Here is a 113,454-nt window from a genome sequence, read left to right as displayed (position 1 = left end):
AATGATCCGCAAAGACTTTCCCGGGCACTGGAAGTTTTTTTCATTTCGGGTAAAACTTTAACGGAGCTGACGCAAACGTCAGGAGATGCTTTGCCGTATCAGGTGCATCAGTTTGCAATCGCCCCGGCGAGCCGTGAACTGCTCCATCAGCGAATTGAGCAGCGTTTTCATCAGATGTTAGCTTCAGGTTTTGAAGCAGAAGTCCGGGCGCTTTTTGCCCGTGGAGATTTGCATACGGATTTGCCTTCCATTCGTTGTGTAGGGTATCGCCAGATGTGGTCATACATTGAAGGTGAAATTTCATACGATGAAATGGTTTATAGAGGTGTTTGCGCCACGAGGCAGTTGGCGAAGCGACAGGTAACCTGGTTGCGTGGTTGGGAAGGGGTGCACTGGCTTGACAGTGAAAAGCCTGACCAGGCGCGAAACGAAGTATTACAGGTTGTTGGTGCTATCGCGAACTGAATGTGTACAATTGAAACGTATCGTGCGCAATTTTTCAGAATCGAAAGGTTCAAAGTACAAATAAGCATATAAGGAAAAGAGAGAATGGCTAAGGGGCAATCTTTACAAGATCCGTTCCTGAACGCACTGCGTCGGGAACGTGTTCCAGTTTCTATTTATTTGGTGAATGGTATTAAGCTGCAAGGTCAAATCGAGTCTTTTGATCAGTTCGTGATCCTGTTGAAAAACACGGTCAGCCAGATGGTTTATAAGCACGCGATTTCTACTGTTGTCCCGTCTCGTCCGGTTTCTCATCACAGCAATAATGCCACCGGCGGCACAGGCAGCAACTACCATCACGGTAGCAACGCGCAAGGTTCATCTGCGCAACAGGACAGCGAAGAAACCGAATAAGGTTATTAGCTGTTTTACATACGGGGAGCCAGCGATCCTGTGTTCCCCGTTGATTTATATTAAGGGGTTGACGCTTGTTTGACCGTTATGATGCCGGTGAGCAGGCGGTACTGGTACACATCTATTTTTCGCAAGACAAAGATATGGAAGACCTCCAGGAGTTTGAATCTCTGGTTTCTTCCGCCGGTGTCGAAGCAATGCAGGTGATTACCGGGAGCCGTAAAGCACCGCACCCGAAGTATTTTGTTGGTGAAGGTAAGGCAATCGAAATTGCCGAAGCCGTAAAAGCGACTGGCGCTGCGGTGGTGATTTTTGATCATGCTCTAAGCCCTGCCCAGGAACGTAACCTGGAACAGTTGTGCCAGTGTCTTGTTATCGACAGGACTGGTCTCATTTTAGATATTTTTGCCCAGCGTGCGCGAACCCATGAGGGTAAGTTGCAGGTTGAGCTGGCGCAGTTGCGCCATATGGCTACGCGTCTGGTCCGTGGCTGGACTCACCTTGAACGGCAAAAGGGCGGGATTGGTTTGCGCGGCCCGGGTGAAACCCAGCTCGAAACCGACCGTCGTTTGCTGCGTAATCGCATTTTGCAGATACAGTCGCGCCTGGAAAAAGTTGAAAAGCAACGTGAGCAGGGGCGACAGTCGCGCAAGAAAGCGGATGTCCCAACCGTATCACTGGTGGGATATACCAACGCCGGAAAATCCACCCTGTTCAACCAGATCACCGAAGCCCAGGTCTACGCAGCGGATCAGCTGTTTGCGACCCTGGACCCGACGCTACGTAGAATAGACGTGGCGGACGTGGGTGAGACTGTGCTGGCGGATACCGTTGGGTTTATCCGTCATTTGCCGCACGACCTGGTGGCGGCGTTTAAGGCCACCTTGCAGGAAACACGTCAGGCGACATTGCTGCTGCACGTTATTGATGCAGCAGATTTTCGTGTGCAGGAAAACATTGAGGCCGTCGATACGGTGCTCGAAGAGATCGATGCGCATGAGATCCCGACCCTGCTGGTGATGAATAAAATCGATATGTTGGATGACTTTGAGCCGCGTATCGACAGAGATGAAGAGAATAAACCCATTCGCGTTTGGGTATCAGCGCAAACGGGGATTGGTATACCACAACTTTTTCAGGCTTTGACTGAGCGACTTTCCGGTGAGGTGGCGCAGCATACGTTGCGTTTGCCGCCGCAGGAAGGGCGTTTGAGAAGCCGGTTTTATCAACTTCAGGCAATAGAAAAAGAGTGGATGGAGGAGGACGGCAGCGTAGGTCTGCAGGTTCGTATGCCGATCGTAGACTGGCGTCGCCTCTGTAAACAAGAACCGGCACTGGAAGACTATGTTGTCTGATCTGACGGATATGGCCTGAAGATTTTTTCGCCTCTATACCTTGTGGATTTTGTGCGGCAGGAAGGCGGCAAGTCCTGAAATCTCCAGGAGCATAGTCAACTATGTGACTGGCGGTGAGGGACGCAGCCAACGCAACGGCAGCGCAAAAGACGCAGGTATAGCATCGCATAACAAATATGGAGCACAAAAATGGCGTGGAATCAGCCCGGTAATAACGGACAAGACCGCGACCCCTGGGGAAGCAGCAAACCTGGCGGCAACCCTGAGGGAAATGGAAACAAAGGTGGTCGCGAGCAGGGACCTCCCGATCTGGACGATATCTTCCGCAAACTGAGTAAAAAGCTCGGTGGTCTGGGTGGCGGTAAAGGTACTGGCTCTGGCGGCGGTAGTTCATCGCAAGGCCCGCGTCCGCAACTGGGCGGTCGAGTCTTTACTATCGCAGCGGCCGCTATCGTCATTATCTGGGCGGCCAGCGGTTTCTATACCATTAAAGAAGCGGAACGCGGCGTGGTGACACGCTTCGGTAAATTCAGCCATTTGGTTGAACCGGGTCTGAACTGGAAACCGACCTTTGTCGACGAAGTGACACCGGTCAACGTTGAAGCCGTGCGTGAACTTGCCGCATCCGGCGTCATGCTGACCTCTGACGAAAACGTCGTGCGCGTCGAAATGAACGTACAGTACCGCGTGACCGATCCGCAGCGTTACCTGTTTAGCGTAACCAGCGCGGATGACAGTCTGCGTCAGGCTACCGACAGTGCCCTGCGTGGGGTTATCGGTAAATACACCATGGACCGTATCCTGACCGAAGGGCGTACCGTTATTCGTAGCGATACCCAACGTGAACTGGAAGAAACGATCCGTCCGTACAACATGGGTATCACCCTGCTGGACGTCAACTTCCAGGCTGCACGTCCGCCGGAAGAAGTAAAAGCCGCGTTTGACGATGCTATCGCAGCACGTGAAAACGAACAGCAGTACATCCGTGAAGCGGAAGCGTACACCAACGAAGTTCAGCCGCGTGCAAACGGTCAGGCGCAGCGTATTCTGGAAGAAGCGCGTGCGTATAAGACTCAGACAATCCTGGAAGCACAGGGTGAAGTGGCTCGCTTCGCAAAAATTCTGCCGGAATATAAAGCCGCACCGCAAATTACCCGCGAGCGTCTGTATATCGAAACCATGGAAAAAGTGCTGAGCAATACCCGCAAAGTCCTGGTTAACGATAAAGGCAGCAATTTGATGGTTCTGCCGCTGGATCAAATGCTGAAAGGTGGTAGTGCGCCAGCAGCAAAGACTGACAGCAGTTCAAACCTGCTGCGTCTGCCGCCAGCAACGACTTCCAGCACTGGAGCAAGCAACACATCGTCCACCAGTCAGGGCGATATTATGGACCAACGCCGCGCGAATGCGCAGCGTAACGACTACCAGCGTCAGGGGGAATAACGATGCGTAAGTCAGTTATTGCGATTATCATCATCGTTCTGGTAGTTCTGTTCATGTCTGTCTTTGTGGTCAAAGAAGGCGAGCGCGGTATTACTCTGCGCTTTGGTAAAGTTCTGCGTGACGATGAAAACAAGCCGCTGGTCGTAGCACCTGGCCTGCACTTCAAGATTCCGTTTATTGAATCTGTGAAGATGCTGGATGCGCGTATTCAGACCATGGACAACCAGGCAGATCGCTTTGTTACCAAAGAGAAGAAAGACCTGATCGTTGACTCCTACATCAAGTGGCGCATCAGTGACTTTAGCCGTTACTACCTGGCAACGGGCGGTGGCGATGTTTCTCAGGCGGAAGTCCTGCTGAAACGTAAGTTCTCTGACCGTCTGCGTTCTGAAATTGGTCGTCTGGACGTGAAGGACATCGTTACCGATTCCCGCGGTCGTCTGACCCTGGAAGTTCGTGACGCGCTGAACTCCGGTTCTGCTGGCACGGAAGACGAAGTGGCGACTCCGGCAGCAGATAGCGCGATTGCCGAAGCGGCTGAACGTGTTCAGGCTGAAACGAACGGTAAAGTACCGGTCATCAACCCGAACAGTATGGCGGCATTGGGCATCGAAGTTGTTGACGTGCGTATTAAGCAAATCAACCTGCCTGCTGAAGTGTCCGAGGCTATCTACAACCGTATGCGCGCTGAGCGTGAAGCGGTAGCGCGTCGCCATCGTTCACAAGGCCAGGAAGAGGCGGAAAAACTGCGTGCAACGGCTGACTATGAAGTCACTAAAACGCTGGCAGAATCTGAGCGTCAGGGCCGTATTATGCGCGGTGAAGGCGATGCAGAAGCCGCTAAGCTGTTTGCCGATGCGTTCAGTCAGGATCCGGACTTCTACGCCTTCATCCGTAGCCTGCGTGCTTACGAGAAGAGCTTTGAAGGGAATCAGGACGTAATGGTCATGAGCCCAGACAGCGATTTCTTCCGCTACATGAAGACACCAAATACCGCGACACGCTAATCGCGTTCCAGCGGTTTTAAAGCAGCAAAACCACCGGCATCTCCAGGGATGCGGTGGTTTTCTTTTTATATAAGGGCGATGGATGAATTCAACAATTTTGCTGGCGCTCGCGCTGGTTTTGGTGCTGGAAGGGCTGGGTCCGATGCTTTATCCCAGCGCATGGAAGAAAATGATCTCTGCAATGGCGCAACTTCCCGAAAATATTTTGCGTCGTTTTGGTGGAGGTCTTGTGGTTGCGGGCGTTGTGGTCTACTACATGTTGAGGAAAACGATTGGCTGATCAATAAGTAGACTAATTTGCGGATTTTCGCATGCAAAAAGTGCTGTATATCTGAAAAAGCGGTGGTAGAATCCATTTTTAAGCAAACGGTGATTTTGAAAAATGGGTAACAACGTCGTCGTACTGGGCACCCAATGGGGTGACGAAGGTAAAGGGAAGATCGTCGATCTTCTGACTGAACGGGCTAAATATGTTGTGCGCTACCAGGGTGGTCACAACGCAGGCCATACTCTCGTAATCAACGGTGAAAAAACCGTCCTCCATCTTATTCCATCAGGCATTCTTCGCGAAAACGTAATCAGCATCATCGGTAACGGTGTTGTTCTGTCTCCGTCCGCGCTGATGAAAGAAATGAAAGGACTGGAAGATCGTGGTATCCCGGTTCGCGAGCGCCTGCTGCTGTCTGAAGCTTGTCCGCTGATCCTTGATTATCACGTTGCGTTGGATAACGCTCGTGAGAAAGCGCGTGGCGAGAAAGCGATCGGTACTACCGGTCGTGGTATCGGTCCGGCTTATGAAGACAAAGTAGCTCGTCGCGGTCTGCGTGTTGGCGATCTGTTTGATAAAGCAACTTTCGCTGAAAAACTGAAAGAAGTGATGGAATATCACAACTTCCAGCTGGTGAATTTCTATAAAGTTGAAGCAGTTGACTACCAGAAAGTGCTGGATGATGTGATGGCTATCGCCGACATCCTGACCTCAATGGTTGTTGATGTTTCCGATCTGCTGGACCAGGCGCGTAAGCGTGGCGATTTCGTCATGTTTGAAGGTGCGCAGGGTACGCTGCTGGATATCGACCACGGTACCTATCCGTACGTAACGTCCTCCAACACCACCGCAGGTGGCGTGGCAACCGGCTCCGGCCTGGGCCCACGTTATGTGGACTACGTTCTGGGTATCATCAAAGCTTACTCTACTCGTGTAGGTGCGGGTCCGTTCCCGACTGAGCTGTTTGATGACGTTGGCGAGTTCCTGTGCAAACAAGGTAACGAGTATGGCGCGACCACCGGTCGTCGTCGTCGTACCGGTTGGCTGGATTCCGTTGCTGTACGCCGTGCAGTACAGATTAACTCCCTGTCTGGCTTCTGCCTGACCAAACTGGACGTACTGGACGGTTTGAAAGAGGTGAAAATCTGTGTTGCTTACCGTATGCCGGATGGCCGCGAAGTAACGACTACTCCGCTGGCAGCTGACGACTGGAAAGGTATCGAGCCGATTTACGAAACCATGCCGGGTTGGTCTGAATCCACCTTCGGCGTGAAGGAACGTAGCGGTCTGCCGCAGGCAGCGCTGAACTACATCAAGCGTATTGAAGAACTGACCGGTGTGCCGATTGATATTATCTCAACTGGCCCAGACCGTACTGAAACCATGATCCTGCGCGACCCGTTCGACGCATAATTCTGGTTATAGCGTAGCGTCAAACGGCGCTGCGCTTGCACTAATTTAGGCCGGATAAGGTGCTTTGCATCAGAATCCGGCTTAAAATCACGTAAGTTCCTCGCTTTTTTCCTTCCCGAACTGAAATAAATTAGCGACCTGGCTGGTGGCTGGTTTATCATCAATGTAATTAATACTACCAGGTTTATCCGTTTTATCCCTTTTCCTGAGGTTGATGTGCAGTTAACAAGTTTCACCGATTACGGATTACGTGCGCTAATCTACATGGCGTCACTTCCCGAAGGACGTATGACCAGTATTTCTGAGGTGACAGAAGTCTACGGCGTGTCCCGTAATCATATGGTCAAAATAATCAATCAACTTAGCCGGGCGGGCTTTGTTACTGCTATTCGAGGAAAAAATGGCGGTATCCGCCTGGGTAAACCCGCTAAGGATATTGGTATTGGTGATGTAGTTCGCGAGCTGGAACCCTTATCGTTGGTCAACTGTAGCAGCGAGTTTTGCCACATTACCCCGGCCTGTCGACTCAAACAGGCGCTTTCTAAAGCAGTGCAAAGTTTTCTCACGGAACTGGACAACTACACACTTGCTGATTTGGTTGAAAAGAATCAACCGCTTTATAAATTATTGCTGGTGGAGTAACGACTCCCGCCAGCAGCGATGATGACGGAGGAACCGACATGTCACAAGATCCTTTCCAGGAACGCGAAGCAGAAAAATACGCGAATCCTATCCCGAGCCGGGAATTTATCCTCGAACATTTAACTAAACGTGAAAAGCCGGCCAACCGCGATGAGCTGGCCGCTGAACTCAATATTGAAGGTGAAGAGCAGCAAGAAGCGCTGCGTCGTCGCCTGCGCGCGATGGAGCGTGACGGACAACTGGTCTTCACCCGTCGCCAATGCTATGCGCTGCCGGAGCGTCTCGACCTGCTGAAAGGTACCGTTATTGGCCACCGTGATGGCTACGGCTTTCTGCGCGTTGAAGGCCGCAAAGATGACCTGTATCTGTCCAGCGAGCAAATGAAAACCTGCATTCATGGCGATCAGGTGCTGGCGCAGCCGTTGGGCGCGGACCGTAAAGGTCGCCGCGAAGCGCGTATTGTGCGCGTACTGGTGCCGAAAACCAGCCAGATTGTCGGCCGCTACTTCACCGACGCTGGTGTTGGATTTGTCGTCCCAGACGACAGCCGCCTGAGCTTCGATATTCTGATCCCGCCGGAAGAGGTAATGGGCGCTCGTATGGGCTTTGTGGTTGTCGTTGAACTGACCCAGCGTCCAACTCGCCGCACTAAAGCGGTGGGTAAAATTGTTGAAGTGCTGGGTGACAACATGGGAACCAGCATGGCCGTTGATATGGCCCTGCGTACTCATGAAATCCCATATATCTGGCCGCAGGCGGTTGAGAAACAGGTCGCCGGGCTGAAAGAAGAAGTGCCGGAAGAGGCGAAAGCAGGACGTGTCGATCTGCGCTCCCTGCCGCTGGTGACTATCGATGGCGAAGATGCGCGCGACTTCGACGATGCGGTCTACTGCGAGAAGAAACGCGGCGGTGGTTGGCGTTTATGGGTGGCGATTGCTGACGTAAGCTATTACGTTCGCCCGCCGACTCCGCTGGACCAGGAAGCGCGTAGCCGTGGCACATCCGTTTACTTCCCGTCGCAGGTAGTTCCGATGCTGCCGGAAGTGCTGTCTAACGGATTGTGTTCACTCAACCCGCAGGTGGACCGGTTGTGTATGGTCTGTGAAATGACCATTTCGTCGAAAGGCCGCTTAACTGGCTTTAAATTCTACGAAGCGGTCATGAGTTCCCACGCACGTCTGACCTACACCAAGGTCTGGCATATGCTGCAAGGCGACCAGGAGCTGCGTGAGCAGTACGCACCGCTGGTTAAACACATTGAAGAGCTGCATAACCTCTACAAAGTGCTGGATAAGGCCCGTGAAGAGCGTGGCGGTATCTCGTTTGAAAGTGAAGAGGCGAAGTTTATCTTCAATGCTGAACGCCGTATTGAGCGTATCGAGCAGACGCAGCGTAACGACGCGCACAAGCTGATTGAAGAGTGCATGATCATGGCGAACATCTCCGCGGCACGATTCGTTGAGAAAGCCAAAGAGCCAGCGCTGTTCCGTATTCACGATAAGCCGACGACCGAAGCGATTAACTCGTTCCGTTCCGTCCTGTCAGAGCTGGGGCTGGAGCTGCCTGGTGGCAACAAACCTGAGCCGCGTGATTACGCTGAACTGCTGGAGTCGATTGCTGACCGTCCTGACGCAGAAATGCTGCAAACCATGCTGCTGCGTTCGATGAAGCAGGCGATTTACGATCCGGAAAACCGTGGTCACTTTGGCCTGGCGCTGCAATCTTATGCACACTTTACTTCACCGATTCGTCGTTACCCGGATCTCTCCTTGCACCGGGCGATTAAGTATCTGCTGGCGCAGGAGCAGGGCCATAAGGGCAACACCACGGAAACCGGTGGCTACCATTATTCGATGGAAGAGATGCTGCAACTGGGTCAGCACTGTTCGATGGCCGAGCGCCGTGCTGATGAAGCCACGCGTGATGTCTCTGACTGGCTGAAGTGCGACTTTATGCTGGACCAGGTGGGTAATGTCTTCAAAGGCGTGATTGCCAGCGTGACCGGATTTGGTTTCTTTGTCCGTCTTGATGAACTGTTTATCGACGGTCTGGTGCATGTCTCCTCTCTGGATAACGACTACTATCGTTTCGACCAGGTTGGGCAGCGCCTGACGGGGGAATCCAGCGGCCAGATGTATCGCCTGGGCGATCGCGTGGAAGTTCGCGTGGAAGCAGTCAACATGGACGAGCGTAAGATCGACTTCAGCTTGATCTCCAGCGAACGTGCGCCGCGTAATGAAGGTAAAACCGCCCGCGAAAAAGCCAAAAAAGGCGATGCGGGTAAAAATACCGGTAAACGTCGTCAGATGGGCAAAAAGGTGAATTTCGAGCCGGACAGCGCTTTCCGCGGCGAGAAGAAAGGCAGAGCCAAACCTCAGGCGGATAAGAATGCGGCTGAGAAGAAAGGCGATAAAAAAGCGAAAAAGCCCTCGGCAAAAACGCTTAAAATTGCTGCCGCCACTAAAGCTAAACGTGCGGCGAAAAAGAAAGTCGCACAATAACAGCCATAGACTGTAAGTCGGGCAACCTTCGCGTTGCCCGGCGTTACGCATAAACTATTAACGAGTACATTCATGAGTGAAATGATTTACGGCATCCATGCGGTGCAGGCCCTGCTGGAACGTGCGCCTGAGCGCTTCCAGGACGTCTTTATTCTCAAAGGTCGTGAAGATAAACGCCTGCTGCCGCTGATCCACGCACTGGAAGCACAGGGTGTTGTCATTCAGCTGGCTAACCGTCAGTTTCTGGATGAGAAAAGCGAGGGTGCGGTACATCAGGGGATTATTGCTCGCGTGAAGCCGGGCCGTCAGTATCAGGAAAACGATCTGCCGGATCTGATTGCTACGCTCGATCAGCCGTTCTTTTTGATCCTCGATGGCGTCACCGATCCGCATAACCTGGGCGCATGCCTGCGTAGCGCCGATGCCGCTGGCGTACATGCTGTAATCGTACCGAAGGATCGTTCCGCACAGTTGAATGCGACGGCGAAAAAAGTGGCCTGTGGTGCGGCAGAAAGCGTACCGCTGATCCGCGTGACCAACCTGGCGCGCACCATGCGTATGCTGCAGGAAGAGAATATCTGGATCGTCGGAACCGCAGGTGAAGCCGACCATACTCTCTATCAGAGCAAAATGACCGGTCGTCTGGCGCTGGTGATGGGCGCAGAGGGTGAAGGTATGCGCCGTCTGACCCGTGAACACTGTGACGAACTGATCAGCATCCCGATGGCAGGGAGCGTTTCGTCATTGAACGTTTCAGTTGCGACGGGCATCTGCCTGTTTGAAGCCGTCCGCCAGCGCGGCTAATTCATTCTCTATGTCTCTTAAGCCATCCCTCGGGATGGCTTTTTTGTGACCTGAATCCCAGGCACTCTCTTGTCTGGCTGACCATACTTAAAGCGACGGCCATTGACGGAGGGAGACACAATGCACTGGCAAACGCATACCGTTTTTAACCAACCTGTACCGCTCAATAACAGTAACTTATATTTGTCCGATGGCGCGCTGTGCGAAGCGGTTATCCGCGAAGGCGCTGGTTGGGACAGCGATCTTCTCGCCAGTATTGGTCAGCAGCTAGGGACTGCCGAGTCGCTCGAACTGGGCCGTCTGGCCAATGCTTTTCCACCTGAACTGTTGCGCTACGACCCGCAGGGGCAGCGGCTGGATGATGTGCGTTTTCATCCTGCCTGGCATTTGCTGATGCAGGGATTGTGCGCCAACCGCGTACATAATCTGGCCTGGGAAGAAGATGTGAGGCAGGGAACATTTGTTGCCCGGGCGGCGCGTTTCATGCTGCATGCGCAGGTTGAAGCTGGCACGTTGTGTCCGGTGACCATGACTTTTGCCGCCACGCCGCTGTTACTTCAAATGTTACCCGCCCCCTTTCACGACTGGCTTACGCCGCTGCTAAGCGACCGTTATGACTCGCATTTGCTGCCCGGTGGGCAAAAGCGTGGGCTGCTTATCGGTATGGGCATGACCGAGAAGCAGGGTGGTTCAGATGTGCTGAGCAATACCACTCAGGCAGAACGTCTTGCTGACGGCTCGTATCTGCTGGTGGGACATAAGTGGTTTTTCTCCGTGCCGCAAAGCGATGCCCATTTAGTGCTGGCCCAGGCTAAGGGGGGATTATCCTGCTTTTTTGTGCCGCGATTTTTACCTGACGGGCAGCGTAATGCTATCCGTCTTGAGAGATTGAAAGATAAGTTAGGCAACCGCTCCAACGCCAGCTGCGAGGTTGAATTCCACGATGCGATTGGCTGGCTATTGGGTGAAGAAGGGGAAGGTATACGCCATATCCTGAAAATGGGGGGGATGACGCGTTTTGACTGTGCGCTCGGTAGTCACGGTATGATGCGGCGTGCTTTTTCCGTCGCGATTTACCATGCTCACCAGCGACAGGTTTTTGGCAAGCCATTGATTGAACAGCCGATGATGCGTCAAGTGTTAGGTCGGATGGCGCTCCAACTGGAAGGTCAAACGGCGTTACTGTTTCGACTGGCGCGGGCCTGGGACCGCCGTGCTGATGCTAAAGAAGCGCTGTGGGCCAGGTTGTTCACGCCAGCAGCGAAATTCTCCGTTTGCAAAAGCGGTATGCCATTTGTGGCAGAGGCGATGGAAGTGCTGGGTGGGATTGGCTATTGCGAGGAGAGCGAGCTGCCGCGTTTGTATCGTGAAATGCCGGTAAACAGTATCTGGGAAGGCTCTGGTAACATTATGTGCCTTGATGTATTGCGGGTACTGACCAAACAACCCGGCATATACGAGATGCTCAGTGAAGCCTTTGCGGAAGTCAAAGGGCAAGACCGACATTACGATCGAATGGTACGTCAGCTCCAGCAGCGTTTACGTAAACCCAGCGAGGCATTGGGGCGGGAGATTACGCAGCAGCTTTTCCAGCTTGGTTGCGGAGCGCAGATGTTGCGCTATGCCTCTCCACCAGTGGCGCAGGCCTGGTGCCAAATGATGCTTGATACGCGGGGGGGACTACGATTGTCTGAGCAGGTGCTGAATGATTTGCTTCTGCGGGCAACGGGGGGATTACGGTAATAATATGCCTGATGGCGACGCTTTCGCGTCTTATCATGTCTACAGTTCACTGTAGCTCAGATAAGTTTACGCCATCTGGCAATGTGTTAAGCATAGAGTATGGCCTGTACGCGCCAGTTGTCGGGCTGCTGATCTTCGTACATTTGAATGATCCGATACCATGAGGCACCTTGTTCATCCGCTTTTAACGCGACAACACGTTCTACATCCTGCGGATTTCCTGCAATGTTACTGACAGATATCTGGCCAATTTCGTTCAGGCCAGTAACACAGTCAGCACTGGCGAATTCGGCAGACTGCGCCGTAGTACCTACCAGTCCGGCAGAAAGCAGCAGTGAGGATAAGGCAAGTGATTGTTTCATCGTCAGCTCCATTATTCGTACCCCTACACACGGCAGGGCATTCCATCGCGATAATAAACCTCAAGCTTCCTGCTGTTGGTTTATTGTGCACAGGTAAACGCATAGGGGCGCAAAGCAATGTAAAGCTGACTAAATTTCAACCCAATGTTATTTACGATACAAAATAGCCTGTGAATACCATTGGCCTGTCACGATAGTTTCATCCACTAATAAAACCACGTAGTAATCAGCTTTAGCCGCGGCGGCTTTGGCACGGATCTCTGCCAGCGCATCATCCGGAGAGCCTCTTACCAGCGCGCTAACCGTCCCTAATCGCTGTAACCCATTACTTTGGTCACGGCGGATCTCCTGCGGGTGGTCGGCAACTGGCGGTGCGGGTTGTGGCGTTCCCTGTAGCACACTACAGGCGCTTAAAAACATAACCAACAACAAAGAGGCAAACCGACGCATAACTCTATCTCGTTTCCTGATAGCCATAGTGTAGTGCCTTATTAATTTCCCTTTAGGGGAATGTTCCCGAATTGTTATCTCTCACGCGATTTTCGAATGAAAATGTTGCGAAAGCGTAACCCAGTTCTCAACATTATGAATCATTGCCGAACACATTCGCTTGCGTTAAGTATTGCTGCATGGCATACCAGAAAGAAAGAGGCGACAAATGATCGAAATTGAAACACGACAGTTGGCGGGTATCCCTGTCCTGCACGCCGTTCCGGCTGGCAAACGCGAATGTTCACTCCCTTGTATTATCTTCTATCACGGGTTTACCTCTTCAAGCCTGGTTTACAGCTATTTTGCCGTTGCTCTGGCTCAGGCCGGGTTCCGGGTCGTCATGCCAGATGCGCCAGACCATGGCGCTCGCTTCAAAAGCGATGCCCAGGTGCGGATGCATCGCTTCTGGCATATTTTGCAGCAAAATATGCAGGAGTTTACGACGTTACGTGCGGCGCTGGTGGCGGAAAATTGGCTTTCAGATGAGCGGCTTGCCGTCGGTGGGGCGTCGATGGGGGGAATGACAGCATTGGGCATAATGGCGCGCCATCCTGAGGTTAAATGTGTAGCCAGCCTGATGGGTTCAGGCTATTTTACCCGGCTTGCGCAGACGCTGTTTCCCCCTTTACTGGTTCAGACCCCAGAGCAACAGGCGGAATTTGATGCCGTTATCGCCCCGCTTGCCGAATGGGATGTTACGCATCAGTTACCACGCCTCGCTGACAGGCCGTTGCTGCTGTGGCATGGACAGGATGATGATGTTGTACCGGCTGTTGAAACTTTCCGCTTACAGCAAGCGCTGATTCAGGCAGGTTTGGACAACAATCTGACCTGCCTGTGGGAAGCGGGCGTACGACATCGCATCACGCCAGAAGCGCTGGCTGCGACGGTGACGTTTTTCCGCCAGCACCTTTAAACGCGCATAATGCTCACGCCCTGAGCTTCGAGCTGTTGCAGGATCTCAGGGTTCGCATTTTTGCCGGTAATCAGCATGTCGATTTGATCGGCGCGGCTGAACAGCATCCCCGCGCGTTCACCGACCTTACTGCTATCGACCAACACCACCAGTTTGCCCACCACGTTAAGCATCTTCTGCTCCGCCATCGCGGTGAGCATATCGGTTTTATACAGTCCATCTGCGGTCAACCCTTTGCCACTGGTGAACATCCAGTGCCCGGCATACAGGCTATTTTCACTGCCTTGCGGGCTAAGCGTGATGGATTGGCTTTTGTTATATTGCCCTCCCATGATGATCACGCTGTCATGCTCCTGGTCGATCAGATAGTTTGCCAGCGGCAGATAATTAGTGATGATCTGCACCGGCTTGCCGCACATTTCGCGACCCAGCAGAAAGGCGGTCGATCCGCAGTTGATCACCACGCTTTCACCCGCATTCACAAGCTGGGATGCCGCCTTGGCAATGCGAACTTTTTCATCGTGGTTCTGTGCCTGGTGCAGATTCATTGGCGTCCAGCGCGGTCTCTGCTGGGTAATAGCTTCTGCGCCGTTGCGGACTTTCTTGAGTTTGCCGCTTTCATCGAGTTTGTTGATATCCCGGCGTGCTGTGGCGGGTGAAATCCCCAGACGCTCAATCACGTTCTCAACGGTAACAAAGCCCAACTGCGCCAGCATATCCAGCAATATTTGATGTCTTTGTGCTTCAGTCATGAGCTATTCCGATACAAATTGATTTGAAAAGATGATATTTGAAATAGCCTGGAAATACTAAAGTAAATGGGAAAAAATGCCGGGATGGCCCGGCATTTTGTGTGGATCACAAGAACGATTTAAACGGTAAATCCGGTTCAATCGTGAAGCAGTCGTCAAAGCCGCGCGGATAGTGATATTCAAAGTTATCTTTGTCCAGCGGCCAGGTAAACTTGCCACCCACCTGCCAGATAAAAGGCTTAAAGCCATACTTCAGCCGATCCTTTTTCATCTCCCACAGTACGCGGATCTCCTGAGGATCGGCCTGGAAGTTTGACCAGATATCGTGATGGAAAGGGATCACCACTTTTGTATTCAGGGCCTCCGCCATACGCAGCATGTCGGAACTGGTCATTTTGTCCGTAATACCCCGTGGGTTCTCGCCGTAGGATCCGAGCGCGACGTCGATCTGGTGCTCATTGCCATGCTTTGCATAGTAGTTGGAGTAGTGTGAATCACCGCTGTGATAAAGCGTACCGCCCGGCGTTTTGAACAGATAGTTTACGGCACGGGCATCCATACCATCCGGCAGCACACCTGCCGCTTTTTGATCGGCAGGAAGCGTGATCAATGCCGTACGATCAAACGCATCAAGCGCGTGAATTTCAATATCTTTCACTTTCACTACATCGCCAGGTTTTACCACGATGCAGCGCTCTTTTGGTACATCCCAACCGATCCACAGATCCACACAAGTCTGCGGTCCAATAAACGGCACGTCGTCGGCACAGTTCTGCATGACGGCTGCCGCAACATTTACGTCGATGTGATCGTTATGATCGTGCGTGGCCAGCACCGCATCGATCTGACGAATGGCAAACGGATCAAGAACAAACGGTGTGGTGCGCAGGTTTGGCTGCAGTTTCTTCACGCCCGCCATGCGTTGCATCTGGTGACCGGTTTTCATCAGCGGGTTACCGTGACTCTGTTTACCCGTACCGCACCAGAAATCGACGCAGACGTTAGTTCCGCCTTCAGACTTTAGCCAAATTCCGGTACAGCCAAGCCACCACATAGCGAAAGTGCCGGGTGCGACCTGTTCCTGCTCGATCTCTTCATTGAGCCAGCTTCCCCACTCCGGGAATGTGCTCAGAATCCATGATTCACGCGTGATGCTTTTTACTTTACTCATCGCAATTACCTTCATGTTTGTTCAAGTTGAATCAAATGATGATTTGTTTTGATTGATACTGACATCATTTTCTCAAGAAGGCAATGCGCTGATTTTTGGTGTTGAATGGGAAAATGTGAACAAATTACAACGTGACAAGATGGTTTATATGAAATGTATTTTTGTATTTTATTGTTTTAAATGAATTTATTTTGGCGTGTATGAATTTGAAGTAAATCCACTCTGCAAGTAAGAGAATTATTTGCGTACTTCATCACATTTAATCAAATTCAATCTTGTTGTGATTACTTTTGAAAATTAGAGTGAGGGCACAACATCCTGGGCATCTGTAATGAATGTTCAGCAACTTCGTCTACTGGAGATCGTTATGGAGATCCTCTACAACATCTTTACCGTCTTTTTTAATCAGGTCATGACCAATGCACCGTTGCTGTTGGGTATTGTGACCTGCCTCGGCTATATCCTGTTGCGTAAAAGTGTCAGCGTCATTATCAAAGGCACGATCAAAACGATTATCGGTTTTATGTTATTGCAGGCAGGGTCGGGCATTCTGACCAGCACGTTTAAACCGGTGGTGGCGAAGATGTCTGAGGTTTACGGTATCAATGGCGCGATCTCCGATACCTATGCCTCCATGATGGCAACCATCGAACGAATGGGTGATGCCTACAGTTGGGTAGGGTACGCCGTACTGTTAGCGCTGGCGCTGAACATTTGTTACGTACTGCTACGGCGTATTACCGGTATTCGAACCATCATGCTGACTGGGCACATCATGTTCCAGCAGGCGGGGCTGATTGCTGTCTCTTTCTACATCTTTGGTTACCCGATGTGGACCACCATCATCTGTACCGCGGTGCTGGTGTCGCTCTACTGGGGGATTACCTCCAATATGATGTACAAACCGACGCAGGAAGTGACCGACGGCTGCGGTTTTTCCATCGGTCACCAGCAGCAGTTCGCCTCATGGATTGCTTACAAAGTCGCGCCGTATCTGGGTAAGAAAGAGGAGAGCGTAGAAGATCTCAAGCTGCCAGGCTGGCTGAATATCTTCCATGACAACATCGTTTCCACCGCGATTGTGATGACCATCTTTTTCGGGGCGATCCTGCTCTCTTTCGGCATAGATGTGGTTCAGGCGATGGCGGGTAAAACCCACTGGACGGTCTATATCCTGCAAACCGGTTTTTCGTTTGCTGTCGCTATCTTCATCATCACCCAGGGCGTACGTATGTTCGTTGCTGAACTTTCAGAAGCGTTCAACGGTATCTCTCAACGTCTGATCCCCGGCGCGGTGTTGGCTATCGACTGCGCAGCGATTTACAGCTTTGCCCCCAACGCGGTGGTCTGGGGCTTTATGTGGGGCACCATCGGCCAACTGATTGCAGTAGGTATTCTGGTTGCCTGCGGCTCTTCCATCCTGATTATCCCAGGCTTTATCCCGATGTTCTTCTCGAACGCCACTATCGGCGTATTTGCTAACCACTTTGGCGGCTGGCGCGCGGCGCTCAAGATTTGCCTGGTGATGGGGATGATCGAAATCTTCGGCTGCGTTTGGGCGGTGAAACTCACCGGTATGAGCGCCTGGATGGGCATGGCGGACTGGTCAATTCTGGCACCGCCGATGATGCAAGGCTTTGCCTCCATCGGCATCGTGTTTATGGCCGTCATTATTTTGATTGCACTGGCTTATATGTTTTTCGCAGGACGCACGTTGCGCGCTGAGGAAGACGCAGAAAAACAACTGGCAGAACACTCTGCTTAATAAGGAGTTCCGATTATGACCGTACGTATTCTGGCTGTGTGTGGCAATGGGCAGGGCAGTTCCATGATCATGAAAATGAAAGTGGACCAGTTTTTAACCCAGTCAAATATTGACCATACGGTAAACAGCTGCGCCGTGGGTGAATACAAAAGTGAACTGAGCGGTGCGGATATCATCATCGCTTCTACGCATATCGCCGGTGAGATTACCGTTTCTGGCAATAAATATGTCGTTGGCGTACGCAACATGCTGTCTCCTGCCGATTTTGGACCAAAACTGCTGGAAGTGATCAAAGCGCATTTCCCGCAGGACGTGAAGTAAGGGGCGGCATATGAAATTACGTGACTCGCTGGCAGACAATAATTCCATCCTTTTGCAAGCCGAGGCCAGTACCTGGCAGGAAGCGGTAAAGCTTGGTGTGGATCTGTTGGTTAAGGCCGATGTGGTTGAACCACGCTACTACCAGGCCATCCTTGATGGCGTTGAGCAGTTTGGCCCGTACTTTGTGATTGCGCCAGGCCTGGCAATGCCGCACGGCCGTCCGGAGGAAGGGGTTAAGAAAACCGGTTTTGCGCTGGTGACGCTGAAAACGCCGCTGGTGTTTAACCACGAAGATAACGACCCGGTCGATATTCTGATAACGATGGCGGCAGTTGACGCCAACACGCATCAGGAAGTGGGCATCATGCAGATCGTGAATCTCTTTGATGACGAAGCCAATTTTGACCGTTTACGCGCCTGCCGCACCGCGCAGGAAGTGTTGGATTTAATTGATAACGCCACTGCGGCGGCTGTTTAAAAGGATACCAAAATGTCATTACCTATGTTGCAGGTTGCGCTGGATAACCAATCAATGTCTTCCGCGTATGAAACGACGCGTCTGATTGCCGAAGAGGTCGATATCATTGAGGTGGGCACTATTCTTTGCGTGGCAGAGGGCGTGCGCGCCGTACGCGATCTGAAGGCGCTTTACCCGCATAAAATTGTGCTGGCGGACGCCAAAATTGCCGATGCGGGAAAAATCCTCTCTCGCATGTGTTTCGAAGCCAACGCTGACTGGGTCACCGTCATCTGCTGTGCGGATATCAACACCACCAAGGGGGCACTGGAGGTGGCGAAAGAATTTAACGGTGATGTACAGATTGAACTGACGGGTTACTGGACCTGGGAGCAGGCGCAAGAGTGGCGTGACGCGGGCATTGGGCAAGTTGTGTATCACCGCAGCCGTGATGCGCAGGCAGCGGGTGTGGCATGGGGAGAGGCGGATATCAGCGCGATCAAACGCCTGTCCGAGATGGGCTTTAAAGTCACCGTCACCGGCGGTCTGGCGTTGGAAGATCTGCCGCTGTTCCAGGGAATTCCGATTCACGTCTTTATTGCCGGTCGCAGCATTCGCGATGCCGCTTCTCCGGTGGAAGCGGCCCGTCAGTTCAAACGTTCTATCGCCCAGCTGTGGGGATAAGGAGCGACTATGTTGTCGAAACAGGTCCCGCTCGGTATTTATGAAAAAGCACTCCCCGGCGGGGAGTGCTGGCTGGAGCGTTTGCAGCTGGCGAAGGAACTGGGCTTTGACTTTGTCGAAATGTCGGTTGATGAAACCGACGCTCGCCTGGCGCGTCTTGACTGGAACCGCGAGCAGCGACTGGCGCTGGTGGCCGCTATCGCTGAGACAGGGATACGGGTACCGTCCATGTGCCTGAGCGCTCATCGTCGTTTCCCGCTTGGTAGTGAAGATGATGCGGTACGCGAACAGGGGCTGGAGATCATGCGTAAAGCCATTCAGTTTGCGCAGGATATCGGTATTCGCGTTATTCAACTGGCGGGTTACGACGTTTATTACCAGCAGGCCAATAACGAAACGCGTCGTCGGTTTCGCGATGGGCTGAAAGAAAGCGTAGAGATGGCGAGCCGTGCACAGGTGACGCTGGCGATGGAAATCATGGATTATCCACTGATGAATTCGATCAGTAAGGCGCTGGGATACGCTCACTATCTCAACAATCCGTGGTTCCAGCTGTATCCCGATATCGGCAATTTGTCGGCGTGGGACAACGATGTGCAGATGGAGCTGCAGGCGGGAATGGGTCATATCGTTGCCGTACACGTGAAAGATACTAAACCCGGCGTATTCAAAAATGTGCCGTTTGGTGAAGGGGTTGTCGATTTTGAACGTTGTTTCGAAACGCTCAAACAGAGTGGCTATTGCGGGCCATACCTGATTGAGATGTGGAGTGAAACGTCGGACGATCCGGCTCGTGAAGTGGCGAAGGCGCGCGACTGGGTGAAAGCGCGTATGGCCAGCGCCGGTCTGGTGGAGGCGGTGTAATGCAAAAACTCAAACAGCAGGTTTTTGAGGCTAATATGGATCTGCCGCGCTACGGGCTGGTGACGTTTACCTGGGGTAATGTCAGCGCTATCGACCGCGAACGCGGGATGGTGGTGATTAAGCCCAGCGGCGTCGACTACCAGACAATGACAGTGGACGACATGGTAGTTGTGGATCTGCACGGCAACGTGGTGGAAGGACGCTATCGTCCTTCTTCCGATACCGCCACCCATCTGGCGCTGTATCGTCGCTATTCCTCTCTTGGCGGCGTGGTGCATACCCACTCAACCCACGCGACGGCATGGGCGCAGGCAGGTCTGGCAATTCCTGCGCTAGGCACGACGCATGCGGACTACTTCTTTGGTGATATCCCCTGCACCCGGGCGTTAACTGAAGCGGAAGTTCAGGATGAGTATGAGCTGAATACCGGCAGGGTGATTGTTGAAACGCTGGGGGAGGTGGAACCTTTGCATACGCCAGGCGTAGTGGTGTACCAGCATGGCCCGTTTGCCTGGGGCAAAGATGCTCATGACGCGGTACATAACGCGGTGGTGATGGAAGAGGTGGCAAAAATGGCATGGATTGCGCGTGGCATTAATCCGGCTCTTAGCCCCATCGACAGTTATCTGATGAATAAACACTTCATGCGTAAGCACGGCCCAAACGCCTACTACGGGCAGAAGTAACGTCTTTGCCCCGGACAACGTGCATCTACGGATGTGCGTCACCGATCTGTTCGGGGCAATTTTCAGCGTTGCTGGTAAGCCGCTGGTGTAAATCGCATTCCTGCTAAAACTATCGCACAAATGACAGCACCAGCGTAAAACGTCGAGGCTGCGCCCATCGTTTCCCACAGAATGCCCGCGCCGGTACTGGCTACCAGTAGGGCGATGCCACTGATCAGATTAAACATACCGAAGGCCGTACCGCGTAGCTCTGCTGGCGCGGTATGCGCAATCATGGCAGCCAGCAACCCTTGCGTCATGCCCATATGAATCCCCCACAGTCCCACGCCTATCAGCAACGTGCTCCAGTGGTGACTCATCGCCAGAGTGATATCCGCCGCGATCAGGACCAGCAGGCCCGCCTGTAACATGCGGGTGTGGTTCATGCTGTCAGACATTTTACCAAAAGGATAAGCCGACAGACTGTAGACCAGATTCATGGCGACCATCACCAGCGGAATGGCAAACAGTGGGATATCCATTTGATATGCGCGCAACACGAGAAACGCTTCGCTAAAGCGGGCGAGCGTGAAGAGCGCGCCCAGTCCCACGACCCACCAGTAAGCTGCACTCAGCTTTTTCAGGTTTTCCCGTCGTAATGGATTGGTGCGTTTATCAGTGACGGGGGTTTTCGGTTCACTCAGGCCAAACCATAGCAGGGTGATAGAGAGTACTCCAGGGATGACGGCAACCCAGAAGATAGTGTGAAAATCGTTGTTCCATAGCAGCATTAGCCCGACGGCGAGCAGGGGGCCCAGAAATGCGCCAATGGTATCCAAAGACTGGCGCAGACCATAGGCGGCACCGCGGATCTCGGACGGGGTGACATCTGCGACTAACGCATCCCTGGGGGCGCCGCGAATACCTTTACCCACACGATCAATCATGCGAGCGCTGAATACCATGCCTGATGAGCCCGCCATCGCGAACAGGGGCTTACTTAGTGCCCCCAAACCATAACCGAGCATCGCCAGCCCTTTGCGCTTTCCCAGATAATCACTGAGGACGCCGGAAAAAACCTTAATGATGAGCGCGGTGGCTTCAGCTAATCCTTCAATCAGGCCAATGATAATGACGCTGGCTCCCAGCGTGGTTGCCATAAACAACGGCAGCAGGCTATGGATCATTTCGGAGGAGACATCCATGAGCAGACTCACGCCGCCCAGCACCCAAACGCCTTTTGGTATGCGATTCAGCGTCGCATAGCGTGCAAACATGGTTTCGCTCCAGAGAATCAGTTCGGTAATGCTTTATTTAATCAGTAAATGATGACCAGGATAAGATACAAAGAAAAATAATTCTCATTTACCTGATGCGCAAAAAAAGCCCCCAGTGAAGGGGGCAAGTCAAACTGTGGCAATGTTCTCGTTGGTTATTTCTGGTGTTAACGATAAATATCTGCACTGGCGTGCATATTTCCGTTACTACCGGGTTCCCTGGTGAGGATCACGTGGTAGTAGGTTGCGCCTTGCGCATCGGTCTCTTCATTCAGGGCCTGAGTGGCTTCACTTTCAGTGGCGAAGTTATGATTTATGTAAATGACGCCTAAGCTCTGCACATCATCCATGTTCCTGGCCTGATGGTTATCAATTTTGATGGCTGCCGTTGCATTTGCACTGAGCAAAAGCACAGCCAGAAGGGTCAAAACACGGGCTCGCATATGTACCTCCTCGACTGCGGTCTCTGGTTGCCTCTCTCCTGTGAGTGATTAACTTCTGATGTAATTTTAACCGCTACCAGCGCAGTCGATAGCGACCATTTCTGATGCAGTTGTTCAAAAAATTACCGCATAGCCATCTTTTCTTTAATTAACAGTCTGCTGGTGTATACCGCTGCGGTGAAAAAATACCTGCCTTTCGCGCATAAGCTCTTACTAAATAGTCAATTTAATCGGGTGAGTACGCCGTTTATAGTGAGCCGGATAATTAATATAACTTTATGATAATAAGGCAAAAACTTATGGATACTTCATTCATGGATTTCAGCTATTTCGTGGTTATGTTTATGGTCGCGCTGGTGGCTGGCTTTATTAACGTGGTGTCGGGTGGTGGTGGATTTCTCTCTATTGGCGCACTCTTAATTTCTGGTTTACCCCCGGCTAATGCGCTGGCAACCAATAAAATTCAGGCTCTGGGTAGCTCGCTGACCTCCGGAATTTACTTTTTACGCCGAGGACATATCAACGTGCAGGAGCACAAGTATGTGTTTTTATCTGCCTTTATCGGTTCTGCGCTGGGAACGACGCTTATCCAGTTCATTGAACCGGAACTGCTGAAGAAACTGCTCCCAATCCTGATTATCGCAGTCGCCATTTACTTTATTTTTGCGCCAAACCTTAGCGAACCGAAAAGAAAGCAGCAGGTATCCCTGTTTCTCTTCTCGTTGATCGGTGGGGGATGTATTGGTTTTTATGATGGCTTTCTCGGGGCTGGGGCAGGTTCCTTTTATACCCTCAGCTATATTCTGCTGTGGGGATACAGTATTGATAAAGCGCAAATCCACTCGAATTTTATTAACCTGGCGTCGAACATCGCCTCAATTTTGTTCTTCATTTTCGGCGGTAAAATGATCTGGTCGCTGGGTTTGGTGATGTTTGCAGGGCAATCCCTTGGCGCACGTCTTGGTGCGACAGTCGTACTGACGCGCGGTAAGAAAGTCATCCGACCCATGATTGTCATTGTCTCCATTTGTATCAGCATCAAAATGCTGCTGGATATGTATTAATGGCAACATGATAAATAATCGTACAAGCACCTTGAGTTTACCTGCTGACCCCAGTATTATGACGCGTCATTTTTCAGCCGACCTTTAACACGTTCCTTGCCTCCATGGGCCTCGGCTGACCCAGACAGGAGGCTGAATAATCCGTAAGGAGCAATTCGATGCGTCATTACGAAATCGTTTTTATGGTCCATCCTGACCAGAGCGAACAGGTTCCGGGTATGATCGAACGCTACACTGCTGCCATCACTGGTGCAGAAGGCACGATCCACCGTCTGGAAGACTGGGGCCGCCGTCAGCTGGCTTACCCGATCAACAAACTGCACAAAGCTCACTACGTTCTGATGAACGTTGAAGCGCCGCAGGAAGTGATCGATGAGCTGGAAACTACCTTCCGCTTCAACGATGCCGTTATCCGCAGCATGGTTATGCGTACTAAACACGCTGTTACCGAAGCATCTCCGATGGTTAAAGCGAAAGACGAGCGTCGTGAACGTCGCGATGATTTCGCTAACGAAACCGCAGATGATGCTGAAGCTGGGGATTCTGAAGAGTAATTTCTGATGACCAACCGTCTGGCGTTGTCCGGCACTGTGTGCAGGGCCCCCCTTCGAAAGGTCAGTCCATCAGGAATTCCTCATTGCCAGTTCGTGCTTGAGCATCGTTCTGTGCAGGAGGAAGCCGGGTTTCACCGGCAGGCGTGGTGCCAAATGCCCGTTATTATTAGCGGACACGAAAACCAGGCCATTACTCACAGTATAACGGTCGGTAGCGCAGTGACCGTTCAGGGGTTCATCTCTTGCCACAAGGCAAAGAACGGCCTGAGCAAAATGGTTCTGCATGCCGAGCAGATTGAATTGATAGATTCTGGAGACTAGCCATATGGCACGTTATTTCCGTCGTCGCAAGTTCTGCCGTTTCACCGCGGAAGGCGTTCAAGAGATCGACTATAAAGATATCGCTACGCTGAAAAACTACATCACCGAAAGCGGTAAGATTGTCCCAAGCCGTATCACCGGTACCCGTGCAAAATACCAGCGTCAGCTGGCTCGCGCTATCAAACGCGCTCGCTACCTGTCCCTGCTGCCGTACACTGATCGTCATCAGTAATCGGTCACGGTCCATTAATACGACTTTGAGAGGATAAGGTAATGCAAGTTATTCTGCTTGATAAAGTAGCAAACCTGGGTAGCCTGGGTGATCAGGTTAACGTTAAAGCGGGCTATGCTCGTAACTTCCTGGTACCACAGGGTAAAGCTGTTCCTGCTACCAAGAAAAACGTTGAATTTTTCGAAGCGCGTCGCGCTGAACTGGAAGCTAAACTGGCTGACGTTCTGTCCGCTGCTGAAGCTCGTGCTGAGAAAATCAACGCACTGGAAACCGTAACCATCGCGTCTAAAGCTGGCGACGAAGGTAAACTGTTCGGTTCCATCGGTACTCGCGACATCGCTGACGCTGTAACTGCAGCTGGCGTTGAAGTAGCTAAGAGCGAAGTTCGTCTGCCGAACGGCGTTCTGCGTACCACTGGCGAGCACGAAGTGAGCTTCCAGGTTCACAGCGAAGTGTTTGCTAAGCTGACTGTAAACGTAGTTGCAGAATAAGTTTTTATTCTGATGACCGCGTAAAAGCGCCGGCCCTGTGCCGGCGTTTTGCTTTTCTGTTCCCCCGCTTTTCTCTCTGGCTATTCTTTATCCTTTTCGGGATAATCACAAAAATAAAACATTATTTCAAAGTGGTGATGGAATGGAACCAACGCACCAACCTCTGTTTGCGCGTAAAAATATTGTCTACCTGAGCGCGGCGTTCTGCTGCCTGCTGTGGGGGAGCGCCTATCCGGCGATCAAAAGCGGATATGAGATCTTCCAGATTGCCACGGATGACATTCCCTCAAAGATTGTCTTTGCCGGATATCGCTTTCTGTTTGCGGGATTATTGCTGCTACTGCTGGCGGTAGCGCAGCGTAAACCGATTGGCCGGTTAAGCCCGCGTCAGTACGGCCAACTCACGCTGTTGGGGCTAACGCAAACCTCGCTGCAATACATCTTCTTCTACATTGGCCTGGCGTTCACGACGGGAGTGAAAGGGTCCATCATGAATGCGACCGGGACCTTCTTCAGCGTGCTGCTGGCCCATTTTATCTACCATAACGACAAACTGAGCTACAACAAAGCGCTGGGCTGTATTCTGGGCTTTACCGGCGTAATGGTGGTGAACTTTAGCAGTGGAATGGATTTTAGCTTCAGCCTGTTAGGCGACGGCTCAGTAGTGATGGCAGCCTTTATTCTCTCTGCTGCCACGCTATATGGAAAACGTATTTCTCAGACGGTGGACCCGACGGTAATGACAGGGTACCAGTTGGGCGGTGGCGGCCTGGCGTTGGTTATCGGCGGCTACGCTTTTGGCGGCACGCTAACCGTACACGGTGCGTCTTCGGTGGCGATTCTCGGCTACCTGACGTTACTCTCTTCGGTCGCTTTCGCCTTGTGGAGTATTCTGCTCAAACATAATCGTGTGGGGATGATTGCGCCGTTTAACTTCCTGATCCCGGTTTCGGGTGCAGTGCTGTCGGCAATATTCCTCGGTGAAAACATTCTCGAATGGAAATATGCGGTAGCGCTGGTGCTGGTGTGTTCGGGGATCTGGTGGGTGAACAAGGTGAAACGCTGACGTTTCACCTTGATGCCTGATGGCGTTATCGCTTATCAGGCCTGGAATCGCGGGGTCACAGCGCTTAACGGGCGCGAATAAAACTGCCGTTAGGCTGGCGGGTAAACAGGACCTGCTGGCCATTTCCGGTATCAATGGTTAATCCTGTCACTACGCCATTGGCATTCTGCCTGATCTGTATCATCTGACCGTCTTTCAGATTGCTCAGTGGTTTTCCGGCGCCTTCAACCTGTGCCATCGCATACACATCGGTTGGCGGGAGGTTATGGTCACGGAATACCTGCGCCAGCGTTTTACCTGAGTCTACGCGGTAGGAGCGCCACTGCTGGTCAATTCCGCTATCCTGTTGGAAAGGTTGTGTCTGCGGCTGAGATTGCTGGACCTGAGGCTGCGCATCAGGTTCGCCTTCCTGGATTGGCTCTGGCGCAACCGGAGCGACCTGGCCGGGATCATTTTGCGGCGGGACAAGCTGTGCCTGCAACTGAGCCTCGGTCGGTGGCTGCGATTGTGACTGTAAATCCAGCTGGGCAGTACGCGTCACCACAGGGGTATCGCTGGTGTCACTGGAAGGGAGCAGGAAACCTATCACCAACACAATAGCAGCAATAATAATGCCGCGGCGGTGCATAGGTGGTAGCGGGTCCATAATGCGAAAATTGTCCGGTGCATGCCAGATTTTCGCCAGGGTTGGTTTTAATTCAAAGCGCCCGGGCATGGCTTTCCTCCTGCTCCGCGTCTCGTTCCTCGATCATAGAGTATAGATGGCTAACGCTATGATGTTCGTCATATTACCCGCTTTCGTGACGTCAACGCGGGATATTCCTATTGTTTATGTTTCCTCGCGATTTGTCATCTGTTCCCGAGACAAAGTTTTACCGGATGCGGCATGGCTGATATGCTGCCCGCTACTTTACATCCGATGAAAGGAAATATGATGGCTAACCCGACTTTTGACACTATCGAAGCGCAAGCAAGCTACGGCATTGGTTTGCAGGTAGGACAACAGCTGAGCGAATCCGGACTGGAAGGACTGTTGCCTGAAGCGCTGGTAGCGGGTATCGCTGACGCGCTGGAAGGTAAGCACCCGGCAGTGCCGGTTGATGTTGTGCATCGCGCACTGCGTGAAATCCACGAACGTGCTGATGCAGTTCGTCGCGAGCGTTTCCAGGCTATGGCGGCTGATGGCGTCAAATATCTGGAAGAAAACCGTGAGAAAGACGGTGTGAACAGCACTGAATCCGGTTTGCAGTTCCGTGTTCTGACCCAGGGTGAAGGTGCTATTCCGGCACGTACTGACCGCGTTCGCGTGCACTACACCGGTAAGCTGATCGACGGTACCGTGTTTGACAGCTCTGTCGCACGTGGCGAACCGGCTGAATTCCCGGTTAACGGCGTAATCCCAGGCTGGATTGAAGCGCTGACCCTGATGCCGGTAGGTTCCAAATGGGAACTGACTATTCCTCAGGAACTGGCTTACGGCGAGCGTGGCGCTGGCGCGTCCATTCCTCCGTTCAGCACGCTGGTGTTCGAAGTTGAGCTGCTTGAGATCCTGTAAGCAGTGACTTCTGTTCCCCCCGAGGCCGGGGGGAGCAAAAAAATAGCGTGAAAAGCTATAGTTACGTCGTTGTCGATATTTTATCTTGCAAATGCCCCGTCAGCGTGTATTTTTGTGAGCTGATTCGCGCTATCAGAGTGATATGACACTCACTTTAAACATTAAATTAACATTATATCTAAATCTTAGTATTCATCCCGCCAATTCTTACCTAATATCGATGAGTCCTGATAACAGGATCGTCGTATCATAGACACACTAAAGGCCGTAGAGCCTGAACAACACAGACAGGTACAGGAAGAAAAAACATGGTAGATCAGGTAAAAGTCGACACCGCTGAAGAGGCGTCGTCTGAACAGTCGCTACGGCGCAATCTCACAAACCGTCATATTCAACTTATTGCTATTGGTGGCGCTATCGGTACTGGCCTGTTTATGGGCTCCGGTAAAACCATCAGTCTCGCCGGACCGTCGATCATCTTTGTGTATATGATCATCGGTTTTATGCTGTTTTTCGTGATGCGTGCAATGGGTGAATTGCTGCTCTCGAATCTGGAGTACAAATCGTTTAGTGATTTTGCCTCTGACCTGCTCGGGCCATGGGCCGGGTATTTTACCGGTTGGACCTACTGGTTTTGCTGGGTCGTTACCGGGATGGCAGACGTTGTCGCCATTACCGCGTATGCGCAATTCTGGTTCCCCGAACTGTCAGACTGGGTCGCCTCGCTGGCGGTGATCGTGCTGCTGCTGAGCCTCAACCTCGCCACCGTAAAAATGTTTGGTGAGATGGAGTTCTGGTTTGCGATGATCAAAATCGTTGCTATTATCGGCCTGATTGTCGTCGGTCTGGTGATGGTGCTGACGCACTTCCAGTCGCCAACCGGCGTTCAGGCATCGTTCACGCACTTGTGGAATGACGGTGGCTGGTTCCCGAAAGGTCTGAGCGGCTTCTTTGCCGGCTTCCAGATAGCGGTGTTCGCATTTGTGGGTATTGAGCTGGTGGGTACGACCGCAGCGGAAACCAAGGACCCGGAGAAATCTCTGCCGCGCGCCATTAACTCGATTCCAATCCGTATCATCATGTTCTACGTGTTCGCGCTGATCGTGATTATGTCCGTTACGCCGTGGAGCTCGGTAGTGCCAACCAAGAGCCCATTCGTTGAACTGTTTGTGCTGGTTGGTCTGCCTGCTGCGGCGAGCCTGATCAACTTTGTTGTACTGACTTCAGCTGCCTCTTCTGCAAACAGCGGCGTGTTCTCTACCAGCCGTATGCTGTTCGGTCTGGCCCAGGAAGGCGTGGCGCCTAAAGCGTTTGCCAAGCTGTCTAAACGCGCAGTTCCAGCGAAGGGTTTAACCTTCTCCTGTATCTGTCTGCTGGGCGGCGTGGTGATGCTGTACGTGAACCCGAGCGTGATTGGCGCCTTCACCATGATCACCACTGTATCGGCGATTCTGTTCATGTTCGTCTGGACCATCATTCTTTGCTCGTACCTGGTGTACCGCAAGCAACGTCCTCACCTGCATGAAAAATCAATCTACAAGATGCCGTTAGGCAAGCTGATGTGCTGGGTATGTATGGCGTTTTTCGTCTTCGTACTGGTACTGCTGACGCTGGAAGATGATACCCGTCAGGCGCTGATCGTGACGCCGCTGTGGTTCATCGCGCTGGGTCTGGGCTGGTTGTTTATCGGTAAGAAACGTATGGCAGGCGTGCGTTAATCGCTAAGACGTGAGATGTAGGCCGGATAAGGCGTTTACGCCGCATCCGGCACTATGCTGGCGGGATTGCCTGATGCGGCTTCGCCTTATCAGGCCTACGTTCGAGGTCGTTGTAGGCCCGGTAAGCGCTAGCGCTACCGGGCTTTTTTATTCACCTGCGAGGGCACGCGGGAACAACACATTGTTTTCCAGGCTGATGTGTTCCATCAGGTCGTCGATCATCTCGTTAATGCCGTTATACATGGCTTTCCAGGTGGTGCAGGCCTCTGGTGGCGGCGTGACGTTATGGGTGATGTGTTTGATCACTTCTACTAGTTCACCCGCATCGTCATGTTCGCTTTCCATCACGCTGATTGGCCCCATCGCCTGGCTACCCATGCCCTGTTTAATCATCGGGAACAGGATCTGCTCTTCCTTCATCATGTGGCTGGACAGCTCTTCATGCAGCATGGTCAGGTTTTTCGCCAGACCGCGCGGTACGTTCGGTTTGTCTGCGTGAACGCGTTCAACTTTAGTGGCCTGCAGGATCAGCTCCGGCAGCTGTTCGCGGTGTCTGTCGTGATAACGCACGATGATATGGTCGATGATTTCAGCCAGAGCCACGGTACGCCAGTCTTTCTCCAGCGGCTGTTCAGCCAGCTGCGCGAGCTGCGCCTCAATAACGTCTAAATCCAGCTCTTTACGCGCGGCAGCGCGTGCCAGCGTTTGCTTACCGCCGCAGCAGTAATCCATATCGTATTTACGAAACAGGGCCGAAGCGCGAGGAATAGAGAGCGCCAGTTCACCTAAAGGTTGATCGCGATAAGACATTGCCGTTACCTCATTCTCAATAATATAAGGTGTATTTTAAATGCAACTTATGGCGAAGGATATAACCCTTTCGGGGTGGGGTATTTTGTGATGGACGTCACGAAAATTTCTTATCTCGTTAAGATGCTGAATCTTATTGGAAAGGAGAGATACGGCGAAAAAATCCGCACGACAGGATTAAATAAGCGCACGCCGCTGCCGATAGTTAGACCTCAGACAATACCTGCATAATAAAAGGCAACAGATGTTCAAACGAATCAAAGTGATAACCTTACTTATCACCGTGCTACTCGCGCTGGGCGCAATGCAGCTCATCTCCGCAGGCGTCTTTATTGGCGCACTCAATAACGATAAACAGAACTTTAACGTGTCTCAACTTTCCAGCCAGAACGTGGCCGAGTTTACCGATGCGTGGATTAGCCTGAACCAGGCTCGCGTCACGCTCAACCGGGGCATGCTGCGTTTACAGGGAACGATGGCCAGCGATATTAACGGCGGTCAGTTGCAGGAGCTGGTGAACACGGCAAATCGCCTGTTGGCCGAATCGAAAGAGCATTACGATAAATACTACGCTCTGCCGGAAACGCCGGGGCTGGATGAGCATCTGGCCGATCGACTGGAAGAGCAGTACGGCATCTATTCTGCGACGCTGGCAAAAATGAACGCGCTGCTGGCTGAAGGAAAGCTGGAAGAGATGTTCAAGCAGAATGCCGAGCAAAAGCAAACGGCCATGCAGGAAGTTTATCGGCAATGGCGTAGCGCGCAAACGGCGCTGGCCACTGCCGGAGTGCAGGACAATGAGAGTGATTACCAGAAGATAATCTGGCTGCTGTCCGCGGTGATGCTGATTGTCGTCACCGTGATTATCGCCAGTTGGCTGGCGATGCAGCGAGTGCTGCTCAAGCCGCTCCACGAGGTGATGGGACATATTCGCCACATTGCCGCAGGCGATTTGACGCACCCCATCAGCGCCGACGGCAGTAATGAAATGGCGCTGCTGGCAAGCAACGTCCGTGACATGCAGCAGGCGCTGGCGAATACGGTCAGCGTGGTGCGTGACGGGGCTGATACCATCTATACCGGCGCGGGTGAAATCGCCGCAGGCAGTAACGATCTCTCTTCACGTACCGAGCAGCAGGCTGCCTCTCTGGAAGAGACCGCAGCCAGCATGGAACAACTTACCGCAACCGTGAGACAGAACGCAGATAACGCGCGTCAGGCGACCAGTCTGGCAAAAAATGCTTCACAGACGGCGCAAAAAGGCGGAACCGTTGTCGATAGCGTGGTGCGTACGATGGATGAAATCGCCACCAGTTCCAGCAAAATCGCGCAAATTACCAATGTTATCGACGGTATTGCCTTCCAGACCAATATCCTTGCGCTAAACGCGGCGGTGGAAGCGGCGCGTGCGGGCGAGCAGGGGCGCGGATTTGCCGTGGTCGCAGGCGAGGTTCGGACGCTGGCGCAGCGTAGCGCTCAGGCGGCGAAGGAGATCAAAGCGCTGATTGATGACTCAGGGAATCGGGTCAATGCCGGTACGGCGCTGGTGCATGAAGCGGGAGAAACGATGGCGGAAATAGTTAGCGCCGTGACCCGCGTGACCGACATCATGGGGGAGATTGCCTCAGCTTCTGATGAACAAAGTCGGGGTATCGATCAGGTAGGCCTGGCGGTTGCCGAAATGGATCGCGTCACGCAGCAAAACGCCTCGCTGGTAGAAGAGTCCGCTTCCGCCGCTGCCGCGCTTGAAGAGCAGGCCGCGCGGTTGAACCAGACGGTAGCGGTGTTTAAAGTGTCGCGCCGGATGGCGGCGTAAACGCCTGATCCGGCCTACATGAGATCGTACAGTCCTTGTAGGCCGGATAAGCAGCGCCATCCGGCACATTATGATTGTGAAACCACCACGACGCTCGGTTTCTGCGGCTTGGCTCTGACGGCTGTCACCACCCCAACCATCAGCAGTGCTATTCCGCTAACCGTCAGCAGAGGTGGAAATTCCTGACGCAGAATAAAGGTGTACAACAAACCGGCCAGCGTTTCGAAGACAATCAACGGGCCGAGGATAACCGTCGGCAATTTTTGGCTGGCGACGTTCCAGCACAGTGCGCCAACCCACGAACACAAGACCGCAATGGCTATCATCAGGCCGATAAACACACCCGGACGGGGACCGAAGGGCAGAGCGAAGTCCGGCGTTTGCCCGTTCAGCCACAGGCAGGCGGCAATATAACCGAGCAGAGAAACAGGCAGCGTCACCAATGCCTGGGCCGTCGCCCACATCATCGGGTGCTTATCCGGATTCTCGCGCAGCCAGCGGGCATTACGCAGCGCATACCACGCCCAACACACCACCGAGACAAGCGCCAGCGCGATGCCGGAACCATAACGCCAGCCGCTAAAGTCTGGTAACCCCTGATTCAGCTCCGAGATATTCACGCACAGCAGCCCTATACCAATCAACACCAGCGCAGGCGACAGACGCCACCATGATAATTTGCCGTCACGCTGGCTGTAGAGCAGATTAGCGAAGACCGGGATCACCACCGGCAATGTACCAATAATCATTGTGGAGACCGGTGCGCCGGTGCGCTGGATGGCGCTTGCCAGGCAAACGTAATAAATCAGATTCCCCATCATTGTTAGCGTCAGCGCAGTTACCCAGTCTTTCCGCACGAGTTGACGCAGGCGCGCACGTCCCAGCCAGGCAATCGGCAATGCGATCAGCCCCAGCGCCAGATAACGCCCCATCGACTGCAATACCGCCGGGTATTCCGGTACGATCAGCGGTCCAACAAAAATTAATCCCCACATCAGCCCGGCCAACAGGGCATACAACACACCGCTAATCATTTTGGACATCCACATCGTTTAACAATAAGTCGAGTGTAGGCAGGAAAAATGCTGCCGTATTGTATGAGATTGCTGATCAACGCCGGACGACTTGTTTCTGATAACGTACCGGCGTAATGCCGTAGCGATGGGTAAACGCGCGGGTGAGATGCGACTGGTCGGTGAGGCCGGTTGCGGCGGCGACCTCTGCGGCGGGCATACCGTAAGTGAGAAAACCTTTGGCTCGCCACAGCCGGATCGCCATCAGCATCTGGTGCGGCGTGACGTGGAAATGAGACTTAAACTGGCGCTGAAAATGCCAGGGACTCAGCGATGCAACCCGCGCCAGCTCGTCGAGCGTGACCGGATGCATATAATTATCATGCAGATACTCGCGTACCCGTTCAAAGCGATGCGCCCCCTCCGGCAATACCGGCGCATGGCGGGCCAGCGGCTGGAACGTGTCGATCAGATCGAGTAGGAGTCCTTTTTGCGCCAGCGGATCCTCCGTGTTCCACAGGCCGTGGATCAGCGAGCAGATCTGGCGCGAGCGCAGCGGATCGTGACGCGTTACGTCATGAAACCACCAGTGGCGGATCCCGGTGACCTCTTCCAGAAGGTCGGGTTCAAGGTAAATCATCCGATAGCGCCAGCCGTCGGCGGTTTCGGCTTCGCCGGTATGCAGCTCATCGGGATTCATGGTGACGACGGAATGGGCGGGGGCAACATACTGCGTGCCGCGATAACGAAAACGTTCGGCTCCGGCTTCTATCGCGCCAATGCCAAACGCTTCATGGGTGTGCGGCTCGAAAGCGTAACGCGAGATGTGTGCATGATACAGCTCAACGCCCGGCACCTGCGCCAGATGGCGAAAGCGGGCGCTGTCTTTCTCATCAATAAACTGCTCAGGTACACCTTGCACGTTTTCTCTCCCCACGCATCATCCTGTCATTATCAGAGAGGATGCGCGGGGATGCCACCACAATTAACTAATTTTTAACACTTACACGATGCCTTTGACGCTGTCAGCCAACGAGGTGGTCGGGCGACCAATCAGATTGCTCAGCGTATGGCTATCGTCGAACAGACCGCCTTTGGAGGCACCTGTGTCTGAGTCAGCCAGCATGTCCGCCAGTCCGGCAGGCAGGCCCACACCTTTTAGCGCGGCGGCAAAATCAGCTTCGCTCAGGTTCTGATACACCACTTTTTTACCACTCTGTTTTGCCAGCTCGGCAGCCAACTGGCTCAGGGTCCAACCTGCGTCGCCCGCCAGCTCATAGGTTTTACCGGCGTGACCGTCTTCACTGATGACGCGCGCCGCAGCGGCGGCATAGTCGGCGCGAGTCGCTGAGGCGATTTTGCCTTCACCTGCTGCCCCGATAAACACGCCATGTTCCAGTGCCGCTGGTGCGCTGGCGAGATAGTTTTCGGTGTACCAGCCGTTACGCAGCAGTGCGTACGCGATACCGGATTCAGCCAGCATCTTCTCGGTTGCCACATGCTCATCAGCCAGCCCCAGCGGGGAGGTGTCGGCGTGCAGCAGGCTGGTGTAGGCGATGAATTTCACGTGCGCGGCTTTCGCTGCGTTAATCACGTTACGATGCTGCGGGGCACGTTGTCCCACTTCGCTGGAGGAGATCAGCAGTAGCTTGTCGATACCCTGTAAGGCAGCCGTCAAGGCGGCTTCATCGCTGTAATCCGCCTGACGAACGGTAATGCCCTGCTGGCTAAGCGCCGTCGCTTTAGCGGGATTACGCACAATTGCCACAATCTGGCTGGCAGGAACGGTTTTCAGCAGAGATTCAATAACGTGTTGGCCCAGTTGGCCGGTGGCGCCGGTAATTGCGATCATGGGGTGACTCCTTGGTATTGGTCTTGTGTTTAATCACGCTAACACCTAAACTTACTTTTAGTAAGTACGCACAAAAAGGTTAGTATGAAAATGACAGCTTCGACGCTCTCCCAGCAGTTACGCGATGGCAACTTGTTTGCCGAACAGTGTCCCTCCCGTGAGGTGTTAAAACACGTCACCAGCCGCTGGGGCGTGTTGATTCTGGTGGCGCTGCGCGACGGTACGCACCGTTTCAGCGATTTGCGCCGTAAGATGGGCGGGGTCAGTGAAAAGATGCTGGCGCAATCCCTGCAAGCGTTAGAGCATGACGGGTTTATCAATCGGGTGTCGTATCCGGTGGTACCGCCGCACGTGGAGTATAGCCTGACGCCGTTGGGTGAGCAGGTGAGCGATAAAGTCGCCGCGCTGGCGGACTGGATAGAACTGAATTTGCCGCAAGTTTTAGCGCAGCGGGACGAACGGGCTGCGTAGTTTTGTAGGCCGGATAAGACGCTATTGCGCCGCATCCGGCACGAAAATTACTTACTTAAATCCAGCTGATAAATAGCGAAACCGATGTCATCGGTCGCGACTTTCTTCAGCGGATACTGGCCTTTCTCTTTAATAAATGCCGCGGCTTTGTCAGACGGTGATGTTTCAAAGCGAATATCCAGTGGTGTATCGCTATGAATTGGCGCCAGACGCCAGTTGTTATCTGCCGCCGGGTGAATTTCACCGGCACGCTTCGTCTCAGCACCAATCCACGCGGCCAGCACCGAGCGGTTTTCATCCGGAGAAGCAAACGCGATGTGGCTGTCGCCGGTTCCGGCAAACTTACCGCCGTAGGCGCGGTAGTTGTTGGTCGCGACGAGGAAGGTGGCATTCGGATCGATTGGTTTGCCGTTAAAGGTCAGATTTTTAATACGTTCCGCTTTCGGGTTAATGGTCTGACATTCACCGTCGTAGCGGGCGGGTTGTGAAACATCAATCTGATAATTCACGCCGTCAATCACGTCGAAATTATAGGTACGGAAGCCATCCCAGTTAATCAACGACTGTGGTTTGCTGCTGTGGATATCAATCTGATTGAACTGCCCGGCGGAACATTCCAGCCACTCTTTCACCTCTTTACCGCTGGCTTTCACCACCACCAGAGTGTTGGGATAGAGATACAAATCAGCGGCGTTACGGAAGGTTAACTGACCTTTTTCGACTTCTACGAAGCTTGCCGGATCGTTCTTGCGTCCACCGACCTTAAACGGCGCGGCGGCGGAAAGTACCGGCAGTTTTGCCAGATCCGGATCGCCCTGAATAAAGTGTTCCACATAGGCTTTCTGCGCGTTGTTCACCACCTGTACGGTCGGGTCATCCTGTACCAGCGCCAGATAGCTGTACATGTTGTCGGCGGATTTACCGATCGGTTTGCTGACAAACTCACGCGTGGCGTCGTGATCGGCTTTCAGGATCTCAACGATTTTTTTGTCTTCTGCTGCCAGTGATTTTTTGGCTGCGGCGTCATAGATCGGGCGAGCCTCGGCTTTCGCCTGAGTGACCTGCCATTTACCGCTGTCGTTATTCAACACTAAATCCACCACGCCCAGGTGATCGCCCCACATACCCGGCATCACCGCAGGAACCCCATTCAGCGTACCTTTTGTGATATCTGCGCCTTTAATATTGGCAAAGTCTTTACCCGGGAAGACGGCGTGAGCGTGACCAAACATAATGGCATCCACGCCCGGTACTTCGCTGAGGTAATAAACGGAGTTTTCCGCCATCGTTTGATATGGGTCGGCAGAAAGCCCGGAGTGAGCAACCACCACCACAACATCGGCGCCTTTTTCTCTCATTTCCGGAACGTATTTGCGTGCAGTTTCCGTAATGTCGTTCACCGTGACTTTGCCGCTGAGGTTGGCTTTATCCCAGGTCATAATCTGCGGTGGAACAAAGCCGATATAGCCAATCTTCAGCGTCTGCTTGTTCCCTTCCTTGTCGACCACTTCAGTGTCTTTGATCAAGTAAGGCGTAAACAGCGGCTTTTTGGTCTTCACGTCGATGATATTGGCGTTAACGTAAGGGAACTTCGCTCCGGCTAGCGCGTTGTGCAGATACTCCAGACCGTAGTTGAATTCATGGTTGCCGAGGTTACCCACCGCGTAATCCAGGGTATTCAGCGCCTTATATACCGGGTGAGTTTCGCCCGCTTTCAGCCCCTTGGCCGCCATGTAATCCCCGAGCGGGCTGCCCTGAATCAGATCGCCATTATCAACCAGCACGCTGTTTTTGACTTCACCACGCGCAGCGTTGATCAGACTTGCCGTACGTACCAGACCGAATTTTTCTGTCGGTGTATCTTTGTAATAATCGAAATCCATAATATTGCTATGTAAATCAGTGGTTTCCATTATACGCAGATCGACGGTCGCGGCATTGACGCTGGCTGCAATCAGCGTTGCCAGAAGCGTTGCACTAAACTTAATCATCAGGGGCATCCTTTTAAGATCTAAGCCACAAAAGAAAATGTATATAAATCTTCTTGCTTACAGAACTGTGAATCATGACATGAATATAGCGTTTAAAACCGCAGACGCTATCACAGTTGGCGGATCCCCTGACGATCGGGTATAAGTAAAACAACGAGTTAACACCACTGACAGAAACGAGGTGGAGAATGCTAGAACATGTATGCCAGCTTGCACGGAACGCGGGCGATGCCATTATGCAGGTCTACGATGGAATCAAACCGATGGAGATTACCAGCAAGCAGGATGATTCTCCGGTCACGGCGGCAGATATCGCCGCACATACGGTGATCCTCGAAGGATTACTGGCGCTGACGCCGGATATTCCGGTTCTGTCTGAAGAGGCGCCTCCTGGCTGGGATGTTCGCCAGCATTGGCAGCGCTACTGGCTGGTGGACCCGCTGGACGGGACCAAAGAGTTCATTAAGCGTAACGGTGAATTTACCGTCAATATTGCGCTGATCGAGAAAGGAAAGCCGGTTCTGGGCGTGGTTTACGCGCCGGTAATGAAAGTGATGTACAGCGCAGCAGAAGGTAAAGCGTGGAAAGAAGAGTGCGGCGTACGCAAACAAATTCAGGTTCGTGACGCGCGTCCGCCGCTGGTGGTCATTAGCCGCTCGCATGCCGACAATGAGTTAAAAGAATATCTGCAACAGTTGGGTGAGCACCAGACCACGTCGATTGGCTCATCGCTGAAGTTCTGCCTGGTGGCGGAAGGGCACGCACAGCTGTATCCGCGTTTTGGGCCAACCAACGTGTGGGACACCGCCGCTGGCCATGCCGTTGCAGCCGCAGCCGGAGCGCACGTTCACGACTGGCAGGGGAAACCTCTGGATTACACCCCACGTGAATCGTTCCTCAACCCCGGCTTCCGCGTCTCTATTTACTGAGTAATTTGTGCAGCAGGGCAATTACCTGCTGCACCTCTTCCTGCGTTAATGCGCCATCTTTTGCCCACTGCACGCGTCCGTCCTTGTCGAGTACGGCGATAGCGGAGCTCTCTTCATCCAGTTGCCAGGCTTTACGCGCAATGCCATTGCTGTCGACAATGAATTGCGACCACGGGTAGAGCTTCTTATTGCTCTCCAGACTGCTGCGCACAAACATACCGGAACCGGGAATGGCGTCATCCGTGTTGACAATAGTAGTGGTCTGGTATTTGTCGTGCGGCAGGTTGGCGGCTTTGATTGCCTCGATCAGCGTCGCATTTTTCTCTTTGGCGGAGTTGCGTCCGGCAATGTGTTGCACAATTCGCACTTTGCCTGGCAACTGCGCGCTATTCCAGCTTTTGTAGCTAAACTTATCGTTATCGAGAATCAGTTCGCCACGATCGGCGATCCCCACCGGCGGTACGCGCTGGTCAGTCTCAAACTTATGTGCGGAGGCAATCATCGGCAGTAGCAGGCACGACAGCGCCAGCAGTTTTCGTAAGGTCATAGGTTTTCCTTCTTTCTTTTATTTTGCAGGTGATCCGACCACTTGGGTCTGGAATTTAATCATATGTGCGAATGATGCTTTTTCCCGCAAGCGCGATGCCAGTTTGCGGACGGGCGCACAAATCCTGCGAAAAATGAAGGCTTATACTGAAGACAGCGAAGCGTTGAAAAGATAATTCTGAATAATTGTAACTTGAAGGTAAATAAACTTATACACGCTGGAAACATCAACGAGATAGTCTATAGTCATAGGGCATTAAAATTTGCGCCTGAGGATTGTCGGACCGATTGTGGTACCGCAAAGGCGTAATGCTCAGCAGGAGACAACAATGAAAATTTTCCAACGATACAACCCGCTGCAGGTGGCGAAGTACGTGAAGATCCTGTTTCGTGGACGGTTATATATCAAGGATGTAGGCGCTTTTGAATTTGATAAGGGTAAAATTCTTATCCCAAAAGTGAAGGACAAACTGCATTTTTCCGTGATGTCCGAAGTTAACCGTCAGGTCTTGCGTCTGCAAACTGAGATGGCTTGATCAAAGTGCTATGCAGTAGTAAAAAAAACGGCTCCTGATGGGAGCCGTTGATGTTTCTGTAAGGCGTTAAGACGCCTTGGCCTCTTCTTTTGCATCTGGCAGTTTTGGTACCAGAACGGTAGGTTTGCTGTCCAGACGCGTCACCAGCAGCTGATCGATCTTGTAGTTATCGATATCCACCACTTCAAATTTGTAGCCTGAATACTTCACCGAGTCGGTGCGTTTCGGGATTTTACGCAGCATAAACATCATAAAACCACCAATGGTTTCATAGTTGCCGGACTGCGGGAACTCGTCGATATCCAGCACGCGCATCACGTCATCAATCGGCGTACCGCCGTCGACTAACCATGAGTTTTCATCACGTGCCACAATCTGCTCTTCCAGACCCTGACCTACCAGATCGCCCATCAGCGTCGTCATAACGTCGTTGAGGGTGATAATCCCCACCACCAGCGCGTACTCGTTCATGATGACGGCAAAGTCTTCGCCTGCGGTCTTGAAGCTTTCCAGCGCTTCAGAGAGCGTCAGCGTGTCCGGGACGATCAGCGTATTGCGGATCTGTACGCCGCTGTTCAGCGCCATGCTTTGGTTCGCCAGTACGCGGTTGAGGAGATCCTTTGAATCAACATAACCAATGATGTGGTCGATATCTTCGTTACACACCAGGAATTTGGAGTGCGGATGTTCCGCCACCTTGTTCTTCAGGCTTTGCTCATCTTCATGGAGATCGAACCAGATAATATTCTCGCGCGAGGTCATTGAAGACGGGACGGTACGGGATTCCAGTTCGAATACATTTTCAATCAGCTCATGCTCCTGCTTGCGCAGAACACCCGCCAGCGCACCCGCTTCGACCACGGCGTAAATGTCGTCCGAGGTGATGTCGTCTTTACGCACCATTGGGATCTTAAACAGACGGAAAATGTTGTTTGCCAGACCGTTAAAGAACCACACCAGCGGGCGGAAGACCAGCAGGCAGAAGCGCATCGGGTTGATGATACGCAAAGCCACAGCTTCTGGCGCAATCATACCGATGCGTTTCGGGGTTAAATCCGCGAACAGGATGAACAGGCCAGTAACCAGCGAGAACGACAGAATAAAGCTTAACTGTTCGGACAGCTCTGGAGCGAAGTACTTCGAGAAAAGGCTGTAAAACGCCGGAGAGAATGCTGCATCACCGACGATACCGCCGAGAATGGCGACCGCGTTAAGGCCAATTTGCACGACGGTAAAAAACATGCCGGGGTTTTCCTGCATCTTCAAAACACGTTGTGCGTTTACGTTGCCTTCATCGGCAAGCAGTTTAAGTTTTATTTTGCGTGATGCAGCAAGCGAGATCTCGGATATCGAGAAAAACGCACTCACGGCGATCAGGCAGAGAATGACTAAAATACTGTTTAACATATCTTATCCGACCGTTCGGGTCAGATCCTCGGAAGGGAGAAGTTGATACTCGTCGTCTTTCAAGCTGCAGGTGCGTTAGCTGCACTCATTCACCCCAGTCACATAGTTCTCTATGCTCCTGGGGATTCACGAGTTTGCCGCCTGCCTGCAACTCGAAATCCTTAGAGTATAAATCCAATGGAATATTCATTGAAAACCGGCTCGTGGAAGTGAGCCGGTAAATTCAGAAGCTAGTATAGCGTAAGGTACTGTAAAGTCGCCAGAGGGGGAAATTATCCTTGTGGGGGCAGGCAAACACCAATACCACCAATGCCACAATATCCGTAAGGATTTTTGTGCAGATACTGCTGGTGATCGTCCTCGGCATAATAGAACGGGGTTGCCGTAGTGATTTCCGTGGTAATGGTGCGCTCGTCGCCTGCGGCGGTCATTGCTGCCTGAAAACGTTCAAGGCTGGCCTGTGCGGCGGCGGTTTGTTCCGGCGTTAACGGGTAAATGGCGGAGCGATACTGCGTGCCCTGGTCGTTCCCCTGACGCATGCCTTGAGCCGGGTCGTGATTTTCCCAGAACACCTGCAGCAGTTGTTCGTAGCTGATAACATGCGGGTCATAGACGATGCGTACCGCTTCGGCATGCCCGGTATCGCCAGAACACACTTCACGATAGGTTGGGTTTGGGGTGTAGCCGCCGGTGTACCCGGCCGCTGTGCTGTAGACCCCTGGCAATGACCAAAATAAACGCTCAACGCCCCAGAAACATCCCATGGCGAAATAAGCTATCTCCATCCCGTCGGGCACGTTGGTCATCGAATGTTGGTTAACCGCATGCAGCGTTGCCACTGGCATCGGGGTGTTGCGTCCAGGTAGCGCATCTGCTTGAGTAACAAGATGCTTTCTATCAAATAAACTCATGGCCGTTCTCCCGAAATCAGTCATTTGGGTTAAGGTTGTAACGAGACGCGTCTTTGCCCACAATAAACGGCGTGAATACGTCTAGAGTTAAACATAAGAAATATTTGGGTTGTCGTCTGTTTTTCAACTCTTATTGTTGATTTTTTGTTAAGCCGAGGAACGGCATAGTATTTTTTTCCAGGGGTGGGAAAAAAGGATATTCAGGAGAAAATGTGCCACATATCCGTCAGTTATGTTGGGTGGGATTACTGTGCTTAAGTGGCTCCGCCGCCGCCGCGAATGTTCGCTTACAGGTCGAAGGATTATCAGGACCGCTGGAGAAAAACGTCCGTGCGCAGCTGTCCACGATTCAAAGTGATGAAGTCACTCCAGACCGACGCTTTCGTGCGCGCGTTGATGATGCCATCCGCGAAGGGCTAAAAGCGCTGGGCTACTTTGAGCCGACCATCGATTTTGAGCTGCGTCCACCGCCGGCAAAAGGCCGCCAGGTGCTGATTGCCAAAGTGACCCCCGGCGAGCCGGTGCTGATTGGTGGCACTGAGGTGATTTTGCGCGGTGGCGCGCGTACGGATAAAGATTATCTGGATCTGCTGAAAACGCGCCCGGCAATCGGCACCGTGCTGAATCAGGGGGACTATGACAACTTCAAAAAGTCACTCACCAGCGTGGCGCTGCGTAAAGGTTATTTCGACAGTGAATTTAATAAAAGCCAGCTCGGGATAGCGCTTGAGCGCCGCCAGGCGTTCTGGGATATCGATTACAACAGCGGCGAACGCTATCGCTTTGGGCATGTCACCTTTGAAGGCTCGCAAATTCGCGATGAGTATCTGCAAAATCTGGTGCCCTTTAAAGAAGGTGAAGAGTACGAGTCGAAAGATCTGGGCGAACTGAACCGTCGTCTGTCGGCGACCGGATGGTTTAATTCTGTGGTTGTCGCGCCAGAATTTGATAAAGCCCGCAAAACCAAGGTGCTGCCGCTGAAAGGCGTGGTCTCACCGCGAACCGAAAACACTATCGAAACCGGGGTCGGTTATTCAACTGACGTCGGGCCACGGGTGAAGACCTCGTGGAAAAAACCGTGGATGAACTCCTACGGGCACAGCCTGACGACCAGCGCCAGTATCTCGGCGCCAGAGCAGGTGCTTGATTTCAGCTATAAAATGCCGCTGTTAAAGAACCCGCTGGAACAGTATTACCTGGTACAGGGCGGCTTTAAGCGTACTGATTTAAATGACACCGAGCAGGACTCCACAACGCTTGCGGTTTCCCGTTACTGGGACCTCTCCAGCGGCTGGCAGCGCGCGATTAACCTGCGCTGGAGCCTCGACCACTTTACGCAGGGTAACGTCACCAACACCACTATGCTGCTCTATCCGGGCGTGATGATCAGCCGGACGCGTTCACGCGGCGGCCTGATGCCTGTCTGGGGCGATTCCCAGCGCTACTCTATTGATTACTCGAACACCGCCTGGGGTTCAGATGTTGATTTCTCCGTCTTCCAGGCGCAAAACGTCTGGATCCGCACGCTGTACGACAGGCATCGCTTTGTGATGCGCGGTAATCTCGGCTGGATTGAAACTGGAGACTTCGACAAAGTGCCGCCGGACCTGCGTTTCTTCGCCGGGGGCGATCGCAGTATTCGCGGCTACAAATACAAATCTATTTCGCCGGAAGGCAGCGACGGCAAGCTGAAAGGGGCCTCCAAGCTGGCAACCGGCTCGCTGGAGTACCAGTACAACGTGACCGGTAAATGGTGGGGGGCGATGTTTGTCGATAGCGGTGAAGCGGTCAGCGATATTCGCCGAAGCGATTTCAAAACCGGTGCCGGGGTCGGCGTACGCTGGCAATCGCCGGTTGGACCTATCAAGCTCGACTTTGCCGTCCCGGTCGGCGACAAAGATGAACATGGTTTACAGTTTTACATCGGTCTGGGGCCTGAATTATGAGTTTATGGAAGAAGATAAGCCTCGGCGTGCTGGTTTTTATCCTGCTGTTGTTAGGCTCGGTGGCGTTCCTCGTCGGTACCACCTCGGGCCTGCATCTGATCTTCAAAGCAGCTAATCGGTGGGTTCCAGGTCTGGAAATTGGTCAGGTCACCGGCGGCTGGCGGGATCTATCACTGAAAAATATTCGCTACGACCAGCCTGGCGTGGCGGTGAATGCCGGTGAAGTGCATCTGGCCGTCGGGCTGGAGTGTCTTTGGGATAGTAGCCTGTGCGTCAACGATCTGTCGCTGAAAAACATCAACGTGGCGATCGACAGCAAAAAGATGCCGCCTTCAGCACCGGTTGAGGAAGAGGATAGCGGTCCGCTTAACCTTTCCACACCTTATCCGATCACGCTTTCGCGTGTGGCGCTGAATAACATCAATATCAAAATTGACGACACCACAGTTTCAGTGCTGGATTTTACCTCTGGCCTGAACTGGCAGGAAAAAACGCTGACGTTGAAGCCAACGTCATTACAGGGGCTGCTGATTGCTCTGCCTAAAGTGGCGGAAGTGGCACAGGAAGAGGTTGTCGAACCGAAGATTCAAAACCCGCAGCCGGATGAAAAACCGCTCGGTGAAACGCTAAAAGATCTGTTCTCAAAGCCGGTACTGCCGGAAATGACAGATGTCCATCTGCCGCTCAATCTCAATATTGAAGAGTTTCGCGGCGAGCAGCTGCGCGTGACCGGGGATACGGATTTAACAGTACATAGTATGCTGCTGAAAGTGAGCAGCATTGACGGCAACATGAAGCTCGACGCGCTGGATATCGACTCGAATCAGGGAACGGTAAAAGCCAGCGGTACGGCGCAGCTCACCAACACATGGCCGGTGGATATTACCCTCAACAGCACGCTGAACGTCGATCCATTAAAAGGCGAAAAGGTGAAGCTGAAGGTTGGCGGCGCGCTGCGCGAACAGCTGGAAGTCGGCGTCAATCTGTCTGGTCCGGTAGATATGGACCTGCGTGCGCAGACGCGCCTGGCAGAAGCCGGATTGCCGCTCAACATTGAGGTGGTGAGTAAGCAGGTTTACTGGCCGTTTACCGGTGAGAAACAGTTCCAGGCCGATGACATCAAGCTCAAACTGACCGGCAAGATGACCGACTATACGCTGTCGATGCGTACCGCCGTGAAAGGTCAGGATATTCCTCCAGCTACTATCACGCTGGACGCCAAAGGCAACGAGCAGCAGATCAATCTCGACAAACTCAGCGTTGCGGCGCTGGAAGGGAAAACCGAGCTGAAAGCGCTGGTGGACTGGCAGCAGGCGATCAGCTGGCGCGGGGAGCTAACGCTGGATGGTATCAATACCGCGAAAGCGATCCCGGACTGGCCGTCAAAACTGAATGGCCTGGTGAAAACGCGCGGCAGTCTGTACGGCGGAAGCTGGCAGATGGAGGTTCCGGAGCTGAAGCTGACCGGCAACGTGAAGCAGAACAAGGTCAATGTGAACGGTTCGCTGAAGGGGAACAGCTACCTGCAGTGGACGATTCCGGGCCTGCATCTGGAACTGGGACGTAACAGTGCGGACGTAAAAGGCGAGCTGGGGGTTAAAGACCTCAACCTCGACGCGACGATTGATGCCCCAAGCCTGGATAACGCGCTGCCGGGGCTGGGCGGTACGGCGAAAGGGCTGGTAAAAGTTCGCGGTACGGTTGAAGCACCACAGCTGCTGGCAGATATTACCGCCCGTGGTCTGCGCTGGCAGGAACTTTCCGTTGCTCAGGTGCGCGTCGAAGGCGATGTGAAATCGGCCGAGCAAATCGCCGGTAATCTCAACGTTCGCGTAGAGCGGATTGTACAACCTGACGTGAATATTGGTCTGGTGACGCTCAACGCCAAAGGCAGTGAAAAGCAGCATGAGCTGCAGTTACGCATTCAGGGTGAGCCGGTTTCCGGGCAACTGGATCTTGCCGGGAGCTTTGATCGCAAAGAACAGCGCTGGAAAGGGGAGTTAAGCAATACCCGCTTCCAGACGCCGGTCGGTCCGTGGTCGCTCAACCGGGCTATCGCGCTGGATTATCGTAATCAGGAACAGAAAATTAGTATCGGACCGCACTGCTGGAACAACCCGAATGCGGAGCTGTGCGTACCACAAACCATTGATGCCGGTGCAGAAGGTCGCGCGGTGGTGAATCTTAACCGCTTCGACCTGGCGATGCTAAAACCGTTTATGCCGGAGACAACCCAGGCCAGCGGTGTGTTCACCGGCAAAGCTGATGTGAGCTGGGACACTACCAAAGAGGGGCTGCCACAGGGGCAGGTCACCCTGAGCGGACGTAACGTGAAGGTCACGCAAAGCGTGAATGATGCCCCGCTCCCCGTGGCGTTTGAAACGCTGAATCTGACCGCCGACCTGCACAATAACCGTGCCGAGTTGGGCTGGCTGATTCGTCTGACCAACAACGGGCAGTTTGACGGGCAGGTGCAGGTAACGGACCCGCAAGGGCGTCGTAATCTGGGCGGTAACGTCAATATTCGCAACTTCAATCTGGCGATGGTGAACCCCATCTTCTCGCGCGGTGAAAAAGCGGCAGGGATGATCAACGCCAACCTGCGGCTGGGCGGCGATGTGCAAAGCCCGCAGTTGCTTGGACAGCTGCAACTGAGTGGTCTGGATATTGACGGTAACTTCATGCCGTTTGACATGCAGCCAAGCCAGTTAGCCGTTAACTTCACCGGAACACGCTCAACGCTGGCGGGCGTGGTGCGTACGCAGCAGGGCGAAATTAACCTGAGCGGCAATGCCGACTGGAGTCAGATAGACAACTGGCGGGCGCGCGTTGCGGCTAAAGGCAGCAGGGTACGTATTACCGTACCGCCGATGGTCCGCCTCGACGTATCGCCGGACGTGGTCTTTGAAGCCACGCCGAGCCTGTTTACTCTCGATGGCAACGTGGATGTGCCGTGGGCGCGTATCGTGGTACATGACCTGCCGGAAAGTGCGGTTGGGGTTTCCAGCGATATGGTTATGCTTAACAACAACCTGCAGCCAGAGAAACCGCAGACCGCCGGCATTCCGATCAACAGCAACCTGAACATCCACGTCGGTAACAACGTGCGTCTTGACGCCTTTGGTCTGAAAGCGCGTCTGACGGGCGATCTGAAAGTGGTGCAGGATAAGCAAGGTCTGGGGCTTAACGGGCAAATTAATATCCCGAGCGGTCGCTTCCACGCCTATGGTCAGGATCTGATTGTGCGTAAGGGCGAGCTGTTGTTCTCCGGTCCGCCGGATCAGCCGTTGCTCAACATCGAAGCGATTCGTAACCCAGATGCCACCGAAGACGACGTGATCGCTGGCGTTCGCGTCACCGGTACCGCCGATGAACCGAAGGCGGAGATCTTCTCCGACCCGGCAATGTCGCAGCAAATGGCGCTTTCCTACCTGCTACGTGGACAAGGGCTGGATAGCGAACAGAGCGATAGTGCAGCGATGACTTCAATGCTTATTGGTCTGGGGGTTGCACAAAGTGGTCAGGTTGTGGGTAAAATCGGGGAGACATTTGGCGTAAGCAATCTGGCACTGGACACGCAAGGGGTGGGCGACTCATCTCAGGTGGTTGTCAGCGGATACGTACTGCCAGGTCTGCAGGTGAAATATGGTGTGGGTATATTTGACTCCTTAGCGACACTCACGCTACGTTATCGTCTGATGCCTAAGCTATATCTGGAAGCAGTGTCTGGCGTAGATCAGGCACTTGATTTGCTCTATCAGTTCGAGTTTTAGCAATGCGAATATTTGTCTACGGCAGTTTACGAACCAAACAAGGCAACAGCCACTGGATGACCAATGCCCTGTTGCTGGGAAATTTCAGTATCGATAACTACCAGTTGTACAGCCTGGGCCACTATCCAGGCGCGGTTCCGGGAAATGGAACAGTACACGGGGAAGTTTATCGTATTGATAACGCCACGCTGGCAGAGCTTGACGCTCTGCGTACCCGCGGCGGTGAATACGCACGCCAGTTAATTCAAACGCCGTACGGAAGTGCATGGATGTACGTGTACCAACGTCCGGTTGATGGCTTAACGCTGATTGAAAGCGGTAACTGGTTAGACAGAGACCAGTACTGATATATCGCCTACCAGAATAAACAACGCCGCCTTCGGGTGGCGTTGTTTATTAAAGGCTTAAAACTCCACGCGCGCGCCGAGGTTATAGCGGCGGCCTTCCACCTGCGCGGATTCATTCCATGCAGTCGTCAGTTTCGGATCTTCATCCAGCACGTTGTAGATCCCTGCCATCAGCTGCGTGTGCTTATTGAGCTTATAACGTACGCCTACGTCGACCATCGTGTAGTCATCGTACTTATAGTTATTGCCGCTGTTGCGGTTACTGCTGCGGTAATTCACCGTACTCCATACGTCCAGACTCTGCGTTGCCGCCCAGTTCAGCGACAGGTTCGCCATATGGCGCGGATAATCGTTGAGCGCGTAGCCTTTGTTTACGCCGCTTTTCTGTTCGCTATGGTTCCAGGTGTAGTTAGCGTTGGCTTTTACATCGGCGCTAATCTGCCAGTCGGCATTCAGTTCTATGCCGTACACGTCCGCCTTGCTGACGTTGAAGTATTTACTGACGGAGTCCGCCTTGTAGCCATTCACGGAGCACTGATTCGTCGATGTAGTTTCGCAAATGGTTTGTTCAGCAATTTTGTCTTTGAACTGCGTATAGAAGACGGTGCTATCCAGTGACAGCGCATTCCCCGTCCAGTAGAGGCCCAGCTCAGAGTTAACGCTTTGTTCTGGTTTCAGATCGTCGTTACCGACGGTCAGGAAGGGATAAGGTACGGTCGAGCCGTATGGGGTAACAAAGTCGCTGGATGTCGCACGCAGCTCAGGTTTTTTATAACCTGCGGAAACGCCGCCCTTCAGCGCCCAGTCATTGCTGAAGGCCCAGTTACCGTACATTTTCGGCGTAATATGTGTGCCAAAGTTATCATCCTGGTCCATACGCGCTGATGTGGTCAGGATGAAGTCGTCAATGCTCCAGCCGTCTTCAGCAAACAATGCCCAACCGTTACGGCTGATTTTTGTCACTGGCTCAGATCCGGGCAGCGTTTTGTTGGCCACATCAAAGCGGTCATTCAGCTCTTCGCGGGTGAAATTCGCCCCAACGGTCAGTTTATGGTTGTCGAGCGTGAAGGTGGTTTGCGAATTAGCGACGTAGTTCTCCATCTGTACATACTGCGGCGACTGGCCGTCATAAACGTACTTCGAACGGCCTTTTTCATAGTTTATGTAGTTGGTCGTTGCAATGGTGTCGTCGGCATACCAGCCGGTATGCGTTAAGGTGGCGGCGTTACGATCGAACAGCCATGACCACGGCGCGCCGCGCTTCTGGGTACGGTTTTTCTCCTGCTCACCGGTGACCACATTGAGGTCGAACAGGTTATTTTCGCTAGCGGCCAGGCCCAGCGTCATATCAACGGATTTACGGTTGTGTTTGCCGAAATAGTTATTGCGATCGTCATCGCGACGGTCGAGCCAGTCGGCCGCTACGCTAAGGCCGAGAACATCGGGCACAATCGGCCCCATGGTAAACAGATTCGTCTGGCTGGTATTACCCAAATACTGGTGCTCCTGAAGCCAGGTATTGGCGGCAATTGCCGTCGTCCACTCTTTTGCGCCATACGGTTTTTTGGTAATCACGTTGACCACACCGCCGATGGCATCTGATCCGTACAGCGAGGACATGGGCCCGCGGATAACTTCGATACGCTCAATGGCCTCCATCGGCGGTAAGAAGTTGGCTTCAGTACCGATGTCATGTCCGTAAGGGCGAGATTCACCGGTATTTTGTTTGACGCTGTTGACCATAAACGCGGTATAGGACGGGTCCATGCCGCGGATCATAATGCTGCCAGCGTTCATACCGCTGCTGTTGGTGACCGAGACGCCAGGAAGGTTTTTAATCGCTTCACCAATGCTACGGTCCGGCTGAATATCCAGCGTTTTACGATCGATAACGGAAATGGTGGCCGGCGCTTCGCGCTTTTGTTGCGAGAACCCGGATGCGGTGATCACCATTTCATCTTCGCTATTGCGTGAGGTTTCGGTGAGGTCTTCTGCCTGAGTGGGGAAAATAACACCGCCTGAGAATGCAACGATCCCTGTCAGCGTAATAAGTTGACGCGTTTTCATAATATAGACACCTGAAAAGTAAAAAATAAAAGCATCACCTTGCAGCCCAGAAAAGCTGCAAAGTGTCAGAAGCGTTTTTAATTATTAATATTTGGAGAGGTCGATTTTCAGCACATAGTCGGGCTTCACACCGGTCATTTTTTCCGGCTGTTTGACGCTGACATACAGGGTGTTGGCATCAGACGAGAGCGCCAGGCTGTTAGGTAACGCATTGGTTTCAATGCTTTGTTTTACCTGATAAGTCTTGCTGTCCACAATGCTGATGCGCTTTGCATTACGGTGGGTGATATACACTTCCTGGCGCTTTTCGTTATATATCACTGCCAGGGAGTTGATAACCTTAATGGGGGCAATAACCTTACCGGTATTAATATCAACAACCAGTACATCCGCTAAATCAGGATCGGTCAGGAATGCGCGATTATTTTTTGCATCCAAAGCAATATTCAGGAAAAAATGTTTTTTGCCTGGCTCAATACTAAAGCGGTTAATAATTTGATGGTTAGTTGTATCCAGCGTAATAAGTTCGTTGCGGCCATTTACGACATACAGGCGGTTCTTATTGGCATCTACGGCCATACCGGTCGGATACTGGCCCATGTTTTCAAGGGTGGCGATTTTCTCGCGCTTTTGCGTATCCACCACCCAGACAATGCCCTTTTCAGCCACGCCGGAAACGTACAGGCGGTGATGCTGTTTATCGAGCACCATTTCGCGGGTATGGACAATTTCTTTCGGGTTTTTGGCTTCGCTCAGTTGCAGTATCGCCAGCTCTTTACCGCTGCGGGTATCAATGAGCGTGACCGAACCCTCCAGCGTGTTGCCGACATAGAGCACCTGGTTTTCTGCATCCAGGGCAGTGGCAAAGGCACGACGGCTGGTTTCGATAACTTCAGTCGTGGTGAGCTTCTCCAGATCGAGTTTATAGATAAGCCCGCTGGTTTTATCTTTATCAAACGACGGCGACGAGGCAGCAAAAAGCGCATTCTGCTGGCTATCAACCGCCAGTTCATACACGCCGTTGCCAACGTCGCGGGTCAGAAAATCTTGCTCAGGTAGCGTCTGCGCCACGCTGGACAGGCTGGTAAATAACAGTGCTGTGGCGAGAGCCACGCAGGAATAGCGTTTCAGGGACTTCACATTGTGGAGGTTCATTGACTTTTATTCACATTTATTTACATGCTGAGAATGATAATGAGATCTAATCTCATTCGCAATTAAGATAAATGAAATGTGACTACCCAATCTGGTAGGTCAAAAAGAAAACAGCGAAGGGGAGGGGGAAAAGAAAGTAGAAATTAAAAAACCCTTACTAACCAGGGGCTGGCGTTCAGGGCTTTAAGCTAACGCGAACTTACTTCTTCGCGCGCTCGAAGGAAGCAACGATTTCAGCTTTAGCAGCTTCAGCGTTGTCCCAACCGTCAACTTTCACCCATTTGCCCGCTTCGAGATCTTTGTAGTGTTCGAAGAAGTGGGTGATCTGCGCTTTCAGCAGTTCCGGCAGGTCGGTCACATCTTTGATGTGATCGTATTCTTTGCTCAGCTTGGTGTGCGGTACCGCAACCAGTTTTGCATCTTCACCGGATTCGTCGGTCATTTTCAGTACGCCAACCGGACGGCAACGGATCACTGAACCTGGCTCCAGCGGGTACGGAGTCGGGACCAGAACGTCTACCGGGTCACCGTCCAGAGACAGGGTGTGGTTGATGTAACCGTAGTTGCACGGATAGAACATCGCGGTGGACATGAAGCGGTCAACGAACAGGGCGCCGCTCTCTTTGTCAACTTCGTATTTGATCGGATCTGCGTTCGCAGGGATCTCGATAACAACGTAGATATCTTCCGGCAGGTCTTTACCGGCAGGGACGTTGAGTAAGCTCATGTCTGTTTCCTTTAAATAAGCTATGGCAAACAAGTGGCGGGTATTATAGCCAACTCGCGCGGAATGTCTCCGCTTGTTTTCGCTTTCTCTGCGTGCATTTTCTTCTTTTTACCTCTCTCTCGTGACAGAAAAATCCATATCTTCAGCCGCATTTTTCATAGTGAGATGAAAGCGATTACAAAGTTGTGATTAACGTTTTATTTACTTTTTTGAAGTGTGATGTAACGCAATCCGTTACATGCTCAATTGTCTATAGTTTTTTCGCAACGGTTAATTAACCAACAATAATCACCCTACGAGGACGCACTTATGTGGAAGCGCTTACTTTTAGTCACAGCAGTTTCGGCAGCCATGTCGTCTATGGCAATGGCAGCCCCTTTAACCGTAGGATTTTCGCAGGTTGGCTCTGAATCCGGCTGGCGCGCCGCAGAAACCAATGTCGCGAAAAGCGAGGCCGAAAAGCGGGGAATTACGCTGAAAATCGCTGATGGCCAGCAAAAGCAGGAAAACCAGATTAAAGCAGTCCGCTCATTTGTTGCGCAGGGCGTCGACGCCATCTTTATTGCGCCGGTCGTGGCAACGGGTTGGGAGCCGGTGTTAAAAGAAGCTAAAGATGCCGACATTCCGGTCTTTTTGCTCGATCGTTCCATCGATGTAAAAGACAAATCTCTCTATATGACCACCGTCACCGCCGACAACGTGCTGGAAGGTAAATTGATCGGCGACTGGCTGATTAAACAAGTGGATGGCAAGCCGTGTAACGTCGTTGAGCTGCAAGGGACCGTTGGGGCCAGCGTGGCGATCGATCGTAAGAAAGGCTTTGCTGAAGCTATCGCTAATGCGCCAAACATCAAAATTATTCGCTCTCAGTCCGGTGACTTCACCCGCAGTAAAGGGAAAGAAGTGATGGAGAGCTTTATCAAAGCGGAAAACAACGGCAAGAACATCTGTATGGTTTACGCCCACAACGATGACATGGTGATCGGTGCGATTCAGGCGATCAAAGAAGCGGGCCTGAAACCTGGCAAAGATATTCTCACCGGTTCTATCGATGGCGTACCGGATATCTACAAAGCGATGATTGACGGCGAAGCCAACGCCAGCGTCGAACTGACGCCGAATATGGCCGGCCCGGCATTCGACGCGCTGGAGAAATTCAAAAAAGACGGCACGATGCCTGAGAAGCTGACCATTACCAAGTCGATCCTCTATCTGCCGGATACGGCGAAAGAAGAGTTAGAGAAGAAGAAAAACATGGGCTACTAAGCCTTCATGAAAATGCCGGGGGCGCTGCGCTTGCCCGGCCTACATTACGCTCTTTTGTAGGCCGGATAAGCGTAGCGCCATCCGGCGTGATGCAGGGGGAACCATGACCACCGACCAACATCAGGAAATCCTCCGCACCGAAGGATTAAGCAAATTCTTTCCCGGCGTCAAAGCGTTGGATAACGTGGATTTCAGCTTGCGTCGTGGCGAGATTATGGCGCTGCTGGGAGAAAACGGAGCCGGCAAATCGACGCTCATCAAAGCGCTGACCGGCGTTTACCATGCCGATCGCGGCACTATCTGGCTCGAAGGCCAACCGATCACCCCCAAAAACACCGCCCATGCCCAACAACTGGGGATTGGCACCGTGTACCAGGAAGTGAACCTCCTGCCCAATATGTCGGTTGCCGATAACTTATTTATTGGTCGTGAACCGCGGCGCTTTGGCCTGCTCCAGCGCAAGCAGATGGAAAAACGTGCGACGGAGCTGATGGCGTCATACGGTTTTTCCCTCGACGTGCGCGAGCCGCTGAACCGCTTTTCCGTGGCGATGCAACAAATCGTCGCCATCTGTCGGGCGATCGATCTCTCCGCGAAAGTGCTGATCCTCGATGAGCCGACCGCCAGCCTTGATACCCAGGAAGTTGAAATGCTGTTTGGCCTGATGCGACATCTGCGCGATCGGGGCGTTAGTCTGATCTTCGTCACCCACTTTCTCGATCAGGTTTATCAGGTCAGCGATCGCATTACCGTCCTGCGGAACGGCGGCTTCGTTGGCTGCCGTGAAACCCGAGAACTGCCTCAGATCGAACTGGTCAAAATGATGCTGGGCCGTGAACTGGATACCCATGCACTACAGCGTGCGGGCCGCACGTTGCTGAGTGATAAACCGGTGGCGGCATTCAGCGGCTTTGGCAAAAAAGGCACCATCGCGCCATTTGATCTACAGGTGCGTCCCGGTGAGATCGTCGGTCTCGCCGGACTACTGGGGTCCGGGCGAACGGAAACGGCGGAGGTGATCTTCGGTATTAAACCCGCAGACAGCGGAAGTGCGCTGATTAAAGGCAAACCGCAGACCTTGCGATCGCCACATCAGGCTTCGTGTCTGGGGATCGGTTTCTGTCCGGAGGATCGCAAAACGGATGGCATTATTGCTGCCGCTTCGGTGCGGGAAAACATCATTCTGGCATTGCAGGCGCAGCGCGGCTGGCTGCGGCCTATTCCCCGGAAAGAGCAAAACGAGATTGCCGAGCGTTTTATCCGCCAGCTTGGTATTCGTACTCCGAACGCTGAGCAACCGATCGAATTTCTCTCCGGCGGCAATCAGCAAAAAGTATTGCTCTCGCGCTGGTTACTGACCAAACCGCAGTTCCTGATCCTCGATGAACCCACGCGTGGGATCGACGTTGGCGCGCATGCGGAGATCATCCGCCTGATCGAAACGCTGTGCGCGGATGGTCTGGCGCTGCTGGTCATTTCATCCGAACTGGAAGAGTTAGTGGGCTATGCCGATCGGGTCATTATTATGCGCGATCGCAAACAGGTGGCCGAGATCCCCCTGGCTGAACTGTCCGTACCGGCGATCATGAATGCCATTGCGGCCTAAGGAGACTATGGTGATGCCTCAATCTCTCCCTCAATCCAATCCGTCTAAACGGCGGTTCCGTTGGCCAAAGGGGATGCCACAGCTGGTGGCGTTACTGCTGGTGCTGCTGGTGGATAGCCTGGTCGCCCCGCATTTCTACCAGGTGATTTTGCAGGATGGTCGGCTGTTCGGTAGCCCGATTGATATTCTCAACCGTGCCGCGCCCGTGGCGCTATTGGCGATTGGTATGACGCTGGTGATTGCAACCGGTGGCATCGACCTTTCCGTGGGGGCCGTCATGGCTATTGCTGGCGCCACTACCGCGGCGATGACGGTGGCCGGGCACAGTCTGCCGGTAGTGCTGCTTGCCGCCTTAGGCTCCGGCATTCTGGCTGGGCTGTGGAACGGGATTCTGGTGGCCATCCTCAAGATCCAACCGTTTGTCGCCACGCTAATCCTGATGGTGGCCGGGCGCGGGGTGGCGCAGCTTATCACTTCCGGGCAGATCGTCACCTTTAACTCGCCCGAACTGTCATGGTTTGGCAGCGGCTCGCTCTTACTGTTCCCTACGCCGGTAATTATTGCACTGCTCACGCTGGTGGTGTTCTGGCTGCTGACGCGGAAAACGGCGCTGGGTATGTTTATCGAAGCGGTGGGTATCAACATTCGTGCGGCAAAAAACGCCGGGGTGAACACCCGCATTATCGTGATGCTCACCTATGTGCTGAGCGGCCTGTGCGCGGCTATCGCTGGCATTATCGTCACGGCGGACATTCGCGGGGCAGATGCCAATAACGCCGGATTATGGCTGGAGCTGGATGCCATCCTGGCGGTGGTTATCGGCGGCGGATCGCTGATGGGCGGGCGCTTTAACCTGCTGCTGTCGGTGGTAGGCGCCTTGATTATTCAGGGCATGAATACCGGGATTCTGCTGTCGGGCTTCCAGCCGGAACTGAATCAGGTGGTCAAAGCCGTGGTGGTGTTGTGTGTGCTGGTCGTGCAGTCACAACGCTTTATCAGCCTGATAAAAGGAGTGCGTGGTCATGATAAAACGTAATTTACCGCTGATGATCACCCTCGGCGTGTTTGTGCTGGGTTATCTCTACTGCCTGACGCAGTTTCCCGCTTTTGCTTCCACCCGGGTCATTTGCAATATCCTGACCGATAACGCCTTTCTGGGCATTATTGCCGTAGGCATGACCTTCGTGATCCTCTCTGGCGGGATCGACCTTTCCGTTGGCTCGGTGATCGCCTTTACCGGCGTATTTCTGGCAAAGGCCATTGGCTATTGGGGCATTTCTCCGCTGCTGGCGTTCCCTTTGGTTTTGCTGATGGGCTGCGCGTTTGGTGCGTTTATGGGGTTACTGATTGATGCGCTGAAGATCCCGGCATTTATTATCACTCTGGCGGGAATGTTCTTCCTGCGCGGCGTCAGCTATCTGGTCTCAGAAGAATCCATCCCAATTAACCATCCGGTTTATGACATGCTCTCAAGCCTGGCATGGAAAATTCCCGGCGGTGGTCGCCTGAGCGCGATGGGATTGCTGATGCTGGCGGTTGTCGTCATCGGCATATTCCTGGCGCACCGTACGCGCTTTGGTAATCAGGTTTACGCGATTGGCGGCAACGCCACTTCTGCCAACCTGATGGGCATCTCAACCCGCAGCACCACCATCCGCATTTATATGCTGTCTACCGGGCTTGCGACGCTTGCCGGCATTGTCTTTTCCATTTACACCCAGGCGGGCTATGCGCTGGCGGGCGTTGGCGTCGAACTGGATGCGATAGCCTCAGTTGTGATTGGTGGAACGCTGCTCAGCGGTGGGGTCGGTACAGTGTTAGGGACGTTGTTTGGCGTCGCTATTCAGGGGCTGATCCAGACCTACATTAATTTTGACGGCACATTAAGTTCCTGGTGGACGAAGATCGCGATTGGCATTTTATTGTTTATTTTTATAGCGTTACAACGCGGTCTGACGGTGCTTTGGGAAAATCGTCAAAGCTCGCCGGTTACCCGAGTGGGTACGGCGGCAACACCAAAGTAACATCCTGATTTTGCACAAAACATTTAAATACCTAAACTTTTTCCGGTTGTAGTCGATAGGTTCTGTACAGGTCTGTTTTAACCCTACAACCGGAAATATAACGATGCCAAAATCCCTTTCAATTCGATCAAGTTTGTTGGTGTTATTGTCTCTGCTGACGTTCCTTCTGTTACTGACCGGTGGCATGGGGCTATATGCGTCTACCCATGTCATTACTTCGTTGATTTATCACGGTATTATGAGCGCTGCAATGTTGGCTGCTATCGCATTGCTGGTGGTCATTTGGTTTATGCTGCGAAATAAGTTTCTCAAACCGTTGGATAACATGGTTGAGCAACTGGAACGTCTGGCAACGGGGGATTTGTCGCCGGTTACCGCGTTGTCGGCCAGCGCCGAATTCAACCGCCTGAACGCGGCAATGGATGACATGCGCCATGCGCTGGGCGACTCGGTACAGCGCGTACGCGATGCCAGCTCGCAAATTGATATTGGCAGTCGTGAACTGACGGCCGGCAACCAGCACCTGGCGCAACGCACTGAATCGACAGCCACTTCGCTGGAGCAGACCGCCGCCAGCATGGAAGAACTCACGGCGACGGTGAAACAGAATGCGCAGAACGCGGAACAGGCGCACCAGCTGGCAAAATCGGTGTCGGATACCGCCGATCGCGGTAGTGAAATGGTATGCTATGTGATCGAGAAAATGCGCGATATTTCAGGCAGTTCCAGCCGAATCGCCGACATCCTCAGCGTGATTGATGGCATTGCTTTCCAGACCAATATTCTGGCGCTCAATGCTTCCGTTGAAGCGGCGCGGGCTGGTGAGCAGGGGCGGGGCTTTGCGGTTGTGGCTGGTGAAGTGCGTAATCTGGCCAGCCGCAGCGCCGAGGCGGCCAAAGAGATCCGTACGCTAATCAGCGATTCGCACACCCATGTGGGGGAAGGCAGTGAACTGGCGCAGCAGGCGGGCGAAACCATGGATGAAATCGCGACCGAGGTTATGCGTATGACCAAACTGATGCGTGAAATTGCCAGTGCGTCCCAGGAACAGAGTCGCGGCATAGAGCAGGTGAATATCGCGGTGATTCAGATGGATGAAACGGCGCAGCAAAACGCGGCGCTGGTACAGCAGTCTTCAGCGGCTACCCGCTCGCTGGAAGAGCAGTCTTCAGCGCTAATCGAAGCAATGGCCGTATTTAAGCTACAGAAAGCGTAAGCAGACGATGGATTTTGTAGGCCGGATGGCAACGCTACGCGTTTTATCCGGCCTACGTCCGTGCGATGAATAATAATTACGCGTCCGGGAACTCGCGGATAAAGCGTTCTACATCTTCAACCATATGGTCGTTACCCACGAAGAAGGAACGGCGCTGGTGCAGACTTTCTGGGGTGATATCCAGAATGCGTTCTTTGCCATCGCTGGCTTTGCCGCCCGCCTGCTCGGCCAGGAAGGCCATCGGGTTGCATTCATACAGCAGACGCAGTTTCCCTTGCGGGTGGCTGGCGGTGCTTGGGTACAGGTAGATCCCGCCTTTCAGCAGATTGCGATGGAAATCCGCAACCAGAGAGCCAATGTAGCGCGAGGTATACGGGCGCTGGGTTGGCTTATCTTCTTCCTGGCAGAATTTAATGTACTTCTTCACGCCGTTCGGGAATTTGATGTAGTTACCTTCGTTAATGGAGTACGTGCTGCCTTTCGCCGGGAAGCGCATACGTTCCTGGCTGAGGCAGAATACGCCCAGAGAAGGATCGTAGGTGAAGGCATGTACGCCACAGCCGGTGGTATACACCAGCATGGTGGAAGAACCATAAACAACGTAACCTGCAGCAACCTGCTTATTGCCCGGCTGCAGGAAATCCTCTTCCGTAACCGGTGTGCCGACTGGGGTTACGCGGCGATAAATAGAGAAAATCGTACCGACAGAGACGTTAACATCGATGTTGGATGAGCCATCCAGCGGATCCATTAGCACAACGTATTTAGCGTGTTCACAGCCTTCAAAGACGACGATTTCATCTTCTTCTTCTGAGGCAATGCCCGCCACAATGTCGCGCGCCTTCAGTGCAGCTTTCAGTTTTTCGTTCGCGAACAGATCGAGTTTTTGCTGAACCTCTCCCTGCACGTTCTCAGCACCGCTGGCACCCAGGATATCGACCAGACCGGCCTTATTGATATCGCGGTGGATGATCTTGGCGCCCAGCTTTATTGCCGACAACAAAGCAGTGAGTTCACCGGTAGCATGAGAAAACTCGTGCTGCTTTTCGACAATAAATTCACCTAACGTTTTCATAACACTTTCCCTGCAATTTATGTGGAGTAAAGCGACCGCAACAATATTAACAAATATTTCCATTGCGGCGCTTAGGTGAATCGCGCCAGCAAACTGCGGAATATCCTGAAATGCGTTTCTCACTTGCCGGACATGTGCGTAAAATGGCCCCCAGATTAAAAAAGGATAGTGACGTATGCGCATTCATATTTTGGGAATTTGTGGCACTTTCATGGGCGGTCTGGCGATGCTGGCGCGCTCGCTCGGTCATGAAGTAACCGGTTCGGACGCCAATGTGTATCCGCCGATGAGTACCTTACTTGAGAAGCAAGGCATTGATCTGATTCAGGGTTACGATGCCAGCCAGCTCGACCCGCAGCCGGACCTGGTGATCATCGGCAATGCCATGACCCGTGGTAATCCGTGCGTGGAAGCGGTGCTGGAAAAGAACATTCCATACATGTCTGGCCCGCAGTGGCTGCATGACTTTGTCTTGCGCGATCGCTGGGTACTGGCGGTTGCGGGTACGCACGGTAAAACCACCACCGCCGGGATGGCGACCTGGATCCTCGAAGCCTGCGGCTATAAACCTGGCTTTGTGATCGGCGGCGTTCCGGGCAACTTTGAGGTTTCCGCGCGCCTCGGCGAGAGCGACTTCTTCGTGATTGAAGCGGATGAGTACGACTGTGCGTTCTTCGACAAGCGTTCTAAATTCGTACATTACTGCCCGCGCACGCTGATCCTCAATAATCTTGAGTTCGATCACGCGGATATCTTTGACGATCTTAAAGCTATTCAGAAACAGTTCCACCATCTGGTGCGTATCGTGCCGGGCCAGGGACGCATCATCTACCCGGAAAACGACATCAATCTGAAACAGACGATGGCGATGGGCTGCTGGAGCGAACAAGAGCTGGTGGGCGAACAAGGTCACTGGCAGGCGAAAAAGCTGACCACCGATGCCTCCGAGTGGGAAGTGTGGCTGGACGGTGAAAAAGTCGGCGAAGTGAAGTGGGGCCTGGTGGGCGAGCACAACATGCACAACGGCCTGATGGCGATTGCAGCCGCGCGTCATGTTGGCGTCGTGCCTGCGGATGCGGCCAATGCATTGGGCTCGTTCATCAACGCTCGTCGCCGTCTTGAGCTGCGCGGTGAAGCCAATGGCGTGACGGTGTATGACGATTTTGCCCATCACCCAACGGCCATTCTGGCAACGCTTGCGGCACTGCGCGGTAAAGTGGGCGGCACGGCGCGCATCATCGCGGTGCTGGAACCTCGCTCGAACACCATGAAAATGGGTTTGTGCAAAGATGACCTAGCGCCGTCGTTAGGGCGTGCAGACGAAGTGTTCCTGCTGCAACCCCCGCACATTCCGTGGCAGGTAGCAGAAGTCGCTGAAGCCTGCGTTCAGCCGGCACACTGGAGCGGCGATGTGGATGCACTGGCAGATATGGTGGTGAAAACCGCACAGCCTGGCGATCACATTCTGGTGATGAGCAACGGCGGGTTTGGCGGCATCCATCAAAAACTGCTGGATGGTCTGGCGAAGAAAGCTCAGGCAGAAGAAGAGTAAAAAAATGCCCGGTGGCGCTACGCTTACCGGGCCTACAACGGATCGTAGGCCGGATAAGGTATTTGCACCGCCATCCGGCACTTTCGGCGGACGAAGAGGTTAGGCCTCGTTTTCCGCCAGTTCACGCAGATACTGGAAGATCTGGCGGGAAGATTTTGGCGGCTTGTTGCCCGCTTTTTCTTTCCTAGCGTTACGCACCAGCGAACGCAGTTGCTGACGGTCGGCGTCAGGCCACAGGTTCATCACTTCTTCGATAGCTTCATCGCTACCGTCAACCATACGGTCACGCAGTTGCTCCAGCTTATGGAAGACAACGACCTGTTGGTTGTGACGGTTTTTCAGCTTGTCCAATGCCTGACGGATAGGATCAACATCGCGCTGGCGCAACATTTTGCCAATCAGCTGCAGCTGACGACGGCGACCTTCCATCTTAATACGCTGGGCCAGCTCAATCGCGGCACGTAAATCCGCATCGAGCGGGATTTTATCCAGCGCGTTTTTCCCCAGTTTTACCAGTTCCACACCCAGGTGTTTTAACTCCTCGGCGTCACGTTTTATTTCACTTTTACTGACCCAGATAATTTCATCGTCTTCGTCTTCGATGTCATCACCGGGAACGTCGTCGAGCCAGTCTTCGGGCTGCTTAGTCATGTCAGGCTCCTTAAAAAAAGAGGCTAATGTTACCAGTTAAGATGCGCACTGAAAAACGGTTCTCTGTTAGACTTCAGAGAAACTCTCTCTACATTATGGCATTTGCGATGAAAGTAATCTCACAAGTTGAAGCGCAGCGTAAGATTCTGGAAGAAGCAGTCTCGACGGCACTGGAATTAGCATCAGGTAAGTCGGATGGCGCGGAAGTCGCTGTGAGCAAGACCACGGGTATTAGCGTCAGCACCCGTTATGGTGAAGTGGAGAACGTCGAATTCAATAGCGATGGTGCACTGGGGATTACGGTTTACCACCAGAACCGTAAGGGCAGCGCATCGTCCACCGATTTAAGCCCGCAGGCGATTGCACGCACCGTGCAGGCCGCGCTGGACATTGCACGTTACACTTCGCCGGACCCGTGCGCGGGCGTGGCAGATAAAGAACTGCTGGCCTTTGATGCGCCCGATCTGGACCTGTTCCACCCGGCGGAAGTTTCCCCTGACGAAGCTATCGAACTGGCTGCCCGCGCTGAACAGGCGGCGTTGCAGGCCGACAAACGCATCACCAACACCGAAGGCGGCAGCTTTAACAGCCACTATGGTATCAAAGTGTTTGGCAACAGCCACGGTATGCTGCAGGGCTACTGCTCCACGCGCCATTCCCTTTCCAGTTGCGTAATCGCAGAAGAAAATGGTGATATGGAGCGTGATTACGCTTACACCATTGGCCGGGCGATGGGCGATCTGCAAACGCCGGAGTGGGTGGGGGCAGACTGCGCTCGCCGTACCTTATCTCGCCTGTCTCCGCGTAAGCTGTCCACCATGAAAGCGCCGGTGATTTTCGCCAATGAAGTGGCGACCGGACTGTTCGGACACCTGGTTGGCGCCATTGCGGGCGGCTCGGTGTACCGCAAATCCACCTTCCTGCTCGACTCGCTGGGCAAGCAAATTCTGCCGGAATGGCTGACCATTGAAGAACATCCTCACCTGCTGAAAGGGCTGGCGTCTTCACCGTTCGACAGCGAAGGCGTACGGACCAAACGCCGCGACATTATTAAAGACGGTGTGCTGACTCAGTGGCTGCTGACCAATTATTCTGCACGTAAGCTGGGGCTTAAGAGCACCGGTCATGCAGGCGGGATCCACAACTGGCGAATTCCGGGACAGGGTCTAAGCTTCGAGCAGTTGCTCAAAGAGATGGGCACAGGTCTTGTGGTTACCGAGCTGATGGGACAGGGCGTAAGCGGCATTACCGGCGATTACTCGCGCGGCGCGGCGGGCTTCTGGGTCGAAAACGGTGAAATTCAGTACCCGGTGAGTGAAATTACCATCGCCGGTAACTTAAAAGAGATGTGGCGTAATATCGTCACCGTCGGCAACGATATTGAAACGCGCAGTAATATTCAGTGTGGTTCGGTCCTGTTGCCGGAGATGAAGATCGCCGGGCAATAATACCCGTCATACTTCAAGCTGTGGCGTGAATTATTGAGGGTATCTGGCGTTTGTTTATTTTTGAATAATAAAAAAGGAAGTGAGCAATGCGTAAACACCTGTTAGCGATCGTCGCAGCTTCAACGCTGGTTCTTGGTTCTTCTGCGTTTGCAGCCGATCTTGAAGACGATATGGGGATCCTCAACGACAACCTGAAAATCGTCGAAAAAACGGATAATGCGACTGAACTGAAAGATGCGTTAACCAAAATGCGTGCAGCTGCGCTGGACGCGCAAAAGGGAACGCCGCCGAAGCTGGAAAACAAATCCCCGGACAGCCCGGAGATGAAGGATTTCCGCCACGGCTTTGACACGCTGATCGGTCAGATCGACGGTGCGTTGAAGCTGGCGAACGAAGGTAAAGTTAAAGAGGCGAAAGCCGTTGCGGAAGAGCTGAAAACCACGCGCAACGAAAACCACAAGAAGTTCCGCTAATCTGCGCTATCCGGCCTGCATACCCGTAGGTCGGATACAACACCCCGCTACTGCACGTCCCATAAGTAAACGCTATCCCCATCACATTTTTTCATTTTTATCGCCCATTCATTGTTCGCACTTCCTTCCATTTTTCTGCTCGCTCTTGCGATCTCAATCACATTCTTCCAGTGATAAATCGTGGTTCCAGCTTTTTTTGCGGCACAGATCACTATCGCTGCACACCTTTCCACTTCGAAGTGGAAAACAACTCGCTACAAACTCATAACCTCCGTTGCTAATTTATCCTCAGAGACATTAACGGGGTAAGACGAGTGAATAACGGAGCTGTAATGAATGACATGGGGGAATCGGTGGAACTGGCCGACCGCATGCTGGCGCAGGTGTATGCCTTGCTGCGTGAACGCAACATTATTCCCAACGCCGTACAGGAACAGATGCTGACGTCGCATGTTCGCGCCATGGCGCACCGCTCGGTAACGGGTGAACCCTTACCAGAGGTCGATGCCAGCTTGTTTGATGAAATATCTGCCGAATCAATGGCGCTTGCCCGCGACGTGGTCGCCGAGTTTGGCAATCTTCCTGAGGAAGAGGCCTGGCTGCTGTCGGTGCACTTCGAAGTCGCGAAAGACAACCTTTAAGGAGCAAAAGATGGAACAGATTACCGTAGTGATTGGCGATCGTCTGGGTAAAGGCCAGAAAGTGGCGGCAGGCGTAGAGAAAGCGGGTGGCCGTGCCGTTGTGGTGCCGGGCGTTGCAGCAGATATGAAGCTGGGTGACGTGATGAAAGCGGAAAACGCCACCTTTGGTATCTCGTTTTGCGGCAGCGGTGGTGCGGGTGCGATTACCGCGCAGACCAAATACGGCTACAAGGCGAAATACGGCATGCGATCGGTCGATGAAGGGGTAACCGCCATCAACGAAGGGTGCAACGTACTGGGATTCGGCTTTATGGACAAAGAAGAGCTCGGCGAGCGCCTGGTGCAGGCGTGGCAAAAGAAATACGGCGCTTAAGCATGAAAGAGCAATTCACCACCACGGTGAGAGTCACGGGTAAGGGCGAGACCAAAGCTCGCGCCTTTGCCGATGCCCTGAACCACGTTCAGGCTGCGGTGATGAAAGCGTCGCCGCATATATTACTGCGTATTGAGCCACAGGATGTGCAGGTTGTTCAAGCGCGTGAATCGGTGCGTAAAGAGGCGTTTTTATTCCTCTTTTTGCGCCGGGAAAGACGCACTTTCAGCGTGGAGCTGGACGTGACCGTCAACGTGACTGCCATCAATCTCGACAAGGTGGATTTCGTTACGCAACGCTGATTCTATTAAAAGGCATAATTATGTTCCTGATAATATTAATAAAATCGCTCATTATCGGCGCGTTGGTTGGCGTTGGTGTCGGCGCTGGGGCTGCACGCATGTTTCATGCGCCGACCACTCAAGGGATGGGCGCGTTTCGTACTCTGGGAGAACTGAATTCCTGCGAAGGGGATCCGGCTTCTCACTTCTCGTTCGGCCTGGGCTTCTTCTTTAACGCCTGGGCTTCCTCTGTTGCGGCGGGGGCGTTCACGCAGGACGTCGACCATCGCATCATCCCCAACTGGGGCGCCGCCGCGCTGATGATTAAAAATCGCAACGTCGGTGAAACGCTGCACGACCCCAAACGCATGGCAATTGCCTGCGGCGTTATCGGGATGATCGTGGTGACCTTCCTGAACCTCACCGCATCATCCGTACCGGAAGCGTTGCAGGTTACCGCCGTCAAGGTGCTGGTGCCCGCGGCTAACCTGCTGGTTAACACCGTGATGCCAGTAATCTTCTGGCTGGCGGCGATCGACGCCGGTAAGAAATCTGGCTTCTGGGCCACCGTTTTTGGCGGCGCGGCGCAGCTGATCATGGGTAACGCCGTTCCGGGTCTGGTTCTCGGCATTCTGATCGGCAAAGGTGTTGAAGAGAGCGGCTGGAACCACGTCACTAAAGTGATGATGGTGGCTATCGTCGCGCTGTTTGTCCTGAGCGGCTTCTTCCGTGGCTTCGACATGAAGATGATCGAATCCTTCCATCTGACCGTGCCTAACTGGCTCGAACTTATCCACAACTCGCTCAGCGGCAAATAACGGAGGTCATCATGGAACAGAATAAAGGTTTTTGGTTCGCTGACTGGTCGTTCCCGATCTTTGTGGGCCTGCTCTCCTCTGGCGTGTTTGCCGGAACACACATGTACTACCTGTACGGTATTGGCGCATTTAACGAAGTGGCTTTTGTGGCGATGCTGAAGGCGGGAATGGATACCGGCTCCTACGGAGCAGTGGCGGCATTTGGCGCAAGCTTCCTGTTTGCCCGCATCATTGAAGGTTCGCTGGTGGGGATTTTGGATATCGGCGGGGCGATTCAGACCGGGGTTGGGTTAGGTGTTCCGGCGCTGCTGCTGGGCGCGGGCATTATCTTCCCGGTCGCCAACTTCGCCGCCTCGCTGGTCACCGGTCTGGTGATTGGTCTGGCGATTGGCTACATCATCATTCTGGCGCGTAAGTTCACCATCAACCAGAGCGACTCGACCTACGGTGCGGACGTCATGATGGGGGCCGGTAACGCCTCCGGACGCTTCCTCGGGCCGTTGATTATCCTCAGCGCGATGACGGCTTCGATTCCTATCGGAATCGGTTCTCTGGCAGGCGCGCTGCTGTTTTACCTGTGGCAAAAACCGATTACCGGCGGGGCGATCCTCGGCGCAATGATCCTCGGGTCCATCTTCCCGATTGCCATTAGTTGATGGTGTGTCGTTGTAGGCCGGATAAGGCGCAGCCGCCATCCGGCAATGACGCCTGATGGCGCTGCGCTTATCAGGCCTACACGACCGCCCCCATTTCAACAGGAGAGAGAGACATGTTTGATTTACTCCTGCGCCGTGCGCGCCTCGTTGACGATACGGTGAGCGATATTGCGCTCAAAGACGGCAAGATCGCGGCGTTGGGCGACGTTGATGGCCCGGCGCTGAAAACCATCGAGCTGGGCGGTGAGTGCTACGTCAGCGCAGGCTGGATTGACTCCCACGTTCATTGCTACCCGAAATCCCCGATTTACCACGACCAGCCGGATAGCGTTGGTATTGCGACCGGCGTCACTACCGTAGTGGATGCGGGCAGCACCGGGGCGGATGACATCGACGATTTTTACACCCTGACCCGGGAAGCTGCCACCGAAGTGTACGCGTTGCTGAATATCTCCCGCGTTGGGCTTATCGCCCAGAATGAGCTGGCCAACATGGCCAATATTGACGCTGATGCGGTGCGAGAGGCGGTGAAACGCCACCCTGATTTTATCGTCGGTCTGAAGGCACGTATGAGCAGCAGCGTAGTCGGTGAAAATGGCATCACGCCGCTGGATCGCGCCAAAGCGATGCAAGCGCAGAACGGTGATCTGCCGCTGATGGTGCACATCGGCAACAACCCGCCGGACCTGGATGAGATCGCCGAGCGCCTGAGCGCAGGTGACATCATTACCCACTGTTACAACGGTAAGCCGAATCGCATTCTGACGCCGCAAGGCGAGCTGCGGGTGTCAGTGACGCGGGCGATTTCACGCGGCGTGCGTCTGGACGTTGGGCATGGCACCGCCAGCCTGAGCTTTGCGGTGGCAAAACGCGCTATCGAACTGGGTATTTTGCCGCACACCATCAGCTCCGATATTTACTGTCGTAACCGTATCAGCGGCCCGGTGCATTCCCTGGCGAATGTGATGTCGAAATTCCTCGCCATTGGGATGTCGCTTCCGCAGGTCATTGAATGCGTTACCGCCAATGCCGCCGATGGTCTGCGCCTGAAACAGAAGGGGCGGCTGCAGGTCGGTCTGGACGCCGATTTAACCCTCTTTACGCTTAAGCGCCAGCCAACCGTGCTGGTAGATGCAGAAAACGACAGCCTGCAGGCTGAACAACTGCTGGTGCCGCTTGCCGCAATACGTGCGGGCAAGGGCTATATGACCGAACAAGGGAGCGCGGAACATGCCTTCGATTTTTGAGAAATACGATTTAAAACAGGTGATTAATACCTCCGGCCGCATGACGGCGCTCGGCGTTTCCACGCCGCGACCAGAAGTGGTTGAAGCCGCGATGGCGGGGATGAACCACTATTTCGAGATGAAAGACCTGGTCAATAAAACTGGCGACTACATCGCGAAATTGCTGGAAGTGGAGGGGGCAACGGTTGTCTCTTGCGCCTCGGCCGGGATTGCCCTGTCGGTGGCTGGCGTATTGGTTAAAGACAGCGACTGGCTGCTGGAGAACCTGCACGTCACGCCCATCGAGAACAACGAAATCGTGCTGCCCAGAGGTCACAACGTCAACTTTGGCGCACCGGTGGGCACCATGGTAGCGCTTGGCGGCGGCAAGTTAGTGGAAGCCGGTTATGCCAACGAATGTTCCGCGGCACAGTTGGCGGCGGCCATTACACCGCGTACGGCGGCCATTCTGTATATCAAATCTCACCACTGCGTCCAGAAAAGTATGCTCAGCGTGGAGCAGGCTGCGGTGGTGGCGCGTACGCATAATCTGCCGCTGATCGTGGACGCGGCGGCGGAAGAGGATTTGCAGTGCTACTACCGGGTTGGTGCAGATCTGGTGATTTATAGCGGCGCCAAGGCGATAGAAGGACCAACCAGTGGTCTGGTGATTGGTAAAACCCAATACGTTGAGTGGGTGAAGCGCCAGACGGCTGGGATTGGCCGGGCGATGAAGGTGGGCAAAGAGGGAATTCTTGGCCTGACCTGCGCCATCGAACTGTATCTGAACGCGCAGAAAGAGAGCGGCGCGGAGATGGTCGAGAAAATGACGCCGTTCATTAATGCCTTGAACCAGCTTAACGGCGTGAGCGCCCGCGTGGTGTGGGATAGTGCAGGGCGCGACATCGCGCGCACGGAAATTAAGTTTGATGAAGCGGTCACCGGGATCGCCACGGGGGAACTGGTCGATGCGCTGAAACAGGGGGAGTACGCGATTTACTTCCGTGGTTACAAAGCCAATGAAGGCATTATCGAAGCCGATGTGCGCAGCGTCGATCGTGCGCAGCTGGAGATTGTGGCCCGTCGAATTGGTGAAGTGATTTCGCAGGAGAAAGAAGCATGAAACTGACCCCTAACTTTTATCGTGACCGCGTCTGCCTGAACGTGCTGGCAGGCTCCAAAGAAAATGCCCGGGACATTTATGCGGCGGCGGAAGGACACGTGCTGGTTGGCGTGTTGTCAAAAAATTACCCGGATGTCGCAAGCGCGGTAGCGGATATGCGTGAATACGCGGCCCTTATCGACAATGCGCTCTCCGTGGGGCTGGGGGCGGGCGATCCTAACCAGTCGGCGATGGTGAGTGAAATCTCCCGTCAGGTGCAGCCACAGCATGTCAATCAGGTTTTTACCGGCGTGGCTACCAGTCGCGCGCTGCTGGGCCAGCAGGAGACAGTGGTCAACGGTCTGGTCTCGCCAACCGGCACGCCGGGCAGGGTGAAAATCTCCACTGGTCCGCTAAGCAGCCAGTCGCCGGACGGTATTGTGTCGGTAGAAACCGCGATTGCGCTGCTCAAAGACATGGGCGGTAGCTCAATTAAATACTTCCCGATGGGCGGCCTGAAATGTCGTGACGAGTACATTGCGGTCGCGCAGGCCTGCGCCCGTCATGACTTCTGGCTGGAGCCAACCGGCGGTATCGATCTGGATAATTTCACTGAAATCCTGCAAATTGCCCTCGATGCCGGAGTGAGTAAAATCATTCCTCACATCTATAGTTCGATTATTGATAAGGTGAGTGGTAACACTCGTCCGGACGACGTACGCCAACTGATGGCGATGACCCGGGCCTGCGTAGGCTAACTGACTGATGAGGAAACTGACGTGCGATTCCCCAACCAACGTTTAGCACAGCTGTTTGCCATGTTGCAAAACGAAGCGCTTCCACAGGACGAGCTGGCGCAGCGGTTGTCGGTTTCCACACGCACCGTACGGGCGGATATCACCGCGCTAAACGCGCTGCTCACCCAGTATGGCGCACAGTTTGTCCTCAGCCGGGGTAATGGATATCAGCTCAAAATTGACGACCCGGCAAGCTTTCACACCCTGCAAACGCAGCAGCCCAATACGTTGCTGCGCATCCCACGCACCAGCCAGGAACGGATACACTGGCTGGTGGTACGTTTTCTGACATCGGCTTTCTCACTGAAGCTGGAAGATTTAGCTGATGAATGGTTTATCAGCCGAGCGACGCTGCAAAACGATATGGCTGAGGTGCGCGAGCATCTGCAACGTTATCATCTGACGCTGGAAACTCGTCCCCGTCACGGCATGAAGCTGTTCGGCAGCGAAATGGCGATCCGCGCCTGTTTGACCGATCTGCTGTGGACGCTGGCGCAGCAGGATCCGCAGCACCCGTTAGTGACGCAAGAAGCGCTGAATGCGGGGCTCCCTGAACAGTTGCAACCTGTTTTGCAGGATATTTTTGCCCGTTTCCATATTCGTCTGACCGATGAGGGCGAGCTGTTTTTACGCTTGTACTGCGCGGTGGCGGTACGGCGGATTAGCGAAGGATATCCACTCCCGGATTTTGCCGCAGAAGAAGCCGATCAATCGGTGTGCCTGGCCACGCGGGAAATCGCGGCGGTACTGCACCGCCTGGCAGACAAACCGCTTTCCGTTTCCGAAGAAAACTGGCTACAGGTGCATATTGCTGCCCGCCAGGTTCAGGAGATCGCGCCCAGTGCTATCAATGCGGATGATGACGAAGCGTTGGTCAATTACATCCTGCGTTTTATCAACACCCAGTACAACTACAACCTGTTGAATGACAAACAGTTGCATGCTGACCTGCTGACGCATATTAAGACGATGATCACCCGGGTGCGTTACCAGATAATGATCCCCAATCCGCTGCTGGAAAATATTAAACAGCACTACCCCATGGCGTGGGACATGACGCTGGCCGCCGTCTCGGGATGGGGAAAATATACGCCGTACACCATCAGTGAAAATGAGATTGGCTTCCTCGTGCTGCATATCGGTGTTGGGCTGGAGCGTAGTTACAACATCGGTTACCAGAGACAGCCGAAGGTTCTGCTGGTATGCGATGCCGGAAATGCGATGGCGCGGATGATTGAGGCGGTGCTGGCGCGTAAGTATCCGCAGATAGAGATCGTCGATACCGTAACGCTGCGCGACTACGAACAGCGGGAAAGCATCAGCGAAGATTTTGTCATCTCTACCGCGCGGATCGGTGAAAAAGATAAGCCGGTGGTGATGATTGCGCCATTCCCTACCGATTATCAACTGGAGCAAATTGGCAAACTGGTGCTGGTCGACAGAACCCGTCCGTGGATGTTGAACAAATTCTTCGATGCCGCCCATTTTCGTGTGGTTGACGAGCCAATGGATCAACAAACGTTGTTCAAAACATTATGTCGTCAGTTGCAGGATGAAGGTTTTGTCGACGCAGAGTTTCTTGATTCGGTGGTTGAGCGTGAGGCCATCGTCAGCACCATGCTGGGTGATAGCATTGCCTTGCCGCACGCCCTTGGTCTGCTGGCAAAGAAAACGGTGGTCTACACCATCCTCGCCCCACAGGGTATCGCCTGGGGCGATGAAACGGCCCACGTGATCTTCTTGCTCGCCATCAGTAAGAGTGAATACGAAGAAGCGATGGCCATCTACGATATCTTCGTCACCTTCCTGCGCGAACGCGCGATGACGCGGCTCTGCGCGTGCCGTCATTTCACCGAGTTCAAAGCGGTTGCGATGGAGTGTGTGAGCCGTTTTTGAGAAGCGTTATCCAGAATTCGATGTAATGCGAATGTAATGCTAAACTGCATTACACATTCGATTTTACTGGAGGCATAATGGCCACGCTGAACGTCCGTCTGGATGACAAACTCAAAAATGAGGCTTATGCCGTGCTGGAAAAACTGAATATTACTCCAACGGAAGCTGTGCGATTACTGTTTCAGTACGTCGCGGAAACGGGGCGCATGCCGGTGAAAACCGTCACCCTTAGCGACAGTGAAGATGCACTCATTCAGACAGTCCGGGAAAGGCTTGCCAGCCCGCAAAAGGGAATCAAGGTTAGTCTGGATGACTTATGAGCTGGAATTCGACCCGAGAGCCTTAAAAGAGTGGCATAAACTGGGTGATACGGTGAAGACTCAGTTTAAGAAGAAGTTGGCCGACGTGTTGTTGAACCCCAGAATTGACTCTGCCCGTTTAAATGGTCTTCCTGACTGCTATAAAATTAAGCTTAAATCGTCCGGGTACCGTCTGGTGTACCAGGTTCGGGATGAGGTTGTGGTCGTGTTTGTTGTCGCGGTAGGTAAGCGAGAACATTCAGCCGTTTATCACGATGCAAACAAACGGCTTTAGCGATTAACGCAAATGATGTACAACCTGGTTGCTGCTGCCGCGCCAGATCAGCGCCGGGTCTTTAAGATCCTGCACAAATTTGCCATCGACCAGCACGTTGATGAGATCCACCACCTGCATCTGTGCGGCGTTGAGTTCATCAAGCTTGTAGCCGGTCCACACCCAGATATCTTTTCCCGGACACTCAGCGTGAATACGCTGTACCAGTTGCAGAATATCCGGCACGTTTTGCGGATGCAGCGGATCGCCGCCGGACAGCGAAATACCCTGGCGAGGGATCCGCGTGTCGTTCAGATCGGCAATGATCTTGTCTTCCATCTCTTTGGTAAACGGCTGGCCAGAATTGAGTCGCCAGGTGCTTTTGTTATAGCAACCGGGGCATTCGTGCACGCATCCCGACACAAACAGGGTGCAGCGGGTTCCTGGGCCGTTAACGATATCGACGGGGTAATATTGATGAAACCTCATTTTTGCTTCTCATCCGCTTATCAATTCGCGCCATAGCTGCGTTAGCTGCATTCGTGCGCCCGAGTCACTTACTTATGTAAGCTCCCCGGGACCCACTCATTTGCTGCCTTGCTAAGACGTGAATTGCGTTGCGGAAAAAATGGCCCGAAAAGCATCGCATTGCCGGGCAATAATACTGTCGAAATTAACCTATCTGCCCATTACCTAAATGCTTAACGCGGCGCTTCACTTCTTCCTGCTTACCGGCGTTAAACGGACGAGCGTCCGGGCTGCCTAAATAACCGCATACGCGGCGAGTGACCGACACGCGCGCGGCGTCGTGGTTACCACATTTCGGGCAGGTAAAGCCTTTGCTGGTGCACTCGAACTCACCGGTAAAGCCGCACTCGTAGCATTCATCGATTGGCGTGTTGGTCCCGTAATACGGCACGTGCTGATAGCTGTAATCCCAGACGTCTTCCAGTGCTTTCAGGTTGTGCTGAATGTTCGGGTACTCGCCGTAGCAAATGAAACCTCCATTCGCCAGCGGCGGGTACGGCGCTTCAAAATCGATCTTGTCGTACGGGTTAACCTTTTTCTCCACGTCGAGGTGGAAACTGTTGGTGTAGTAACCTTTGTCGGTAACACCCGGCACCACGCCAAACTCGGCGGTATCCAGACGGCAGAAACGATCGCACAGGTTTTCACTTGGTGTACTGTACAGACTAAAGCCGTAGCCGGTTTCGTCTTTCCACTGATCGACCGCCTGACGCAGACGTTCCACAATGGCGATAGCTTTAGCGCGAAGCTGCTCGCTGTCGTACAAGTGTTTGTCGCCAAACAGCGCGTTGATGGTTTCGTGAATGCCGATGTAACCCAGAGAAATCGACGCGCGGCCGTTTTTAAAGATTTCTGACACGTCATCGTCTGCTTTCAGACGCACGCCGCAGGCCCCTTCCATATACAGGATTGGTGCAACGCGGGCCTTCACGCCTTCCAGACGCGCAATGCGGGTCATCAGCGCTTTACGCGCCAGGATCAGACGGTCGTCGAGCAGTTTCCAGAAGGTGGTTTCATCGCCATGAGCTTCCAGCGCGATACGAGGCAGGTTAAGGCTGATAACGCCGAGGTTGTTACGGCCATCGTGGACCTGTTCGCCGTTCTCGTTTTCCCATACGCCCAGGAAGCTGCGGCAGCCCATCGGCGTTTTGAAGGAGCCGGTCACTTTAACCACCTGATCGTAGTTCAGGATATCCGGATACATACGCTTGCTCGCGCACTCCAGCGCCAGCTGCTTGATGTCATAGTTCGGATCGCCAAACTTGTGGTTCAGACCGTCACGAATCGCAAACACCAGTTTCGGGAACACGGCGGTTTTACGATTTTTACCCAGGCCAGCAATGCGGTTACGCAAAATGGACTGCTGGATCAAACGCGATTCCCAGCTGGTTCCCAGGCCGAAACCGAAGGTGACGAACGGCGTCTGACCGTTGGCGGTATGCAGGGTATTCACTTCATACTCAAGGGACTGGAATGCGTCGTAGCACTCTTTCTCGGTACGGGAATGCGCATAACCGTCGGCATCTGGGATCTGCCACTCTTCAGCGGTTTTGCGATGCTTATTAAAGCTCTCGGTCACGAACGGTGCGAGAACTTCGTCAATACGGTTAATGGTGGTACCGCCATAAATATGGCTGGCAACCTGCGCGATAATTTGCGCGGTGACGGCCGTCGCGGTGGAGATGGATTTTGGCGGCTCAATCTCCGCGTTACCCATCTTAAAGCCCTGCGTCAGCATACCTTTCAGGTCGATCAGCATGCAGTTAAACATTGGGAAGAACGGAGAGTAGTCGAGATCGTGATAGTGAATATCACCACGCTCGTGCGCCTGGACGACATCACGCGGCAACAGGTGTTGACGCGCATAGTGTTTGGCGACGATACCGGCCAGCAGGTCGCGCTGGGTCGGGATCACTTTGCTGTCTTTGTTGGCGTTTTCGTTCAGCAGAGCAGAGTTGGTTTGCTCAACCAGACCACGAATTTCCTGGTTCAGACGGCCACGTTTTTCACGCTGTATATCACGGTCGTGGCGATATTCGATGTACGCACGGGCGAGTTGTTTGTACGGACCAGACATCAGCTGGTTTTCTACCGCTGTCTGGATCTCGTTGATATCGACCTGGCTGCGCTCATTCATCTGGCTACTAACGACTTCTGCGACGGTGGCACAGTAATCTGCGTCATCGACTCCCGCTGCTTTAGCTGCACGCAGAATGGCTTCTTTGATGCGCTCTGATTTAAACGGCACTTTACAGCCATCTCGTTTCATCACATGCGGTGTCATGATCACTCCATATTTATAAGAACAGGTTATCCACAGAGGTTGGAGAAGCGGCCATGGCTTTATTCATCTATCTGGCCAATGACTTCCCGCAATCCTGACCCACTTTATCCACAATTCCACCGTTAAACGGTGCACTGTAGTTGTAGCAATTGTAGTCGATTAATACAACATATTGGGTCGGCGTGCATTTTAAGTTCTATATGTAGTGATTTGCATCAAGGATGTTTACGATTTATTTGATGTAGCGCAAAGTAAAAATCGGAGCGTACAGATGACGGGCAGTACAGCGATTGTAAATTGTGGGCAGAAAATTCTGATTAATTATTCAACAAAAACAGGAAGCTAAGCTAAGCGTATGTAGCAACGCCCGGTAGCGCTATGCGTACCGGGCCTGAACATAATTGCAAGCTATTTTTGCAACCACCAGACGGCCTCAAAAGGACGCAGTGTCATGTCCCCAGGTTGGCTGGCAACCTCGGCATAGTTGTGCATCAGCACCTGCCAGTTTCCGTCGGTCTGGGATGGCTGCCAGTTCTGGAAGGTATCGCTTAGATTGGCAATGACCAGCAGCCGCTGCCCTTGCCACTCTCGTTGATAGCACCACAGATTCGGGCTGTCCGGTAGCAGATCCTGGTAGTCGCCCCAGGTGATAACCGGCTCCGCTTTGCGCAAGGCGATCAGCTTCTGATAGGTGTAGAACACCGAGTCGGTATCGTTCAGTGCTGCCGCCACGTTGATGTCTGCCGCGTTGTCACACAGATTGATCCATGGCTCGCCGCGGGTGAAGCCCGCGTGTTTGCTGCTATCCCATTGCATCGGCGTGCGGCTGTTATCGCGTGATTTACTGGCGAGGATCGCCAGCAGTTCTTGCGCATCGCGTCCCTGGCCGTTCAACTCGGCAAACATGTTATGGCTTTCCACATCGCGATAATCGGTAATCTGGCGGAAGTGCGGGTTGGTCATGCCAATCTCTTCACCCTGGTAGATGTAGGGTGTGCCCTGCATGCCATGCAGCACCATCGCCAGCATTTTGGCCGACGGAACGCGGTATTTACCTTCATCGCCAAAACGCGACACGATGCGTGGCTGATCGTGGTTACACCAGAACAGCGCGTTCCATGCCTGATTGTGCATGCCCTGCTGCCAGTGGTGGAACAGGGCTTTTAGCGCCAGATAATCGGGTTTTGCTAACGTCCACTTCTCACCGTTGGGGTAATCTACTTTCAGGTGGTGGAAGTTAAAGGTCATCGACAGTTCACTACCATCTTGTGCGGCGTACTGCTGGCAATGTTCAAGCGTAGTGGAAGACATTTCGCCGACCGTCATCAGGTTGCGTGGGGTAAAAACATCGCGGTTCATCTCACGCAAAAATTCATGCGCTCGTGGGCCGTCGGTATAAAAACGGCGTCCATCGCCGTCGGGGTCGTTCGGGAAGTCCTGATCTTTAGAGATAAGATTCACCACGTCGAGGCGCAGTCCGTCCACGCCGCGATCGGCCCAGAACTCGCACACTTTCTTTAACTCGGCGCGGACCGCCGGGTTTTCCCAGTTCAGGTCGGCTTGTTCCGGAGCAAAGAGGTGTAGATAGTACTGCTCGCTTTCGGCGTGCCAGCCCCAGGCGTTGCCGCCAAACTTGGAGCGCCAGTTATTTGGCGGGCAGTCTGGCGTGCCGTCGCGCCAGAAATAAAACTGACGATACGGGCTGTCTTTATCCAGCGCTTCACGAAACCAGGCGTGCTGGGTTGAGGTGTGGTTAAACACCATGTCGAGAATAATACGGATGCCGCGTGCTTTCGCCTGCACCACCATTTCGTCAAAGTCTGCCAGAGTGCCGTAGGCCGGATCGACAGACGTGTAGTCTGCGACGTCGTAACCGTTATCAACCTGCGGTGAAATATAGAACGGCGTCAGCCAGATGGCATCAACGCCCAGCTTTTGCAGATAGTCGAGGCGCTGCGTCACGCCGCGTAAATCTCCGGTGCCGCTGCCGGTGGTGTCCTGAAAACTCTTGGGGTAAACCTGATAGATAACGCCGTTTTGCCACCAGTGGGGAATATTCATGGTTGTTTCCTGGAAATACGCTGGGGCGCAACTGCGCCCCGAAGAAAAGTTAGACAATCTGTAATGTGCCCAGACGGTGTTTACGCTGGTAAACGAATGAGGTCAGTACCATTGGGATGACAATCGCAATGACCATCGCCATGCCAAAGACCTGCCAGTAAGTCGGCTGGATGGAGAGGATGCCCGGCAAACCGCCGACGCCAATCCCGTTCGCCAGCACACCGTTCAGGCCGCACAGCAGTCCGGCGAGACCGGAGCCGATCATCGCGCACAGCATTGGGAAGCGGTATTTCAGGTTGATCCCGTACATCGCTGGTTCAGTTACCCCGAGATAGGCGGAGATCGCGGCAGGAACGGAAATTTCACGTTCGTTGTGTTTGCGACTGGAGATAATGATCCCGACCACCGCAGAGGCCTGAGCGATATTCGACAGGGCGATCAGTGGCCATACCGGCGTACCGCCCATGCTCTGAATCATCTGCATGTCGATAGCCAGCGTGGTCTGATGCACACCGGTGATCACCAGCGGGGCGTACAGGAAGCCGAACAGCGCCGCGCCAATCGGAGCAAAACTGCCGGTCAGCAGATGACGGACCGCAAACGCGACACCGTCGCCGATCATGCGGCCAAATGGACCGATAAAGGCGTGCGCAAGGAATACCGCAAGGATCAGCGAGCACACCGGGACGATCACCAGATACAGGTAATCCGGGACGATACGCTTCATACGTGTTTCAATAAATCCGAGCGCCAGCCCGGCCAACAGTGCCGGAATGACCTGCGCCTGGTAGCCCACTTTCTCAATACTGAACAGGCCGAAGTTCCACACGTCCGGCACCTGCTGACCGAGCAAATAGGCGTTCATCAGTTGCGGAGAAACCAGGGTCACGCCCAGCACAATACCGAGGATCGGCGTACCGCCCATTTTCTTGACCGCCGACCAACAAATCCCGACCGGCAAATAGAAGAAGATCGCTTCGCCAATCAGCCACAGGAAGTCATAGAGGGTTTTCAGCGAAGGATGCATCTGCGCCAGCGTCTGCCCGTTACTCATGGGCAGATCGCCGATCACGTTACGGAAACCTAAGATCAGGCCGCCGCTAATCAGTGCTGGCAGCAGAGGGAAGAAGATCTCCGCGAAGTGAGAAATCAACTGCTCGTGCCATTTCATATTCTGCCGCGCCGCTTTCTTTGCCTGCTCTTTGTCGGCGCTGGCCTGACCGGTTGTCGCCAACAGCGCTTTGTAGTAATCGCCCACCTCGGTGCCAATTACCACCTGAAACTGCCCGGCGTTGGTGAAGCAGCCTTTGACCATTGGCAACAATTCGATCTCTTTCGGCCTCGCGTTTGCAGGCTGACTCAGGACAAAACGCAGGCGAGTAATGCAGTGACTCACCGTAGCGATATTGTCGCGCCCGCCAACCAGCTCAATTAGCCGGTCGATGTCTGCTTGTTTTATTTTGCTCATGATGGTGTGTGTTCCCCGTAGACCGGAAAAGACGCTGTTGCGTCGTCATTCGGCAACTCTCTCGTTGTTGGCGCCAGAGTATATCTTCGATGAATATTTAAAAATGGGAACGTTCCCGAAACGCAGCGAAGATCACAAATTAATGCTCAGAAAGCGATCAGGAGAGGGTGGAATGAATAACGATTTGTCGTGGTTCGCTACGGCCGTTGATCTGTTCGATCAGCTGCGAGGCCGCTTGTCGCCCGGCTTCGGCGTATCCTGGATCGACGGTGATAATTTCCGGATGGAGGAATTTCATCAGCGGCGTGCTGCCCACGCTTGCCAACTGCAGGTTCTCAATCCGCTGCTCCTGCAGATATTTGCTGACCCCAAGGGCAAGGGTATCCGTCGCACAGACTAAGGCGGTGGTTTCCGGGGTGATGACGTTGGCGGCCTGCTCATAGCCCTGCTTCATGGCCAGACCCGGCAGCGCGGCCACAGGATGTAGTTTGTGTTTTTTACAGAATGCCAGGTAGGCCTCATGGCGGCGTTTACCAGTGGTCACATCGCTATGCGGAACACCAAGAAAGCTAATATGGCGATGCTCGCGTTCGTATAAACGCTGCATCAGGGTACGAATGGCACCCTCATCGTCATAGCAGACGGAGGCAAAGCCTTTGGCATCTCTTGCCAGAAGCACCAGAGAATCCTGCCAGGAGGCGAGCATGGCTTCAGTAATGCCGGTAAAACCAAACAGCACCACGCCATCAATGTTGCGGCGTCTGAGCATGCCGAGATGTTCTTCAACCAGCTCGGGCGAGAACTGGCTTTCCATCATGATCGGATCGTAGCCCTGTTCATAAAAGGCGGGCAGCATGGTCTGCACGGCGAGATTTTCTGAAAGAGAATCCAGGCGCGTGACGATAATCGCCACCACCTTGTCGCTTTGTCCGCGCATGGCGCGTGCGGAGCGGGAAGGGGAAAAACCGTGCTGATTCATCACCGCCTCAACGCGTTCGCGGGTGCGTTCACTCACGCCGCTTTCATTGTTGAGCACACGGGAAACGGTTGATTTTCCCACACCGCTTAAGCGGGCGATGTCTTTAATGGTCAGCCGATTTTGCATCCTGTTTTCCCGTGTTGCGTGTGAAGTTATGCCAAATAGAGAATAACTTTACTCAAGCGCGGCGCAATGGGCAAAGTCTGGTATACGTTTGGTTTAGTTTCCATGGTTTATCATACCGCCATAATTGCCACAAACCTTATGGTTTTCTGCGTATAATCCGCGACGCAAATCATTCACTTACCGGAGGCTATATGGATCCCGATCCCACCCCTCTCCCGAGATGGAGAAACAACCCTTTCCGGTAAGCCTGTCTTTCACTGTCTTACCGGAGCAGTAAGACAGTGACGTTCTGACGTCCCTGTTGTGATTTTAATATTGCCACCAGGCAAGGCTTTGCCACGCCTGAAGGATTTACTGCGCCTGTTTATACAGGTGCAGAGGGACTGCCTATGTTCAAAAATATGACCCGCCAGCTGTTTGCCCGGCTAAACCGCCATTTACCGCATCGTCTGGTGCATCGTGATCCATTGCCGAATGCTCAGACCGTTGCCAGCACGCCGATCCCGCCATCGCTAAGCGAACATTGCCTGAAAATGGCGCTGATGGACGAAGACGCGCTGTGGAAAACGTTCGGCGCTCATCCGGAAGGCTTAAACGCCGCAGAAGTCGAGAACGCCCGCGAAATACATGGCGAGAACCAGTTGCCGGCGCAGAAGCCGTCGCCCTGGTGGGTGCATCTGTGGGTCTGCTACCGCAATCCGTTTAATATACTGCTGACCATTCTCGGGGCGATTTCCTATGCCACCGAAGATCTGTTTGCCGCTGGCGTTATCGCCCTGATGGTCGTCATCTCTACGCTGCTGAATTTTGTGCAAGAGGCGCGTTCCACCAAAGCGGCTGATGCGCTGAAAGCGATGGTCAGCAACACCGCCACGGTGCTGCGCGTCATCAACGAGAAAGGGGAGAACGGCTGGGTTGAACTGCCGATCGACCAGTTGGTTCCAGGCGATATTATCAAGCTGGCGGCAGGGGATATGATCCCAGCCGATCTGCGCGTGGTGCAGGCTCGTGACCTGTTCGTGGCCCAGGCTGCGCTGACCGGTGAATCGCTGCCGGTGGAGAAAGTGGCAACCAGTCGCGATCCGCAGCAAAGCAACCCGCTGGAATGCGATACCCTGTGCTTTATGGGCACCAACGTGGTGAGCGGCACGGCGCAGGCCATCGTGATTTCAACCGGAGCCAATACCTGGTTCGGGCAACTGGCCGGTCGCGTCAGCGAGCAGGAAAGCGAGCAGAATGCCTTCCAGAAAGGGATCAGCCGCGTCAGCATGCTGCTGATCCGCTTTATGCTGGTGATGGCGCCCATCGTGCTTATCATCAACGGCTACACCAAAGGAGACTGGTGGGAAGCGGCGCTGTTTGCCCTGTCTGTGGCGGTGGGACTGACACCGGAAATGCTGCCGATGATCGTCACCTCAACGCTGGCGCGTGGGGCGGTGAAGCTGTCAAAACAAAAGGTTATCGTTAAACACCTCGACGCTATCCAGAACTTTGGCGCGATGGATATTCTGTGCACCGATAAAACCGGCACCCTGACTCAGGATAAAATTGTACTTGAGAATCATACGGATATCTCTGGTAAACCCAGCGAACATGTCCTGCATTCTGCGTGGCTGAACAGCCATTATCAGACCGGGCTGAAGAATCTGCTGGATACGGCGGTGCTGGAAGGTGTGGACGAAGAATCAGCCCGCCAGCTCTCGACTCGCTGGCAGAAAATCGATGAGATCCCGTTTGATTTTGAACGTCGCCGCATGTCGGTAGTGGTGGCAGAAGAAACCGATGTGCACCAGTTGGTCTGTAAAGGGGCGCTACAGGAGATCCTCAGCGTGTGTACCCAGGTGCGTCACAACGGTGAGATAGTCCCGTTAGATGACAACATGCTGCGTCGGGTGAAACGCGTTACGGACACGCTGAACCGCCAGGGGCTGCGTGTGGTGGCTGTGGCGACGAAATACCTGCCAGCGCGTGAAGGTGATTACCAGCGTATTGATGAATCAGATCTGATCCTCGAAGGCTATATTGCGTTCCTCGATCCGCCGAAAGAGACCACCGCACCTGCGCTTAAAGCGCTGAAAGCCAGCGGCATTACGGTGAAAATCCTCACTGGCGATAGCGAATTGGTGGCGGCAAAAGTGTGTCATGAAGTGGGCCTGGATGCGGGCGATGTGGTTATCGGTAGCAGCATTGAAGGGTTAAGCGATGATGAGCTGGCTCGGCTTGCTCAGCGCACCACTCTGTTTGCCCGTCTGACGCCAATGCACAAAGAGCGCATTGTCACGCTGCTCAAGCGCGAAGGCCATGTGGTCGGCTTTATGGGCGATGGTATAAACGATGCCCCGGCGCTGCGCGCGGCGGACATTGGTATCTCCGTTGACGGCGCGGTTGATATTGCACGTGAAGCGGCGGATATCATCCTGCTGGAAAAGAGCCTGATGGTGCTGGAAGAAGGGGTGATTGAAGGACGCCGTACCTTCTCTAACATGCTGAAGTACATCAAAATGACGGCCAGTTCAAACTTCGGTAACGTGTTTAGCGTACTGGTGGCGAGCGCCTTCTTACCGTTCCTGCCGATGTTACCGCTGCACTTACTGATTCAGAACCTGCTGTACGATGTATCCCAGGTGGCGATTCCGTTTGATAACGTCGACGAAGAGCAGATCAAAAAGCCGCAGCGCTGGAATCCCAGCGAATTGGGCCGCTTTATGATCTTCTTTGGACCGATCAGCTCGATCTTTGACATTCTGACCTTTTGCCTGATGTGGTTCGTCTTCCATGCCAATACGCCTGAACATCAGACGTTGTTCCAGTCTGGCTGGTTCGTGGTGGGCCTGCTGTCGCAAACGTTGATTGTGCATATGATCCGTACCCGTCGTGTGCCGTTCATCCAGAGCCGCGCCGCGTGGCCGCTGATGTTGATGACGCTGGTGGTGATGGTTGTCGGCATTGCATTACCGTTCTCGCCGCTGGCCAGCTATCTGCAATTGCAGGCATTGCCGCTGAGCTACTTCCCGTGGCTGATTGCGATTCTGGCGGGTTACATGACATTGACTCAATTAGTGAAAGGTTTTTATAGCCGTCGCTACGGCTGGCAGTAAACATCAAACGCCTCAGCAGGATGGTGTTAATACCATCCTGCATTCCTCATTTTCATTCGAAGATATTACCTCGCAACATTAGTGTTTTATTTTTATTGAAATGCTAACGGGTGTTATTAGTATCAAATCGCCTTCCTTGCGTTGTTTTTTTATCAATAAAACGATCTGCATTGCAAAAATGAAACAGTGTGCTAAAAATTTTAAGCGTCTGCGATTTTTTGTGAACGCAGTCATCGAAATAAATTGTTACACCAGTTAGTCTGCGCAGGTAACGTCGTTAAGAAAGTTTCTCGCTGCCCGTTTTTAATTCCGGCAGTCATTTGCTCTGCAAGCTATTCCTGTTAATGGATATTATGAACTTCTGGAGAAGGACAAATGAAACTGACAAAAAACCTGTTAAGTCTGTGTATTGGCGCGTCTGTATTCCTGGCGAGTCATGCAACGCTGGCACAAACTTTTCGCGCCGCAGATGTGCATCCGGCTGATTACCCGAACGTTGTCGCAGTGAAACATATGGGGGAAAAACTTAGCGCTGCGACCGACGGCCGTCTGGAGATTAAAACATTTCCTGGTGGCGTGTTAGGCGATGAAAAACAGATGATTGAACAGGCGCAATTAGGCGCTATCGATATTATTCGTGTCTCAATGACGCCTGTTGCCGCCATTCTCCCTGAAATTAACGTGTTTACCCTGCCATATATTTTCCGTGATGAGGACCATCTGCATAAGGTTCTCGACGGCATGATCGGGCAGGAAATTGGCGATCGTCTGACGGCCAATACCAAATCGCGGCTGGTGTTTCTCGGCTGGATGGATGCCGGCACGCGTAACCTGATCACTAAAAATCCGGTGGTGAAACCGGAAGATTTACACGGTATGAAAATCCGTGTTCAAGGAAGTCCGATAGCGCTGGATACCCTGAAAGCGATGGGCGCTAACTCCGTTGTCATGGGCGTCAGTGAAGTATTTAGCGGCATGCAGACCGGCGTTATTGATGGCACGGAAAATAACCCGCCAACGTTTGTTGCGCATAACTATTTGCCGGTCGTGAAAAACTATACCTGGAGCAAACACTTTATTATTCCTGAGCTTTTTCTGTTTTCGAAAGCTAAATGGGATAAGTTGAAAAAAGAAGATCAGGATCTCATTATTAAACTCGCCAAGGAAGCACAGATAGAGCAACGAAAACTTTGGCAGGATTATAATGCGAAATCACTGGAGACCATGAAAGCCAACGGCGTTCAGTTTCACGATATTGATACGGATTATTTCTATAAAGCCACGCAGTCAGTGCGGGATAATTATGGTAAAGACCACCAGGATTTGATCAAACGTATTCAGGATGTGAAGTAATTCATCAGGTGGAGGATATCAACCCTCCGCCTGAATCTTTTGATTAATTCGAGGTGATAATTATGGGTGAATGCTATTCATCGGTAATGGATTTTCTTTATCGGGTGTCAATGTGGATTGCCGGTATCGCATTATTGGTCATGGTCGCCATTATCCCCATTGGCATATTCGCGCGTTATGTTCTGAATAACGCCCTGTCATGGCCTGAACCCGTCGCTATTCTCTGTATGGTGACATTCACCTTTATTGGCGCGGCGGTGAGCTATCGTGCAGGCTCGCATATCGCGGTGAGCATGGTGATTGACCGTCTGGGGGATGCTTCCCGCCGTTATTGCTCGGTAATCGCTGACGTTATGTTGGTGGCGATAAGTCTGTTCATTCTGTGGTACGGAACCAATCTCTGTCTTGAACTGTGGGACCAGCCCGTGGCGGAATTCCCGCTTTTAAGCGCCGGGCAAAACTATCTTCCGTTGCCGATAGGCTCTGCCATAACGCTGCTGTTTATCGCTGAAAAGATTTTCCGTGGTCCGCAGTACCAACGTCCCGTTGTCATGCTGGGATCGACCAGCTAGTTACCGCCCCCATTTCAGAAAGGAAAGCAGATGGATGCATTTATTCTCGTCTTTACGCTCGGCATTATGCTGGCGATTGGGGTACCGGTAGCGTACGCAGTTGGCATTAGCGCCATCATTGGGGCCTGGTACATAGATATTCCACTGGAAGCGGTAATGATCCAACTGACCAGTGGGGTGAATAAGTTTTCGCTGCTGGCGATCCCATTCTTTATTCTGGCCGGGGCTATTATGGCCGAAGGGGGAATTGCGCGGCGACTGGTGAACTTTGCCTATATTTTTGTTGGTTTTATCCGCGGCGGACTGTCGCTGGTAAATATTGTGGCATCAACCTTTTTTGGTGCTATTTCCGGATCGTCCGTGGCGGATACCGCGTCCATCGGTTCGGTAATGATCCCGGAGATGGATAAAAAAGGTTATCCGCGTGACTTTGCCGCAGCGGTAACGGCCAGCGGTTCGGTACAGGCGATTCTTACGCCGCCCAGCCATAACTCGGTTATCTACTCGCTGGCAACCGGTGGCACGGTGTCGATTGCCGCGCTGTTCATCGCCGGGATCCTGCCGGGGCTGCTGTTAAGCCTCAGCCTGATGGTGATGTGTGTGGCGTTCGCGCACAAGCGCGGTTATCCAAAAGGAGAGCGTGTACCGTTTCGCCAGGCGCTGAAGATTTTCGTTGATACGCTGTGGGGCCTGATGACCGTTGTGATCATCATGGGCGGTATCCTGTCAGGTATCTTTACCGCAACGGAGTCTGCGGCAATTGCCTGCCTGTGGGCCTTCTTTGTCACCATGTTTATCTATCGTGACTATAAATGGTCTGAGCTGCCGAAGCTGATGTTCCGCACGGTGAAAACGGTCACTATCGTCATGATCCTGATAGGCTTTGCCGCCGCGTTCGGTGCCGTCATGACCTATATGCAGTTGCCGATGCGTATCACTGAAGCCTTCACCAGCATCTCGGACAACAAATACGTCATCCTGATGTGTATTAACATCATGCTGCTGCTGATCGGTACGCTGATGGATATGGCACCGCTGATCCTTATTCTGACGCCGGTTCTGCTGCCGGTGACCAACGCGCTCGGCATTGATCCGGTTCATTTTGGTATGATCATGCTGGTGAACTTAGGGATCGGCCTGATTACGCCGCCGGTAGGGTCGGTGCTGTTTGTGGCCAGTGCGGTGAGTAAACAGAAAATAGAGCAGGTGGTGAAGGCGATGTTGCCATTCTACCTTGTGCTATTCCTGGTGCTGATGCTCGTGACGTACATTCCGGCGATTTCGCTGTTCCTGCCGAAACTGTTTGGTGTGATGTGATAAATGCCCGGTGGCGCTCGCGCTTACCGGGCCAACCTAAATTCATTCCGGGCTTCCATGCCCGTTTTTTTTTGTGTTTCACCCAATACAGCTAAATATTTTCTGAATTATGGCATTGCCAGTGTCTTCCAACAGAATATGCTAGATTATAAATGTTAACATCTTGTCATGTTAATTATTCTTAGGAAGTATTATGATCGGTTATATATTGGGGAGAGAGGAACCTGAATATAGTGTTGATGTTGGAAGTGGTGAATGGTGTAGTGCGGGGCATTTTTCAGATCAATTTTATTATTATAAATATTACCTGGAGCAGTTGATTGATGGGAGCTTATATTTAAAGTATCGCTATCCTTTTTCACGAGAAAATTTACTGCATTATTTGCAAAATACGGGTGAAGACATACATATTAACTTAACTGATATAATGGGAAAATCAGCCCAGTTAAGGGATAATTATGTACAATTATTGAATGAGGCAAAGAGTTTTTGTAAAACATTACCGCCAGGTCAACATGAGTTTACTTCTGCGCATGTTAATACTGATGATTTTATTTCTAGCGATCCAGACTTGTTTTATGCTATGGGAGGTTATCAATACTGGGGTAAAGGTCGGGTGCAAATTACCGAAGATAAATATAAAAATAAGATGAGCAATGGTAGTAGATTATGTAGTTATAATTTGACATTTCAGTTTAAGTTTTTTGACAGGTATAACTGGAATGTAAGTGTCGCAAATTCTGGCGTTCGTTTAGGTAGTGTCGTTCCTGTGAGTGATACTTTTATGGGGAGGTTTCATCAGGAGTGTCTGGCCAGAGAGTACAATATTTTTGGTGCCATTGAGTCAGAGGTAAAATGGCATGACTGAGCATAGCACTTTATTTTACATGGAAAAAATACTCACTTTCGCTTTAGTTTGTGCCTTTTGTTATATGCTGTATATTATTTCGGTTTGCTGGTTACCCGTGCGTGAAAGTCACTATCTTCTGGTTGTACAATGGTGCCGTAACGATGATTCAAATACCCACTATGCAAAGAATTTATCTTGGCATGGTTTATATGTTTATTTGGAGAAATCGTCTGGGAATATTATTGTAAGGGAAATGAACACTCCTCTACACGATCCATTTCAGCCTTACCGGTACGTTTACCGTAAAATTGCACATGAAAATGATATATCCTTGGTCGCAGAGAAATGGGGGGTAATTAAGTGTCAGGAAAAAAATAAAGCGCTCATTGGTTCATCTGGCTATTCTTTTTTATGGGGACATGATCAATGAACACTTTTATAAGACGAACTACTCTAAAAATATTTTTTTTACTAATTATAATGTTTATCTGTGTTTTTTCTATTAATTCAGTTGAAAGATATAACAATATTGTTAGTTTTAATATTCACAATAAGATAGTTTATACATTGGAAAAGATGAAAAATGATAGTGATGATGATATTAAATTTAATGTTTATAGTTCAAGGTTGAACTGGGTTTTAGGACAAACCTGTTTCTCAGAGAATATAGACTTACAGCAGAAAGGGGAAATGGAATTATATAATTGGGGAGTGGGGATAATCGAAAATGAAACCATTACCTTAAAGTATAATGGAAGAGAATTGATTTTTTCAGTTATAGGCTGCAATACTTAAGGAACCCTGCCAGAGCAGGGCTCTCTAATAAGACTTAGCGACGAACGGCGATCGCTTCAATCTCGATTTTCACGTCTTTCGGCAGACGGGCAACTTCTACGCAAGAACGCGCAGGGAAGGTCGCGTTGTGTTCGGTGAAGAACGCTTCGTAGGTCGCGTTTACAGTTGCGAAATCGTTCAGGTCTTTTACGAAGACGGTCGTTTTTACGATGTCGCCCACTTTCAGGCCTGCTGCTTCAACGATAGCTTTTACGTTTTCCAGCGACTGACGTGCCTGAGCGGACACGTCTTCCGCTACGGCACCGGTTTTCGGATCGACCGGGATCTGACCGGAAGTGATTACCATGCTACCCAGATCAACGCCCTGAACGTATGGGCCGATTGCTGCTGGTGCATTTTCCGTCGCGATAGTCTTGCTCATGATTTCTCCTGAATTACAGCGGTAGTAGAATGTTCCCGCTCATTATAGGGAGCCGGGATCTCATAACCAACCCCAATTAGTTGGCCAGCACCACATAATGCGAAAACTCTTTTTCACAGTATTTGCATTTGAGTGCGATGTCATCAGCACGCTTTTTCACTGCAAAACTGGAGGAAACCGGCTCAGCATGGCTGATACAGTTGCTGTTCGGGCAAACCAGTACATTGTCGATACGCTCAGGCAGGCTCGGACGAGATTTACCCACCACGTCGTAATCGTCAATGCGGTTTACCGTTGCCTGCGGGGCGTACAGGGAGAGCTGGTTTACCTGCTCATCGGTCAGGAACGTGTTTTCAATTTTAATCAGGTCCTTACGGCCCATCTCGCCTGACGGCAGGTTCAGACCGATGGTGATACGCTGGTCGGTTTCCGTCAGTTTGAACAGCGTCAGCAGCTTAAAACCAACCTGTGCGGGAATATGGTCAATCACGGTGCCACGTTTGATGGCTTCAACCTGCAGTTTGTTATCGTGTGTCATCTCTTTTTCTCCCTTACAGTGCCAGTTCGCTATTCAGTACCAGTGCCAGTAACGCCTGGCGGGCGAAGATGCCGTTGCCAGCCTGCTGGAAATACCAGGCGTGCGGCGTCTTGTCGACGTCGGTGGTGATCTCATCAATACGCGGCAGCGGATGCAGTACCTTCATGTTTGCTCTGGCGCCGTTCAGATCGCTGGCGCGCAGAACAAACTGCGCTTTCACGTTGGCGTATTCGGACGGGTCCAGACGCTCTTTTTGTACGCGGGTCATATAGAGGATATCGACCTCCGCCATCACCTCTTCAATAGTGCCGTGGAGGCTCCAGGCGATACCTTTTTCATTCAACATATCCAGAATGTATTGCGGCATCGCCAACGCGTCCGGGGCGATGAAGTAGAAACGGTTACCTTCGAACTTCGCCAGCGCCTGGGTCAGGGAATGGACGGTGCGGCCATATTTCAGGTCACCCACCATGGCGATGTGCAGATTGTCCAGGCGACCCTGAGTTTCCTGAATGGTGAACAGATCCAGCAGCGTTTGGGTGGGATGTTGGTTGGAGCCGTCGCCTGCGTTCAGTACCGGAACGTTACCGGAGAACTCCGTAGCCAGGCGCGCGGCGCCTTCCTGCGGATGGCGCATTACGATGGCGTCGACATAGGTGCTGATGACGGAAATAGTGTCGGCCAGCGTTTCACCTTTTTTGCCCAGAGAGGTATTGCTGCTGTCAGAGAAACCCACCACGCTGGCGCCCAGGCGGTGCATGGAGGTTTCAAAGGATAAACGGGTGCGGGTTGAGGCTTCAAAGAAGCAGCTGGCGATAACCTTATGCTTTAACAGCTCCGGCTGTGGGTTAGCTTTTAATTTCGCCGCTGTTGCGAGGACCAGATTGAGGTCATCGCGGCTGAGGTCGTTTATGGAAATGATGTGTTTTTGATAGAGCGGGTTAGCCATGTTTATCTCCTGACGCCTGGGCAAAAAAAAAGCCCCTCAATTGAGGGGCTCGGAATGGGTGATCAACGGAAAGAAAAACGGCAGGCCAGCGTCCTTTTTCAGACGCGGTAAGACAAAATGTCGTACACACTGAACCATACATCCTCCCGGCAAATTGTCCGCGATTATACTCAGCTCCGTTATGGGATCAAGCGAAAAATTCACAAATTATTCATCGCAAACGATTCTCATGAATATTCATTCACCCTGAATGCCAAACAGCAACAATGAGATAAACATGCGTTGACGCAAAATATCGGCAAATAGCAGTAGTATGGCAGACCGTTTTTTCGTATAACAACTAAAATGAAACGATGTTTTAATTAAGGGGTTTAAGATGATTGTCGGCAATATTCACAACCTGGATGCCTGGCTGCCGGAAGAGCTGCGTCAGGCGATTGAACACATTAAAGCGCATGTGACGGATGCGACGGAAAAGGGTAAGCACGACATCGACGGCGATCGCCTGTTTTATCTGATTGCTGAAGATATGACGGAGCCGTTTGCACAGCGCCGCGCTGAGTATCACGCGCGCTATCTGGATATTCAGATCCTGCTCAAAGGTCAGGAAGGCATGACCTTCAGCACGCAGCCTGCGGGCGCGCCGGAAACTGACTGGCTGGCGGATAAAGATATCGCTTTCCTGCCGGAAGGGGGACAGGAGAAAACGGTGGTGCTGAACGAAGGTGATTTCGTGGTGTTCTATCCGGGCGAAGTGCATAAACCGCTGTGCGCGGTCGGTGCTCCAGCGCTGGTACGCAAAGCCGTGGTGAAAATGCGCGTGGCATAAGCGTATTTGCCGGGGGCGGCTTCGCCTTGCCCGGCCTACGGGAGCGTGGTTGTAGGCCGGATAAGATGCTTAGCATCGCCATCCGGCATTCTTTTCATCCATGCCCTTACTTCGCTAATGTCGCCACCATCACCGCTTTGATGGTGTGCATCCGGTTTTCCGCCTGATCAAATACGATGCTGGCGGATGATTCAAAAACCTCATCCGTCACTTCCATACCGCCGTGCAGACCATATTCATGCGCCATTTGTTTGCCAAGCGTGGTTTGATCGTCATGAAACGCGGGCAGGCAGTGCAGGAATTTCACCTGCGGATTGCCGGTCAACGCCATCATCGCGCTATTAACCTGGTACTTACGCAGCAGCGCAATACGTTCGGCCCACTTCTCTTTTGCTTCGCCCATTGATACCCAGACGTCGGTATAGATGAAGTCCGCGTCTTTCACGCCCGTGGCGACATCTTCGGTCAGCGTAATATTGCCGCCGTTTTTCTGTGCCAGCGCTTTGCACTCCGCAACCAGACTTTCCTCTGGCCAGCAGGCCTGCGGCGCGACCAGGCGCAGATCCAGCCCGGTTAACGCGGCGGCTTCCAGCATGGAATTGCCCATATTGTTACGGGCATCGCCGGTGTAGACCAGCGTCATCTCATTAAACGCTTTACCCGGCAGGTGTTCCTGCATAGTTAACAGATCCGCCAGCAGCTGAGTGGGATGAAACTCGTTGGTTAATCCGTTCCACACCGGAACTCCGGCATATTCCGCCAGCGTCTCGACAATCTCCTGGCCGTGGCCCCGATACTGAATACCGTCGTACATGCGGCCGAGCACGCGGGCCGTGTCTTTGATCGACTCTTTATGGCCAATCTGGCTGCCGCTTGGCCCGAGGTATGTCACGCGCGCGCCCTGATCGTATGCGGCAACTTCGAAAGAGCAACGGGTACGGGTTGAGTCTTTTTCGAAGATGAGCGCGATGTTTTTACCGGTGAGCTTTGCGACTTCAGTGCCGTTTTTCTTATCCGCCTTCAGCTGTGCGGCGAGCTGAAGCAGTGACGTGAGTTCAGCAGAGGTGAAATCAAGCAGTTTCAAAAAATGTTTCTGATAAAACGCAGACATGGTTCCCTCACATGGCTTAGGCCATTTATTGAATTAAAATTCAATTTATATGTATGTTTATTCATTTGCAACCTTGTTTAACAAATCTTTCCTGGAAAGGTGGAGGCAATGACAGCGGTATGTGACAATAAGAGTATCGGCAGGACATTATGAGGAACGAGCCATGGCAAACCCGGAACTACTGGAAGAACAGCGTGAAGAAACGCGCTTGATTATTGAAGAGTTACTCGAAGATGGCAGCGATCCAGACGCGCTGTACACCATTGAGCATCACCTTTCCGCGGATGACTTCGAAACCCTGGAAAAAGCGGCAGTAGAAGCCTTCAAGCTGGGTTATGAAGTGACCGAGCCGGAAGAGCTGGAAGTGGAAGAAGGCGACACGGTTATTTGCTGTGACATTCTGAGCGAATGTGCACTGAATGCGGAGTTGATCGATGCTCAGGTTGAGCAACTGATGAACCTGGCCGAAAAATATGATGTGGAATACGACGGTTGGGGCACCTATTTTGAAGACCCGAACGGCGAAGAAAGTGAAGACGGCGACGATGAAGACCTCGTCGACGAAGATGATGACGGCGTGCGTCACTAAGTCATCAACTGACCTGCGGTAGCCCAGGCTGCCGCAGGCCAAGGACAACGTATGGATTACCTGCAAATACTCTCCCCGATCCGCAACTTCCTGCACTGTAAAACGCCCCAGGCCTGGCTTGATAAAGCGCGAGACCCGGCGAATCTCCCACTGTTATTGACCGATCACCTCGTCTGTGAGCTGAAAGCTGCGCAAACGGCGATGCTGCTGGTGCGTAAGTATGTCGCGGATAAACAGGGATCGCAGGCGCTGCTGGACTGGCTGAAACCCTATGAAGCGTTTGCTTTCAGAGAAGGGGATGAGCCGGATTTTATCGCGCTGAATAAACAGATAAGCAAAAGCGTGATGCCGCAAACCGACGACCCGTGGGGACGCAAGCTTATCGACAGCATGGTTTTGCTGATCAAAGAAGAGCTGCATCACTTCTGGCAGGTGCGTGAGGCGATGATGAGCCGCAACATTCCCTATATTAAGATTACCGCCAGCCGTTACGCTAAAGGCATGCTCAAAGAGGTACGCACCCACGAGCCGCTGACGTTAATCGATAAACTGATTTGCGGGGCTTATATTGAGGCGCGTTCCTGTGAACGGTTCGCCGCGCTGGCACCGTATCTGGATGACGATTTGCAGGCGTTTTATCTGTCGCTGCTGCGATCCGAGGCGCGGCACTATCAGGATTACCTGGCGCTGGCGCAGCAGGTTTCAGCCGATGATATCAGTAGCCGGGTGCGGTTTTTTGGCGAAGTAGAAGCCGCGTTGATCACCTCTCCTGACGATGAATTCCGTTTTCACAGTGGTGTGCCAGCTTAATTCCTTTCTTTGACGCGCGGTGTCCATTGCCGCGCGGTTTAATCCTTCCTGTTTCTGTTAGCAAAATCTGGTGGCTGGAAATCGCTCGCTGCTGCCGTAATAATCAAAACACACGAAGGGGAAATATATCCCCGTAACAGAGATGATTTGGCATAAGGATGGTTAATGAACTGGGCACACGTATTGTTGGCAGGTTATATCGGGGCGGTGATTGCTATCGTCGTCGGCATGTTTCGCAAAAAAGGCTGGCTGGGCAAGGTCTCCGGCGCGGTGGTCTTTGTGGTGGCGATTATCGCGTGGAATCTGTTTGATGTGCACTACCTGATCCCACGCGAAAGCCCGGATTATGGTCTGACCGAAGAGCAGCAGTTTGAAAAAGCGATGCTCTCCAATCCGGCGTTTCAGGTAATTAAGGAGCAGGAACCTGAGCTGACACAAAAAATTATCAGCCAGGCAGCGCAGATGAAGAAAGCAGGGAGCAGCGAACAGCAGGTTATCGACGCGATACAGCCGCAAATTCTTCAGTTGCAAATGGCAAGATTGCAGCAGGCGCCAGATGCCAATGTCATTGAATATATGAAAATTAACCTTGAGCAGATCGCAGCTGTAGCCAAAATCGGTGATGACGAATGCTTCCGCTTTCTGTTTCCGGCGGTAAAAGGTGGGATTAATCCGGCACGTCTGGTTCCGCGTGAGATCATGGATCGTCGTATAGCGAGTGACATGAGCATGATGTATGCCTCTCACGGCCCGAAAAAACATACGGTCACGGCAGAAGAGAAACAGCTGGCGTTGCAGGATCTGCAAGCAATAAGTCCTGGGCTAGTACAGCGCTATGGGCCGGATATTCAGATCATGGCCGATCCGACTAAAGCGATCGGCAAAGAGAAGATTGCCTGTGAGATTGTGCAGGATCTCTGGTCGCAGGTGCTGAAGCTGCCAACCGCTCGCGCGGCAGGCGTAATTCGACTGATGCTTTCAGCCGAGATGCAGTAACGCGGCTAAAGCCTCTCGGCGTAAGGTCAGAGGGGCTTTAACATCCGCACTTCACAATCCACGTGCCCGGTACAGCCCAGCGCTTCGCTGATATGCTCAAAGCCTAAATGCTCATACAGACGGATTGCCTCGGTCAGAAACGCTGTGGTTTCCAGATAGCACTGCTTAAACCCCTGCTCGCGGGCATGTTCGAGCGCCATCAGCGCCAGTTTTTTCGCCAGCCCCTGACCGCGCGCGCTCGACAGGAAGTACATCTTTTGCAGCTCGCAAATGTCCGGTTCGCTACATCCTAACGGCGCAACGCCACCGCCGCCCACGACTTCACCGTTTTGCTCAACCACCCAGTAGGCCGCGCTTGGCTGGCTGTAAACCTGGAACAGTTCGTCCAGATTAGGGTCGGCAACGGTATAGCCCTTATCGGCGGTAAGCCCGTATTCAGCGGAAACTTTGCGGATTACGGCGGCGATGGCTGGATTGTCTGTTTCGGTGATTCGACGCAGGGTTAGCGTGGATGGAAGCACAACATTCATAATATGACTCAATTCTAAAAATACAATTATATATTTATTTAATACCACTCTCTTCTGTTGGGTGCAAGACGTTCCTGAATCAGAAAAAAATAAAATACATTAGGTAATTAAAGATAGTATTGTAACCGAACCAGTAATTAAATACTGGTTTTTATTTTTTATATTAATGGAATGTATATTAGGGATGTTGTTCATGAATGATTTTGTTCGTGGTCAGGAAAATCAACTCCACACTTTTATTTTTACCGGTAAAGGGTGGCAGTATTTTATTATTTGCATCGTCAATTTTTTGTTGTGTTGTATTACTCTCGGGATTTATACACCGTGGGCGGTGGTGAAATGTCGGCGTTATATTTACGAAAATATGACTCTCAACGGCCAACCTTTTACCTATAAGGCGACAGGTAGCGCGATATTTGTAAGCTTTTTATTGATCATGGTAATTTATGGCGTCAGCGTGAGTTTTATCGCCAACGACAACCCTCTCATCGGTTTTACTTTGATTGGCTTACTGGTAGCAGCTCTTCCATTAATGGCCATAAAAAGCTTGCAGTACCAGGCAATGATGACGTCGCTTAACGGCGTGCGTTTTGGTTTTGGCTGCTCAAAATTACAGGCGTGGCTTTTTATGCTGGTAGTGCCGGTAGTGCTGTCTCTGGTGGTCTGGGGTGTGGTTTATCTTCTTGGTCTTGCTACTGGATGGTTAAATGGTAGCGTGGGTTCGCTCTTTAGAATAGTCCTTATTGCACTGGTTGGTATTGTGGGGATAGGTATCACCAACGGTATTACCTATGCAAAATGGATGCAGCTAGTGGGTAATGGCGGGAATTTTGGTATTCATCGCTTTTCTATTAACGTCAATATGAAAGAGTGTGTGCTGGGGTGTATTAAAGCCGTGCTGGTGCTGCTGCCGTTTGTTGTTGTGATTGCCTGGCTGATTGCCCCCATTTTTCTGCAAATGGTGATGCTGGCGGTGTTAGGCGTGGCCGACGACGAATTTATCCTGGAGCATCACAGCAGAATAATGGCGTGCTACTTTCTCTATTTCGCCGGGGTTATTGTAGTCGGAAGCTATTTGTACACCACGCTACGTAATCTGTTCATGAATAACCTGGCGCTGGCTGAGGGAAAAATTCGCTTTCATTCTTCGGTTACTGCGCATGGCCTGGTCTGGCGTTTTGTACTGGTGATGTTTATTTCGGGCATCACGTTTGGGCTGGCTTATCCGTGGATGAAAATGTGGCTTGTCAGCTGGCTGGCCAGTAATTCCCATGTACAGGGTGATTTGGATTCGCTGGAACTGACCAACGACGATAATACGTTGGAATCGGGTCCGGCAATGTGGCTTTCACGTGGAGTGATGACCTACTTTCCGTTCATCTGATACAAAAAAAGCCGGAGCACGCTCCGGCTTTTATCGTCTGCGGTGTCGGATGCGCTACGCTTATCCGACCTACGTTGACGGTGCCCGTTTGCCGGATAAGCTCAGCGCTATCCGGCATAGGCAATTACAGCGCGGCGATGACCGCCTGCTGTTCAATCAGCTTCGCTTTAGCTTCTGCGTAACCGTCCAGCTTCTCACGCTCTTTGGCGATGACTGCTTCCGGTGCGCGGGCAACGAAACCTTCGTTGGAAAGTTTGCCTTCGATACGGGCAATCTCGCCTTCGATTTTCGCCACTTCTTTCGCCAGACGTGCCAGCTCATCTTCTTTGTTGATGAGGCCAGCCATCGGGATCAGCAGTTCGGCGCCGTCGATGATTTTGGTCACGGAGACCGGACCTTTGTCATCGGCTGGCAGCACGGTAATGCTTTCCAGACGTGCCAGGTTCAGCAGGAAGCTGCGGTTGTCGTTCACACGACGCATCGCATCAGTGCTGCAACTACGCAGCAGCAGCTCCAGCGGTTTGCCCGGGGCGATGTTCATTTCCGCACGGATGTTACGTACGGCGACGATCGCCTGCTTCAGCCATTCGGTATCGGCCAGCGCCGCTTCATCAACCTGCGCTGCGTTATATTCCGGGAACGGCTGCAGCATGATGGTATCTGCAGTGTTGCCACAAATCACTTTCACGCGCTGCCAGATGGTTTCGGTGATGAACGGAATGATTGGGTGCGCCAGGCGCAGCAGACCTTCCAGCACGGTGACCAGCGTATTGCGGGTGCCGCGCAGTTCAGATTCGGAACCACCGTTCATGACCGGCTTGGTCAGCTCCAGATACCAGTCGCAGAACTGGTTCCAGGTGAACTCGTACAGAATGCCCGCGGCGATATCGAAGCGGAAGTTATCCAGTGCTTCGCGGTACGCTTTGATGGTCTGGTTGAATTCAGCGAGGATCCAGCGGTCTGCCAGAGACAGAGTCATTTCGCCGCCGTTGAAGCCGCAATCCTGATCTTCGGTATTCATCAGTACGAAGCGGCTGGCGTTCCACAGCTTGTTACAGAAGTTACGGTAACCTTCCAGACGCTTCATGTCCCAGTTGATATCGCGACCGGTAGAGGCCAGCGCTGCCAGGGTGAAACGCAGGGCGTCGGTGCCGTGCGGCTCGATGCCGTCCGGGAACTGCTTCTCGGTACGCTTGGCAATTTTCTCAGCCAGCTGCGGCTGCATCATGTTGCCGGTACGTTTCTCCAGCAGTTCTGCCAGAGAGATACCGTCGACCATATCCAGCGGGTCAATCACGTTGCCCTTGGATTTGGACATCTTCTGGCCTTCGTCGTCACGGATAAGACCGGTCATGTAGACGGTCTTGAACGGAACCTGCGGCTTGCCGTTTTCATCTTTGATGAAGTGCATGGTCATCATGATCATGCGGGCAATCCAGAAGAAGATAATGTCGAAGCCGGAAACCATCACGCTGGTTGGGTGGAACTGACGCAGCGCATCGGTGTTTTCCGGCCAGCCCAGCGTAGAGAAGGTCCACAGTGCAGAAGAGAACCAGGTATCGAGAACGTCTTCGTCCTGGCGCAGTGCAACGTCGGCGCCGAGGTTGTTTTCCTGACGCACTTCGTCTTCGGTGCGGCCAACGTAGACATTGCCGTCGTTGTCATACCATGCCGGGATACGGTGACCCCACCACAGCTGACGGGAAATACACCAGTCCTGAATATCGCGCATCCAGGAGAAGTACATGTTTTCGTACTGCTTCGGTACGAACTGGATGTCGCCATTCTCAACCGCTTCAACCGCCGGTTTTGCCAGCACGTCGGCACGGACGTACCACTGGTCGGTCAGCATCGGTTCGATAACCACGCCGCCACGGTCGCCGTAAGGTACGGTCAGGTCGTGCGGTTTAATTTCTTCCAGCAGGCCCAGGGCATCAACGGCGGCAACCACCGCTTTACGCGCAGCAAAACGTTCCAGCTTCTGGAACTCAGCCGGGATTTCATTGGAGTAAACGTCGGACTCTTCGCCTTTGGTGTCGTACACTTCCGCGGTTTCGCGGATGTCGCCGTCAAAGGTCAGAATGTTGATCATCGGCAGGCCGTGACGTTTCCCGACTTCGTAGTCGTTAAAGTCGTGCGCCGGGGTGATCTTCACGCAGCCGGTGCCTTTTTCCATGTCGGCGTGTTCATCGCCGACGATCGGAATGCGACGGTTAACCAGCGGCAGGACAACGAATTTGCCGATCAGATCTTTGTAGCGCGGATCTTCCGGGTTAACGGCTACGCCGGTATCACCCAGTACGGTTTCCGGACGGGTGGTGGCGACGACCAGGTAATCTTTACCGTCTGCGGTTTTCGCGCCGTCAGCCAGCGGATAGCGGATGTGCCACATGGAGCCTTTAGACTCGCGGTTTTCCACTTCCAGATCAGAAATAGCGGTGCGCAGTTTCGGGTCCCAGTTGACCAGACGCTTGCCACGGTAGATCAGATCTTCTTTGTACAGGCGGACAAAGACTTCTTTCACGGCATTGGAAAGACCTTCGTCCATAGTGAAGCGCTCGCGCTCCCAGTCAACGGAGTTGCCGAGACGGCGCATCTGACGGGTAATGGTGCCGCCGGATTCCGCTTTCCACTGCCAAATTTTGTCGATAAACGCTTCGCGACCGTAGTCGTGACGGGTTTTACCTTCTTCAGCGGCAATCTTACGCTCAACCACCATCTGGGTAGCGATACCCGCGTGGTCGGTACCGGCCTGCCACAGGGTGTTTTTACCCTGCATGCGCTGGTAGCGAATCATGGTATCCATGATGGTTTGCTGGAAAGCATGACCCATATGCAAACTGCCGGTGACGTTCGGCGGCGGGATCATGATGCAGAAGGACTCTTTGCTTTCATCGCCGTTAGGTTTGAAATAGCCCTGCTTTTCCCAGTGCTCGTAAAGCGGCTGTTCGATATCTTGTGGGTTGTATGTCTTTTCCATTATTTCCAGGTTGCCGTATTCAGGTTAAAACCAGCCACGCGGTAAGCTTTGTAGCGATCGCGTGCCGATTGTTTCAAAGAATCTTCGTAAGGAACGAAGTCTATCACTTCTGTGAAAGCGGTGGCAAAATCTGCAAAGCCAACGCGCAAACTGATGAGCAGGTCGCGCGGGCTGCTATTGCGTTTCTCCGGCCAGGCAATCTCTACCGGCGCGCCGCCTCTGGGGCCTTCTCCCGCCAGATTATGCGGAACAAAACTTTCTGCCGGTCTAGCCCACAGAGCTTCATCCAGTCGAAGAGCCTGCTTTTCGTTTTCACAGGCGATCAGCACGCGCTTGCCAGCACGCCAACGTTCTGCGGCAATTTCACACACCAGTTGTTCAACGGCGCTTAAGCCATCGACGGTGTTATCATTGTCCAGAATATAGAACGTTGCGTTTCTCATGATATGGGGCTTCTTGTTGTGGATTTAAATGCAAAGCCGGGTGGCGCTACGCTTACCCGGCCTACGGTTGAGTGACGTTGTAGGCCGGGTAAGGCGAAGCCGCCACCCGGCGTTTTACATCACTCTTCGCCGTTAAAACCGGCACGATTGAGCAGGAACTGCGACAGCAGCGCGACCGGACGACCGGTTGCGCCTTTGGCTTTCCCTGAACGCCATGCTGTACCAGCGATATCCAGGTGCGCCCAGTTGTACTTACGGGTAAAACGTGACAGGAAGCAGCCCGCGGTAATGGCACCGCCAGGGCGTCCGCCGATGTTCGCCATATCCGCAAAGTTGGACTCTAACTGCTCCTGGTATTCATCACCCAGCGGCAAACGCCACGCGCGGTCACCAGCCTGCTCGGACGCACCGATCAGCTCATGCGCCAGCGGGTTGTGGTTCGACATCAGGCCGGTGATGTGATGGCCCAGCGCAATCACGCACGCGCCGGTCAGGGTCGCGACGTCAATCACCGCTTCTGGCTCAAAGCGCTCGACGTAGGTTAACACGTCGCACAGCACCAGACGGCCTTCGGCATCCGTATTGAGCACTTCAACGGTCTGTCCAGACATCGTGGTCAGCACGTCGCCTGGGCGATACGCGCGGCCACCCGGCATGTTTTCACAGCCCGCCAGCACGCCGACAACGTTGATGGGGAGCTGAAGCTCGGCCACCATGCGCATCACGCCGTATACCGCTGCCGCGCCGCACATGTCGTATTTCATCTCATCCATGCCTTCGGCTGGTTTGATGGAGATACCGCCGGAGTCAAAGGTTAACCCTTTACCGACCAACACAATCGGACGCGCGTCTTCGGACGGATTGCCTTTGTACTCGATGACCGACATCAGCGACTCGTTCTGCGAGCCGTGACCGACGGCCAGATAAGAGTGCATGCCCAGCTCTTTCATTTGCTGCTCGCCGATCACTCGGGTCACAACATTTTTGCTGTAGCTGTCTGCCAGCTGGCGCGCCTGAGAGGCCAGGTAGGCGGCGTTACAGATGTTCGGCGGCATGTTGCCAAGATCTTTTGCCGCTTTAATGCCGGCGGCGATCGCCAGACCGTGTTGGATCGCACGCTCACCGCTGGTCAGTTCGCGGCGGGTCGGCACGTTAAAGACCATTTTACGCAGCGGGCGACGTGGCTCGCTTTTGTTGGTCTTCAGTTGATCAAAGCTGTACAGCGTTTCCTGTGCCGTCTCAACGGCCTGGCGCACTTTCCAGTAGTTATTGCGCCCTTTGACGTGCAGCTCAGTCAGAAAGCAGACGGCTTCCATTGAGCCTGTATCATTCAGGGTATTGATGGTTTTCTGAATGACCTGCTTGTACTGGCGCTCATCAAGTTCGCGCTCTTTGCCACACCCAATAAGGAGAATTCGCTCAGACAGAACGTTAGGAACATGGTGCAGCAACAGGGTTTGACCCGGTTTGCCTTCCAGTTCGCCGCGACGCAGCAGTGCGCTGATGTACCCGTCGCTGATCTTGTCGAGCTGCTCTGCAATCGGAGAGAGGCGGCGTGGTTCAAAGACACCCACGACGATGCACGCACTCCGCTGTTTCTCCGGGCTACCGCTTTTTACACTGAACTCCATGCACTACGCTCCTGAATCTTAAAGACAACGGCGGTGGCTACGGATAGAATTGCAAGCTTTCGTAACTCATACCCGCTGTTGCGGTGACTTCGTGTTAATCTTAACGTTATTACGGCATTGGCACGTCAGAACAATTTCTGAGAGGTGGATCCGTTGAGTATAATGATCTTAGCGACGATTTCGACGACTCAAGAGAATAAATGACGTTTAAGCCATGAAACAAGCTAAATTCCGGCAAAAGACGGGTTTTTACGGGCGTATTTAAAGTGATAATCATAAGATATCTGGTTCGGGAAACGCTCAAAAGCCAACTTGCGATCCTATTCATCCTGCTTTTGATCTTCTTTTGTCAAAAGTTGGTCAGGATCCTTGGTGCGGCTGTTGACGGTGATATCCCGGCAAATCTGGTGCTCTCGCTGCTGGGGCTGGGCGTGCCAGAAATGGCGCAACTTATCTTGCCCTTAAGCCTGTTCCTCGGGCTGTTGATGACGCTGGGCAAACTGTATACCGAAAGCGAAATTACGGTCATGCACGCCTGCGGGCTGAGCAAGGCAGTGCTCGTGAAAGCGGCGATGGTGCTGGCGCTGTTTACCAGTATTATTGCGGCGGTCAACGTGATGTGGGCCGGGCCGTGGTCCTCCAGACATCAGGACGAAGTTCTGGCGGAGGCGAAAGCGAACCCCGGTATGGCGGCGCTTGCTCAGGGGCAATTCCAGCAGGCGACCAACGGCAGTTCGGTGCTGTTTATCGAAAGCGTTGACGGCAGCAATTTCAAAGACGTGTTCCTCGCGCAAATCCGCCCGAAAGGCAACGCTCGTCCTTCGGTCGTCGTAGCCGATTCCGGACATCTTACCCAGATGCGTGATGGCTCTCAGGTCGTGACGCTGAACCAGGGGACGCGCTTTGAAGGTACCGCGCTGCTGCGCGATTTCCGCATTACCGACTTCCAGGATTATCAGGCGATTATCGGTCATCAGGCCGTGGCGCTGGATCCAAATGATACCGACCAGATGAACATGCGTACGCTGTGGACGACCGACACCGATCGTGCCCGCGCGGAGCTAACCTGGCGTATCACGTTAGTATTCACCGTATTTATGATGGCGCTGATGGTCGTACCGCTGAGCGTGGTGAACCCGCGTCAGGGGCGCGTGCTGTCGATGCTGCCAGCAATGCTGCTCTATTTGCTGTTCTTCCTGGTTCAGACGTCGCTGAAGTCGAACGGCGGTAAAGGTAAGCTGGATCCGGTGTTCTGGATGTGGACGGTTAACCTGGCGTATCTGGCGCTGGCGATTGTGCTTAACCTCTGGGATACGGTGCCGATGCGCCGCTTGCGTGCCCGTTTTATGCGTAAAGGAGCGGTATAATGCAGCCTTTTGGTGTACTTGACCGCTATATCGGTAAAACCATTTTCACCACCATCATGATGACGCTGTTCATGCTGGTGTCGCTCTCCGGGATCATCAAGTTCGTTGACCAGCTGAAAAAAGCCGGGCAGGGGAGCTACGATGCGATGGGCGCCGGGCTGTATACCCTGCTCAGTGCGCCTAAAGATATCCAGATCTTCTTCCCGATGGCGGCGCTGCTGGGGGCATTGCTGGGGTTGGGCATGCTGGCCCAGCGCAGTGAACTGGTGGTGATGCAGGCTTCTGGCTTTACCCGTATGCAGGTGGCGTTGTCGGTGATGAAAACCGCGATTCCGCTGGTGCTGCTGACGATGGCTATCGGCGAATGGGTCGCGCCACAAGGCGAACAGATGGCGCGTAACTACCGTGCGCAGCAGATGTACGGCGGCTCGCTGCTCTCTACCCAGCAGGGTTTGTGGGCGAAAGACGGTGACAGCTTTGTCTACATCGAGCGGGTGAAAGGCGACGCAGAGTTAGGCGGGATTAGCATCTACTCGTTTAACGACAAGCGCCGTCTGCAGTCTGTACGCTACGCTGCGAGCGCGACGTTTGACCCGGAACAGAAGGTCTGGCGTTTGTCGCAGGTGGATGAATCCAACCTGACCGATCCGAAGCAAATCACTGGCTCGCAAACGGTGAGCGGCACCTGGAAAACCAACCTGACACCCGACAAGCTCGGCGTTGTGGCGTTGGATCCTGATGCGCTGTCGATTAGCGGTCTGCATAACTACGTGAAGTACCTGAAGTCGAGCGGCCAGGATGCCGGACGCTATCAGCTCAATATGTGGAGCAAAGTCTTCCAGCCGCTGTCTGTAGCGGTCATGATGCTGATGGCGCTGTCGTTTATCTTTGGTCCGCTGCGTAGCGTCCCGATGGGCGTGCGCGTGGTGACAGGGATTAGCTTTGGCTTTGTGTTCTATGTGCTGGACCAAATCTTTGGCCCGCTGACGCTGGTGTACGGCATTCCGCCGATTATCGGTGCGCTGCTGCCAAGCGCCAGCTTCTTCCTGATAAGCCTGTGGCTAATGCTACGTAAGTCGTAATCACAGTAATCGTAGGCCTGATAGCGTTGTGCTTTTCAGGCCTACTCCGGACCCGTAGGCCGGATAAGGCGTTTACACCGCCATTCGGCAACGTAACACGGGGCTAGCGTTTTCTCCCGCCCATCAAACTCCCCAACATGCCGCGAATTATCTGATTGGTAACCTGTCGCGCCGCGCTTTTCGCCACGCTCTGCACTACGCCATCGCGCTTACCGCCGCGCGGTCCGGTGCTGCCAAACAGAATATCCTTCAACCCACCGAGAATACCGCCGTCCACATCGACAGCTTTACCGTTGGCGGGAGGTGTATTTTGCTGCTCGGTACTGGCCTGCACGCCTTGCTGCAAACGTTCATAGGCGGACTCGCGGTCGATATCTTCTTCATATTTACCGTACAGAGAAGAGTGATTAATCAGCCCGTTGCGTTCGTCGTCCGTCACCGGTCCCATCCGTGAGCATGGCGCAATCACCATCGCCCGTTCAACCACCGACGGGCTGCCTTTGGCGTCCAGAAACGACACCAGCGCCTCACCGGTTCCCAGCTCCTGAATGGCTTTTTCGGTATCAAATGCCGGGTTGGCGCGCATGGTTTGCGCCGCGCTTTTCACCGCTTTCTGATCTTTCGGGGTGAATGCGCGCAGGGCGTGCTGCACGCGGTTCCCCAACTGACCAAGCACGTTGTCCGGAATATCCGACGGGTTTTGCGAGACGAACCACACGCCGATCCCTTTCGAGCGGATCAGGCGGATCACCTGTTCGATTTTATCCAGCAGCACCTGCGGAGCATCGTTGAACAGCAGGTGCGCTTCATCGAAGAAGAACACCAGTTTTGGCTTCTCCAGATCGCCCGCTTCCGGCAGCTGTTCATACAGCTCGGAGAGCATCCACAGCAGGCTGGCGGCGTACAGTTTGGGCATCTGGTAGAGCTTCTCGGCGCTGAGGATATTAATCATCCCTTTGCCGCTGGCGTCGGTACGCATCCAGTCTTTGATGTCCAGCATCGGTTCGCCAAAGAAGTGTGCCGCTCCCTGCTGCTCCAGCGACAGCAGCCCGCGCTGGATCGCCCCGACCGAGGCGCTACTGATATTGCCGTACTGATTCTGGAAGGATTTAGCGTTATCGCCAATGTACTGGGTGATGGCCCGCAGGTCTTTGAAATCGAGCAGCAACAGACCCTGGTCATCGGCAATGCGGAAGATTATATCCAGCACGCCTGACTGCACGTCGTTGAGGTTCAGCAGACGGGCCAGCAGCAGCGGACCGAGGTCTGATACCGTGGCCCGCACGGGGTGACCTTTTTCGCCGAAGATATCCCACACGGTGACCGGATTAGCATGCGGTTGCCAGTCGGTAATGCCGATATTTTTCAGGCGGGCGAGCAGCTTGTCAGAGGCTTGTCCTTCCTCGGCCACGCCGGTTAAGTCACCTTTCACATCGGCCATAAATACCGGTACGCCAATCTCGGACAGCGATTCGGCCAGCTTCTGTAGCGTGACGGTTTTACCGGTCCCGGTCGCGCCGGTAATCAGTCCGTGACGGTTGGCCATACCTGGCAGTAAAAACAGTTCGGTGTCCGGCGTGCGGGCAATTAGCAGGGGTGCGCTCATTGAGATTTCCTCCATTTATCCTGCCTGGAGTATAGGCAACCGTGACGCACTCTTCACCGCTAAATTACGGAGATTGTGAGGAGAATTTAACCTGTCTGGAATAGCGGGGAGAATAGCCGGGAAGCTTACGCCACCCGGCAAAGACGATCAGAAGTCGGCTTTAAGTACTACGCGGTAGCGGGCCTTACCGTCACGCACGTGCTGGATAGCTTCGTTAATTTGCGACATCGGGTACAGTTCGGTGGTGGGCGACACCTTGCTGCGCCCGGCAAATTTCATCAGCTTGCGCAGCTCGAACGGCGTACCTGTTGCCGAACCGGAGATGCTGCGATCGCCGGCAATTAAGGTGAACGCCGGAACCGGCAGCGGCTTCAGCACCGCGCCGACGGTATGGAAGTTACCGCCGTAGGCCAGCGCTTCAAAATAGGGCTGCCAGTCGAGATCGACGTTAACCGTATTAATGATGAGATCGAACTGGCCCGCCAGCGCTTTTAGCGCATCCGGATCGCGGCTATTGACCACCTTATCCGCTCCCATCGCCAACACTTCCTGCTCTTTCGCCGGATTGGAGCTGAACGCGGTCACTTCGCAACCCATCGCATGTAACAGCTTAATAGCGATATGCCCCAGGCCGCCGATGCCGATCACCCCGACGCGGCTGGTGGCGGTGATATGGTGCATCAGCAGCGGTTTGAACACCGTGATGCCGCCGCACAGTAATGGGCCAGCGGCCGCCAGATCGATGCTCTCCGGCAACGGGATCACCCACTGCCAGTCGGCCCGCAGCTTCTCGGCAAAGCCACCGCGATTAAGAATTGTGGGAACAGACCCTTCAAGGCAGTTGATCTGATTACCGCTGATACAGGCATCGCAGTGCCCGCAGCTGCGTGCCGTCCAGCCAACGCCGACGCGCTGACCAACCTTCAGGCCCTTATCCTGTGCCGCGCTGCCGAGCGCTGCCACACGGCCAATCACCTCATGCCCGGCAACCAGCGGATACTGAGAGAATCCCCATTCGTTGTCGATCATCGACAAATCGGAATGGCAGATACCGCAGTAATCGACCTGGACTTCGACATCTTCCGGCTTAAGCTCGCCCGCATCATATTCATAGAGTTCGAGTTCGCTGCCCGCCGCTTTTGCAGCGTAGCTTTTTATCATCGACATCGTGTTTCCCTCAGTATGGTGTTGAACTGGAAGTGTAGAGCATGAGGAAACGGGACGCTTCGCAGAAGGGGGGATTAAGGCCTTTTCTGCAGCAGCGCATTGAGCCACATTTCGTCACGGTCGGGACGCTTATCGCGCGTTGTCCAACTGCTGAGTAGCGTGATATCCGTCAGCGGTGCAATCAGCTTTTCCAGCCTTTGCTCGGTGAGATCGGTAAAGTGGCGGCCGTCTTTCACTCGTTCAGTTTCACCGTATTTGAACGACACATACCAGGTACCGCCCTTTTTAAGCGCATGGGAGAGTTTGCTCATTACGCTCGGTAACTCTTCGGCACTTACATGCAGCAACGACGCGCAGCACCAGATACCATCATAGTGTTCAATATCGGCGATATCGTTGAATGTCATCTGTCTGACGCGCAGCCCGGCATGCTGGCTGGCAAGGTTAACCATTTCCGATGAGGCGTCGAAAGCCTCGACCCTATACCCCTTCTCAAGAAATGCTTTGCTGTCGCGCCCCGAGCCGCAACCCGCATCCAGAATACGCCCGCCTTCTGCGATGCGTTGCAGAAAAGGTTGATAAAGCGACTCCATATCGACATTAACCGTCGAGCTGAAAAAATCTTGCGCATGGCGCTGGTAATATTCAAGGGTCATCAGAATGTATCCGTTCCTTGTGCAATGGGTTCCCACTGGTGAAAGAGTATTTTAATCGCCTCGTTCCAGCTGTCGTTCAAAAATGTGTTTCTCTGCGCCTGGGTTGCACCGGTCTGGCGAATCAACGTTTCGCGCAGCGGAAGATGGCTGTTAATGAAGTATTCATTTCGGTCCCGTAGGCGCTGGAGTAGCCTGGTCGAAGGAAGTTGGGCAAATTTACCTTTCCCACCACGGTTACACTCCTTGCAGGCGAGGACCAGATTCCAGACGCCATCGATATTCGCCACCTGTCCCCGTGCTTTCCACGGAATAAAATGATCAACATCAGCGAAAGTGTCATCGCCAGCTTGCAGGCTGATGGGGGCAAAACAGTAGAAGCAGCGCCCCTTCTGATAACCATTCAGGCTATCCCGACAACTGGAGATCGCCACCCGTCGATCGCTGTTCCTGCTAAACAACATTTGGTCATCGTCGTCATATTCAATGTTAATCAGGTGGCTGGAGATATTCATTGCCCAGCCCTGCTCGACCAGGTTCCAGCGTGCGTCAGTTTCAAAACTGAAGTTTCGGTATTGCAGACGTTCACCCAGGTTGTAAAAGTTATCCGTCATCCGGATGCCTTTATGCGTTTTGCGCTCATCGATAAAAAAGCGTTTCTCAATCTCACCCTGATTCACATTGTGAAAGGCATCGAGCACGTTGTTAAACCCCTGGCGGACGGTGATGGCGGTGAGTTCATCGCGTGTAATTTCACCGTTATTAAATTGCGTACAGGCGGCAATAAATTGGCTGCTGCGTGAAGTGATCTGCTTTGGTGCGTGTTTTAGATGACGGCATAAATGGCCGCTGAATGGTACGGCCAGATCCTCAAGCACGATCAGATCGCTGCCGTCGGGTTTGAGATCGTACAACGCGTGGGCGAGGGCAAACTTGTAGGAAGCCACATTTTTGCCGAAAAGGATAATCCCGCGCCAGTAGTTCTCCAGCGTGGGTTCAACCTGATAGAAACGCATAACGGTGTCCTGAGCGCGGTGAGTAACCGCTATTACGTGATTCAGTAACGATATCTCATAGTAAACGGCAGCAAATGTAAACCGAGCGGGTCACGTTGCATTTTTTTGCGAGGTAAATTCCGGAAAAATTCAGGTAAGAGATGAGAATAGCTGGAGCAAGGAGGGAGCGTGGGCGATCGAAGCGCAATGACGCTGTTTTTTTCAACACTTAGCGAGACTATCGCGTGCTGGCGCTTGCATGGTGGCGCATGACAGGTATAATCCACAACGTTTTCCGCATCCCTTCCGTGCCGGAGTGGCGAAATCGGTAGACGCAGTTGATTCAAAATCAACCGTAGAAATACGTGCCGGTTCGAGTCCGGCCTTCGGCACCATTAGTACTTCCAAGACCATCCGAGAAAGTCCAATTATCCCTTTAAAATCAATACTTGCAGCGATTTTTACGTCCTGAGTCGTCCGAGGTTGTCCGTTGAAATCCGGATGTCATTGGGGGCATAATTGGGGGCATCTTAACTTCGATTAGAAATGTGCCCCCAAATGAAGCTCAACGCCAGACAGGTCGAGACCGCAAAGCCAAAAGACAAAACCTACAAAATGGCCGATGGCGGCGGTTTGTATCTTGAGGTTTCGGCCAAGGGTTCTAAATACTGGCGCATGAAATACAGACGCCCCTCTGACAAAAAAGAGGATCGCCTCGCTTTTGGTGTTTGGCCTACTGTGACGCTTGCTCAAGCAAGAGCAAAGCGTGACGAGGCTAAAAAGTTCTTAGTGCAGGGCATTGACCCAAAAGCCGAACAGAAAGAAGCTCAGGCTGAGAATTCGGGGGCATACACTTTCGAAACAATTGCTCGTGAATGGCATGCCAGTAACAAGCGCTGGAGTGAAGATCATCGATCACGCGTTCTACGCTATCTTGAGCTTTATATCTTCCCTCATATCGGTTCGTCCGACATTCGGCAGCTTAAAACCAGCCACCTGTTAGCCCCGATTAAAAAAGTTGATGCCAGTGGTAAGCATGACGTTGCGCAGCGTCTTCAACAGCGCGTCACGGCTATTATGCGTTATGCCGTACAGAACGATTACATCGACTCAAATCCAGCCAGTGATATGGCTGGTGCGCTATCGACAACCAAAGCGCGGCATTACCCCGCTTTACCCTCCAGCCGGTTCCCTGAGTTTCTTGAACGTCTTGTTGCATATCGTGGTCGTGTAATGACACGGATCGCGGTCGAGCTTTCCTTGCTAACTTTTGTGCGTTCCAGTGAGTTACGTTTCGCGCGTTGGGATGAATTCGACTTCGATAAATCTCTTTGGCGTATACCTGCAAAACGAGAAGAAATTAAAGGCGTGCGTTATTCGTACCGAGGCATGAAGATGAAAGAGGAACATATCGTTCCGCTTAGTCGGCAGGCGATGATTTTATTAAACCAGTTAAAGCAGATTAGTGGTGATAAAGAGCTGCTTTTTCCGGGTGATCATGACGCAACTAAGGTTATGAGTGAAAATACGGTAAACAGCGCATTGCGTGCGATGGGCTATGATACGAAAACCGAGGTGTGTGGGCATGGGTTTAGGACTATGGCGCGTGGTGCGTTGGGGGAGTCGGGGTTATGGAGTGATGACGCGATAGAGAGGCAACTGAGCCACTCAGAGCGTAATAATGTACGTGCTGCATATATTCACACATCCGAGCACTTGGATGAGCGTAGGCTCATGGTGCAATGGTGGGCTGATTATCTTGATAGTTGTCATAAACACCAGATCGCACCATATGAGTTTGCACGGATTTATAAATCATAGTTCTTTTATATCAGTTAGTTAGATTTTTAATTAACAATTTTAGTGGTTATGATGTGAGTTGGATAGATAAACGATATTTTTTTACTTCCAAATCCAGTTTTTCTTGATAATATTTTTGAGTGACGCATTGAATTAAACGTTCGAGGGAATGTGATGGAAAGCGAAATTGAAATGGATAACCCACTTGCATCACCTCAGCGAGAGTCCGCTGGTGCTGATTCATATGACCGTTTTGAATACCAATATCATTGGGCTCTATGTCAGGCTTTTTCAGCGTACAAAAATGCTAGAGACTTCGCTGTATTCATGGAATATCATGAAGATGTAATCATTGCCGACTCTCTTGATAAAGAAAAAGTTAAGTTTACGTTTAATCAAGTGAAAGCTAACTCTTCAGGTAGCTATACGATTAATAGTTTGACTAAGCGAGATAAAGGGAAAAATGGCGAAAAACCCTCTCTTTTAGGAAAACTATGTTCTTCCGTTCATAAAAAATGTTATTTGAGTAAGGTGACTGAATTAAATTTCGTGAGCACAATAGGTTTCAATTTTTCTCCTAAAGATGGGTTAAAGTTGAGAGCTTTAGGTCTTTCTGAACTGAACTCAGGTGATTTATCATTAATTACAAACAACCTAAATAAAGAGATTGATGAGTTTGATGCCTTCCCAAAAGAAATAATTAGATTTGTTTACTCTGATATACCACTTCAAAGTTATTATGAGCACACAATAACAAGAATTACTGATAGTGTCGAAGTCGTATTCCCTAAACATTTATTAAAACCAAAAGACATTTATAGGGTTTTAATGGATGCACTTAGAATCCGAGGCAAAGACACTTTTGATTATGATAAATGGGATGAAGTGCTTGTTAAAAAGGCATTAACCTTTGATGACATACATAAAGTAGTGACAAACGGTATATCTGGAGAAAATTCAGGGGTAGATCTTGAAACCGCTAAATATGTCATTAATGACTTAACTATTAATGGCTTAGAAAAGGGTAGGCTATTAAAAGAGGTTAAGGCTTATACTTTACGTGTTTTATCTCCTTCACTAGCAATGCTGGAAGCTCAAAAGAGTATCCAGGAGGTTATTGTTAAAAACCGAAACCAAATAGGCGACAACATAACGTACGATTTTCTTCAGAGACTCAGCGCTGAAATTCCAGAGAGAACAAAATATATATTAGATACAGAAAGAACATTGATTGCAGCAATTATATACGAAATTATTTCGAGTGAAATATAATGGAAAAAAACTATAAATTGTTGATTAGGAATTTAAGGACAAAATTACATGAGAAAGTTAGTTTTAGAGAAAATAACAATAATATCTCATTCAACAAAATCCGCGAGGCAATTCGAGTTCGGAAGGAACCTGACTCTAATAACAGCTGATGATGGTAATAGTGTCGGAAAATCGACGTTAGCTAAAATGATTTTCTGGTCATTTGGCTGCGAACCTTTATTTTCTAGTGTTTGGAAGGAACTTGATTGCTCATCCATTATCAATTTTAGTATTGATGGTGAATCAATTTCTATTCACCGTTATAAAAATGAAATGAGCTTTCGCAAACCTGGCCAGCTATTGAAGGTTTATAATAAGATCACTGGTGCCTTTGCCGAGTTATTCGCAGAGTTAGTGAAATTTGATGTGCTATTACCTAAAAAAAATAGTTTTAATTTAGAGGTTCCTCCTCCCTCGTATTATTTTTTGCCTTTCTATATTGACCAAAAAAGAACATGGGTGAAACCATGGGATTCTTTTTCTAATCTACAGCAATATAGTAAGTGGGCGCAACCTGTAATATCGTTTCATAGCGGTCTTATTTCGAAGGAACACTTTGTTGTTGAAGAAGATATATATGAAATTAAAGCGAAAGCGGATGAGGTTGAAAGTAATATTAATGAATTAAAGAATGCTGTCACTATTTTAAAAAATAATATCGCTCATCAAGATTACACTGCAGATTCTGAAAGTTTAGCCGATGAGATATTAAAGTACGAAGAGTTAATTAAACGTAACCTAGATGAATCTGCAAACTTAAAAATTGAGATGGTTGACCTTGAGTCGCAATTAAAACTTGCTGAATCCATAATTAGCGAACTGGATAAAGATTATATTTTTTCTGTAGAGAACATGAATGAAGGAAGCGTTGAATGTCCTACATGTGGAACAATCCATGAGAACTCTATAGCTCACAGAAGTAGCATTCTTATTGACAAAGAAAAAGCTGAAAAGCAATTTACTTTGCTATTAAATGAAAAATTACGCCTGCAAGATAACTTGACTAATTTAGATAGAATACTATTGGGGTTTAAAGAAAAATTATCAAATGCGCAGTCAGCATTTGAATTAAGTAACTCGAAGGCGTTTTCAGAGTTTATGACTAATAATGTCGATAAGCAGATTGACGTTATCGTTGAAAAAAAATCAGCTGTTCTCGAAAGCCAAAAGTTAAAAGAGAAGGGTTTGAAAAAAACTCAGAAGGATTTAATTACGAAGGAACAAAGAAATACTATAAAAGAAGATTTCTCCAATACATTCTTTAAGTACATAACTAAATTAAGAGTTAATATAGATGCTTCTCTTATAAAGAGCCCGCTCGATTACAACAAAATATATGAGGTTGGAGGGGCCGCTGAAGATGCTCGAGCGGTTTTAGGATATTACTTGGCTTTATATGAGCATATTTCAGAATATGGTCATGAGGTGGTTCCTCCTCTTGTTATTGATACCCCCAATCAACAGGAACAATCTACCGAGAACTATAATAAAATAGTTGAGGCGATAGCTAGAGGGGTTACTGAAAACAAGCAATACATTATTTGTGCAATGCAACACAGTGCATTGGATACTCTTTCAAAAGATGCAAAAGTCATTCGTCTGGATGAAAGAAAAATACTTACAGCTTCTGAGTATGAAGAAGCAAAAGACATTGAAGAGCAATTTCTTTTTATATGATTAATCCCAATTGAAAGGACTTTTATATCTAAAGCATGGAGCTATGTGGGTTAATTGTTTGAAACGCGCTGGCGCGCAATGCTCTCCCCGCCACGCCTGCCCGCTTCCTGGGGCGCTTTTAATGCAGGTGCATAAAGGGGCTCAGGCCGCGCCAGTGCTGGTGCGCCGGGGTGTGGAAAATTCAGGTTTTTGCATGCAAAGCCATGCAGCGTAGGCATGCATGGCTATTTTTATTAAAAAGACGGGTATTTTCGGGGCGTTTTATGCGGATTTTTTGCGGGTCTGCGCGGCCTGTCGGCGTATGAAAATCTGACTCTGTTCAGGCGTATATTTTGCCCGGTTGTCGTCTCTCGATGCTCTGTCAGGCCGGAAACCGATGGTTGTCAGCATGTCACGATCTTCCTCTGCGTAATCAATATTTCCTCCGCGGGTTACATGAACGGACAGCGCTTCGCGAACACTGGCGGCCGCCCGGTCGAGAGCCCGTTCTCTGACGATGTCAGGTTGTTCGCTGAGATGCATTAATTCCGGTGCCAGTGCGGCGGCCAGCGCGTCGCCGCTTACCTGCATAAAAGCGTGGAGCTGACGCCGGATACTGATACGCTGCACGGCCTCATGTGACCGGATGTACTGCCCGGCCGACTGATTTACCGCCCATTTTTTCAGGTCAATATCATCCCGCAGCGCCCGTGCTGCCTCCGGTTCATAACGGGTGCAGGTCAGCTCCAGCTCTTTCAGCGCCATTTCAGCCCGCGCCAGTGCTGACTTGCTGCTCATCCAGTCCGATTTATTCTTCTGACAGGTTTCAAAGGCCTGTTCCAGTAGTGCTCGTGCCATTGTCTTTTCTCCTGAATCAGTGGCGCAGCGATGAGCGGGCGCAGTCCAGAATTCGGGGCGGTGTTTCTGGCACTGTCTGCGGCGGTTCGGGCTTTTCTTCTGCCGGTGGCCGTATCACCTCGTCGATAGACTCGGTGGTGCGAAAGGTTGCGGAGCAAAAGACATTCACGCACTGGAGGTAGCTCTGTTTGACGTTATCCGACAGGTAACGGCTGGTACGGACATGGGCAGCCTGTTTGCAGTACGGACAGCGCATCATGGCTTAACCCCCCGCGATTTTTTCTTCTGTGCCAGCTCTTTAGCCCGCGCCATTCGGAGAACAGGGCTTTTAAAGAGCTTCATGTCCACGCCGGTAAGAGCCGGACGGTGAAGCCCAATTTTTGAAATTACCGGCTCCTGCGCCATGTTGAATGTGTAGTATCTGCTTTGCGCCAGTACATTCTCCCCCAGCTCCTGAATGAGAACGTTGTGAGGGTGTTCTTCTCCTTTCATTTCGAGTTCACGCAGACGTAACGCAAATGCGCGCACCAGTGAGGGAGGGATGTCTTTCATCACGGTCGCCCACTCATTCCGGGAGTAGGCAGAGAACACCGTAAAATGCGTGCCGACGTACTTATCTCCTGATGTACAGGCGGACAGCATGGTACTGGCCTTATCATCGTTGAGTTCATCAATCAGGGCGGTGAATTCCTCCGCCAGCTCCCGACCGGCCACTCGCTGACTGTGTTCGGCTTTCAGTTCCGGGGTCATCATGCCGCGCAGTTCGCGAAAACGGGTACGCCAGTTCTGTTCGGCTTCGGCACTTTCATTCAGGGCGTTCTGACGCTCTTTCTCGCTGCGGGTAATAGCCGCATCAATATCATTCAGTTTCAGCATGTTTTCCGTGTGCGCGGATTTGGCCTTGCTAAACGCATCAAGCGCATTATTTATCGTGGCTTCTGCGTTCTGGTTTGCTTTCTCGTTAAGGCTGTCCAGTGCGCTGTCAATGGCCGTACGGATGTTCTCATCCTGCGTGCTGCCGATGGTTTTCATTACTGCGGTAAACAAATCTGGTTTCATCGTCGGGTTCTCTCTGTGTTTTCAACCTGACGCCATTCTGCCGTCCCTCAGACAACAACTCGATTCATTGCCGTTGTAGCAGA

The 113,454-nt window shown here is 52.5% G+C and carries 113 protein-coding genes and 1 tRNA gene (1 of these 114 only partly in view); 72 read left to right on the top strand and 42 right to left on the bottom strand.

Annotation, left to right across the window (positions count from 1 at the left end):
- The 11 genes from miaA to OGX86_RS02810 all read left to right on the top strand — a co-directional run.
- Positions 1-465, top strand: partial view of a tRNA (adenosine(37)-N6)-dimethylallyltransferase MiaA gene (miaA, locus tag OGX86_RS02860; protein WP_008786004.1) — the end only. Its footprint begins 486 nt before the window's first position; only the last 465 of its 951 coding nucleotides appear in the window; its start codon lies beyond the left edge, outside the window; it ends in the stop codon at positions 463-465.
- An 84-nt stretch (positions 466-549) separates the two neighbouring features.
- Positions 550-858: an RNA chaperone Hfq gene (gene hfq / locus OGX86_RS02855; protein ID WP_003025584.1), complete on the top strand. Its 309-nt coding sequence runs from the start codon at positions 550-552 to the stop codon at positions 856-858.
- A 74-nt stretch (positions 859-932) separates the two neighbouring features.
- Positions 933-2,213, top strand: coding sequence for a ribosome rescue GTPase HflX (gene hflX, locus OGX86_RS02850; protein WP_003830495.1), 1,281 nt, complete (start codon positions 933-935; stop codon positions 2,211-2,213).
- Between the two features lie 189 nt (positions 2,214-2,402).
- Positions 2,403-3,656 carry an FtsH protease activity modulator HflK gene (hflK, locus tag OGX86_RS02845; protein WP_008786005.1) on the top strand — a complete coding sequence of 418 codons (1,254 nt, stop codon included), beginning with the start codon at positions 2,403-2,405 and terminating at the stop codon, positions 3,654-3,656.
- Positions 3,657-3,658: 2 nt separating this feature from the next.
- Positions 3,659-4,663 (top strand): protease modulator HflC, encoded by a 1,005-nt coding sequence (gene hflC / locus OGX86_RS02840; protein ID WP_003830491.1) that lies wholly within the window; start codon positions 3,659-3,661, stop codon positions 4,661-4,663.
- A gap of 82 nt (positions 4,664-4,745) precedes the next feature.
- Positions 4,746-4,943: a DUF2065 domain-containing protein gene (locus OGX86_RS02835; RefSeq protein ID WP_003025602.1), complete on the top strand. Its 198-nt coding sequence runs from the start codon at positions 4,746-4,748 to the stop codon at positions 4,941-4,943.
- Between the two features lie 102 nt (positions 4,944-5,045).
- Positions 5,046-6,344 (top strand): adenylosuccinate synthase, encoded by a 1,299-nt coding sequence (purA, locus tag OGX86_RS02830; protein ID WP_003025606.1) that lies wholly within the window; start codon positions 5,046-5,048, stop codon positions 6,342-6,344.
- Between the two features lie 216 nt (positions 6,345-6,560).
- Entirely contained in the window at positions 6,561-6,986 is a 426-nt protein-coding gene (gene nsrR / locus OGX86_RS02825) for a nitric oxide-sensing transcriptional repressor NsrR (protein WP_003830485.1), read from the top strand.
- Between the two features lie 38 nt (positions 6,987-7,024).
- Positions 7,025-9,487: a ribonuclease R gene (gene rnr / locus OGX86_RS02820; RefSeq protein ID WP_103014489.1), complete on the top strand. Its 2,463-nt coding sequence runs from the start codon at positions 7,025-7,027 to the stop codon at positions 9,485-9,487.
- A gap of 72 nt (positions 9,488-9,559) precedes the next feature.
- Positions 9,560-10,291, top strand: coding sequence for a 23S rRNA (guanosine(2251)-2'-O)-methyltransferase RlmB (gene rlmB / locus OGX86_RS02815; RefSeq protein WP_003830482.1), 732 nt, complete (start codon positions 9,560-9,562; stop codon positions 10,289-10,291).
- A 120-nt stretch (positions 10,292-10,411) separates the two neighbouring features.
- Positions 10,412-12,034, top strand: a complete 1,623-nt coding sequence (locus tag OGX86_RS02810; protein ID WP_128316756.1) for an isovaleryl-CoA dehydrogenase — start codon at positions 10,412-10,414, stop codon at positions 12,032-12,034.
- A gap of 86 nt (positions 12,035-12,120) precedes the next feature.
- On the opposite strand, the gene yjfN is transcribed toward OGX86_RS02810, so the two are convergent.
- Together yjfN and bsmA are read right to left on the bottom strand one after the other, a co-directional pair.
- Positions 12,121-12,396 (bottom strand): DUF1471 family protease activator YjfN, encoded by a 276-nt coding sequence (gene yjfN, locus OGX86_RS02805; protein ID WP_003830465.1) that lies wholly within the window; start codon positions 12,394-12,396, stop codon positions 12,121-12,123.
- A gap of 147 nt (positions 12,397-12,543) precedes the next feature.
- A complete protein-coding gene (gene bsmA, locus OGX86_RS02800; protein ID WP_057066585.1) occupies positions 12,544-12,873 on the bottom strand; it encodes a biofilm peroxide resistance protein BsmA in 330 nt (109 codons plus the stop codon).
- Between the two features lie 181 nt (positions 12,874-13,054).
- On the opposite strand from bsmA, the gene yjfP reads away from it, so the two are divergent.
- The gene (yjfP, locus tag OGX86_RS02795; RefSeq protein ID WP_048227203.1) at positions 13,055-13,804 is read left to right on the top strand and encodes an esterase; all 750 of its coding nucleotides are present in this window, start codon (positions 13,055-13,057) and stop codon (positions 13,802-13,804) included.
- Here yjfP and ulaR read toward each other — a convergent pair.
- Together ulaR and ulaG are read right to left on the bottom strand one after the other, a co-directional pair.
- Positions 13,801-14,556: an HTH-type transcriptional regulator UlaR gene (ulaR, locus tag OGX86_RS02790; protein WP_003025646.1), complete on the bottom strand. Its 756-nt coding sequence runs from the start codon at positions 14,554-14,556 to the stop codon at positions 13,801-13,803. The genes yjfP and ulaR overlap by 4 nt on opposite strands.
- Before the next feature lie 106 nt (positions 14,557-14,662).
- Positions 14,663-15,727, bottom strand: coding sequence for an L-ascorbate 6-phosphate lactonase (ulaG, locus tag OGX86_RS02785; RefSeq protein ID WP_286639265.1), 1,065 nt, complete (start codon positions 15,725-15,727; stop codon positions 14,663-14,665).
- A 367-nt stretch (positions 15,728-16,094) separates the two neighbouring features.
- Between ulaG and ulaA the strand changes: the two genes are divergently transcribed.
- From ulaA to OGX86_RS02755, 6 genes are read left to right on the top strand one after another with little or no spacing between them, the layout of a single operon-like run.
- A complete protein-coding gene (ulaA, locus tag OGX86_RS02780) occupies positions 16,095-17,492 on the top strand; it encodes a PTS ascorbate transporter subunit IIC (RefSeq protein WP_003830456.1) in 1,398 nt (465 codons plus the stop codon).
- Positions 17,493-17,507: 15 nt separating this feature from the next.
- Positions 17,508-17,813 carry a PTS ascorbate transporter subunit IIB gene (gene ulaB / locus OGX86_RS02775; RefSeq protein ID WP_003025655.1) on the top strand — a complete coding sequence of 102 codons (306 nt, stop codon included), beginning with the start codon at positions 17,508-17,510 and terminating at the stop codon, positions 17,811-17,813.
- 10 nt (positions 17,814-17,823) lie between these two features.
- On the top strand, positions 17,824-18,291 hold the full coding sequence (ulaC, locus tag OGX86_RS02770; protein ID WP_006686330.1) for a PTS ascorbate transporter subunit IIA: 468 nt from the start codon (positions 17,824-17,826) through the stop codon (positions 18,289-18,291).
- A gap of 12 nt (positions 18,292-18,303) precedes the next feature.
- A complete protein-coding gene (gene ulaD, locus OGX86_RS02765) occupies positions 18,304-18,954 on the top strand; it encodes a 3-keto-L-gulonate-6-phosphate decarboxylase UlaD (RefSeq protein ID WP_003025660.1) in 651 nt (216 codons plus the stop codon).
- Between the two features lie 9 nt (positions 18,955-18,963).
- Positions 18,964-19,818, top strand: a complete 855-nt coding sequence (locus OGX86_RS02760; protein WP_043018185.1) for an L-ribulose-5-phosphate 3-epimerase — start codon at positions 18,964-18,966, stop codon at positions 19,816-19,818.
- Positions 19,818-20,504 carry an L-ribulose-5-phosphate 4-epimerase gene (locus OGX86_RS02755; protein ID WP_267458601.1) on the top strand — a complete coding sequence of 229 codons (687 nt, stop codon included), beginning with the start codon at positions 19,818-19,820 and terminating at the stop codon, positions 20,502-20,504. The genes OGX86_RS02760 and OGX86_RS02755 overlap by 1 nt, the downstream gene beginning before the upstream one ends.
- 62 nt (positions 20,505-20,566) lie before the next feature.
- Here the strand turns inward: OGX86_RS02755 and OGX86_RS02750 are convergent, their stop codons facing one another.
- Both OGX86_RS02750 and yjfY read right to left on the bottom strand, forming a co-directional pair.
- On the bottom strand, positions 20,567-21,760 hold the full coding sequence (locus OGX86_RS02750) for an MFS transporter (RefSeq protein WP_048227201.1): 1,194 nt from the start codon (positions 21,758-21,760) through the stop codon (positions 20,567-20,569).
- Positions 21,761-21,927: 167 nt separating this feature from the next.
- The gene (yjfY, locus tag OGX86_RS02745) at positions 21,928-22,203 is read right to left on the bottom strand and encodes a DUF1471 family protein YjfY (protein WP_003025668.1); all 276 of its coding nucleotides are present in this window, start codon (positions 22,201-22,203) and stop codon (positions 21,928-21,930) included.
- 299 nt (positions 22,204-22,502) lie between these two features.
- Here yjfY and OGX86_RS02740 point away from each other — a divergent pair, with 299 nt between their 5' ends.
- The 6 genes from OGX86_RS02740 to OGX86_RS02710 all read left to right on the top strand — a co-directional run bounded on the left by OGX86_RS02740 (position 22,503) and on the right by OGX86_RS02710 (position 25,931).
- Positions 22,503-23,267 (top strand): TSUP family transporter, encoded by a 765-nt coding sequence (locus OGX86_RS02740; RefSeq protein ID WP_003830447.1) that lies wholly within the window; start codon positions 22,503-22,505, stop codon positions 23,265-23,267.
- A 158-nt stretch (positions 23,268-23,425) separates the two neighbouring features.
- On the top strand, positions 23,426-23,821 hold the full coding sequence (gene rpsF, locus OGX86_RS02730; protein WP_003025672.1) for a 30S ribosomal protein S6: 396 nt from the start codon (positions 23,426-23,428) through the stop codon (positions 23,819-23,821).
- A gap of 6 nt (positions 23,822-23,827) precedes the next feature.
- A complete protein-coding gene (gene priB / locus OGX86_RS02725) occupies positions 23,828-24,142 on the top strand; it encodes a primosomal replication protein N (protein ID WP_003025674.1) in 315 nt (104 codons plus the stop codon).
- A gap of 4 nt (positions 24,143-24,146) precedes the next feature.
- Complete coding sequence (gene rpsR / locus OGX86_RS02720) at positions 24,147-24,374, top strand: 30S ribosomal protein S18 (RefSeq protein WP_000135199.1); 228 nt, start codon at positions 24,147-24,149, stop codon at positions 24,372-24,374.
- 41 nt (positions 24,375-24,415) lie between these two features.
- On the top strand, positions 24,416-24,865 hold the full coding sequence (rplI, locus tag OGX86_RS02715; RefSeq protein ID WP_003025676.1) for a 50S ribosomal protein L9: 450 nt from the start codon (positions 24,416-24,418) through the stop codon (positions 24,863-24,865).
- A 142-nt stretch (positions 24,866-25,007) separates the two neighbouring features.
- Positions 25,008-25,931 carry a DMT family transporter gene (locus OGX86_RS02710; RefSeq protein ID WP_048215078.1) on the top strand — a complete coding sequence of 308 codons (924 nt, stop codon included), beginning with the start codon at positions 25,008-25,010 and terminating at the stop codon, positions 25,929-25,931.
- Positions 25,932-25,995: 64 nt separating this feature from the next.
- On the opposite strand, the gene OGX86_RS02705 is transcribed toward OGX86_RS02710, so the two are convergent.
- The gene (locus OGX86_RS02705; protein WP_032942177.1) at positions 25,996-26,646 is read right to left on the bottom strand and encodes a LysM-like peptidoglycan-binding domain-containing protein; all 651 of its coding nucleotides are present in this window, start codon (positions 26,644-26,646) and stop codon (positions 25,996-25,998) included.
- A 219-nt stretch (positions 26,647-26,865) separates the two neighbouring features.
- Here OGX86_RS02705 and bamJ point away from each other — a divergent pair, with 219 nt between their 5' ends.
- Both bamJ and cycA read left to right on the top strand, forming a co-directional pair.
- Positions 26,866-27,486 carry a BamJ family beta-barrel-assembly machinery protein gene (gene bamJ, locus OGX86_RS02700; RefSeq protein WP_032934269.1) on the top strand — a complete coding sequence of 207 codons (621 nt, stop codon included), beginning with the start codon at positions 26,866-26,868 and terminating at the stop codon, positions 27,484-27,486.
- 308 nt (positions 27,487-27,794) lie between these two features.
- Complete coding sequence (gene cycA / locus OGX86_RS02695; protein WP_008786019.1) at positions 27,795-29,204, top strand: D-serine/D-alanine/glycine transporter; 1,410 nt, start codon at positions 27,795-27,797, stop codon at positions 29,202-29,204.
- A 147-nt stretch (positions 29,205-29,351) separates the two neighbouring features.
- Here the strand turns inward: cycA and ytfE are convergent, their stop codons facing one another.
- The gene (gene ytfE, locus OGX86_RS02690) at positions 29,352-30,014 is read right to left on the bottom strand and encodes an iron-sulfur cluster repair protein YtfE (protein ID WP_003025690.1); all 663 of its coding nucleotides are present in this window, start codon (positions 30,012-30,014) and stop codon (positions 29,352-29,354) included.
- 244 nt (positions 30,015-30,258) lie between these two features.
- Here ytfE and OGX86_RS02685 point away from each other — a divergent pair, with 244 nt between their 5' ends.
- On the top strand, positions 30,259-31,830 hold the full coding sequence (locus OGX86_RS02685; protein ID WP_048227198.1) for a methyl-accepting chemotaxis protein: 1,572 nt from the start codon (positions 30,259-30,261) through the stop codon (positions 31,828-31,830).
- Between the two features lie 68 nt (positions 31,831-31,898).
- Here the strand turns inward: OGX86_RS02685 and OGX86_RS02680 are convergent, their stop codons facing one another.
- The 3 genes from OGX86_RS02680 to OGX86_RS02670 all read right to left on the bottom strand — a co-directional run bounded on the left by OGX86_RS02680 (position 31,899) and on the right by OGX86_RS02670 (position 34,695).
- Positions 31,899-32,864, bottom strand: a complete 966-nt coding sequence (locus OGX86_RS02680) for a DMT family transporter (RefSeq protein ID WP_284106271.1) — start codon at positions 32,862-32,864, stop codon at positions 31,899-31,901.
- A 76-nt stretch (positions 32,865-32,940) separates the two neighbouring features.
- The gene (locus OGX86_RS02675; RefSeq protein ID WP_032944272.1) at positions 32,941-33,765 is read right to left on the bottom strand and encodes an AraC family transcriptional regulator; all 825 of its coding nucleotides are present in this window, start codon (positions 33,763-33,765) and stop codon (positions 32,941-32,943) included.
- An 81-nt stretch (positions 33,766-33,846) separates the two neighbouring features.
- On the bottom strand, positions 33,847-34,695 hold the full coding sequence (locus OGX86_RS02670; protein WP_286639260.1) for an SDR family oxidoreductase: 849 nt from the start codon (positions 34,693-34,695) through the stop codon (positions 33,847-33,849).
- Between the two features lie 90 nt (positions 34,696-34,785).
- On the opposite strand from OGX86_RS02670, the gene OGX86_RS02665 reads away from it, so the two are divergent.
- Complete coding sequence (locus OGX86_RS02665; RefSeq protein WP_032934267.1) at positions 34,786-35,166, top strand: winged helix-turn-helix transcriptional regulator; 381 nt, start codon at positions 34,786-34,788, stop codon at positions 35,164-35,166.
- Between the two features lie 47 nt (positions 35,167-35,213).
- Here OGX86_RS02665 and cpdB read toward each other — a convergent pair whose 3' ends face one another.
- On the bottom strand, positions 35,214-37,157 hold the full coding sequence (gene cpdB, locus OGX86_RS02660; RefSeq protein ID WP_122983997.1) for a 2',3'-cyclic-nucleotide 2'-phosphodiesterase: 1,944 nt from the start codon (positions 37,155-37,157) through the stop codon (positions 35,214-35,216).
- A gap of 188 nt (positions 37,158-37,345) precedes the next feature.
- On the opposite strand from cpdB, the gene cysQ reads away from it, so the two are divergent.
- Positions 37,346-38,086: a 3'(2'),5'-bisphosphate nucleotidase CysQ gene (gene cysQ / locus OGX86_RS02655; protein WP_008786026.1), complete on the top strand. Its 741-nt coding sequence runs from the start codon at positions 37,346-37,348 to the stop codon at positions 38,084-38,086.
- Here cysQ and OGX86_RS02650 read toward each other — a convergent pair.
- Positions 38,076-38,633 carry a YtfJ family protein gene (locus OGX86_RS02650; RefSeq protein ID WP_286639258.1) on the bottom strand — a complete coding sequence of 186 codons (558 nt, stop codon included), beginning with the start codon at positions 38,631-38,633 and terminating at the stop codon, positions 38,076-38,078. The two genes, cysQ and OGX86_RS02650, sit on opposite strands and share 11 nt — an antisense overlap.
- Before the next feature lie 328 nt (positions 38,634-38,961).
- Here OGX86_RS02650 and OGX86_RS02645 point away from each other — a divergent pair, with 328 nt between their 5' ends.
- On the top strand, positions 38,962-39,168 hold the full coding sequence (locus OGX86_RS02645; RefSeq protein ID WP_003025710.1) for a DUF1107 domain-containing protein: 207 nt from the start codon (positions 38,962-38,964) through the stop codon (positions 39,166-39,168).
- A gap of 66 nt (positions 39,169-39,234) precedes the next feature.
- On the opposite strand, the gene paeA is transcribed toward OGX86_RS02645, so the two are convergent.
- Both paeA and msrA read right to left on the bottom strand, forming a co-directional pair.
- Positions 39,235-40,575 (bottom strand): polyamine export protein PaeA, encoded by a 1,341-nt coding sequence (gene paeA, locus OGX86_RS02640; protein ID WP_003025713.1) that lies wholly within the window; start codon positions 40,573-40,575, stop codon positions 39,235-39,237.
- A gap of 272 nt (positions 40,576-40,847) precedes the next feature.
- Entirely contained in the window at positions 40,848-41,486 is a 639-nt protein-coding gene (msrA, locus tag OGX86_RS02635; RefSeq protein ID WP_003830412.1) for a peptide-methionine (S)-S-oxide reductase MsrA, read from the bottom strand.
- A 212-nt stretch (positions 41,487-41,698) separates the two neighbouring features.
- Between msrA and tamA the strand changes: the two genes are divergently transcribed.
- From tamA to OGX86_RS02620, 3 genes are read left to right on the top strand one after another with little or no spacing between them, the layout of a single operon-like run.
- Positions 41,699-43,432: an autotransporter assembly complex protein TamA gene (tamA, locus tag OGX86_RS02630; RefSeq protein WP_003025718.1), complete on the top strand. Its 1,734-nt coding sequence runs from the start codon at positions 41,699-41,701 to the stop codon at positions 43,430-43,432.
- Complete coding sequence (tamB, locus tag OGX86_RS02625; RefSeq protein WP_286639256.1) at positions 43,429-47,205, top strand: autotransporter assembly complex protein TamB; 3,777 nt, start codon at positions 43,429-43,431, stop codon at positions 47,203-47,205. Before tamA ends, tamB begins: the two co-directional genes overlap by 4 nt.
- A 2-nt stretch (positions 47,206-47,207) precedes the next feature.
- Positions 47,208-47,552 (top strand): gamma-glutamylcyclotransferase family protein, encoded by a 345-nt coding sequence (locus OGX86_RS02620; RefSeq protein ID WP_003025723.1) that lies wholly within the window; start codon positions 47,208-47,210, stop codon positions 47,550-47,552.
- Positions 47,553-47,609: 57 nt separating this feature from the next.
- On the opposite strand, the gene OGX86_RS02615 is transcribed toward OGX86_RS02620, so the two are convergent.
- The 3 genes from OGX86_RS02615 to ppa all read right to left on the bottom strand — a co-directional run bounded on the left by OGX86_RS02615 (position 47,610) and on the right by ppa (position 51,501).
- Entirely contained in the window at positions 47,610-49,619 is a 2,010-nt protein-coding gene (locus OGX86_RS02615) for a TonB-dependent receptor domain-containing protein (RefSeq protein ID WP_286639253.1), read from the bottom strand.
- An 84-nt stretch (positions 49,620-49,703) separates the two neighbouring features.
- Positions 49,704-50,774 carry a 7-bladed beta-propeller protein YncE gene (yncE, locus tag OGX86_RS02610; protein ID WP_071446754.1) on the bottom strand — a complete coding sequence of 357 codons (1,071 nt, stop codon included), beginning with the start codon at positions 50,772-50,774 and terminating at the stop codon, positions 49,704-49,706.
- Positions 50,775-50,973: 199 nt separating this feature from the next.
- The gene (gene ppa / locus OGX86_RS02605; RefSeq protein WP_003025726.1) at positions 50,974-51,501 is read right to left on the bottom strand and encodes an inorganic diphosphatase; all 528 of its coding nucleotides are present in this window, start codon (positions 51,499-51,501) and stop codon (positions 50,974-50,976) included.
- A gap of 309 nt (positions 51,502-51,810) precedes the next feature.
- Here ppa and ytfQ point away from each other — a divergent pair, with 309 nt between their 5' ends.
- The 5 genes from ytfQ to OGX86_RS02580 all read left to right on the top strand — a co-directional run bounded on the left by ytfQ (position 51,811) and on the right by OGX86_RS02580 (position 57,613).
- Positions 51,811-52,767, top strand: coding sequence for a galactofuranose ABC transporter substrate-binding protein YtfQ (gene ytfQ / locus OGX86_RS02600; protein ID WP_008786033.1), 957 nt, complete (start codon positions 51,811-51,813; stop codon positions 52,765-52,767).
- A 103-nt stretch (positions 52,768-52,870) separates the two neighbouring features.
- Entirely contained in the window at positions 52,871-54,373 is a 1,503-nt protein-coding gene (gene ytfR / locus OGX86_RS02595; protein WP_048215067.1) for a galactofuranose ABC transporter, ATP-binding protein YtfR, read from the top strand.
- Positions 54,374-54,386: 13 nt separating this feature from the next.
- A complete protein-coding gene (ytfT, locus tag OGX86_RS02590; RefSeq protein WP_003830397.1) occupies positions 54,387-55,409 on the top strand; it encodes a galactofuranose ABC transporter, ATP-binding protein YtfT in 1,023 nt (340 codons plus the stop codon).
- The gene (gene yjfF / locus OGX86_RS02585; protein ID WP_048215066.1) at positions 55,396-56,397 is read left to right on the top strand and encodes a galactofuranose ABC transporter, permease protein YjfF; all 1,002 of its coding nucleotides are present in this window, start codon (positions 55,396-55,398) and stop codon (positions 56,395-56,397) included. The genes ytfT and yjfF overlap by 14 nt, the downstream gene beginning before the upstream one ends.
- 103 nt (positions 56,398-56,500) lie before the next feature.
- Positions 56,501-57,613 (top strand): methyl-accepting chemotaxis protein, encoded by a 1,113-nt coding sequence (locus tag OGX86_RS02580; RefSeq protein WP_286639250.1) that lies wholly within the window; start codon positions 56,501-56,503, stop codon positions 57,611-57,613.
- A gap of 76 nt (positions 57,614-57,689) precedes the next feature.
- Here OGX86_RS02580 and fbp read toward each other — a convergent pair whose 3' ends face one another.
- Positions 57,690-58,688: a class 1 fructose-bisphosphatase gene (fbp, locus tag OGX86_RS02575; RefSeq protein WP_003830390.1), complete on the bottom strand. Its 999-nt coding sequence runs from the start codon at positions 58,686-58,688 to the stop codon at positions 57,690-57,692.
- A 175-nt stretch (positions 58,689-58,863) separates the two neighbouring features.
- Here fbp and mpl point away from each other — a divergent pair, with 175 nt between their 5' ends.
- Positions 58,864-60,240 carry a UDP-N-acetylmuramate:L-alanyl-gamma-D-glutamyl-meso-diaminopimelate ligase gene (gene mpl, locus OGX86_RS02570; protein ID WP_003830388.1) on the top strand — a complete coding sequence of 459 codons (1,377 nt, stop codon included), beginning with the start codon at positions 58,864-58,866 and terminating at the stop codon, positions 60,238-60,240.
- 99 nt (positions 60,241-60,339) lie between these two features.
- Here mpl and yjgA read toward each other — a convergent pair whose 3' ends face one another.
- Positions 60,340-60,891, bottom strand: coding sequence for a ribosome biogenesis factor YjgA (yjgA, locus tag OGX86_RS02565; protein WP_008786039.1), 552 nt, complete (start codon positions 60,889-60,891; stop codon positions 60,340-60,342).
- Positions 60,892-60,986: 95 nt separating this feature from the next.
- Here yjgA and pmbA point away from each other — a divergent pair, with 95 nt between their 5' ends.
- The 13 genes from pmbA to OGX86_RS02500 all read left to right on the top strand — a co-directional run bounded on the left by pmbA (position 60,987) and on the right by OGX86_RS02500 (position 71,196).
- Positions 60,987-62,339, top strand: a complete 1,353-nt coding sequence (gene pmbA, locus OGX86_RS02560; protein ID WP_048215065.1) for a metalloprotease PmbA — start codon at positions 60,987-60,989, stop codon at positions 62,337-62,339.
- A gap of 86 nt (positions 62,340-62,425) precedes the next feature.
- Complete coding sequence (gene cybC / locus OGX86_RS02555) at positions 62,426-62,812, top strand: cytochrome b562 (protein WP_003025756.1); 387 nt, start codon at positions 62,426-62,428, stop codon at positions 62,810-62,812.
- Positions 62,813-63,144: 332 nt separating this feature from the next.
- On the top strand, positions 63,145-63,453 hold the full coding sequence (locus OGX86_RS02550) for a glycine dehydrogenase (protein WP_003025758.1): 309 nt from the start codon (positions 63,145-63,147) through the stop codon (positions 63,451-63,453).
- A gap of 10 nt (positions 63,454-63,463) precedes the next feature.
- Positions 63,464-63,826, top strand: a complete 363-nt coding sequence (locus OGX86_RS02545; RefSeq protein ID WP_008786042.1) for an SFCGS family glycine-rich protein — start codon at positions 63,464-63,466, stop codon at positions 63,824-63,826.
- A gap of 2 nt (positions 63,827-63,828) precedes the next feature.
- Entirely contained in the window at positions 63,829-64,128 is a 300-nt protein-coding gene (locus OGX86_RS02540) for a DUF4312 family protein (RefSeq protein WP_003025762.1), read from the top strand.
- A 20-nt stretch (positions 64,129-64,148) separates the two neighbouring features.
- Positions 64,149-64,925, top strand: a complete 777-nt coding sequence (locus OGX86_RS02535) for a DUF4311 domain-containing protein (protein WP_003025764.1) — start codon at positions 64,149-64,151, stop codon at positions 64,923-64,925.
- 11 nt (positions 64,926-64,936) lie between these two features.
- Positions 64,937-65,581, top strand: a complete 645-nt coding sequence (locus tag OGX86_RS02530) for a DUF4310 family protein (protein ID WP_003830379.1) — start codon at positions 64,937-64,939, stop codon at positions 65,579-65,581.
- A gap of 113 nt (positions 65,582-65,694) precedes the next feature.
- Entirely contained in the window at positions 65,695-66,828 is a 1,134-nt protein-coding gene (locus OGX86_RS02525) for an amidohydrolase/deacetylase family metallohydrolase (RefSeq protein ID WP_048227192.1), read from the top strand.
- Complete coding sequence (locus tag OGX86_RS02520) at positions 66,812-67,930, top strand: DgaE family pyridoxal phosphate-dependent ammonia lyase (RefSeq protein WP_128316769.1); 1,119 nt, start codon at positions 66,812-66,814, stop codon at positions 67,928-67,930. The genes OGX86_RS02525 and OGX86_RS02520 overlap by 17 nt, the downstream gene beginning before the upstream one ends.
- Positions 67,927-68,667, top strand: coding sequence for a 2-dehydro-3-deoxy-phosphogluconate aldolase (dagF, locus tag OGX86_RS02515; RefSeq protein WP_048215061.1), 741 nt, complete (start codon positions 67,927-67,929; stop codon positions 68,665-68,667). Before OGX86_RS02520 ends, dagF begins: the two co-directional genes overlap by 4 nt.
- A gap of 21 nt (positions 68,668-68,688) precedes the next feature.
- On the top strand, positions 68,689-70,602 hold the full coding sequence (locus tag OGX86_RS02510; protein ID WP_286639244.1) for a BglG family transcription antiterminator: 1,914 nt from the start codon (positions 68,689-68,691) through the stop codon (positions 70,600-70,602).
- Positions 70,603-70,679: 77 nt separating this feature from the next.
- On the top strand, positions 70,680-70,922 hold the full coding sequence (locus OGX86_RS02505) for a type II toxin-antitoxin system RelB/DinJ family antitoxin (protein WP_003830370.1): 243 nt from the start codon (positions 70,680-70,682) through the stop codon (positions 70,920-70,922).
- Complete coding sequence (locus OGX86_RS02500; RefSeq protein WP_048227188.1) at positions 70,912-71,196, top strand: type II toxin-antitoxin system RelE family toxin; 285 nt, start codon at positions 70,912-70,914, stop codon at positions 71,194-71,196. The genes OGX86_RS02505 and OGX86_RS02500 overlap by 11 nt, the downstream gene beginning before the upstream one ends.
- A gap of 3 nt (positions 71,197-71,199) precedes the next feature.
- Here the strand turns inward: OGX86_RS02500 and nrdG are convergent, their stop codons facing one another.
- The 5 genes from nrdG to treR all read right to left on the bottom strand — a co-directional run bounded on the left by nrdG (position 71,200) and on the right by treR (position 78,621).
- Entirely contained in the window at positions 71,200-71,664 is a 465-nt protein-coding gene (gene nrdG / locus OGX86_RS02495) for an anaerobic ribonucleoside-triphosphate reductase-activating protein (protein WP_168978611.1), read from the bottom strand.
- 184 nt (positions 71,665-71,848) lie between these two features.
- Positions 71,849-73,987: an anaerobic ribonucleoside-triphosphate reductase gene (gene nrdD / locus OGX86_RS02490; protein WP_048215057.1), complete on the bottom strand. Its 2,139-nt coding sequence runs from the start codon at positions 73,985-73,987 to the stop codon at positions 71,849-71,851.
- A gap of 408 nt (positions 73,988-74,395) precedes the next feature.
- Entirely contained in the window at positions 74,396-76,048 is a 1,653-nt protein-coding gene (gene treC / locus OGX86_RS02485) for an alpha,alpha-phosphotrehalase (RefSeq protein ID WP_286639241.1), read from the bottom strand.
- A 49-nt stretch (positions 76,049-76,097) separates the two neighbouring features.
- Complete coding sequence (gene treB / locus OGX86_RS02480; RefSeq protein WP_286639238.1) at positions 76,098-77,516, bottom strand: PTS trehalose transporter subunit IIBC; 1,419 nt, start codon at positions 77,514-77,516, stop codon at positions 76,098-76,100.
- A gap of 157 nt (positions 77,517-77,673) precedes the next feature.
- Complete coding sequence (treR, locus tag OGX86_RS02475) at positions 77,674-78,621, bottom strand: trehalose operon repressor TreR (RefSeq protein WP_286639235.1); 948 nt, start codon at positions 78,619-78,621, stop codon at positions 77,674-77,676.
- A gap of 191 nt (positions 78,622-78,812) precedes the next feature.
- Here treR and mgtL point away from each other — a divergent pair, with 191 nt between their 5' ends.
- From mgtL to OGX86_RS02440, 8 genes are all read left to right on the top strand, one after another.
- Positions 78,813-78,866 carry a mgtA regulatory leader peptide MgtL gene (gene mgtL, locus OGX86_RS22715; RefSeq protein WP_223240846.1) on the top strand — a complete coding sequence of 18 codons (54 nt, stop codon included), beginning with the start codon at positions 78,813-78,815 and terminating at the stop codon, positions 78,864-78,866.
- Positions 78,867-79,010: 144 nt separating this feature from the next.
- Positions 79,011-81,719, top strand: coding sequence for a magnesium-translocating P-type ATPase (gene mgtA / locus OGX86_RS02470; protein ID WP_410741990.1), 2,709 nt, complete (start codon positions 79,011-79,013; stop codon positions 81,717-81,719).
- A gap of 375 nt (positions 81,720-82,094) precedes the next feature.
- Positions 82,095-83,072: a TRAP transporter substrate-binding protein gene (locus tag OGX86_RS02465; protein ID WP_048215053.1), complete on the top strand. Its 978-nt coding sequence runs from the start codon at positions 82,095-82,097 to the stop codon at positions 83,070-83,072.
- A 62-nt stretch (positions 83,073-83,134) separates the two neighbouring features.
- Complete coding sequence (locus OGX86_RS02460) at positions 83,135-83,644, top strand: TRAP transporter small permease (protein WP_020996255.1); 510 nt, start codon at positions 83,135-83,137, stop codon at positions 83,642-83,644.
- A 30-nt stretch (positions 83,645-83,674) separates the two neighbouring features.
- Positions 83,675-84,961 carry a TRAP transporter large permease gene (locus OGX86_RS02455; RefSeq protein WP_003830349.1) on the top strand — a complete coding sequence of 429 codons (1,287 nt, stop codon included), beginning with the start codon at positions 83,675-83,677 and terminating at the stop codon, positions 84,959-84,961.
- Positions 84,962-85,154: 193 nt separating this feature from the next.
- Positions 85,155-85,829, top strand: coding sequence for a hypothetical protein (locus OGX86_RS02450; RefSeq protein WP_286639233.1), 675 nt, complete (start codon positions 85,155-85,157; stop codon positions 85,827-85,829).
- Positions 85,822-86,241: a hypothetical protein gene (locus OGX86_RS02445; protein ID WP_048227185.1), complete on the top strand. Its 420-nt coding sequence runs from the start codon at positions 85,822-85,824 to the stop codon at positions 86,239-86,241. The genes OGX86_RS02450 and OGX86_RS02445 overlap by 8 nt, the downstream gene beginning before the upstream one ends.
- Entirely contained in the window at positions 86,238-86,606 is a 369-nt protein-coding gene (locus OGX86_RS02440) for a hypothetical protein (RefSeq protein WP_286639230.1), read from the top strand. The genes OGX86_RS02445 and OGX86_RS02440 overlap by 4 nt, the downstream gene beginning before the upstream one ends.
- A 34-nt stretch (positions 86,607-86,640) precedes the next feature.
- On the opposite strand, the gene ridA is transcribed toward OGX86_RS02440, so the two are convergent.
- The 4 genes from ridA to pyrL all read right to left on the bottom strand — a co-directional run bounded on the left by ridA (position 86,641) and on the right by pyrL (position 88,652).
- A complete protein-coding gene (gene ridA, locus OGX86_RS02435) occupies positions 86,641-87,027 on the bottom strand; it encodes a 2-iminobutanoate/2-iminopropanoate deaminase (protein ID WP_000047544.1) in 387 nt (128 codons plus the stop codon).
- Positions 87,028-87,103: 76 nt separating this feature from the next.
- On the bottom strand, positions 87,104-87,565 hold the full coding sequence (gene pyrI / locus OGX86_RS02430) for an aspartate carbamoyltransferase regulatory subunit (RefSeq protein WP_003025816.1): 462 nt from the start codon (positions 87,563-87,565) through the stop codon (positions 87,104-87,106).
- Positions 87,566-87,578: 13 nt separating this feature from the next.
- On the bottom strand, positions 87,579-88,514 hold the full coding sequence (pyrB, locus tag OGX86_RS02425; protein WP_003025818.1) for an aspartate carbamoyltransferase: 936 nt from the start codon (positions 88,512-88,514) through the stop codon (positions 87,579-87,581).
- Positions 88,515-88,550: 36 nt separating this feature from the next.
- Positions 88,551-88,652, bottom strand: coding sequence for a pyr operon leader peptide (pyrL, locus tag OGX86_RS02420; RefSeq protein WP_003025819.1), 102 nt, complete (start codon positions 88,650-88,652; stop codon positions 88,551-88,553).
- Positions 88,653-88,890: 238 nt separating this feature from the next.
- On the opposite strand from pyrL, the gene OGX86_RS02415 reads away from it, so the two are divergent.
- Positions 88,891-89,343: a YhcH/YjgK/YiaL family protein gene (locus OGX86_RS02415; protein WP_079934456.1), complete on the top strand. Its 453-nt coding sequence runs from the start codon at positions 88,891-88,893 to the stop codon at positions 89,341-89,343.
- 106 nt (positions 89,344-89,449) lie between these two features.
- On the opposite strand, the gene argF is transcribed toward OGX86_RS02415, so the two are convergent.
- Together argF and argL are read right to left on the bottom strand one after the other, a co-directional pair.
- Entirely contained in the window at positions 89,450-90,454 is a 1,005-nt protein-coding gene (gene argF / locus OGX86_RS02410; protein ID WP_286639227.1) for an ornithine carbamoyltransferase, read from the bottom strand.
- Complete coding sequence (gene argL, locus OGX86_RS22785; RefSeq protein WP_373371225.1) at positions 90,424-90,519, bottom strand: putative translational regulatory protein ArgL; 96 nt, start codon at positions 90,517-90,519, stop codon at positions 90,424-90,426. Before argL ends, argF begins: the two co-directional genes overlap by 31 nt.
- Positions 90,520-90,617: 98 nt before the next feature.
- Here argL and rraB point away from each other — a divergent pair, with 98 nt between their 5' ends.
- The 3 genes from rraB (at position 90,618) to OGX86_RS02395 (ending at position 92,849) form a co-directional block, all read left to right on the top strand.
- Positions 90,618-91,043, top strand: a complete 426-nt coding sequence (gene rraB, locus OGX86_RS02405) for a ribonuclease E inhibitor RraB (RefSeq protein ID WP_048227181.1) — start codon at positions 90,618-90,620, stop codon at positions 91,041-91,043.
- A 51-nt stretch (positions 91,044-91,094) separates the two neighbouring features.
- Complete coding sequence (miaE, locus tag OGX86_RS02400) at positions 91,095-91,853, top strand: tRNA isopentenyl-2-thiomethyl-A-37 hydroxylase MiaE (protein ID WP_286639225.1); 759 nt, start codon at positions 91,095-91,097, stop codon at positions 91,851-91,853.
- A 165-nt stretch (positions 91,854-92,018) separates the two neighbouring features.
- Positions 92,019-92,849, top strand: coding sequence for a topoisomerase II (locus tag OGX86_RS02395; protein WP_286639221.1), 831 nt, complete (start codon positions 92,019-92,021; stop codon positions 92,847-92,849).
- A 26-nt stretch (positions 92,850-92,875) separates the two neighbouring features.
- Here the strand turns inward: OGX86_RS02395 and OGX86_RS02390 are convergent, their stop codons facing one another.
- Positions 92,876-93,379, bottom strand: coding sequence for a GNAT family N-acetyltransferase (locus OGX86_RS02390; RefSeq protein ID WP_286639219.1), 504 nt, complete (start codon positions 93,377-93,379; stop codon positions 92,876-92,878).
- Positions 93,380-93,572: 193 nt separating this feature from the next.
- Here OGX86_RS02390 and OGX86_RS02385 point away from each other — a divergent pair, with 193 nt between their 5' ends.
- A complete protein-coding gene (locus tag OGX86_RS02385) occupies positions 93,573-94,763 on the top strand; it encodes a YjgN family protein (RefSeq protein WP_286639216.1) in 1,191 nt (396 codons plus the stop codon).
- Between the two features lie 124 nt (positions 94,764-94,887).
- Here the strand turns inward: OGX86_RS02385 and OGX86_RS02380 are convergent, their stop codons facing one another.
- From OGX86_RS02380 to pepA, 3 genes are all read right to left on the bottom strand, one after another.
- Positions 94,888-97,743, bottom strand: a complete 2,856-nt coding sequence (locus tag OGX86_RS02380) for a valine--tRNA ligase (protein ID WP_286639213.1) — start codon at positions 97,741-97,743, stop codon at positions 94,888-94,890.
- Positions 97,743-98,186 (bottom strand): DNA polymerase III subunit chi, encoded by a 444-nt coding sequence (holC, locus tag OGX86_RS02375; RefSeq protein WP_003830256.1) that lies wholly within the window; start codon positions 98,184-98,186, stop codon positions 97,743-97,745. Before holC ends, OGX86_RS02380 begins: the two co-directional genes overlap by 1 nt.
- A 119-nt stretch (positions 98,187-98,305) precedes the next feature.
- The gene (gene pepA / locus OGX86_RS02370) at positions 98,306-99,817 is read right to left on the bottom strand and encodes a leucyl aminopeptidase (RefSeq protein ID WP_003025870.1); all 1,512 of its coding nucleotides are present in this window, start codon (positions 99,815-99,817) and stop codon (positions 98,306-98,308) included.
- Between the two features lie 153 nt (positions 99,818-99,970).
- Between pepA and OGX86_RS02365 the strand changes: the two genes are divergently transcribed.
- The 3 genes from OGX86_RS02365 (at position 99,971) to lptG (ending at position 102,266) form a co-directional block, all read left to right on the top strand.
- Positions 99,971-100,021: a hypothetical protein gene (locus OGX86_RS02365; protein ID WP_212723231.1), complete on the top strand. Its 51-nt coding sequence runs from the start codon at positions 99,971-99,973 to the stop codon at positions 100,019-100,021.
- 62 nt (positions 100,022-100,083) lie between these two features.
- Positions 100,084-101,184: an LPS export ABC transporter permease LptF gene (gene lptF / locus OGX86_RS02360; protein WP_032942200.1), complete on the top strand. Its 1,101-nt coding sequence runs from the start codon at positions 100,084-100,086 to the stop codon at positions 101,182-101,184.
- Complete coding sequence (lptG, locus tag OGX86_RS02355; protein ID WP_008786067.1) at positions 101,184-102,266, top strand: LPS export ABC transporter permease LptG; 1,083 nt, start codon at positions 101,184-101,186, stop codon at positions 102,264-102,266. Before lptF ends, lptG begins: the two co-directional genes overlap by 1 nt.
- Before the next feature lie 103 nt (positions 102,267-102,369).
- On the opposite strand, the gene OGX86_RS02350 is transcribed toward lptG, so the two are convergent.
- The 4 genes from OGX86_RS02350 to OGX86_RS02335 form a co-directional block, all read right to left on the bottom strand.
- The gene (locus OGX86_RS02350; RefSeq protein ID WP_286639211.1) at positions 102,370-103,872 is read right to left on the bottom strand and encodes a helicase HerA-like C-terminal domain-containing protein; all 1,503 of its coding nucleotides are present in this window, start codon (positions 103,870-103,872) and stop codon (positions 102,370-102,372) included.
- A 147-nt stretch (positions 103,873-104,019) separates the two neighbouring features.
- The gene (gene ahr / locus OGX86_RS02345; protein WP_048236253.1) at positions 104,020-105,039 is read right to left on the bottom strand and encodes an NADPH-dependent aldehyde reductase Ahr; all 1,020 of its coding nucleotides are present in this window, start codon (positions 105,037-105,039) and stop codon (positions 104,020-104,022) included.
- A gap of 74 nt (positions 105,040-105,113) precedes the next feature.
- Positions 105,114-105,695 carry a class I SAM-dependent methyltransferase gene (locus OGX86_RS02340; protein ID WP_128317584.1) on the bottom strand — a complete coding sequence of 194 codons (582 nt, stop codon included), beginning with the start codon at positions 105,693-105,695 and terminating at the stop codon, positions 105,114-105,116.
- A complete protein-coding gene (locus OGX86_RS02335) occupies positions 105,695-106,708 on the bottom strand; it encodes an HNH endonuclease (RefSeq protein ID WP_128317583.1) in 1,014 nt (337 codons plus the stop codon). Before OGX86_RS02335 ends, OGX86_RS02340 begins: the two co-directional genes overlap by 1 nt.
- 289 nt (positions 106,709-106,997) lie before the next feature.
- Here OGX86_RS02335 and OGX86_RS02330 point away from each other — a divergent pair.
- The 4 genes from OGX86_RS02330 (at position 106,998) to OGX86_RS02315 (ending at position 111,475) form a co-directional block, all read left to right on the top strand.
- A tRNA-Leu gene (locus tag OGX86_RS02330) sits at positions 106,998-107,082 on the top strand.
- A 163-nt stretch (positions 107,083-107,245) separates the two neighbouring features.
- Positions 107,246-108,508 (top strand): tyrosine-type recombinase/integrase, encoded by a 1,263-nt coding sequence (locus OGX86_RS02325; RefSeq protein ID WP_286639205.1) that lies wholly within the window; start codon positions 107,246-107,248, stop codon positions 108,506-108,508.
- 153 nt (positions 108,509-108,661) lie between these two features.
- The gene (locus tag OGX86_RS02320) at positions 108,662-109,759 is read left to right on the top strand and encodes a DUF4297 domain-containing protein (RefSeq protein WP_041692551.1); all 1,098 of its coding nucleotides are present in this window, start codon (positions 108,662-108,664) and stop codon (positions 109,757-109,759) included.
- Between the two features lie 48 nt (positions 109,760-109,807).
- Positions 109,808-111,475 (top strand): hypothetical protein, encoded by a 1,668-nt coding sequence (locus tag OGX86_RS02315; RefSeq protein ID WP_286639201.1) that lies wholly within the window; start codon positions 109,808-109,810, stop codon positions 111,473-111,475.
- Positions 111,476-111,736: 261 nt separating this feature from the next.
- Here the strand turns inward: OGX86_RS02315 and OGX86_RS02310 are convergent, their stop codons facing one another.
- Genes OGX86_RS02310 through sid form a run of 3 tightly spaced genes read right to left on the bottom strand, consistent with a single transcriptional unit; the run spans position 111,737 to position 113,371 of the window.
- Positions 111,737-112,312: a phage polarity suppression protein gene (locus tag OGX86_RS02310; RefSeq protein WP_286639198.1), complete on the bottom strand. Its 576-nt coding sequence runs from the start codon at positions 112,310-112,312 to the stop codon at positions 111,737-111,739.
- Between the two features lie 16 nt (positions 112,313-112,328).
- Positions 112,329-112,571 carry an ogr/Delta-like zinc finger family protein gene (locus OGX86_RS02305; RefSeq protein ID WP_000984214.1) on the bottom strand — a complete coding sequence of 81 codons (243 nt, stop codon included), beginning with the start codon at positions 112,569-112,571 and terminating at the stop codon, positions 112,329-112,331.
- Positions 112,568-113,371 (bottom strand): capsid size-determining scaffold Sid, encoded by an 804-nt coding sequence (gene sid, locus OGX86_RS02300; RefSeq protein ID WP_034168822.1) that lies wholly within the window; start codon positions 113,369-113,371, stop codon positions 112,568-112,570. Before sid ends, OGX86_RS02305 begins: the two co-directional genes overlap by 4 nt.
- Positions 113,372-113,454: the final 83 nt, after the last annotated feature.

This window comes from Citrobacter sp. Cpo040 (assembly GCF_030332915.1).
Lineage (GTDB): Bacteria > Pseudomonadota > Gammaproteobacteria > Enterobacterales > Enterobacteriaceae > Citrobacter > Citrobacter portucalensis.
This window is presented reverse-complemented; position numbering and strand designations above follow the sequence as displayed.

Bases quoted from the DNA above. Each gene is read 5' to 3' on its own strand.
- ulaA (WP_003830456.1), top strand. From the start codon at position 16,095: ATGGAGATCCTCTACAACATCTTTACCGTCTTTTTTAATCAGGTCATG.
- ulaR (WP_003025646.1), bottom strand. From the start codon at position 14,556: ATGACTGAAGCACAAAGACATCAAATATTGCTGGATATGCTGGCGCAG.
- rraB (WP_048227181.1), top strand. From the start codon at position 90,618: ATGGCAAACCCGGAACTACTGGAAGAACAGCGTGAAGAAACGCGCTTG.
- OGX86_RS02395 (WP_286639221.1), top strand. From the start codon at position 92,019: ATGAACTGGGCACACGTATTGTTGGCAGGTTATATCGGGGCGGTGATT.
- OGX86_RS02580 (WP_286639250.1), top strand. From the start codon at position 56,501: ATGCCAAAATCCCTTTCAATTCGATCAAGTTTGTTGGTGTTATTGTCT.
- pepA (WP_003025870.1), bottom strand. From the start codon at position 99,817: ATGGAGTTCAGTGTAAAAAGCGGTAGCCCGGAGAAACAGCGGAGTGCG.
- tamB (WP_286639256.1), top strand. From the start codon at position 43,429: ATGAGTTTATGGAAGAAGATAAGCCTCGGCGTGCTGGTTTTTATCCTG.
- yjfF (WP_048215066.1), top strand. From the start codon at position 55,396: ATGATAAAACGTAATTTACCGCTGATGATCACCCTCGGCGTGTTTGTG.
- rplI (WP_003025676.1), top strand. From the start codon at position 24,416: ATGCAAGTTATTCTGCTTGATAAAGTAGCAAACCTGGGTAGCCTGGGT.
- OGX86_RS02340 (WP_128317584.1), bottom strand. From the start codon at position 105,695: ATGACCCTTGAATATTACCAGCGCCATGCGCAAGATTTTTTCAGCTCG.
- rpsR (WP_000135199.1), top strand. From the start codon at position 24,147: ATGGCACGTTATTTCCGTCGTCGCAAGTTCTGCCGTTTCACCGCGGAA.
- OGX86_RS02450 (WP_286639233.1), top strand. From the start codon at position 85,155: ATGATCGGTTATATATTGGGGAGAGAGGAACCTGAATATAGTGTTGAT.
- OGX86_RS02315 (WP_286639201.1), top strand. From the start codon at position 109,808: ATGAGAAAGTTAGTTTTAGAGAAAATAACAATAATATCTCATTCAACA.
- OGX86_RS02500 (WP_048227188.1), top strand. From the start codon at position 70,912: ATGACTTATGAGCTGGAATTCGACCCGAGAGCCTTAAAAGAGTGGCAT.
- ulaG (WP_286639265.1), bottom strand. From the start codon at position 15,727: ATGAGTAAAGTAAAAAGCATCACGCGTGAATCATGGATTCTGAGCACA.
- ytfT (WP_003830397.1), top strand. From the start codon at position 54,387: ATGCCTCAATCTCTCCCTCAATCCAATCCGTCTAAACGGCGGTTCCGT.
- OGX86_RS02350 (WP_286639211.1), bottom strand. From the start codon at position 103,872: ATGAGCGCACCCCTGCTAATTGCCCGCACGCCGGACACCGAACTGTTT.
- OGX86_RS02325 (WP_286639205.1), top strand. From the start codon at position 107,246: ATGAAGCTCAACGCCAGACAGGTCGAGACCGCAAAGCCAAAAGACAAA.
- OGX86_RS02705 (WP_032942177.1), bottom strand. From the start codon at position 26,646: ATGCCCGGGCGCTTTGAATTAAAACCAACCCTGGCGAAAATCTGGCAT.
- ppa (WP_003025726.1), bottom strand. From the start codon at position 51,501: ATGAGCTTACTCAACGTCCCTGCCGGTAAAGACCTGCCGGAAGATATC.
- nrdG (WP_168978611.1), bottom strand. From the start codon at position 71,664: ATGAGGTTTCATCAATATTACCCCGTCGATATCGTTAACGGCCCAGGA.
- OGX86_RS02415 (WP_079934456.1), top strand. From the start codon at position 88,891: ATGATTGTCGGCAATATTCACAACCTGGATGCCTGGCTGCCGGAAGAG.
- OGX86_RS02525 (WP_048227192.1), top strand. From the start codon at position 65,695: ATGTTTGATTTACTCCTGCGCCGTGCGCGCCTCGTTGACGATACGGTG.
- mgtA (WP_410741990.1), top strand. From the start codon at position 79,011: ATGTTCAAAAATATGACCCGCCAGCTGTTTGCCCGGCTAAACCGCCAT.
- OGX86_RS02385 (WP_286639216.1), top strand. From the start codon at position 93,573: ATGAATGATTTTGTTCGTGGTCAGGAAAATCAACTCCACACTTTTATT.
- ytfR (WP_048215067.1), top strand. From the start codon at position 52,871: ATGACCACCGACCAACATCAGGAAATCCTCCGCACCGAAGGATTAAGC.
- OGX86_RS02550 (WP_003025758.1), top strand. From the start codon at position 63,145: ATGAATGACATGGGGGAATCGGTGGAACTGGCCGACCGCATGCTGGCG.
- OGX86_RS02740 (WP_003830447.1), top strand. From the start codon at position 22,503: ATGGATACTTCATTCATGGATTTCAGCTATTTCGTGGTTATGTTTATG.
- treR (WP_286639235.1), bottom strand. From the start codon at position 78,621: ATGCAAAATCGGCTGACCATTAAAGACATCGCCCGCTTAAGCGGTGTG.
- mpl (WP_003830388.1), top strand. From the start codon at position 58,864: ATGCGCATTCATATTTTGGGAATTTGTGGCACTTTCATGGGCGGTCTG.
- pmbA (WP_048215065.1), top strand. From the start codon at position 60,987: ATGGCATTTGCGATGAAAGTAATCTCACAAGTTGAAGCGCAGCGTAAG.
- ytfE (WP_003025690.1), bottom strand. From the start codon at position 30,014: ATGTCTTATCGCGATCAACCTTTAGGTGAACTGGCGCTCTCTATTCCT.
- argL (WP_373371225.1), bottom strand. From the start codon at position 90,519: ATGAATAAACATACATATAAATTGAATTTTAATTCAATAAATGGCCTA.
- argF (WP_286639227.1), bottom strand. From the start codon at position 90,454: ATGTCTGCGTTTTATCAGAAACATTTTTTGAAACTGCTTGATTTCACC.
- bsmA (WP_057066585.1), bottom strand. From the start codon at position 12,873: ATGGCTATCAGGAAACGAGATAGAGTTATGCGTCGGTTTGCCTCTTTG.
- OGX86_RS02545 (WP_008786042.1), top strand. From the start codon at position 63,464: ATGGAACAGATTACCGTAGTGATTGGCGATCGTCTGGGTAAAGGCCAG.
- OGX86_RS02305 (WP_000984214.1), bottom strand. From the start codon at position 112,571: ATGATGCGCTGTCCGTACTGCAAACAGGCTGCCCATGTCCGTACCAGC.
- OGX86_RS02620 (WP_003025723.1), top strand. From the start codon at position 47,208: ATGCGAATATTTGTCTACGGCAGTTTACGAACCAAACAAGGCAACAGC.
- ulaD (WP_003025660.1), top strand. From the start codon at position 18,304: ATGTCATTACCTATGTTGCAGGTTGCGCTGGATAACCAATCAATGTCT.
- holC (WP_003830256.1), bottom strand. From the start codon at position 98,186: ATGAGAAACGCAACGTTCTATATTCTGGACAATGATAACACCGTCGAT.
- OGX86_RS02535 (WP_003025764.1), top strand. From the start codon at position 64,149: ATGTTCCTGATAATATTAATAAAATCGCTCATTATCGGCGCGTTGGTT.
- hfq (WP_003025584.1), top strand. From the start codon at position 550: ATGGCTAAGGGGCAATCTTTACAAGATCCGTTCCTGAACGCACTGCGT.
- OGX86_RS02505 (WP_003830370.1), top strand. From the start codon at position 70,680: ATGGCCACGCTGAACGTCCGTCTGGATGACAAACTCAAAAATGAGGCT.
- dagF (WP_048215061.1), top strand. From the start codon at position 67,927: ATGAAACTGACCCCTAACTTTTATCGTGACCGCGTCTGCCTGAACGTG.
- OGX86_RS02310 (WP_286639198.1), bottom strand. From the start codon at position 112,312: ATGGCACGAGCACTACTGGAACAGGCCTTTGAAACCTGTCAGAAGAAT.
- bamJ (WP_032934269.1), top strand. From the start codon at position 26,866: ATGGCTAACCCGACTTTTGACACTATCGAAGCGCAAGCAAGCTACGGC.
- pyrB (WP_003025818.1), bottom strand. From the start codon at position 88,514: ATGGCTAACCCGCTCTATCAAAAACACATCATTTCCATAAACGACCTC.
- OGX86_RS02750 (WP_048227201.1), bottom strand. From the start codon at position 21,760: ATGTTTGCACGCTATGCGACGCTGAATCGCATACCAAAAGGCGTTTGG.
- OGX86_RS02390 (WP_286639219.1), bottom strand. From the start codon at position 93,379: ATGAATGTTGTGCTTCCATCCACGCTAACCCTGCGTCGAATCACCGAA.
- hflC (WP_003830491.1), top strand. From the start codon at position 3,659: ATGCGTAAGTCAGTTATTGCGATTATCATCATCGTTCTGGTAGTTCTG.
- yjfY (WP_003025668.1), bottom strand. From the start codon at position 22,203: ATGCGAGCCCGTGTTTTGACCCTTCTGGCTGTGCTTTTGCTCAGTGCA.
- rlmB (WP_003830482.1), top strand. From the start codon at position 9,560: ATGAGTGAAATGATTTACGGCATCCATGCGGTGCAGGCCCTGCTGGAA.
- OGX86_RS02380 (WP_286639213.1), bottom strand. From the start codon at position 97,743: ATGGAAAAGACATACAACCCACAAGATATCGAACAGCCGCTTTACGAG.
- ridA (WP_000047544.1), bottom strand. From the start codon at position 87,027: ATGAGCAAGACTATCGCGACGGAAAATGCACCAGCAGCAATCGGCCCA.
- yjfN (WP_003830465.1), bottom strand. From the start codon at position 12,396: ATGAAACAATCACTTGCCTTATCCTCACTGCTGCTTTCTGCCGGACTG.
- hflK (WP_008786005.1), top strand. From the start codon at position 2,403: ATGGCGTGGAATCAGCCCGGTAATAACGGACAAGACCGCGACCCCTGG.
- OGX86_RS02440 (WP_286639230.1), top strand. From the start codon at position 86,238: ATGAACACTTTTATAAGACGAACTACTCTAAAAATATTTTTTTTACTA.
- yjfP (WP_048227203.1), top strand. From the start codon at position 13,055: ATGATCGAAATTGAAACACGACAGTTGGCGGGTATCCCTGTCCTGCAC.
- OGX86_RS02445 (WP_048227185.1), top strand. From the start codon at position 85,822: ATGACTGAGCATAGCACTTTATTTTACATGGAAAAAATACTCACTTTC.
- OGX86_RS02320 (WP_041692551.1), top strand. From the start codon at position 108,662: ATGGAAAGCGAAATTGAAATGGATAACCCACTTGCATCACCTCAGCGA.
- OGX86_RS02520 (WP_128316769.1), top strand. From the start codon at position 66,812: ATGCCTTCGATTTTTGAGAAATACGATTTAAAACAGGTGATTAATACC.
- OGX86_RS02680 (WP_284106271.1), bottom strand. From the start codon at position 32,864: ATGATTAGCGGTGTGTTGTATGCCCTGTTGGCCGGGCTGATGTGGGGA.
- OGX86_RS02710 (WP_048215078.1), top strand. From the start codon at position 25,008: ATGGAACCAACGCACCAACCTCTGTTTGCGCGTAAAAATATTGTCTAC.
- ahr (WP_048236253.1), bottom strand. From the start codon at position 105,039: ATGTCGATGATAAAAAGCTACGCTGCAAAAGCGGCGGGCAGCGAACTC.
- OGX86_RS02760 (WP_043018185.1), top strand. From the start codon at position 18,964: ATGTTGTCGAAACAGGTCCCGCTCGGTATTTATGAAAAAGCACTCCCC.
- OGX86_RS02670 (WP_286639260.1), bottom strand. From the start codon at position 34,695: ATGATCGCAATTACCGGCGCCACCGGCCAACTGGGCCAACACGTTATT.
- OGX86_RS02810 (WP_128316756.1), top strand. From the start codon at position 10,412: ATGCACTGGCAAACGCATACCGTTTTTAACCAACCTGTACCGCTCAAT.
- OGX86_RS02455 (WP_003830349.1), top strand. From the start codon at position 83,675: ATGGATGCATTTATTCTCGTCTTTACGCTCGGCATTATGCTGGCGATT.
- OGX86_RS02460 (WP_020996255.1), top strand. From the start codon at position 83,135: ATGGGTGAATGCTATTCATCGGTAATGGATTTTCTTTATCGGGTGTCA.
- paeA (WP_003025713.1), bottom strand. From the start codon at position 40,575: ATGTTAAACAGTATTTTAGTCATTCTCTGCCTGATCGCCGTGAGTGCG.
- fbp (WP_003830390.1), bottom strand. From the start codon at position 58,688: ATGAAAACGTTAGGTGAATTTATTGTCGAAAAGCAGCACGAGTTTTCT.
- ulaC (WP_006686330.1), top strand. From the start codon at position 17,824: ATGAAATTACGTGACTCGCTGGCAGACAATAATTCCATCCTTTTGCAA.
- nrdD (WP_048215057.1), bottom strand. From the start codon at position 73,987: ATGACACCGCATGTGATGAAACGAGATGGCTGTAAAGTGCCGTTTAAA.
- OGX86_RS02665 (WP_032934267.1), top strand. From the start codon at position 34,786: ATGACAGCTTCGACGCTCTCCCAGCAGTTACGCGATGGCAACTTGTTT.
- ytfQ (WP_008786033.1), top strand. From the start codon at position 51,811: ATGTGGAAGCGCTTACTTTTAGTCACAGCAGTTTCGGCAGCCATGTCG.
- lptG (WP_008786067.1), top strand. From the start codon at position 101,184: ATGCAGCCTTTTGGTGTACTTGACCGCTATATCGGTAAAACCATTTTC.
- OGX86_RS02650 (WP_286639258.1), bottom strand. From the start codon at position 38,633: ATGACCTTACGAAAACTGCTGGCGCTGTCGTGCCTGCTACTGCCGATG.
- priB (WP_003025674.1), top strand. From the start codon at position 23,828: ATGACCAACCGTCTGGCGTTGTCCGGCACTGTGTGCAGGGCCCCCCTT.
- sid (WP_034168822.1), bottom strand. From the start codon at position 113,371: ATGAAACCAGATTTGTTTACCGCAGTAATGAAAACCATCGGCAGCACG.
- ulaB (WP_003025655.1), top strand. From the start codon at position 17,508: ATGACCGTACGTATTCTGGCTGTGTGTGGCAATGGGCAGGGCAGTTCC.
- yncE (WP_071446754.1), bottom strand. From the start codon at position 50,774: ATGAACCTCCACAATGTGAAGTCCCTGAAACGCTATTCCTGCGTGGCT.
- treB (WP_286639238.1), bottom strand. From the start codon at position 77,516: ATGAGCAAAATAAAACAAGCAGACATCGACCGGCTAATTGAGCTGGTT.
- pyrL (WP_003025819.1), bottom strand. From the start codon at position 88,652: ATGGTTCAGTGTGTACGACATTTTGTCTTACCGCGTCTGAAAAAGGAC.
- cysQ (WP_008786026.1), top strand. From the start codon at position 37,346: ATGCTAGAACATGTATGCCAGCTTGCACGGAACGCGGGCGATGCCATT.
- msrA (WP_003830412.1), bottom strand. From the start codon at position 41,486: ATGAGTTTATTTGATAGAAAGCATCTTGTTACTCAAGCAGATGCGCTA.
- OGX86_RS02335 (WP_128317583.1), bottom strand. From the start codon at position 106,708: ATGCGTTTCTATCAGGTTGAACCCACGCTGGAGAACTACTGGCGCGGG.
- OGX86_RS02530 (WP_003830379.1), top strand. From the start codon at position 64,937: ATGGAACAGAATAAAGGTTTTTGGTTCGCTGACTGGTCGTTCCCGATC.
- OGX86_RS02835 (WP_003025602.1), top strand. From the start codon at position 4,746: ATGAATTCAACAATTTTGCTGGCGCTCGCGCTGGTTTTGGTGCTGGAA.
- miaE (WP_286639225.1), top strand. From the start codon at position 91,095: ATGGATTACCTGCAAATACTCTCCCCGATCCGCAACTTCCTGCACTGT.
- pyrI (WP_003025816.1), bottom strand. From the start codon at position 87,565: ATGACACACGATAACAAACTGCAGGTTGAAGCCATCAAACGTGGCACC.
- rpsF (WP_003025672.1), top strand. From the start codon at position 23,426: ATGCGTCATTACGAAATCGTTTTTATGGTCCATCCTGACCAGAGCGAA.
- cycA (WP_008786019.1), top strand. From the start codon at position 27,795: ATGGTAGATCAGGTAAAAGTCGACACCGCTGAAGAGGCGTCGTCTGAA.
- OGX86_RS02755 (WP_267458601.1), top strand. From the start codon at position 19,818: ATGCAAAAACTCAAACAGCAGGTTTTTGAGGCTAATATGGATCTGCCG.
- OGX86_RS02540 (WP_003025762.1), top strand. From the start codon at position 63,829: ATGAAAGAGCAATTCACCACCACGGTGAGAGTCACGGGTAAGGGCGAG.
- OGX86_RS02685 (WP_048227198.1), top strand. From the start codon at position 30,259: ATGTTCAAACGAATCAAAGTGATAACCTTACTTATCACCGTGCTACTC.
- OGX86_RS02465 (WP_048215053.1), top strand. From the start codon at position 82,095: ATGAAACTGACAAAAAACCTGTTAAGTCTGTGTATTGGCGCGTCTGTA.
- OGX86_RS02615 (WP_286639253.1), bottom strand. From the start codon at position 49,619: ATGAAAACGCGTCAACTTATTACGCTGACAGGGATCGTTGCATTCTCA.
- treC (WP_286639241.1), bottom strand. From the start codon at position 76,048: ATGAATATTCCCCACTGGTGGCAAAACGGCGTTATCTATCAGGTTTAC.
- rnr (WP_103014489.1), top strand. From the start codon at position 7,025: ATGTCACAAGATCCTTTCCAGGAACGCGAAGCAGAAAAATACGCGAAT.
- OGX86_RS02645 (WP_003025710.1), top strand. From the start codon at position 38,962: ATGAAAATTTTCCAACGATACAACCCGCTGCAGGTGGCGAAGTACGTG.
- purA (WP_003025606.1), top strand. From the start codon at position 5,046: ATGGGTAACAACGTCGTCGTACTGGGCACCCAATGGGGTGACGAAGGT.
- cpdB (WP_122983997.1), bottom strand. From the start codon at position 37,157: ATGATTAAGTTTAGTGCAACGCTTCTGGCAACGCTGATTGCAGCCAGC.
- cybC (WP_003025756.1), top strand. From the start codon at position 62,426: ATGCGTAAACACCTGTTAGCGATCGTCGCAGCTTCAACGCTGGTTCTT.
- yjgA (WP_008786039.1), bottom strand. From the start codon at position 60,891: ATGACTAAGCAGCCCGAAGACTGGCTCGACGACGTTCCCGGTGATGAC.